Below are 110,192 nucleotides of genomic sequence, written 5' to 3'. Positions count from 1 at the left end.
GCCGCCGTTACCTGAAGTAATCCCGTCCCGGCCTCCGAGCCGGGACGTCGCGCCACAAGAGGCCCCGGGTCAAGCCCGGGGCGCGGGGTTGCATCGCAAGCGCGGTATCACCCCCGCTCGGCCAGCATCTCGGCATTGACCTCGGCCAGGGTGCCCGGTGCGGGCGGTTCTTCCAGCGTCAGCACCGGGAACAGGTCGCGGAGCTGGTCGTGGTAGCTCTTCACGCCGTATTCCAGGTCCGAAAGGATGATCCCGTCGAAGGCCGATGACAGCGCCGCCTCGCAGGACCAGATGGTCAGCATCTGGTCTTCCTCGGCGGTGATCCGGTCGATCCGCCCCGACAGGTAGCGCGCCAGCCGCAGCTCGCGGCTTTCGTTGCGGTACTTGTAGGACGCCCCGCGCAGGCGGCTCTTGCCGGTGCCGTCGGGGAATTCCTGGTAGAAGATCATCGAGTCCGGGTAGACGCCGATCACCGTGTTGGGGAACATCCCGTAATAGAGCCACGCGTTGCGGTGGCTTTCCGGCAGCCATTCGGCCTCGGGCAGGGTGGACTTGTAGGCCTTCACCGACCAGAGCGAGCCCGGCCCGTTGTTGAACGGCGCATAGGAGCGCGCGGCGCCGCCCTCGAACGGTTCGTCGACATAGCCCTTGCCGTAAAGGTCCTGCAGGGCAGGGTGGGCCATGGCCACGTGATAGCCCTCGTTGTCGACATCGCGGATGGCCTTCCAGTTGACGGCGGTTTCATCCGCCCAGACCAGCGTGTCTGCGGGCACCATGTCGGCCAGCTCGTAAGGTTCCAGCTCGGCATCGAACCGGCCCATGATCTCGGCCACGGAGGGCTGATCGCTGTCCTTGAAGCGGACGAAGATGAAGCCCTGCCAGATTTCCATGTCGACCGATTTCAGGCCGAATTCCACCGGGTCGAGCGGCGGGAAGCTTTTCGGCTGTGCCGCGCCGCGCAGCGTGCCGTCGAGATTGTAGGCCCAGCCGTGATAGGGGCAGATCAGGGCGGATTTGCACATGCCCTGCTCGTCGGCCACCACCCGGCTGCCGCGGTGGCGGCAGAGGTTGTGGAAGGCGCGCACCACGTTGTCGCGGCCACGCACGATGAGGGCGCGTTCCTCGCCCACATCGAATGTCATGTAGTTGCCGGGCTCGGGCACGTCCGAGACGTGACAGGCCAGCTGCCAGTGCTTGCGGAAAAGCTCTTCCTTTTCCAGTTCAAGCAGCTCGTCCGAGAAATAGGCCCAGCCGGGTAGACCCGAACGGTCCCAGTTCTTCGGGGGGGATTGATCTTGTACGGTGTTCTGCATGTACAAATTATAATGAGCGCTCAAACTAATTTGCAAGCCGATTCTTGCCGGCGGCCCCTCTGGCCCGCCCACTGTGTCATTCCGGCCGCGTCTTGCGGGCGCCGCGGAAGAGGTGCTGCGACAGCCGGTGCGCATCCTCTCCGGCGCCCTGCCGCAGCAGCACGTAATAGCCATTGGCGGTGTCCACGGTCTCTGCCACCGGCCGCACCAGGGCGCCGCTGTTCAGCGCCCCGTCGCACAGGTTGCCCCAACCCAGCGCCACGCCCATCCCCGCCTTCGCCGCATCCAGCAGCGCGGTATAGGAGTTCGTCCGCATCAGGATCCGCGCCGGCGCCGGATCGACCCCGGTCTCGGTCAGCCAGATACCCCAGTTCATCCAGTTCCAGTGGATGTAGTCGAGGTCGATCAGCTCGGCCGACAGCAAATCCTGCGGCGTGGTGATCGGGTGCTGTTGCAGGTAGCCGGGCGAGCACACCGGGAACACCACGTCACCGAACAGCCGCCGCGCCACGAAGCCGGGCCACTGCCCGTCGCCATGCATCACCGCCACGTCGGCGCCCAGCACTTCCGCCTCGCTGTCACTGACCGTCAGGTCGATGGCAACGGGCGAATCGGGTGCGAGAAATGCCCCGATCCGCGGCAGCAGCCAGTGCTGCCCGATCGACGTGTCGCAGGCGAGCTTGAGGAACCGCCGCGCCTCGCGCTGGCGCAGGCTGTGGGTGGCCGAGGCCAGGTGCTGCAGCGCCACCTTGACCCCGTTGAGAAGTTCCCGCCCCTCCGGCGTCAGCTCGATCGCCCGGTGCCGCCGCTCGAACAGGCTGATTTCCAACAGCTCTTCCAGCTTCCGCACCCGCTGGCTGACGGCCGACTGGGTGACCGACAACTCCTCGGCCGCGCGGGTGAAACTGCCTAGCCGCGCCGACGCCTCGAACGGCAGCAGAAGGTCGAGCGGGGGAAGGTTGCGGCGTAGCATTAGCAAAACTTGCCCAAAAGCGGTAGAAATCAGCGTTTGTCAGCATCCATGCTTATTCTGTCTAATGCAAGCAGACAAGGAAGCAGGAGCCACCGATGAACCTACCCCTTCTGAACCTGATGCCGGGCGATGCCCCCTTCCGCGCCGACCCGGCGGAATCCTACACGCTGCCCGCGCGCTTCTACCACGACCCCGAGATCTGGGCGCATGAGAAGCAGGCGATCTTCTACAAGACATGGAACTATGCCGGCCATGTCAGCCAGGTCGCCGAGCCGGGCCAGTTCCTGACCGTGCGCATTCACGAGCAGAACATCTTCGTCGCCCGCACCCGCACGGGCGAGCTGCGTGCCTTCTACAATGTCTGCCCGCACCGGGGGCATGAACTGCTGTCGGGAACGGGCAAGAAGAACATCATCACCTGCCCCTACCACGCCTGGGCGTTCGACTTCGACGGCACGCTCAAGTCGGCGCGCAATACCGAGGAGGTGAAGGGCTTCAAGCGCGAGGAGTTCTCGCTCCGCCCGGTGCAGGTCGAGGTGTTCTGCGGCCTCGTGCTGGTCAACCTCGACCCCGAGGCCACGCCGTTTGCCGAGCAGATGGGCGACCTCGAAAAGGAAATCCGCCATTTCGTGCCCTCGGTCGACGACCTGCAATTCGCCCAGCGCGACAGCTATGACGTCAAGGCCAACTGGAAGGTGATGATCGACAATTTCCTCGAATGCTATCACTGCCACCCGGCGCACAAGGATTTCGTCGATCTCGTCGACATGGACAGCTACCGCACCATCACCTGCGGCCTCTATTCCAGCCAATGCGCGGGCAAGCCCCGCTCGGTCAATTCCCGCGCCTTCAGCTTCACGCCGGGCGATGTCGATTTCGGCTATGCCGGCTGGTATGTCTGGCCCAACTTCACCATCTGGGCCTACCCGGGCGAGGCGAACCTGTCGGTCCTCCAGATGAACCCCACCGCCCCCGACCAGTGCGTCGAATACCAGGACTGGTTCGTGAAGGACGGCGAAGTGACCCAGCAGCTGCGCGATGCGATCAACTACCAGATCGACGTGCTGCAGCCCGAGGATATCGGCCTGTGCGAGAGCGTGCAGAAGGGGCTGAAATCTTCCGGCTACAACCAGGGCCGCTTCGTCGTGGATGCGGGCAAGACGGAACTCAGCGAACACGCCGTCCACCATTTCCAGAAGCTGGTGGCCGAGGCGCTGGGCGCCAACCTCGATCCGGATGCGGACCAATGATGAATTCGAGCGACGGCAAGACCCGCGACCTGGTCACGTCGCGCCCCGGTGCGGGGTGGGATTTCAACATGCGCCGGCACGTCTACCACGACATCGAGGCAAAGCACGGGCCGCATTACACGGTCTATAACCGCCGCTTCATGTGCGTCTACATGGACGATCTGTCGACCGAGGACGGCTATTGGCTGCTACGGACGAAGGCGGCCTGCCTGCATACCGGCGAATGGCCGATAGAGTTCGTCGGGCCGGATGCCGAGAAGCTGATGGACTACCTCTTCGTCAACAACGTCGCGAAGGTGAAGCCGGGCCGTTGTGGCTATGGCATCGCCTGTTACGACGATGGCGGCCTGATCGTCGACGGCGTCTTCGTGCGGCTGGAGCAGGACCGCTTCTGGTACGCGCAGGCGGATGGCGATTTCGTCAACTGGGCCCGGGCCCATGCCAGGGGGATGGACGTGAAGATCATCGACCCGGAGGTGAATGTCAGCCAGATCCAGGGGCCGGCGTCGATGGAGATCCTCGAAGAGGCCGCCAGGGATGGCATCCCCGAACCCTTCGGCTATTTCGGCAGCGCCCGGGTGGATTTCGGCGGTCAGAAGGTTCTGATCACGCGCACCGGCTATACCAACGAGCTGGGCTGGGAGTTCTACACCGAACCGCATCACGACGCGGCCGCGCTGTGGGCCCACCTGGAACGGGCCGGTGCGCCCCACGGGATGCGCATGTTCGGGCTGGACTCGATGAACATTCGCCGGATCGAGGCGGGCATCCTGAACGCCAATTCCGATTTCGACGAGACGACCACGCCCTATGACGTGGGGCTGGGCCGGTTCGTGGACATGGAGAAGGCGGATTTCATCGGCAAGGCGGCGCTGGAGGCCGCCGACAAGGGCCAGCGCCTGCACGGGATCATCTGCCCGGATGGCGAACCGCGCGTCAATGGCCGGGTGGAGTGGAACGGCGCGGTCGCCGGGCGTGTCACGGCGGGCGAGACCTCGCCCTACCTGGGCCAAGGGATCGGGTACGCCCTGATGGCCACGGCCGAGGCCGGGCCGGGCACCGAGGTGATGGTCGAGGGCAACGACGGCCGGATGTATGCCGCCACGCTGGCCGAGACGCCGCTTTACGACAAGGCCTGCGAGATCCCGCGCGGCAAGCTGGTGGATATCCCCGACCGGGCGGCGTAAAGCTTGGGGCGGGCGGCGGTGACCCGCCGGATCACGGGCTGACAGGAGGCCGGCAAGCATGAAGCGCGCAGCGACCGGATCGGACAGGATAGCAGTGCTCGCGGGGCTTTTCGCGGGCCTTTGCTGGGGTATCTACTGGCTGCCGCTGCGACTCGTCGAACAGGGCGGGTTTGATGCCGCCTGGGCCATCGCGCTGTTCACGGCGGTGCCCGCGATCCTGAGCCTGCCGGCCATCTGGTTCCTTCGGATCGACTACGTGCGGGGCGGGACGGCGCTTTTGGGCGGGGTCCTGGGCGGCGTGGCCTTTGCCCTTTACGCGGCCTCGCTGCTTTATACCGAGGTCGTCCGCGCGATCCTGCTCTTCTACCTCATGCCGATCTGGGGCTTCCTGCTGGGCTGGGTGGTGCTGGGCGACCGGATGACGGTGTCGCGCTGGCTGGCGATCGGGCTCGGCCTTGTCGGCATGACGGTGATCTTCGCGCAGGATACCGGCATTCCGTGGCCGCGCAACGCGGGCGACTGGTGCGGGCTGGTCTCGGGCATGTTCTGGGCGCTGGGCTGTACCGTGATCCTGACGGGCGAGGGCCGGGTGCGGGCCGCAACGCACACGGTCAACTTCCTCGTCGTCGCGGCCATCGTGTCGGCGGGTATCGCCATTCTTTCGGCCACGCAGGGCCGGTCCACCCCGCCCGCGCCGGGCGACGTGGGACAGGTGCTGATATGGTTCCTGCCGGTCGCGATTTTCCTGATCCTGCCAAGCGGGTTCGCCACGATCTTCGCGCCGACCCGGCTCAACCCCGGCGTGGTGGGGTTCCTGTTCATGACCGAGGTCGCCGTCGCGGCGATATCGGCGGCGATCTGGTCGGGCGAGCGGTTCGGGATGCGCGAGGTGATCGGGCTGCCGCTGATCGTTTCGGCGGGGCTGATCGAACCGGTGATGATGACATGGCGCGACCGCCGCGCCAGGGTGGAGAGAACGGCATGAGCGGCGATTACATGAGCAAACCCGCGCGGGCCTTCCTGGAACAGCCGGCGCCGGAAGACCTCGGGCCGCTCTCGCCCGAGACGATCGAGGCCTACCGCAAGATGGCGAAGGACGAATTCCTGCCCCGGGCCGAGCGGGCGGTGCAGGCGCATGGCGTGACCGTCGCGGAGGTCGAGATCGGCGGCGTGCCCTGCCTCGAGATCCTGCCCAGGGGAGAACCCATCGGCACGGTCCTCTACTGCTACGGCGGCGGCTACGTCACCGGCAGCGCGCGGGAAGACCTGATCGTCAGCGCGGGCCTCGCCCGCCACTCCGGCGCGCGGGTGGTGGCGGTGCAATACCGGCTCGCCCCCGAACACCCCTATCCGGCGGCCATCGACGACGGTGCGGCGGTCTACGACGTGCTTTCCCGCGAAGCCACCCCCTTCGCCATCGCCGGCGAATCCGCCGGCGGCAACATGGCCCTCGCCCTCATGCAGCGCGCCCAGGCGAACGGCCTGCCCATGCCCGTGGCCGCCGTCCTCCTCTCGCCCTGGTGCGATCTGACCCATGGCGGCGACAGCCTGCAGGCCAATGACGGCCGCGACCCCACGCTCGACCTCGCCTTCGTCGAGGCGGCGGCCCGGATGTACGCCGCCGACACGCCCCGCGACACGCCCGGCATCTCGCCCCTCTTCGGCCAGTTCACGCCCGACTTCCCGCCGACCCTCGTGACCACCGGCACGCGCGACCTGCTGATGAGCCCCTCCATCGAGCTCACCCGCCGGATGCGCGACGCCGGCATCGCCGTCGACCTGGATGTGCATGACGGCCTCTGGCACGTCTTCGAATTCTACGACGAACTGCCCGAGGCGGCGGCCTCTCTCACCCGCTGCGGCGCCCACCTGTCACGGCACATGGGGGGCTGAGGCCGATGCCCGCCATCTCACCAATGCGCCCCCGCATTGACCGAGATATCCTCCATCGTCAGCGCGGGCGCGGCATCGGAACACAGGAACGCCACCAGCGCCGCGATCTCTTCGGGCTGAACCAGCCGGTTCTGCGGGTTGGCCTTCGCCAGCGCGGCAATCTCGTCCTCGACGCTGTGCCCGGCCTGCTTCGCCATGATCTCGGCACTGCTGCGCAGCATCTCCGTCTCCACCCATGTCGGGCTGACCGAGACGCAGCTTACCCCGTGCGGCGCGCCTTCGAGGGCCACGGCCCGGGTCAGCCCCAGCAACCCGGCCTTCGAGGCGCAATAGGCCGGGTGATCGGCCACCGCCGATTTCGCGGCGGTCGAGGCGATGTTGACGATCCGGCCCCAGCCGCGTTCGATCATGCCGGGCAGGGTGGCGCGGGTGGTCAGGAACGGGCCGGTCAGGTTCGTGTCGATCACCTGCTCCCAGTCCTTCAGGCCGTGGCCGCTGACGGTGTGGTGAATGGTGATCCCGGCGGCATTCACGAGAATGTCGATGGGGCCGAGCGCGTCTTCCACCTCGGCGAAGAACCCCTCGACCGAGCCTTCGTCGCAGACGTCGAGCCTTGCGACGAAGGTTTCCGGCCCAACCTCTTTCGCCGCCATCTCCTGCAACGCCGGATCGTCGCCGCGCCGCGCGCCGATCGCCACCTTGAGCCCGTCCTCGGCCAGTTTCCGCGCGATCGACAGCCCGATCCCGGCCAGCCCGCCGGTGACCACGGCCACCCTCTGTTTCGCCTCACCCATCACTTGCCTCCTTGTCCATCTCGCCCGCGATCCATGCATCCGGGTCGCCCACGCGTCGCCCGCCGGCGAGGTAGTCGTCGATGATCTCGATCATCTTCTCCCGCCCGAACGACTGGAAATGCCCGGCATGCACCGCCGTCACCGGCAATTCCCTGAGCCGCGCATGCGACGCCTTCAGAACCTCGGCCTGCGAATGATACAGGTCATCGATCAGGGCCCCGTCATAGACCACGTCGCCGCTGAACAGGAGGCCCGTCGCCTCCTCGTAGAGCGCGATCGAGCCCGGCGAATGGCCGGGCAGGTGGAACACCCGGAACACCCGGTCGCCAAGGTCGACAACGTCGCCCTCGTCCAGCAGGCGGGTCAGGGGGGCGGGCTTCACCTCGAAATGTTCGTGGCTGAACCCCGCGTAGGGCTGGGCGGTGAACGTCTCGGCCCGCACGTAGCCGGTATCGGCCACGGTGTTGGCGGCATCCGGGTGCGCGATGATATCGGCCTCGACCGGGTGGCCGCAGCGGTCGTGGAACTGGTGCAGCCCGGCGGAATGGTCGAAATGGCTGTGGGTCATGATCGCGGTGATCGGGCGCTCGCCCAGCCGGGCGACCTCCTCGACCAGCGGGCGCAGGCCCATGCCGGTGTCGATGATCAGGTCGCGGTCGCGGCCCCGGACGTGCCAGATGTTGCAGCGCAGCCAGCTTGCCACGTGGATCTCGTGAATGCGCGAGACGCCGTCGCCCAGCGTTTCGACCGCGTACCAGTCTTTCGCAACCTCGAGCGCCATGACCATCATCCTTTCCGCCGGGCCTGTGTGCCGGGAAAGCCTAGCGCGGGGCGGGGGGCTCTGCCACCACTTAGGCGGCCGGGGGCGAATCATCCGGGGCCGGGGCCGGGCGGGCGCGGCCAAGGCTTCGCGGTTGGCGGGAAAATCGCTCGTGCGCAACACCTTAAGATGCAGAACGCCGGTGCCACCCCCGGATTTCCGCGGCGCCCGGCGCAAGTAATGCAGGGCGATTGCCCTCTTCGGCCCAATCCGCGGGCGCTTTCCCTCGCGGCATGCCCGCCCCCCTGAATTTCCACGATTTTTAGGATGAATACTTCCGGGATGTGTGGTTCCATAAGAGATGAGCACAGCCAAGAACAAAAACAAAACGCTTCAGACTGATAGGGAGATCAAGACATGAAGATGACATCACTGATCCTAGCCGCCGGCCTTGCGCTGGCCGGGGCCGGCAGCGCCTATGCCGACTCGAGCGATCCGATCAAGATTCCGATCAACGAGTGGACGGGCCAGCATATCTCGGCCCATATCCTCGGCTCGCTGTTCGAGAAGGCGGGCTATTCGGTCGAATACGTCACCGCCGGCGCGGTGCCGCAATACGCGGCCATCTCGCAGGGGGACCTGCACGTTCAGCCGGAAGTCTGGACGAACAACGTGGGCGACATCTATCCCAAGGCCGTCGAGTCGGGCGATATCGTCGTGGTGGGCCAGCTTGGCCTGACGCCGCAGGAAGGCTGGATCTACCCGCCCTACATGGAAGAGCAATGCCCGGGCCTGCCCAGCTACGAGGCGCTTTACGATTGTGCGCAGGCCTTTGCCTCGCCCGACACGTTCCCCAAGGGCCGGCTGATCACCTACCCGGCTGACTGGGGCACCCGTTCGAAGGACGTCGTCGGCCAGATCGAGATCCCGTTCGAGCCGGTCGCCGGCGGCAGCGAGGGCGCCATGATCGCCGAGATCAAGTCGGCCGTCGCGGCGGAGAAGCCGATGCTGATGATGTTCTGGCAGCCGCACTGGCTTTTCGCCGAGAACGAGTTCAACTGGGTCGAATGGGATGCCGCCGAGGGTGAATGCGTCGAGGAATCCGGGCAGAGCAAGGGCAATGCCTGCGGCTTCCAGCAAGCCAGCATCGACAAGGTCGCCAACAAGGATTTCGCCAGCACGTGGCCCGGCGCCGCGGCGCTGTTCGAGGCGTTCACGATCGACAACGACACGCAGAACAGCCTGATGAACGAGATCGACCAGAAGGGCCGCGACCTCGAAGAGGTGATCGCCGAATGGATCGACGCCAACGAAGACACGTGGTCGGCATGGGTCGAGGCGGCGGAAGCGGCCAAGAGCTGAACGATCTTTCTAGAACCGGCCCCGCCACCGGCGGGGCCTGACAACATGGCCCGGCCCTTGGGCCGGGCCATGTGCGTGACAAGCGGACCGGACAAGGCCGCGCGGGACAGAACTGCACGGGGAGATTACGGGCCATGGGCGAGACAAAAGACGATGTGAAACTGTCCTGCAGGAACCTGTGGAAGGTCTACAAGTCTTCCGCCGCGCCCTATTTCAAGTCCGAGGTGGGCAAGACCGGGGTGAAGGAGCTGTCCGAGCGGATGCGCGAAGACGGCGCCATCCCGGCGGCGGCCGACGTGAACTTCGATGTCCACGTGGGCGAGATCTTCGTGATCATGGGCCTTTCCGGCTCGGGCAAGTCCACCGTGGTGCGCTGCCTGTCCCGCCTGATCGAGGCCACCCATGGCGAGGTGGTGCTGGATGGCGAGGACCTGCTGAAGAAATCCGACAAGGACCTGATCGACATCCGCCGCCACAAGATGGGGATGGTGTTCCAGAATTTCGGCCTGATGCCGCACCTGAGCGTCTTCGACAACATCGCGTTTCCCCTGTCGCTTCAGGGCCTGCCCCGGAAGGAGCAGATCGAGAAGGCCCGCCGGGTGATCGAGCTGGTGGGGCTCGAAGGCCGCGAGACCGCCTATCCCCGGCAGCTTTCGGGCGGCCAGCAACAGCGCGTCGGCATCGCCCGGTCGCTTGCCATCGAGCCCGAGATCTGGTTCCTCGACGAGCCCTTCTCGGCCCTCGACCCGCTGATCCGCCGCCAGATGCAGGACGAGTTCCTGCGCATCCAGCGCTCGCTCCGGAAGTCCATCGTCTTCATCACCCACGACTTCCTCGAGGCCCTGCGCATCGCCGACCGGATGATGATCATGCGCGACGGCCAGGTGGTGCAGATGGGCACCCCGGCCGAGCTGATCGTGAACCCCGCTGACGATTACGTGGCCGAGTTCACCGAGGAGGTGCCGATGGTCCGCGTGCTCAAGGCCCGCAACGTCATCGACCCCGACGCACAGCCCGCCGATACCATGCCCGAGCAGGACAGCGAGCGCAGCGTCGAGCAGCTCCTGCCGCTGCTGGCCTCGCACAAGGACGGCATCCGCATCATGCGTGACGGCGCGGTCATGGGCGTGGTCACCGCCGGCAGCGTCATCTCGGCGCTGGCGCACCAGGACACCCATCGCGGCGCGGAGGTTCCGGCGTGAACCACCTCCGCCCCTTTACCCTTGCATGGTGCCTGCTCATCGCGCTCACCCTCGCCTTCCTCGCGCTGCAGCGCTGGGCGGGCTGGCTTGTGGTATACCCCGAAAGCTGGGTCATGCCGATCACGCCGCTGCTCAACAGCTTCATGGAATGGTGCGTCGACGTGTTCGGCCCGTTCTTCCGCGCCATATCCTCTGCGCTCAGCATACCCATGTCGGCGGTGCGCGAGTTCCTCAACTGGCTGCCCTGGTCGGTCACGCTCACCCTCGTCACCTTCGCGGCCTATGCCGTGTCGGGCTGGCAGCTTGCGATATTCTCATTCATTTCCGTGCTTTACATGGTCGTCATCGGCTACTGGCACGAGTCGATGAACTCGCTCGCGCTGGTCGCCATCTCGGTGCCGCTGGCGGTGCTGGTGGGCTTTGCGCTGGGCACGCTCGCCTTCTATTCCGACCGCGCCGAGCGCGCCATCAAGCCCACGATGGACCTCCTCCAGACGGTCCCCGCCTTCGCCTACCTCCTGCCGATCCTCCTGCTCTTCGGCTTCGGCCCCGTCGTCGGCCTGATCGCCAGCGTGCTCTACGCCTTCCCGCCCACCGTGCGGAACACCATGCTCGGCCTGCGCCGCGTGCCCCAAGAGGTGATCGAGGCCGGCCTCATGTCCGGCGCCACCGCGCCCCAGCTTTTCTGGCGCGTGCGCGTGCCAAGCGCCATGCGCCAGATCCTGCTGGGCGTGAACCAGACGACCATGGCCGCCTTTTCCATGGTCATCATCGCCTCGATCATCGGCGGCACCGCCGATATCGGCTGGGAGGTGCTGTCGACCATGCGCAAGGCGCAGTTCGGCGAAAGCCTTCTGGCGGGCATCGTCATCGCCCTGATGGCCATGGTGATGGACCGGATCACCGCCGCCGCCGCCACCGCCGAACCGAAGGAGCCGGTGCTCGACGAGAGCTTCGCCTCGCGCCACCGGATGTGGCTGATCGCGGCCGGGCTGGGCATCGGCGTCGCCCTGCTGGCGCAGGTGCTGCCTTTCCTCAACGAATACCCCCGGTCATGGGAGATCTTCCCGGCCCGCTACCTCAACGACGCGGTGACCTATATCGTGGTCGAGTTCGCCGACCTCATCTCGATGATCAAGACGGCGGCGTTCTTCTTCGTCATGCTGCCCGTCAAGATCGGCCTGCAGGAGACCATCTCGCCCTTCACATGGGGGTTCGAGTTCACCACCACGCTCAAGCTCGCCTATGCCGCGGCCGCCGTCGCGCTGATCGGGCTGACCGCATGGCGCCGCGGCATGATGGCGGCGCTCTTCGTGGCCTTCTGCGCAACGCTGCTGTACTTCGGCCTGACCCGCCTGCCATGGCCCACCCTGCTGGCGATGGCCACCCTGCTGAGCTGGCAGCTCTCGGGCCCGAAACTGGCGCTGGGCACCTTCCTGGGGCTCGGGTTCATCATCATCTCGGGTGTCTGGCCACAGGCGCTTCTGTCGATCTACCTGTGCGGTCTGGCGGTGCTTCTCTCCTTCGCCATCGGCGCCACGCTCGGCATCCTCGCCTCGGAATTCGACGGGCTTTCCGCCATCCTCCGCCCGGTGAACGACACGCTGCAGACCATGCCGCTTTTCGTGCTGCTCATCCCCTTCCTGATGATCTTCAAGATCGGCGAGTTCACGGCCCTGCTGGCGATCATGGCCTATGCCATCGTGCCCGCCATCCGCTATGCCGAGCACGGGCTGCGCAACATCCCCGCCCACGTGATCGAGGCGGCGACGGCGATCGGCTGCACCCGGCGGCAACTCTTGTGGCGGGTCAAGCTGCCGCTGGCGCTGCCGGTGATGATGCTGGGCCTCAACCAGACCATCATGTTCGGCATCGCCATGCTGGTCATCGCCGCGTTGGTGGGCACCAACGGGCTGGGCCAGCGGGTCTATATCGGGCTGGGCGACGGCGATTTCGGCGTCGGTATCGTGGCCGGGCTGGGCATGGCGATCATCGCGATGATCGCCGACCGGATGACACAGGCCTGGAGCCAGAAGCGCCAGCAGGAGCTGGGGCTGTCCTCGGATTGAGAAGGTGACAGATGCTGAGCATTGACGACTATCGCGGTCAGGATGCGACCGGCCTCGCCGCGCTGGTGCGCAAGGGCGAGGTCAGCGCGGGTGAACTGCTCGACGCGGCACTGGCCGAGATCGACCGGCTGAACCCGGCCCTGAACGCCGTGGTCGCCCGGAACGACGCCGCCGCGCGGCAGGCGGCCGAGAGCGTGGACACCGACGCGCCCTTCGCCGGGGTGCCTTTCCTTGCCAAGGACATCAATGTCGACGTGGCAGGGTTCCGGACCACGCATGCCTGCCGCTATTTCGCCGACGCGCCCGAGGCGGCGGAGGACAGCGCGCTGGTCCGCCGCTGGCGGGCGGCGGGGCTGGTCATTCCGGGCCGCACCAACACGCCGGAATTCGCCACCGATTACGGCTGCGAACCCGAGCTTTTCGGCCCCACCGCCAACCCGTGGGACCTGACCCGCACGCCCGGCGGTTCGAGCGGCGGGGCCGCCGCCGCCGTGGCCTCGGGCATGGTGCCCATGGCCCATGCCAGCGATTCCGGCGGCTCGATCCGGGTGCCGGCGGCCTGTTGCGGGCTCTTCGGGTTCAAGCCCTCGGGCGGGGTGATCGCCAGCGGTTCGGCCATGGGGCCGCTGGTGGGCGGGATCAACGTGGACCACGTGGTCACCCGCACGGTGCGCGATTCCGCCGGGATGCTGGCCGCCACCGCCGCCCCGGAAGCGGGCCAGCCGATGCCGTGGCGGCCCTTGCCCGAGGACCTGGTGACCGCTTTGTCGGAGGCGCCCAAGGGTCTGCGCGTGGGCGTGGTTCTGACCTCGCCCGCCGGGCACGAGGCCGATCAGCCGACGCGCGACGCCGTGGCACAGGCCCGCAAACTGCTCGAAAGCCTCGGCCACCGGACGGAAGAGTTCCACTGGCCCGAGGATGTCGACCCGTTCGATTGCTCGCTGCCCTTCTGGGCCAGCGAGCTGACCGCCGTGATCGACGCCCGCGCCGCCGCGCTCGGCCGCCCGCCGGAGGAAGGGGAGCTCGGGCCGCTCATTCACTGGTCGATCGACCAGGCACGGCGCCTGTCCTCGGTCGACATGGTGCAGGCCCGCATGCGCATGACCGCGATCCGCCGCAAGATCGCTGCGGCCATGGCCGGGCTCGACCTGCTGCTCCTGCCGGCGCTGACCGAGCCGCCGCTGGAAACCGGGCTGCTGACCGATCTGGTGAATGACGATATCGACGCCTGGGCCGAACGCTCCTTCCGCTTCGCGCCCTATACCGAGATTTTCAACGTCACCGGCCAGCCTGCCATGTCGGTGCCGCTTTACCAGCGCGACGGCCTGCCGCTGGCGGTGCAGATGGTGGGGCATGTGGGCGCCGACGCCCTGATGCTCCGCCTTGCCCGGCAACTGGAAGAGGCCGCGCCGTGGCACGACCGCCGCCCGCCCGAACCTGCCTGACCTTCAACCAAGGATACCCCGAATGCCCCTGTCGCCCATCGAAGACGATCTGCTCGCCCCGCAGGACTGGACCTTTCCGGTGCCCATCGCCTATGGCCCGGGCCGCCTGTCGGAGATGGGCACGCGTTGCGCGGCGATGGGGCTCAAGAACCCGCTGATCGTCACCGACCGGGGCAGCCGCGACCTGCCGTTCATCGGCGGTCTGCAAGAGGTGCTGGCGGGTGCGGGCCTCGCCTCCGACGTCTTCTCCGGCATATCCCCCAACCCCCGCGACGACGAGATCGGCGCGGGCCGGGCGATGTACCGCGAGGGTAGCCATGACGCGGTGATCGCCATCGGCGGGGGCAGCGCCATGGATGGCGGCAAGGCCGTCTGCCTGACCGCCGCCAACGCCATCGACCTGTGGGATTTCGACTTCGACAAGTCCCCGCCCGACATGACCGGCCAGCCCGCTTTCCCCACGCTCATCACCATCCCCACCACCGCCGGCACCGGGGCCGAGACGGAAAGCACCGGCATGGTCACCCATGTCGCCCGGGGCATGAAGCTCTGCGTCTGGCACCCCGCCCTCAAGCCCGCGCTTGCCCTGCTCGACCCCGAGCTTACCGTCGGCCTGCCACAGACCCTCACGGCTTGGACCGGCGCCGACGCCCTGACCCACGCGATCGAGGCCTATTCCGTCCCCGGCTTCAACCCGCTCTGCGACGGGCTCGCCCTTCAGGCCCTCACCCTCATCGGCAAACACCTCCCCACCGCCGTGGCCGAGCCCGACAACCTCGTCGCCCGCGGCGGGATGCTGGCGGGCTCCTGCCTTGCCGGGATCGCCTTCCTCAAGGGGCTGGGGCTGGTCCACGCCATCTCGCACATGGTCGGCGCCGAGTACGACACCCAGCACGGCCTCACCAACGCCGTCATCCTGCCGCTCGTCCTGCGCTTCAACCTGCCCGTTCTCGGCGACAAGCCCACCCGCATGGCCGAGGCGATGGGGCAGGGGGCGCTCTCGCCCGACGCCTTCGCCGCCCATGTCGAATCGATCCTCGACGGCCTGAACATCCCCCGAACTCTCACGGAAATCGGCGTGGCCGATGATTGCGCCACCCGCATCGCCGCCAAGTCCATCCAGGACGTCGCCGCCACCACCAACCCCCGCCAGGCCACCGAGGCGGAAATCGCCGGCCTCATCGACGCGGCCCTCGAAAACGCCCGCTAACCCAGGTCGAAATACCCCGCATCCGCCCCCGCCAGCGCCTGGGAAACCTCCGCCGACCGCTGACGCTCGCGCCACGCCGCATCCACCAAGATCGGCGCGTCCTCGACCACCAGAGGCGCCCGCCCCCGGATCAGATCCGCCGCCCGCTCGGCCAGCATCAGCGTCGGCGCATTGAGATCCCCCGCCGTCGCCTGCGGCATGATCGAGCTGTCCACCACGCGCAGCCCCTCGACCCCGCGCACCCGGCACTCCGGGTCGACCACCGCCAGCGCATCCGTGCCCATCCGGCAGGTGCCGCAGGGGTGATAGGCGCTCTCCACCTTCGCCTTGATGAACGCGTCGAGCGCCTCGTCCGACTGTGCCTCCGGCCCCGGTGCAAGCTCCTCGCCCCGGTACGGGTCGAACGCCGCCTGCGCGAACACCTCCCGCGTCAGCCTGATCCCGGCGCGCATCTCCTGCCAATCCTCGGGATGGCTCATGTAATTGAACCGCACCTTCGGCGGCCCATCCGGCCTCTCGGCATCCAGCCGCACCCAGCCCCGGCTCTTCGACCGTTTCGGCCCCACATGCACTTGGAACCCGTGCCCCTCGGCCAGGGTCGTGCCGTCATAGGAAATCGCGATCGGCAGGAAATGCATCTGCAGGTCGGGATAGCTGACCCCCGCCCGGCTCCGGATATGCGCGCCCGCCTCGAAATGGTTCGACGCGCCCAGTCCCTTGCGCGTCAGCAGCCATTCCAGCCCGATCCGCGCCTTCGCCAGCATGCCTTGCGCGGAATAAAGCGTGATCGGCCGGGTACAGGCCTGCTGCACGTAAACCTCGAGGTGATCCATCAGGTTCTCGCCCACGCCGGGCAGATCGTGCCGAACCTTCACCCCGGCCGCCTGCAACTCCTCCCCCGGCCCGATGCCCGAGCGCTTGAGCAGCACCGGCGACATGATCGAGCCAGACGAGACGATCACCTCGCGCCCTGCCATGGCGGTCCGGACCTCGCCGTTATGGCGGTATTCCACCCCGGTCGCCCGCCCGCCGTCGAGGATCACGCGGGTCGCCTGCGCATAGGTCTTCACCCGCACGTTCCCCCGCGCCATCGCCGGGCGGAGGGAAGCCCTTGCCGCCGAACAGCGCACGCCGCCGCCCACGTTCATCTCCATCGGGCCGAAGCCCTCGTGCTGGCGGTCGTTCATGTTGGCGCTGCGGGCGTATCCGGCCTGCACCCCGGCCTCGATGAAGGCCTCGTAAAGCGGGTTCGCCTCGGCCCCGCGCGTCACGTCGATCGGCCCGCCCCGCCCGCGCAGGTCGCCCGCGTCACCGGCATTCTCCAGCCGCTGGAAATAGGGCAGCACGCTGTTCCAGCCCCAGCCCGTCGCCCCCCGCGCCACCCAAAGCTCGTAATCCATCGGGTTGCCCCGGACCCAGCACATCCCGTTGATCGAGGACGAGCCGCCAAGCCCCTTGCCGCGCGGCAGGTTCATTCGCCGCCCGTCGAGATGCGGCTCGGGCTCTGTCCGGAAGCCCCAGTTGAACCGCTTCGTGTTCATCGGCATCGACAGCGCGGCGGGCATCCGCACGATCAGCGAGCGGTCGTCGCCCCCGGCCTCCAGCACGAGGATGCGCAGCGACGGGTCCTCGCCCAGCCGGTTGGCCAGCACGCAGCCGGCCGACCCGGCCCCGACGATGATGTAGTCGTAATCGCTCATCTGTCCTGCCGGCCGATCATGACGAAATACTTGATCACCATTTCGGGCTGGTGCCACGTGCCGGTGAAGCCCTTGGGCAGCAGGAACGCCTGCCCCGGCCCGAAGCTGTCGCGCGTGCCATCCGGGTAGATCAGCTCGATATGCCCCTCGATCAGGTACATGAACTCGTCGAACTCGTAATCGGTGATCTCGTCCGTGTAGGGCTCGCATTTCCAAGTGCCCGCCCGGACATGGGGCGAGGGGCGGTCGACCACGAGGTTCTCCCACTCGGTCGGCGCGGCCACGTCGGGGCCGCTCATCGTCATCTGCCGTGGTGCGGCGTCCAGCGCGTGGGTTTCGGCGTCGGTCAGGTCGATTGCGCGTATCATCAGGGGGTAACTTTCCGGTGGTTGGCAATAAATTAATTGACCAGTCATATTCTTCGCTTCGGTTGACTGATGATCTTTGTGCTGGTTTTCTGTCATGAATTATTATGGATGAGGCGTTATGGCGCTAAGTGACAATGAGCGAGATGCTCATATCAAGGCAATTTACCATATTCTTATTCCGTTCGTTGTACTTACTATTGTAAGTCTATTTGTAGCTATATTTACATGGAACGCGGTTCCCGGCCCAGAGCGCAACACTGACGCGATAACATGGTCCCTGACGATTATAGAGATAGTACTTGCGCTTTTTGCTATTATGTTAGGCGTAGTAGCTATTTTTGGATTTTGGGCCATACGAGGCGCCGCTGTGGCCTCGGCGAAGCGGGAAGCCCGCATTTATCTTGATGAGAAAGCAGGTGCGCTATTTCAGGAGGTAAAGGCTACTCGGCAGTCGTCTGACGAAATAGAGGAACCAGATATACCGGCTGGAGTGGACGAGGACGATGTCCTATCGAAAGCCGAAGAGGAGCAGACCGATGACGGTGATGGAAATCAGACCGGTTCGTGAGAAACTTAGTATTCTGAACAGCTACATTGCTGAGCAGGATCTCCCCATTGAGGTCACCCCGCTCGCAAATAGGCTTGGCGTTCGAGTCTACAGGGCGCCATGGCCCAACGAGATTTCTGGAAAGATTCAAAGAGATGCGAGGCGCGGCGGGGACAGCGGGTTCGCTATTTTTGTGAACGCTGACCATCCAGCCGTTCGTCGTCGGTTCACCATTGCCCATGAAATAGCTCATTACGTTCTACATGAGCGGAAGATCGGAGATGGAATTTTCGATGATGCATTGTATCGAAGCGGGTTGCCGCACCAAGAGGAGGTGCAAGCAAACGCCCTTGCCGCTGACATTCTAATGCCAAGAAACCGGGTCCGGGAAATGCAACGCCTATATGGCGACGATATTGGGCAACTTGCTAGAATTTTCTGGGTTTCGGAACAAGCTATGTCGATACGTCTCGGGGTTCCGACCTGACTCCCAATTTGAATGCAATTTGACGCAAGGGCCGCCCGAGATTCCCATCGCAATGAATAACACTTCATCGGATGGACATTCGCTTCTTGGAATGCGTGAATTGTTTGCGCGTGCCCGTCCGCGGCTTCCTAGAAGAATGATTTCTAATCAACGAAGACATGTATTCGTTGAGTTCCAGAAAGTGACCTAACTGTAATTGGATCGAAGAATTGGTTCTCTTTCACTCTGCCAGATTAGCTGCCCCAGCCTAGTGTAGAAAAACTTGAGCGCTCACTCAAATTCTGGCTACACTCGGGCGCAGATACCCCCTTCTCATCCCCGGAAAGGAACGCCCGATGAAACCGATCCAGCCCAGCGAACGGAAGACCGCGAATATCCGCGACGACGCGGCCTATACCCCCTACACCACCACCGGCGGGCCGGAGGAGGGGACCTCCTACATCAAGCTCAACCCGCATACCGAACGCGACACCGGATTCTATATCTACCGCATGGAACCGGGCGCGCGGTCGACCCCGCACCGCCACGGCGGGGCCGAGGAGTTCCTGATCGTCGAGGGCGAGCTGATCGACAATGACGGCACGGTCTACCGAACCGGCGACGTGGTCTGGCTCGAGGCGGGAACCGAGCACACCTCGCACACCGAAACCGGCTGCCTGATCGCGGTTTACGCCGAAGCGTCGGAGGAATCTCCGGGCATGTCGGGCTAGGCTCCGGCCCGGTTTCCCCGCGCCGGCGCCGTCTGCCAGCGCCTTGCGATTGCACAAAAAATCAGCGTTGCCGCCCGCCAAAGCCCGCTTGGCGGGCGGCTTTGTGACGGGCTGCGCCGGGCCGGTCGGGGAGAAATTCGAAAGAATCCTTTGCCGGAATCGATATTGGCCTGCTATGGTTGATCCGAAATCGAACCATTTTGGGTAATTGGTTCAGTTGTGGTCCAGAAATCGTCTGATTTCCTCTGCCCGGTTGGATTCGGCTTCGCAATAAGCCGCGAAAAGCAGCGGTGCCAACATGGGAGTGTCAAGATGTTTTCCAGAATCTTCTCGTCCGGCCTCACCCGCCGTACGTTCCTGAAATCCACGGCGGCCACGGCGGTCAGCGCGGGTTTGCCCGGCGCCGCACTGGCGCAGGGCGAGCCCATCAAGATCGGCTTCCTCGCCCCCCTGACGGGGGCCGTGGCGGCATGGGGCAAACCCGGTCTCGACGGCTGCGAGATCTGGGCCGAGCGGATCAACGAGGCAGGCGGCATCCAGCTTTCCGACGGCGCCCACCCGGTCGAGTTCGTGAGCTACGACAACGAGTATGACCCCGCCAAGGCCCGCACCGGCGCGACCAAGCTCATTCGCGAGGATGGCGTCAGCTTCATCATGATGCTGGGCGGCGACACGTGGCCGGGCGTGCAGCCCGTGGCCGACAAGACCGGCATGCTGTTCTCGACCCTGCTGCCGTCGGACCTCAGCCCTGATACCACCACGCTGATCGCACCCGCCGAGGTGCACCCGATCTACAACGTCACCGGCGTCGAATGGCTGGCCGAGAACAAGCCGGACCTGAAGACCGCGGTGATGTGCGCGCAGGACGACGCCCTTGGCCTGCCCTCCGTCGCCACCTACCTCGCCGCGTTCGAGGCCGCCGGCATCGAGATGCAGAGCGAACCGCTCCTCTTCGACCCGGCGACCACCGATTTCGCGCCCGTGGTGACCCGGCTGATCGCCGACAGCCCCGATATCGTCTGTCTCGACACCTGCTATGCCGATTACGTCCACCCGATCTGCGAACAGCTGTTCCAGCAGGGGTATGAAGGCCAGATCATCAGCTGCACGGCGGATTTCTACGATCAGATGATCTCGAAGACATCGAAGGAATTCATGGAAGGCTTCATCTTCCAGTTCCCCGATTTCGACGACCCGGCGCTCAACTCCGACCAGGTCAATTTCGAGGACCCCAACGGCTTCTACGCCGAATACGCCGAACGCTTCCCCGGCCAGTGGGGCGCGGTCAGCTGGGAATACGCCTCGATCATGGACCTCTGGAAAGCCGCCGCCGAGAAGGCCGGCTCGGCCGACCCCGAGGCGGTGATCGCCGCCATGAAGGAGGGCGGCACCGGCAAGCACGCCTTCGGCGACGCCAACTGGTGGGGCACCGAGCTTTTCGGCATCGACAACGCCCTCGTCGGCGACTGGCCCGTCGTGGTGATCGAGGACGGCAAGGCCACCATCAAGGGCTTCAAGAACATCCCCGAATGGTACGACAAGCACGGCGACCTGCTGGTCAAGCACATGAAGGCCTATGACCAGATGTGGGACCAGCGCGGCTGATCCTTCTCACGTGGCACACGGTAGCGGTCCGGCACATAGGCCGGGCCGCTCTCTACCTGCACGGAAAGACATACCCTGATGATTGAATTACTGGCGCAGACCTGCCTGAACGCCGTCTATGCCGCGAGCTACATCTCGCTGGTGGCGGTGGGGCTGGTCCTGATCTTCGGTGTCATGGGCGTGATCAACTTCGCCCATGGCGAGCTGTTCATGGCCGGCGCCTACGCGGTGGTCACCTTCTACGCCGACCTGCACCTCCCCTTCCTCGTGGCCGTCGCCCTCGGCCTCGTCTTCGTGGGTTGCCTTGGCCTTTTGATGGAACGCGCCCTTTTCCGGCCTTTGCGAGACAACCCCCTGGGCGGCCTCGTCGCCTCGATCGGCTTCCTGATGATCCTGCAGGCGCTGGCCGTCCTCGGCTACGGCGTCCGGATGGAACACATCCCCCCGGTGACGCAGGAGGTGATCGTCTTCTCCGACAAGGTCCGCCTCCCCCTCTCGCGCCTCTTCGTGATCATCGCCGCCGTGGTTCTTCTCGGCGCCCTCTGGTACTTCCTCAAGCGCACGAAATTCGGCTGGGCCCTGCGCGCCTCGGCACAAGACCCCGAAGCCGCCGAACTGCAGGGCATCTCGATCAACCAGACCGCCCGCATCGCCATGTTCATCGGCGCCGGCCTCGCCGGCATCGCCGGCGCCCTCACGGCGCCGCTCGTCTCGGTCAACCCGCATATGGGCCACTCGGTCATCGTCACCGCCTTCATCGTCATCATCGTCGGCGGCGTCGGCAGCCTCGAAGGCGCGGTGCTGGCCTCGGTCGTCTATGCCGTGGTGCACACCTTCGTCACCACCTTCTACGACGGGGTGATCGCCGACATCGTCGGGCTCTCGCTCATGCTGCTGGTGCTGATCGTCAAGCCGACCGGCCTGTTCGGGAGTGCGGACCGTGCTTAAATACCTCCTCTGGCCCATCGCCCTTGTCGCGCTCCTCCTGCTCCCCCACGGGCTCAGCTTCTCGCAGCAGGAGATCCTCGTCTTCCTGACCATCAACGTGCTTCTGGTCAGCACCTACCGCCTTCTCACCCTCACCGGTGAATGGTCGCTCGGCCACGTGGTCATCATGGGCGTCGGCGCCTATGCCAGCGCGCTCTACACCAAGGAGTTCGGGCTGTTCGTGCCCGTCTCGATGCTTCTGGGTGGCATCACGGCGGCCCTCATCGCCATCCTGCTCAGCTTCCCGCTTTTCCGGATGAAGGGGTTCTACTTCCTCATCGGCAGCTTCGCGGCGGGAGAGATAATCCGCCTTCTCTGGAAACGCTTCCGCGAACCCTTCGGCGGGCCCAAGGGCATCAAGGGGATCGACCCGATGCCCGACTTCTCGATCGGCATCTACGATTTCGATTTCTTCGAACCGATCAGCTATTACTACTTCGCCGGCACCATCGTGATCCTCTGTCTCTGGGTCCTCTGGCGGATCGAGAAAAGCCCGGTGGGCCTGACCTTCCACGCCGTCCACTGGCAGGACAAGCTGGCCGAGGCCTCGGGCGTGAACCTGCGCGCCTACCGCACGCTGGCCTTCGCCATCGCCTCCGGCTTTGCCGGGATCGGCGGCGCGCTGATGGCGCATTACGTGGGCACCATCAACCCCAACAGCTTCGATGTCGAGGTGATGGTCTTCGTCCTCACATGGGCCATCGTCGGCGGCACAGGCACTTTCTACGGGCCGATCCTCGGCTGCGTGCTGCTGACCGTGCTGAACGAGATCGTGCTGCGCGAGATGGGCTTCGAACAGCTTCGCCCGCTGATCTACGGCGCCATCCTCATCGCCTCGATCCTGTTCCTGCCCAACGGGCTGGAAAGCATCGTGCAAAGGCTCACCCGGAAGGAGGCGAAGTCATGACCAACCTGCTCGAAGTCAAGGACCTGACCATGCGCTTCGGCGGGCTGACCGCTGTCGACCACCTGAGTTTCACGGTCAAGCACGGGGAAATTCACGGGCTGATCGGGCCGAACGGGGCGGGCAAGACCACCACGTTCAACATGATCTCGGGCTTCTACAAGCCCAGTGGCGGGCAGGTGCTGCTGCGGGGCGAGGATATATCCGGTTTGAAGATGCACGAGGTCGCCCGCCGCGGCGTGGTGCGCACCTTCCAGCACTCGACGCTTTTTGCCGAGCTGACGGTGATGGAAAACGCCCTTGTCGGCACCCACATGCCCTTCCGCCCCAACATCTTCGCCGCCATCGTCGGCTGGGACAAGGAAGACCGGCGCGGGGCACAGGCGCGGGCGATGGAGGCGCTGGAGTTCTTCGGCATCGACCACCTGAAGCACGAACGCGCCGGCGACCTGTCGCATGGCCACCAGCGGGCGCTGGGGCTGGCCGTGGCCTATGCCAGCCACCCCGACGTGATGCTGCTGGATGAGCCCTTCACCGGCATGAACCCCGAAGAGACCCGGCGCATGATGGACCTGATGGAAAAGCTTAGCCACGAGGGGATCACCATCCTGATCGTCGAGCATGACATGCAGGCGATCATGGGGCTGTGCGATACCATCACCTGCATGAGCTTCGGCAAGTTCCTGGCCGAGGGCGGGCCGGACGAGATCCGCAACCACCCCGACGTGATCGAGGCCTATCTCGGAGGGTCGCGCAATGTTGCTTGAGCTGAAGGGCGTGTCGGCCGCCTATGGCAAGATCACCGCCATCCGCGACATCTCGATGACCGTGGATCAGGGCCAGATCGTCACCATCATCGGCGGCAACGGCGCGGGCAAGACCACCACCCTGCGTGCCATGTCTGGGATGCTGCCCGTGACGGCGGGCGAGATCACGTTCGAGGGCAAACGCATCGACGGGCTGCCCGCCAGCAAGGTCGTGGCCCACGGCATCGCGCATGTGCCGGAAGGCCGGCGCATCTTCCCCGACATGACGGTCGAGGAGAACCTGCGCACCGGCGCCTTCCTGCGCAAGGACATGGACGCGATCGCCACCGATCTTGCGACCGTCTACAGGAAATTCCCCCGCCTGCAGGAACGGCGCGGCCAGCGGGCGCAGACCCTGTCGGGCGGCGAACAGCAGATGCTGGCCATCGGCCGGGCGCTGATGTCGAAGCCGCGCTTGTTGTTGATGGACGAGCCGTCGATGGGGCTGGCCCCCGTCATCGTCGACGAGATCGCCGAGATCATCCGCGAGATCAACCAGCAGCAGGGGCTGGCCGTCGTGCTGGTCGAGCAGAACGCCGAACTGGCGCTCGAACTGGCCGATCACGCCTATGTTCTGGAAACCGGAAACTGCAACCTGAATGGACCGGCAAGTGAGCTACATGAGAACGACCATGTCCGCGCGGCATATCTGGGGATTTGAGCGCGGCGATACCGAGATGCGTCTGGCGCGAGAGGCCGGCTGGCGCCGGTCCGAGCTGGTCTGGGAGCGGGCGATGGAAGCCGGCAACCGGGCGTGGGAGGCGGGGCGCGTGGGTCGCGCGCGCTGGCTGTTCGTGCTGGCCGACCGGATCGCGGTGATGGGCTTTGGCAAGGGCGACCCGCGCCGCGCCACGGCGCCGGCAGCCTTGGCCCGGCTCTTCGCCCGGCAGGGCCGGTCGCGCAAGGCACAGGCACAGGCCCGCCGCGCGCTGGCCGAATGGGCCGGGGTCGGCGCCTTCATCGACGCCGTCGAAATCCGCCCCCGGGCGCGCAGCTCTCTCTTCCATCTCCGGATGGAGGTGCGCCACCGCGACACGTTCCACGACAACCTCCGCACCCGCTACCGCAACTTCGCCGAGGAGACGCGCGAGACCATGGCGGGCCTCGCCGGTGACGGGCCGCTACCCGCGCACCGCCATTTCGGCCGCTGGCGGGGCGAGAGGCCCTCGATCTTCGACGACACCCGCCGGGTTCTGTCGGCCTGCCTGCTGATCCCCGATCCGCCCAGGGGCTGACGCGGGGGTCGGTCCGTTGCACCGACGTAATACCGACAAGATACCGACGTTATACCGACGTTGGAAATCCGGCTTTCCGGCGCGCCGCCAAACCCCTAATCTGTCCTCATGCCCGACGTGCTTCTCGCCATATTCTACGGCCTTTTCGCCGGCCTGATGATCCCCGCCGGGGGCTATCTGGCCAGTATCGAACGCATCCAGCCCAACTGGCTGGAAGAAGAGGTCCGCCACAGCGTCATCGCCTTCGGCGGCGGCATCCTCGTCTCGGCTGTGGCCTTCGTTCTTGTCCCGCAAGCCCTTGAAATGCTTCCACTTTGGGCGGCGCTTCTGACCTTCTTCGCCGGCGGCGCGGTGTTCGCCCTGCTGGAACACCTCCAGAAACAGAACGCCTCGAAGAACGCCCAGTTCATCGCCATGCTGACCGATTTCGTCCCCGAAGCGGCCGCCCTCGGCGCCATGATGGCGGCCCGCACCGCCGAGGCGGCCCTGCTCGCCTTCCTCATCGGCGCCCAGAACCTCCCCGAGGCCTTCAATGCCTGGCGCGAGTTGCAGGCCGGCAACCACCCCGGCCGCCGCATCATGCGCATCTTCCTGACCCTGTCTTTGCTGGGCCCGGCAGCGGTTCTGCTGGGGTATTTTTTCCTTGCGGATCAACCGCTTCTGACCGGCGCGATCATGATGACGGCGGCGGGCGGCATCCTGTTCCTGACCTTCCAGGACATCGCCGTGAAGGCCCATCTGGAGTACCGGCAAGCCCCGTCCCTCGCCGCGCTTTTCGGCTTCGCGCTCGGCATGGTCGGGCACGCGCTCGTTACCCAGGTGGGCGGCTGAAAAGGGCCCGCTACCGGACCCAGATCAGTTGCAAGGGCGCTGGCCTCCTGGCCGCCAGCCGGACGCGCGCGATCTCCAATTTCTCTTTCGCCGCAGCAAGTTGCAGGATCGCCCGCTCGCGCCGATCATAGACGCGCCGGATGCGCGAGCCGGGCTGCCCGATGGCGGTCTCCCCCGGCCGGGCGGCGGCGGGGAACCACCCCTTCATCTCCTGCCGGGCCAGCGTCAGGGCGCGCTCGGCCTCGAGATACCGGCGATAGGTGACAAGCAGCACGCGGCGGCGGGTTTGCAGGTCCGAATGCATCTCATGCCTCCGTAAAGACCTTGTATGCAGGCCCATGATACCACAGCGCCGCAACCGCTCAAGTGCCGGCCTCGTCATGGAAGCGACGCAGGCCGATGCCCGCATCCTCGAGCGCCTGCCGGACCGACTTGGCAATCTCGACGGCTTCGGCGGTGTCGCCATGCAGGCAGATCGTGTCGATGCGGGTCTCGATCCGCTTGCCGCTTTCGGTAATGATGGCGCCCTCGCGGACCATCTCGACCATGCGCTGACCGGCGAGGGTCGCGTCGTGGATCACCGCGCCGGTCTGGCTGCGGTCGACGAGGGTGGCGTCGTCGTTATAGGCGCGGTCGGCGAAAATCTCGTGCGCGATGGGGCAACCGATTGAGCGCGCTGCCTTTTCCTGTGCCGTGCCGGCCAGGACCATGACGATCAGGTCCGGCGCGACGGACAGGGCGGCCTCGTAACAGGTGCGGGCCATCGCCTCGTCTTCCGAGGCCATGTTGGCCATCGCCCCGTGCAGCTTGAGGTGCCGGAGGGTACCGCCCACTGCGCGCGCCATCCCCTCTGCCGCACCGACCTGGTAGCGGACGAGGTTGGCGAGCGAGGTGGCGGGCATGTGCATCCGGCGGCGGCCGAAGCCTTGCAGGTCGGGGAAGCCCGGATGGGCGCCGAGGCCCACGCCGTTTGACACCGCCCGTTTCATGGTTTCCGCCATCGTGTCCCAGTCGCCCGCGTGCAGGCCACAGGCGATGTTGGCGGAGGTCACGACATCCAGCAGCGCCGCATCGTTGCCCATGATCCAGGGGCCAAAGCTTTCGCCCATATCGGCGTTCAGATCGACGGTTCGCGTCATTGTCATGCTCCTTCAGGGTCAAGCTCGCGGCCCGCCGTCATGCCGGAAATAAGCTGGTAGGACAGCAGGTTCGGGATGGTGGCCGGATCGCGGATCAGGGGTTGGCGGCGTTTCGGCAGGTCGGCGATGGTTTGGGCGGCCCTGCGTTCGGCTTCGACGGCTTCTTCGAGGGTGACGAAGCGGAACCGGAGCGGCGCGCCCGCCGGGGCCTGCGCGATGCAGGGCAGGTCGCAGGGCAGGACGGTGGCGATACGGGGGTAGCCGCCGGTCGTCTGGCATTCGCTGAGCAGCACGTAGGGGGTGCCGTCGCCGATGATCTGGATGTCGCCGGGCATGATGACTTCCGAGACGATCTTGCGGCCGATCTCGGGGAGGAAGCCGTCGCCATCCCATTTCAGTTGCACGCCCATGCGGTTGCCGCGGGTGTCGCGGGTGAAGGCGGTGTCCTCGAACCGGGTGCAGAGCTCTTGCGGGAAGGCGTCGGTATGGATCGAGGGCAGGATGCGGATGGTGCCGCCGGCGAAGCGGCTGTCCTTGGGGAGCGTCAGGCCGGTGGTGGTGCGGTCGTCGGGGCCGAGGTCGATCTTGTCGCCGGCCTCGAGCGGGCCGCCGATGCCCGCGGCCAAATGAGCCGAATGGGCGCCGAGCCGTTCGGGCGGATGAAAGCCACCGCCGACATGGAGGTAGCCGTAGACGCCTTCACTGGCGGAGCCGATGGTCAGCCGGGCCTTGGCGGGCAGGGTGTGGCTGGCGTTCCAAGCGATGCGGGTGCCGTCGATGGCGGCGGCCATGGGGGCGCCGGTCAGGGCGATGCGGGTGTCGCGGCTGGCCTCGAACTCGCCGCCCGTGCCGGTCATTTCGATTGCGGTCAGGTCGGTCGATTGGCCCAGAAGCGCCGCGCCTTCTGCCAGCGCCAGCCGGTCCGCCGCGCCGCCGCGTGACAGGCCGAGGGCGAGGTAGCCGGGCCGGCCCATGTCCTGCAGGGTCAGGCCCGGCCCGGCGCGGTGGATGGTCAGGGAGTCGGTCATGGCAGATCGGACCGGTCGGCGCCCCCATGGGGGTCAGATCGCATGTTCGACAGGGTTTCGGCGTCGGTTTCGGTGAACTCCACCTCGTCGCCGGGGCGCAGCAGGAAGGGCTCTTCCGCCTCGGGCTGGAAGAGGCGCATGGCGGTCTGGCCGATATGCTGCCAGCCGGTGGGCGTGGCGACGGAGAAGAGCACCAGTTGCCGGATGGCGACGGCGAGCGCGCCCTCGGGGATGCGGCTGGTGAGGGCGCTTTGACGGGGGATGTCCCAGGCTTGCGGCAGTTCGCCCAGGTAGGGCTGGCCGGGGGCGAAGCCGATGGTCTGGACGCGTGCGCGGGTCTGGGTGAAGTCCTTGATGGCCTGTTCGGGGGTGAGGCCCGCCGCCTCTGCCGCCTGGTCCAGTTGCGGGCCGAGGTCGGTGCCGAACACCGCCGGGATGCGCCAGAGGCGGCGGCCGGAGGGGAGGGGCGCCTCGTACCAGTCGCGGTCGGAGAGCAGGGTGTCGAGCTTCTGTTTCAGCTCGGCATGGCCAAGGTGCAGCGGGTCGAAGCGCAGGTAGGCCGAGACCAGCGAAGTCGTGCTTTCCTCGACCCCGTTCCAGCCCTGCCGCTCGATTTCGGCGCGGAAGGCCAGCGCGGCGCGGTTGGCCGGTTCGCTCAGGCTGTCGCCGAAGCTGACCAGCATCCCGTCGACCCCGGCGGTGCGGATGCGGGGGTGGGTTTGCGTCGTGGTATCTGCGTCGCCCTCGGTCACATCCGCCCCGGCAGGTATGTGACGATTTCCGGGAAGACGATGATCAGCACGATCGCCACGATCATCAGGCAGAAGAACGGCAGGGCTGCGACCGCGACGCTGAGGATGTCGCGCCCGGTGAGGGATTGCAGCACGAAGAGGTTGAAGCCCACGGGTGGGGTGATCTGCGACATCTCGACCACGATGACGAGGAAGATGCCGAACCAGAGCGGGTCGATCCCGGCGTCGAGCACCATCGGCATGATCACCGAAGCGGTGAGGACGACGACGGAGATGCCGTCGAGGAAGCAGCCGAGGATGACGAAGAAGATGGTGAGCGCGGCGAGGAGGGTGAAGGTCGACAGCTCCATCGCGCCGATCCATTCGGCCAGCGTGCGGGGGATGCCGGTGAAGCCCATCGCCACGGTCAGGAAGGAGGCCCCGGCGAGGATGAAGGCGATCATGCAGGAGGTGACCATCGCGCCCATCAGCCCGTCCTTGAAGGTCTGGAAGGTGAGGGAGCCGGAGCTCCACGAGAGGATGAGGGCGAGCACCACGCCGACCGCCGCCGCGTCGGTGGGCGAGGCAAGGCCGGCATAGATCGACCCGATGACGCCGAGGATCAAGAGCAGCACCGGGATCAGCCGGCGCGAGCGGCGCAGGCGCTCGCGGAAGGGCACGTTCTCGGATTCATCCGGAAGGCGATGGCGGTTGAGCATCGACCAGACGGCGAGGAAGCCCACGAAGAGGGCGACCAGCATGAGCCCGGGCAGGACACCGGCCACGAAGAGGCGGGCGATGGATTGCTCGGTCGCGACGCCATAGACGATGAGGATGATCGAGGGCGGGATCAGCAGGCCCAGCGTGGCCGAGCCCGCCAGCGTGCCGATCACCATCTTCTCGGGGTAGCCGCGTTCCTTGAGTTCGGGGATCGACAGCTTGCCGATGGTGGCCGCCGTGGCGGCCGAGGAGCCGGAGACCGCGGCGAAGATCCCGCAGGCGAAGACGTTGACGTGCAGAAGCTGGCCGGGGAGGCGGTTCATCCACGGGGCGAGGCCGGCGAACATGTCCTCGGACAGGCGGGAGCGGAAGAGGATCTCGCCCATCCAGATGAAGAGCGGCAGGGCGGCGAGGGCCCAGTTGTTGCTGTGTCCCCACATGGTGGTGGCCATCACGAGGCCGAGGGGCGCGTTGGAGAAGAGCGCCATCGCCGCGATGCCGACGCCGAGAAGGGACAGCGCGACCCAGAGGCCCGCGCCGAGGAAGGCGAAGAGCAGGATCAGCAGGATGACGGAGAGAAGCGTGACGGTCATGGCCGGGCGATCCTATTCGTTGAGAAGGTTTTCGCCCTTGCCCTCCCACGAGGGCGGGCGGCCGCGCAGCAGATCGACCAAGTCGTCGAGGAGCGCGATGGACAGGATGGCGAGGCCGAGGGCGACGGGGATCTGCGGAATCCAGAGGGGGACGGAGACCATGCCGGAGCTCTTGTCGCCGAACTCGTGCGATTCCAGCACGAGCTGGATCATGTACCAAGTGGCGAAGCTCGTCATCGCGAGGGCGATGGCTGTCACGGCGATCTCGGTGCCGCGGCGCGCGCCGTCGGGCAGGCGGCCGGTGATGAGCGTCACCCGGATATGGCCGCCTTCGCGCAGCGTGTAGGCAAGGCCGAGGAAGGTCGAGGCCGCGAGGAAGAAGCCGGTGAAATCTGAGTAGGAGGGGATGGTCAGTCCGACGCCGCGGCCGGTGATGGCGGCGGAAATCTTGTCGGCGAGGTTGAGGCCGACCTGGGCGAAGACCAGGAGGGCGATGGCCATGATGAACAGGGCCGCCAGCCCGCCCGCCACGCGGTACAGGGTATTCAGGATGCTCCGCATGGGCATTCTCCTGTCAGGGGGTGGCCGGGCGCGGGGAGGCGCCCGGCAGGCCGGTGGCCGTTACTGCTGGTAGGCGTCGAGAAGCGCTGCGCCGTCTTCGCCGGCTTCTTCCTTCCAGTTTGCCAGCATCTGCTCGCCGATCTCGCGCAGGCCGGTCATCAGCTCTTCGGAAGGTTCGACGATGGTGATGCCGTTTTCCTCGAGCACGGCGGTCTGTTCGTCGGTTTCCTTCTGGCTCATCTCCCAGCCGCGGGTTTCGGCCGCGGCGGCGGCGTCGAGCACGGCCTGCTGGGTTTCCTCGTCAAGCCGCTGGAAGCTGCGCTTGTTGACGACGACGATGTTCTTCGGGATCCACGCCTGGATGTCGGTGTAATGCGACAGGAAATCCCAGGCCTGGGAGTTGGCACCGGTGGAGGGCGAGGTGATCATCGCCTCGACCCGGCCGGTGCTGAAGGCCTGCGGGATGTCGGGCACTTCGACCTGCGTGGGCGCGGCGCCGGCCAGGTTGGCGAACTCTTCCAGCGTGGCGTTGTAGGTGCGGAATTTCAGCCCGGCGAGGTCTTCGACGGAGTTGATTTCCTTGGTGGTGTACAGCCCCTGCGGCGGCCACGGCACGGCGTAGAGCGGCATCAGCCCCTGCTCGTCGAGCAGCTTGGTGATCACGTCTTTCTGCGCGTCCCAGAGCTTTTGCGCATCCTCGTAGCTGGTGGCGAGGAAGGGCAGCGAGTCGGCGCCGAAGACGGCGTCGTCGTTGGCCAGAAGCGACAGGAAGAATTCGCCGATCGGCACCTGGCCGCTGCGGACGGCCTTGCTGATCTCGGGGTGCTTGAAGAGCGAGCCGGCGGAATGGACGGTGATTTCCAGTGCGCCATCGGTGGCCTCGGACACGTCGGAGGCGAATTCGGCGATGTTGACGGTGTGGAAGGTCGCATCCGGGTAGGGGGTTGGCATGTCCCACGTCTCGGCGGAGGCGGGAAGGGCCACGGCCGTCGCGAGGGCGGCGGCGCTGAGTAGATTGGTCAGTTTCATTCTGTTTCTCCCTGATTGATTATGGCGCAAAGCTGACGTAACGTTGGTAATTTGTCAACGTTTTGTTATTTAGTTGCGCGTCGGCGTCTCCGCCGGGTCGGTGGCGAGGACGGGCCTGCGGGAGGTGGCATGGGCTTTCAGGAAAGATCGTGGCCGGAGTTGAAAATGGCGGCACGATGTGAAAACATTAACAAAATGTAAGCGTTTTCAGTGGAAAGGGAGGGTCATGTCTGAAGAAGGCAACGTTGGGCGGCGGATCGTCTCGTCCCGGCACCTGGCCGAGGGCGAGGGATGGGAGATGTCGGAATTCGAGTTCGGGCTGATCATCGCCTTCAATGCATTTTCCCGCTGGATGACGCGCTGCATGTCGGCGGCGGGGCAGGGCGATCTGAACCCGCTCGACATCCTGATTCTCCATAACGTGAACCATCGCGGGCGCGACAAGCGGCTGAGCGATATCGCCTTCCTCCTGAATATCGAGGACAATCACACCGTCAACTATTCGCTGCGGAAGTTGACGAAACATGAACTGATCGATTCCGAGAAGCGGGGGAAGGAAGTGTTCTACCGCGCTTCGGCCAAGGGCGAAAAGCTGTGCGAGGCCTATCGTGACGTGCGGCGGCAATGCCTGCTGGATGCGGGCAGCTCGGAGCTGACCGGGGCTCAGATGCGCGACCTGGCGCGAACGCTCAGGTCGCTGTCGGGGCAGTATGATCAGGCGAGCCGGGCCGCGGCCTCACTGTGAGCCGTCGAGGCTCATGAGCGGGCGGTAGAGGTCGGGGCGCCGGTCGCGGTAGACGCACCAGTAGTCGCGATGCATCGCCACCTCGTCGAGGTCGAAGCTGTGGGTCAGGACGGTTTCCGTCTCGCGGTCGGCCTCGGCCACCTTCTCGCCGAACTGGTCGGCAATGAAGGAGGAGCCGTAGAAGTTGATCTCTGTGCCGTTCCGGCCAGCCTCGGGGCCGATGCGGTTGGAGGCGATGAGCGGCATGATGTTGGCGGCCGCGTGGCCCTGTTGCGCCCGTTGCCAATGCGCCGATGAATCCCACAGCTCGTTGCCGACCTCGGAGCCGATGGCCGTGGGGTAGAACAGCATCTCGGCCCCCTGCAATGCCATGGCGCGGGCGCATTCCGGGAACCACTGATCCCAGCAGATGCCCACGCCGATGCGGCCGAAGGCGGTGGTCCATACCTTGAACCCGGTATCGCCGGGGGAGAAATAGAACTTCTCCTGGTAGCCGCCACCATGGGGAATGTGGGATTTGCGGTAGAGGCCCAGGTGGCTGCCGTCGGCGTCGATGATGGCGACGGAGTTGAAGCGGGCATTGCCGGCGTGTTCGTAGAAGGAAATGGGCAGGACGACGCCGAGTTCCTTTGCCAGCGACTGGAAATGCGCCAGCGTCGGGTGCCCTTCGGCGGGCCTGGCGCGCTGGAAGTTGTCGGGCGTTTCGTCCTGGCAGAAATAGGGGCCTTCGAAGAGTTCCTGCAGAAGCACGATGTTCGCGCCGCGCCCGGCGGCCTCGCGGATCAGCTTTTCGCCGTTGGCGACGTTCTCGTCGGTGATGTCGGTACAGGCCATCTGGGTGGCGGCGACGGTGACATTGCGCATCGGGTCAGCCTCTTGTCTCGGGATGGGGCGGGTCGGGAGAGGTATATCACCGCGGGTCGTGGCCTGTCATGCCCGAAGGCAGGGCGTCAGGGGAGGCCGCCGAGGGCGGAGGAGAGGTCTTGCGCGGCCTGAAGTACGGCGCGGCTCAGCTCTTCGGTCTTGTCCTCGGACACGCGGCTTGTCGGGCCGGAAACGGAGAGGCCGGCAACGGCGGTGCGGCTGTGGTCGAAGACCGGGGCCGCGATGCAGCGCATACCTTCGTTGCGTTCCTCGGCGTCGATGGCGAAGCCCTGTTCGCGGATCGTGGCGAGGTCGCGGGCCAGGCTTGGCGGATCGGTGAGGGTGTTGGCGGTGAAGGCCTGCAGGGGGTGGCTGGCCAGCACCTGCGCCACTCTTTCGGGCGGCATCTGGGCCAGCAGCACCTTGCCGATGCCCGAGGAATGCATCTCGGCCAGCGTGCCGGGCGGGAAGAAGGCGCGGATGGTGGCGTTGGTCTCGACCTGGCTGAGGAACAGCACCTGTCCGTCCTGTTCGCGGCCGAGATTGGCGGTCTCTCCGGTGACTTCCATCAGGCGGCGCAGGATCGGGCGGGCGCGTTCGACGAGGCTGGTGCGGCGGAGGAAGCCGGCGCCGATCACGAAGGCCTGCGGGCCGATATGCCAGAGCTGTTCGGCAGGGTCGAATTCGACGAGGCCGCGGGTTTCGAGCGTGACGAGCACGCGGTAGACCGTGGCGGGCGACTGGGTCAGATCGTCGGCCAGTTCAGTGAGCATCCGGCCCTTGAAGCGGCTGAGATGCTCGAAAACCAACATCGCCCGGTCGAGCGACTTGATGGTGTTCTGTTCGGTCTTGTCGTCCCAGCCGCGGGGGCGGCCGCGGGCGCGGCGGTTGGGGCTGTCGGTTTCCTGCGCCATATGAAAAACGCCTTCGCTTGGTGAAAAATGTCAACCATTTGATAAGCCGGGAATTTCAGCGTTTCCACCGTTTCTGAAATCGGTTTTCAAAAAAATTTCCAATCGGCTCGTCCATTGCTAGCGTCCACGTCAGGCGATGGAGGAGCCCATGATGAACTTGCAGAACCCGGTTTTCATTCCCGGTCCGACGAACATTCCCGAGGCGCTGCGCAAGGCGTGCGACATGCCGACGATCGACCATCGCTCGGCCGTGTTCGGCGAGATGCTGCACCCGGTCAGGGGCAAGGTGCGGGAGATCTTGAAGAGCGAGAGCGCGGAGGTGTTCCTGTTCCCCTCGACCGGCACGGGCGGGTGGGAGACGGCGCTGACCAACACGCTGTCGCCCGGCGACCGGGTGCTGGCGGCAAGGAACGGGATGTTCTCGCATCGCTGGATCGACATGTGCCAGCGCCACGGGCTTGATGTGCACGTGGTCGAGGTGCCGTGGGGCGAGGGGATACCGGCCGAGCGACTGGGCGAGGTTCTGGCGGCGGATCAGGGGCAACGGATCAAGGCGGTGCTGGCCACGCATAACGAGACGGCGACCGGGGTGCGCTCGGATATCGGGGCGCTGCGGTCGGCGATGGACAAGGCGGGGCATCCGGCGATGCTGTTCGTCGATGGCGTGTCGTCGATCGCGTCGATGGAGTTCCGGTTCGATGACTGGGGTGTCGACGTGGCCGTGGCCGGCTCTCAGAAGGGGTTCATGCTGCCGGCCGGGCTGGCCATCACGGCATTCAGCCGCAAGGCGCTGGCGGCGGTGGAAGAGGCGCGGCTGCCGCGGACGTTCTTCGACGTTCGCGACATGGAGAAGGGATATGCGCAGGGCGGGTATCCGTACACGCCGCCGGTTGGGCTGATCAACGGGCTGAACCTGGCGTGCGACATGCTGCTGGCGGAGGGGATGGCGCAGGTCTTCGCCCGCCATGCGAGAATTGCCGACGGGGTCAGGGCGGCGGTGCAGGCGTGGGGGCTGGAGCTGTGTGCCGCGGGGCCGGAGCTTTGGTCGGACACGGTGAGCGCGATCCGGACGCCGAAGGGGGTGAATGCCAGCGATATCGTGGCGCGGGCGGCCGAGGTCTATGGCACCGCCTTTGGCACCGGGTTGGGCGAGGTTGCCGGCAAGGTGTTCCGGATCGGGCACCTGGGGAGCCTGACCGACGTGATGGCGCTGAGCGGGATTGCCACGGCGGAGATGTGCATGGCGGATATCGGGATGGATATCCGGCTGGGCTCGGGCGTGGCGGCGGCGCAGGAGGTGTATCGGGCCTCCGCAGGCGCCAGGCAAAGGGAGGCCGCGTGATGAAGGATGTTAACAAGACGTTAATCCCGACCTTCGACGACATGCTGGCCGCGCATGAGCGGATCGCGCCGCATATCCATCGGACGCCCGTGTTGACATCTTCTTACCTCAACGACCTGACCGGGGCGGAGCTGTTCTTCAAATGCGAGAATTTCCAGAAGGCCGGGGCGTTCAAGGTGCGGGGTGCGACGAATGCCGTGTTCGGGTTGCCGGAGGAGATGCTGGAGAAGGGTGTCTGCACCCATTCCTCGGGCAATCACGCGCTGTCACTGAGCTATGCCGCGGGGCGGCGGGGTATTCCGTGCAACGTGGTCATGCCGCGCACGGCGCCGCAGGCCAAGAAGGACGCCGTGCGCGGCTATGGCGGGACGATAACCGAGTGCGAGCCCTCGACCAGCAGCCGCGAGGCGGTGTTTGCCGAGGTACAGGCGCGGACGGGGGGCGATTTCGTGCATCCCTATAACGACCCGCGCGTCATTGCCGGGCAGGGGACCTGTGCGCGGGAGCTGATGGCGCAGACCGGTGGGCTGGACATGGTGGTGGCGCCGATCGGCGGGGGCGGGATGATCTCGGGCACCTGCCTGACGCTGTCGGAGCTGGCGCCGGATGTGCAGGTGATCGCCGCCGAGCCGGAGCAGGCGGATGACGCGTATCGCAGTTTCCGGGCCGGGCACATCATCGCCGATGACGCGCCGGAGACGGTGGCGGACGGGCTGAAAGTGCCGCTGAAGGACCTGACATGGCATTTCGTGTCGACCTATGTGCGCGACATCCTGACCGCGTCGGAGGAGGAGATCGTGGCGGCGATGAAGCTGACATGGACGCGCATGAAGATCGTGATGGAGCCCAGCAGCGCGGTGCCGCTGGCGACGATCCTGAAGAACAGGGAGCGGTTTGCCGGCAAGCGCGTGGGCGTGATCGTGACCGGCGGGAACGTGGATCTGGACAAGCTGCCGTGGATGGCGGGCTGAAGCCCGCCCTACGGGACATGTGATGACTGGCCGGGGCATTGGCCCGGGCTTCAGCCTGAAGGGAGAAATGCGATGAAAGACGTGAGCAATTTTGACGATTTCGACGTGGGGTTCGACATTCCGGCCAAGCCGGGAATGGACGAGGCGGAGATCCAGACGCCCTGCCTTATGCTGGACCTCGACGCGCTGGAGCGGAACATCCGCAAGATGGGCGACTATGCCAAGGCGCACGGGATGCGGCACCGGGTGCACGGGAAGATGCACAAGTCGGTGGACGTGGCGAAACTGCAGATCGCGCTGGGCGGGGCCTGTGGGGTGTGTTGCCAGAAGGTGAGCGAGGCGGAGGTTTTCGTGCGTGGGGGCATCAGCGATGTGCTGGTGTCGAACCAGGTGCGGGAGCCGGCCAAGATCGACCGGCTGGCGCGGTTGCCGAAGCTTGGCGTGCGGGTGTTGTGCTGTGTGGACGACCCGGCCAATGTGGGCGAGCTGTCGGCCGCGGCGGAGCGGCATGGGACGGAGGTCGAGTGCCTTGTCGAGATCGACTGTGGCGCCGGGCGCTGTGGGGTGACGACGACGCCGGAGGTGGTGGAGATCGCCAGGGCGATTGATGCCGCGCCGGGGCTGAAGTTTGCGGGGATACAGGCGTACCAGGGGGCGATGCAGCATCTGGATGCATATGCCGACCGGAAGGCCAAGATCGATGTTGCCGTGGCGATGGTGAAAGACGCGGTGGAGGCGCTGAAGGCCGAGGGGCTGGAGTGCGATATCGTCGGCGGGGGCGGCACGGGCTCGTATTATTTCGAGAGCGCGTCGGGGGTGTATAACGAACTGCAATGCGGGTCGTATGCGTTCATGGATGCGGATTACGGGCGGATCCTTGACGAGAAAGGCGAGCGGATCGACCGGGGGGAGTGGGAGAATGCGCTGTTCCTGCTGACCAGCGTGATGAGCCATGCCAAGCCCGACAAGGCGATTGTCGATGCCGGGCTGAAGGCGCAATCGGTGGATAGCGGCTTGCCGGTGGTCTTCGGGCGGGATGACGTTGAGTATGTCAAATGCTCGGACGAGCATGGGGTGGTGGCCGACCCCGGCGGGGTGCTTTCCGTCAATGACAAGCTGAAGCTGGTGCCGGGGCACTGTGACCCGACCTGCAACGTGCATGATTGGTACGTGGGCGTGCGGGGCGGAAAGGTCGAGGTGGTCTGGCCGGTTTCGGCCCGCGGTTTCGCGTATTGAGCGGGGGCCGGGGATGATCATCGTACCGGAGCGGGAGATTGCCGACCTGATGACGCGGGAGGCCGCGTTCGAGGCGGTCGAGCGGGTGTTCGCGGCAATGGCGGCGGGGGAGGCGTATAACTTTCCCGTCGTGCGTGAGGCGATCGGGCATGAGGATGCGCTCTATGGCTTCAAGGGCGGGTTCGACCGGTCGGGGCTGACGCTGGGGCTGAAGGCCGGGGGGTACTGGCCGCATAACCTTGAGACGCATGGGGTGATCAATCACCAGTCGACGGTGTTTTTGTTCGATGCCGATACGGGGCGGGCGCATGCGATGGTTGGCGGCAACCTGTTGACGGCGTTGAGGACGGCGGCGGCGTCGGCGGTGTCGATCCGGTACCTGGCAAGGGAGGATGCGCGGGTGCTGGGGATGATCGGCGCGGGGCACCAGGCGGCGTTTCAACTGCGGGCGGCGTTGGAGCAAAGGGCGTTCGAGAAGGTGATCGGGTGGAACCTGCATCCGGAGATGTTGCCGAACCTGCAGAAGGTGGCGGACGAGGCCGGGGTGCCGTTCGAGGCTGTCGAGTTGGGGGGCATGAGGGAGGCGGATGTGATCATCTCGATCACCTCTTCCTTCGAGGCGATCCTCGGGGCGGACCAGGTGGCGCCTGGCACGCATGTGGCCTGCATGGGGACGGATACGAAGGGCAAGCAGGAGGTGGCGCCGGGGTTGCTGGCCCGGGCTGTCGTATTTACCGACGAGGTGGCGCAGGCGGTGTCGATCGGCGAGGCGCAGCATGCGGTGGCGCAAGGCCTGATGGGCGAAGGGGATGTTCACCAGCTCGGGGCGGTCATCAACGGGGCGCATCCGGGGCGGCGGAATGCGGAGGAGATCACGCTGTTCGATGGCACGGGCGTGGGGTTGCAGGACCTGGCGGTGGCGTCTCGGGTGGTGGAACTGGCGCAGGCGCAGGGGCGGGCTGTGGTCGTGGATTTTTGAGGGCCGGCCTAGCCGAAGGTGTGGCGCTATCCGGGTGAAGCGGACGTTGACACCTGACCGGAAACTGCCATCCATGAGACATGGATATCCATGCTATCTTCGATGAGACATTTTGCGGTCCTCCGGTCGACGCGGCATGGATCGTCGAAAGCGCCGCCAACCGAGAGTGGTTTGCGGCGGCGAAGGGTCAACTTCATCCTGACAGCGCGATTTTTTCGCTGGACCAGTATCGTTCGGTCGAAAGTGCGCTGTGCCGCGTGGTTTGGGGGATCGAGGAGCATTTTCCACAGTGGCGGAGGATAATCGTTCTCGGTCTGGCGTCCACCTTTTCGGTGCCCATGGAAATAGAGCGGGAAGGGCGCTGGGAGAGGCAGACGGACGGGTTGGTTCTGTATCGAACTTGAGCCTCGGCTAAGGTTGCAGCGTGCTCAACGAAATTACCCCCGCAGTTTCCTGCGAGGGTAACGTCGGTGACATGCAAGGTCGTGAGACGGTTCACTCCATCGAGCAGTCCTTGGCGTAGCTGTCTTCCATGGCTTCCTCGATCACGCTTTCGGAGACGGCGATGTAGTTGCCGTCCTCGTCGGCCTCGACCGTGGCGAGGTACATCGCCTGGATCGGGTGCTGGTTGGTGTTGAATTTGAACTCGCCGCGGACGGAGGCAAAATCAGCCTCGCGGAGGGCGGCGCGGAAGGCGTCGGTATCGTCGACGTCGTCGACCTTGGCCGCGGCGCTGTCGATCAGGCGGACGGCGTCATAGGCCATGGCGGCGAAGTCCGACGGGGGCGAGTCGTACTTGGCGCGGAAGGCCTCGACGAATTCCTGGTTGGCGTCGTTGGGCAGGTCGATCGTCCATTGGGCGGCGCTTTTCAGGCCCAGCCCGGCTTCGCCGATGGCGTTGAGGGCGGCGCCGTTGAAATAGGTGAAGGCGCTGTAGAGCGGCGTGTCGTCCTTGAGGCCGGCCTGGGCGTATTGCTTGACCCACTGGATGCCGAGCCCGCCGGGGTAGAAGACGAAGACGGCGTCTGGGTCGGTCGATTTCACCTGGGTCAGTTCGGCGGAGAAGTCGGTCTGTTCCAGCGGCGTGTAGATCTCGCCCACGATCTCGCCGGTATAGGTGCGCTTGAAGCCTTCGAGAAGGTCGCGGCCCGCCTGGTAGTTGGGGGCGAGGATGAAGGCGGAGCCGACGCCCTCGGCCGAGAGGTGGGTGCCGATGGCCTCGGCCAGCTGGTCGTTCTGGAAGGGCACGGCGAAATAGTTGGGGTCGCACTTGTCGCCCGCCAGCGGCGCGGGGGCCGGGTTGGGGCTGAGGACGATCTTGCCGGCGCGGGTGATGGGGCGGTGGATGGCCATCATCACGTTCGAGAAGGACGAGCCGATGACCACGTCGACATCTTCCGAGCGGGTCAGCTTTTCGGCGGCTTCCTTGCCGACATCGGGCTTGCGCTGGTCGTCTTCGTAGATGAACTCGGCCGCCTTGCCGCCGAGCTTGCCTTCCAGCATTTCGAGGGCGAGGTCGGCGCCCTTCTGCATTTCCTGCCCCAGCACCGAACCGGGGCCGGAGAGCGACAGGATCAGCCCGACCTTGATCTTGCCTTCCTCGGCAAGGGCGGGGGCGCCAAGGCTGGTCGCGGCGAGTGCCGTGACAGCCAGCAGTTTCGTGAACTTGGTCTTCATGGTGTCATACTCCCTTGGTTGGTTATTTTTATTCAAACAGTATATTAATTATGCCGCGCGCGCAATGCTGCGATGCGGCGGGCGCGCGGCGGCCCGGTCAGGCCGCCGTTCCGAAGCCTCCGCCGCCCGGGGTTTCCATGAGGAAGACGTCGCCCGGGCCTACGTTGACCATATCGTTACCGCTTAGTTCCTCGACGGTGCCATTCGCGCGGCGGATCGCGTTGCGTCCGCAGGCGCCATGCCCGCCGCCCTCGGCGCCGCGCGGCGGCACCTTGCGGTGCGAGGTCAGCACGGTCGTCGTCATCGGTTCGAGGAACCGCACCTCGCGCCGGATGCCGTCGCCGCCGCGATGCTGCCCCTTGCCGCCGGAGCCGCGGCGGATCGAGAATTCCTCGATCCTGACCGGGAAGCGCCATTCGAGCACCTCGGGGTCTGTCATGCGAGTGTTAGTCATGTGTGAATGCACCGCGTCGGCGCCGTCGAAGCCGGGCCCCGCGCCGGTGCCGCCGCAGATGGTTTCGTAGTTCTGGTAGGCATCGTTGCCCCAGACGAAGTTGTTCATCGTGCCCTGCGAGCCCGCGATCACCCCGAGCGCGCCGTAGAGCGCATCGGCGATGGACTGGCTGACCTCGGTGTTCCCGGCGATGACGGCGGCGGGGTAGACCGGGTTGATGAAGGTGCCCTCGGGGATGATCAGGTTGAGGGGTTTGAGGCAGCCCTCGTTGAGGGGGATGTCGCTGCCCACGAGCGTGCGGAAGACGTAGAGCGCGACCGCGCGGCAGATCGAGAGGGGGGCGTTGTAGTTGCCCTTGTCCTGTTCGCTGGTGCCGGTGAAGTCGATGGTGGCGGTGCGGTTGTCGCGGTCGACGGTGATCTGCACCTCGATCTTCGCGCCGCTGTCCATTTCGTAGGTGTTGCGGCCGTCGCGGAGGCGGTCGATGACGCGGCGCACGCTTTCCTCGGCGTTGTCCTGCACGTGGCGCATGTAGGCCTGCACCACGCCGGTGCCGAATTGCGAGAGCATCCGGCGCACTTCGCGGGCGCCGGTTTCGTTGGCAGCCATCTGGGCGAGGAGGTCGGCGATGTTGTTGTCGACGTTGCGGCAGGGATAGGGGCCGGAGGCGAGCAGGTCGCGGGTTTCGGCCTCGAGGAAGCGGCCCTGGTCGACCATCTTGAAGTCGTCGATCAGCACGCCTTCCTCGTCGATATGGGTGCTGTCGGGGGGCGCACTGCCGGGGGTGCGGCCGCCGATATCGGCGTGGTGCCCGCGGGAGCCGACGTAGAAGAGGATCTCGGTGCCCGCCTCGTCGAAGACCGGAGTGATCACGGTGACGTCGGGCAGGTGGGTGCCGCCGTTGAAGGGGGCGTTGAGGACGAAGACGTCGCCCGCCTTCATCTTGCCGGCGTTCTCGCGGATCACGGTGCGGACGGATTCGCCCATGGAGCCCAGGTGCACGGGCACGTGGGGCGCGTTGGCGACGAGCCCGCCATCGGGGTCGAAGAGGGCGCAGGAGAAGTCGAGCCGTTCCTTGATGTTGACGGAATAGGCGGTCTTGGCGAGCGTGGCGCCCATCTGTTCGGCGATGGACATGAAGAGGTTGTTGAAGACCTCGAGCATGACCGGGTCGGCCTCTTTCCCGATGTCTTCCATGCCCTTGCGGGGGATGGCGCGGTCAAGGACGAGGTTTTCGAAGGCGTCGACATGGGCGCGCCAGCCGGGTTCGACGATGACGGTGCCGGTGGGTTCGCGGATGATGGCGGGGCCGTCGACGGACTGGCCGCGGTCGAGGGTTTCCCGGTCGTAGAGCGGGGTTTGGGCGGCCTGCCCGTTGGCCACCATGTCGACCGTGTCGATGGGGGTTGGCGTGCCCTGGTCGGGGCGGGGGGTGCAGTCGGGCAGGGCGGGCTGGGCGCCGATGGTTTCGACGGTGAGGGCCTCGAAATACACTTCGCGCTCGGCGTCGGCGAAGCCGTAGAGCTGGCGGTGGGCGGTCTCGAAGGTCTCGCGCATCCCCGCCTCGGGACCGAAGGTGACCTCGAGCGTCTGGTGGGAGCCCGCGTAGCGGAGGAGGGCGCGGGTGACGCGGGTGATGTCGTCTTTCGCGCTGCCCTGTTCGGTGAGCTCGGCCTCGGCCTCGGTTGCCATGCGGTCGGCGAGGGCTTGCGCCTCGGTGCAGGTGTCGGTTGAGAGCGGTTTGTCGAACTGGCTTTGGCGCATGGCGCGGATCTCGGCCAGGCCCATGCCGTAGGCCGAGAGTACGCCCGAGAAGGGGTGCAGGAAGACCTTGGACATGCCGAGCGCGTCCGCCACGAGGCAGGCGTGCTGCCCGCCCGCGCCGCCGAAGCAGTTGAGGGTGTAGGTGGTCACGTCATAGCCGCGCTCGACGCTGATTTTCTTGATGGCGCGGGCCATGTTTTCCACGGCGATGCGGAGGAAACCCTCGGCGATGTCTTCGAGCGGCATCTTCGGGTTGCCGGTCTCTTGGGCGATCTGGTCGGCCAGTGCGTCGAATTTCTGGCGGACGATTTCGGTGTCGAGCGGCTGGTCGGCGTCGGGGCCGAAGACGCGGGGGAAGTGGCCGGGCTGGAGCTTGCCCAGGAGGACGTTGCAGTCGGTCACGGTGAGGGGGCCGCCGCGGCGATAGCAGGCTGGGCCGGGGTTGGCGCCGGCGCTTTCGGGGCCGACCTGGAAGCGGCCGTCGCGGAAGGAGAGGATCGAGCCGCCGCCCGCCGCCACGGTGTGGATGTTCATCATCGGCGCGCGCATGCGGACGCCGGCGACTTCCGTCTCGAGGCTGCGTTCGAAGCTGCCGGCATAGTGGCAGACGTCCGTCGACGTGCCGCCCATGTCGAAGCCGATGAGCTTGTCATGGCCGGCATGTTCTGCGGTTTTGACCATGCCGACGACGCCGCCGGCGGGGCCGGAGAGGATGGCGTCTTTCCCCTGGAAAAGCGCCGCGTCGGTGAGGCCGCCGCTGGATTGCATGAAGAGCAGGCGCTTGCGGTCATTGCCTTCGGCGCCGGCGTCGAGCGCCTCGCGGACCTGTTCGACATAGCGGCGCAGGATCGGGCTGAGATAGGCGTCGACGACGGTGGTGTCGCCGCGGCTGACCAGCTTCATCAGCGGCGAGGTGCCGTTGCTGGTGGAGATCTGGGTGAAGCCCACGTCGGCGGCGATCTCGGCGGTGCGGTTCTCGTGCGCGGGTGTCTTGTAGCCGTGCATGAAGGCGATGGCGACGGCGCGGATGCCGTCGTCATGGGCTTGCTGGAGGGCGGTGCGCACGGCGGCCTCGTCGAGGGGTTCAAGGATCTCGCCCGACGCGTCGACCCGTTCGGGGATCTCGACGCTGCGCTCGAAGAGCATTTCGGGAAGCTGGATATCGAGGTCGAAGATGCGCGGGCGGTTCTGGTAGCCGATGCGGAGGAGGTCGCCGAAGCCCTTGGTGATCAGCAGCAGGGTGCGGTCGCCCTTGCGTTCGAGAAGGGCGTTGGTGGCGACGGTGGTGCCCATCTTGACCGAATCGATGACGCCCTGGGGAATCGGTTCGCCCGGCGCGAGGCCGAGGAAATCGCGGATGCCCTGAACGGCGGCGTCCTTGTAGTTCTCGGGGTTTTCCGACAGCAGCTTGCGTGTCTCAAGCGTGCCGTCGGGGCGTTTGGCAACGATATCGGTGAAGGTGCCGCCACGGTCGACCCAGAACTGCCACATCATCGAACTCTCCGGTCTTTATTCCTGAATGCCCACGGCGCGGGCGCCGGTGGGTGGATATAAATATACAGGTTGTATAAAAATAGTAAACCGTGAAAATGCAGGGTGGAGCGCCGTAGGATTTTTCCTTGACGGATGCCGGGGGCCGTGGCACGTTTAATAAAATACTAAACGTATAAAAAGGAGAGCGCGATGCGCGGCTTTCTTATCGAAGAGTACGGTGCGCCGACGTCTCACCGGATACACGACCTGCCCGACTTGAGTCCGGGTGTGAACGAAGTGTTAATCGAGAACCACGCCATCGGACTCAATTTCCCCGATGCTCTGATGGTGCAGGGAAAGTATCAGAAACGTCCTAACCCACCGTTCGGTCCGGGGCGCGATTGCGCCGGTGTTATCAAGGCGGTGGGCGAGGGCGTCACCGATTTCAAGCCGGGCGACCCGGTGGTGGCGCAGGTGTTTACCGGCGCATTCTCGGAGCAGGTGATTGCGCCGCTGTCGCGCGTGTTCCACCGGCCCGAGGCGGTGTCGGCCATCGATGCGGCGGGGGCGATCACGGTGTTCAACACCGCTTACGTGGCCGTGTCGATCCGCGCGGGTGTGAAAAAGGGCGACCGGGTGGTCGTGACCGGCGCTGCGGGGGGTGTCGGCCTTGCCGCCGTGCAGTTGGCGCATGCGCTGGGCGCCGAGGTTCTGGGCGTCGTTTCCTCCGAGGAGAAGGCGAAGCTGGTGCGCGAGGGCGGCGGCGACGCGCTGATCGTGACCGAGCGCGAGGAAGAGCCGCTCAAGCAGATTTTCAAGGATAAGGTGCGCACCCATTGGGGCGACGACACCGGCGCCGACGTGGTGATCGATACCGTGGGCGGGGCGATGTTCATCGCCGGTCTGCGGTGCCTTGGCTTTGCCGGGCGGCTGGTGGTGGTGGGCTTTGCCAGCGGGTCGATCGAGTCGGCCAAGGCGAATTACCTGCTGTACAACAACCTGTCGGTGATGGGCGCGCCGCTGGATATTCATTTCGACCACGCGCTTCAGGAGATGCGGGCGGGCACCGAGTGGTGGCTGGGCCTGCTGGCCGAGGGCAAGGTGAAGGCGAATGTCAGCGAGGTGCTGCCGTTCGGTCAGTTGATGCAAGGCTTGCAGGACATTCTTGACCGCAAGGTGGCGGGCAAGCTGGCCGTGGACGTGACCACGGGATGAGCATCGCCGCCGCCTCTGACGCTGGAGCGAAAGGCTTCGTGCCGTTCCGCGACGATGACAGCCTGTTGGCGTTCATCGGCGAGATCGGCGTGCGGCGTTCGAATGGCACGGTGTGTTTCCAGGTGCGGCTGAAAGAGGGCGCGCTGAATCCGCTGGGCATTCTGCATGGCGGCGCGCTGGCCTCGCTTTTCGACGTGGCGATGTACGAGGTCGCCAGGACTGGTGGCGAGGCGGTGACGGTGTCGCAGGAGACGAAGTTCCTGTCGGCCATCCGCGCCGATGCGCCGCTTTACATGGAAGCCGAGGCGCTGCGGGCGGGGCGGAGAACGGTGTTCTGCACCGCGCGCGCCACGCAGGGCGACAGGATTTGCGGCCATGCGACCGCACAATTCGCCCGGCTGGGCGACAAGGGGACCTGACCCCCGAAACCCCGCGTGCCCGAGGGCGCGCCAGACAAGGAGACGCCGGCAGATGGCCAGCCTTTTCGCGGAACAGCTTCTGAACGGCATACAGCTTGGGATCCTGCTGTTCCTGATCGCGGCGGGGCTGACGCTGATCTTCGGGGTGATGGATTTCATCAACCTCAGCCACGGGTCGCTGTTCATGCTGGGGGCGTATTTCTCGGTTCTGTTCCAGGCGTTGACGGGGAGTTTCTTCCTGTCGGTGGGGCTGGCGGCGATCGCGGTGTTCGGGCTGGGGATGCTGCTGGAAGTGCTGCTGGTGCGCAATTTGTACGCGCGAAGTCACCTCGACCATGTGCTTGTGACCTATGGTCTGATCCTGATCGCGAACGAGTCGGTCATCCTGATCTGGGGGAGCGTGCCGATCTTCTCGGGTGTGCCGGAGGCGCTGGCGGGGCAGATTCCGCTGCCTTTCGGGATCGACTACCCGGCCTACCGGATGCTGGTGATCGCGGTGGGGGGCCTTGTGGGGCTGGGGCTGTTCCTTCTGATCCAGAAAACGAGGGTGGGCATGCTGGTCAGGGCCGGGGCCACGAACCGGGTGATGGTGTCGATCCTCGGTGTGAATATCTCGCTGCTCTATGCTTTGGTCTTTGCGCTGGGCGCGCTGCTGGCGGGGCTGGCGGGGGCGATGGCCGGGCCGATCCTGTCGGTGCAGCCGGGAATGGGGGAGGCAGTGCTGATCCTCTCGTTCGTTGTGGTGGTGATCGGCGGGCTGGGCTCGATCAGGGGCGCGCTTCTGGCGGCAATGATCGTGGGGCTGATCGACACGATGGGCCGGGCGTTCCTGCGCGATATCCTGAGCGCTTTCTTCTCGCCACAGGTGGCGGGCGAGGCGGGGCCGGCGTTGGCCTCGATGCTGGTTTACATCCTGATGGCGCTGATCCTGTTCTTCCGTCCCGAGGGGCTGTTGCCCCTGCAAAGGAGGCATTGAGATGGCCGGTTCCTATCGCATGATCGAAGGGGTCGTGGTGCTGGCCGCGATGGTGGCGGCGGGGCCGGTCGTGGCGCTGCTGTCGGGCGATGTCTACCAGCTGGCGGTGTTCGAGCGGGCGCTGATCTACGCGGTGGCGGCGGCAAGCCTCAACATGATCCTCGGCTTCGGGGGGATGGTGAGCTTTGGCCATGCCGTCTACCTCGGGATCGGGTGCTATGCGACGGGGATATTGGCGAATGCCGATATCCTGCCGATCTGGATCCAGTTGCCGGTGGTGATGGCGGCCTCGGCGCTGGTGGCGCTGTTCATCGGGCTGATCGTGCTGCGGACCTCCGGTGTCTACTTCATCATGATCACGCTCGCGCTGGCGCAGATCTTCTATTACCTCGCGGTCAGCTCGTCCTATTTCGGGGGCGATGACGGCATGGTGATTTACGAGCGCACCACGCTTCTGTGGGGCTATGACCCGTTCGACAGCTGGCATTTCTACTTCTTCGTGGCGGGGATCACGGTGCTTTGCATCCTGCTCGTCAACCACCTCGTGCGGTCGGATTTCGGGCGGCGGCTGGTGGCGTGCCGGGAGAACCCGACGCGGGCGACGGCGCTGGGCTTCAACGTGTTTGCCGTGCGGCTGGTGGGGTTCGTGCTGGCCGGTGTGATCTGTGGCATTGCCGGGTTCCTGCTGGCAAACCAGGCGGAGTTCGCGACGCCGGGCTATGCCAGTTGGCAGCGGTCGGGCGAGTTGCTGGTGATCGTGATCCTTGGCGGCGTGGGCACGCGGTTCGGGCCGGTCTACGGGGCGTTCGCCTTCGTCCTGCTGGAGAGCGTTCTGGCCGGGTACACGACGCATTGGCCGATATTGTTCGGGCCGTTCCTGATCTGTGTCGTGATGTTCTTTCACAAGGGGTTGGCGGGGCTTGTCGACCGCCTGATCCCGGGCCGGGCGAGGGCGGGATGAGCCATATTCTGAAACTTGAGGATATCTCTGTCAGCTTCGGGGGGATCCATGCCTTGCAGGGGGTGAACCTGCAGTTGGATCACGGATCGATCCATGCGCTGATCGGGCCGAACGGGGCGGGGAAGACGACGCTGGTGAGTGTGCTGTCAGGGGAGTTGAAGCCCAATGGCGGCACGGTGCATTTCGACAGGCGGAACGTGAATGGGCTCACGACCCATGAACGGGCGCGGCTGGGGCTCACGCGGACCTACCAGATCACGGCGCTCTTCCAGCATATCGCAGTGTGGGAGAATATCCTGCTGAGCCTGAAGGCGCGGGATACGCCCAAGGTATCGGTGATGCAGCTTCTGCGGGCCCATGCGGAGCGGCATTATGCGGCCGAGCTGGCCGAGGTGCTGAAGGATTTCGGGCTGGAGGAGAAGGCGAATGCGCTGCCTTCGGCGCTGAGCCATGGCGATCGGCGGCGGCTGGAGCTGGCGATGGCAATCATTTCCAACCCGTCGATATTGCTGCTCGACGAGCCGCTGGCGGGCTTGTCGACCTCGGATGCGGCGGAGCTGGTGGCCCTTATTCGCAAGCGTCTGAAGGGGGATGTGCCGATATTGCTGATCGAACATGACATGGATGCGGTGTTCGACCTGGCCGACGAGATCACTGTGCTGGTCGATGGCCGGGTGCTGATGACCGGGACGCCGGAGGAGGTGCGCAACTCGGCCGAGGTGCAGGCGGCCTACCTGTCGGAAGAGGACGATTTCTGATGCTGCAATTCCGCGATGTCTGCGCCAGTTACGAGGACAGCCAGATCCTGTTCGACCTCAGTTTCGAGGTGGAGGAAGGGTCGGTGACGACGCTCCTGGGCAAGAACGGCATGGGCAAGACGACGACCATCCGCACGCTCTTTGGCCTGACCGACCGGATCGGTGGGGATATCTACCTTGAAGGCGACCGGATCAACGGGGTGCCGACGCATGAGATTGCCAAGCGGGGCGTGGCGCTGGTGCCCGAGGGGCGGCAGGTGTTCCCGACGCTGACGGTGATGGAGAACCTGCTGGCGACCGCCCGGAACGGGCGGGACGGGCTGGATGAAGTCTTTGATTTGTTTCCCAGATTGGCGGAGCGGAAGGGCTCGTTCGGAAGCCTTCTGTCGGGGGGCGAGCAGCAGATGCTGGCGATCGGCCGGGCGCTGCTGACGCAGCCGCGGTTCCTGATCCTCGACGAGGCGACGGAGGGGCTGGCGCCCGCCGTGCGGCGCGAGATCTGGGGGGCGCTGAAGCGGCTGAAGGACCGGAACCTGACGATCCTGGTGATCGACAAGAGCCTGAAGCCGCTGTGCAAGCTGGGCGACCGTCATCACGTGATCCGCAAGGGCGAGATCGCGTGGACCGGGCCGTCGGAGGTTCTGGCGGATGCGGACTCCGAGGCGCGGCGGCATCTCAGTTTGTAAGGGTTAACCGGTGGGGCGGTGATTGCGCGGCGAATCAGGGTTAAGGCGTTGATTTTGCCGGGAATGCCATGTCGGTATAACGTCGGTATTTTGTCGGTATAGAGTCGGTGTGATTGACGGCGTTTGGCCGGGTTGATGTGGCGTTCGGTGAGGGGTGGGGCGAGATGTTGTGCGGGGCGCAACGGGGGTTTGGGTGACGAATGAGCTTGTTCCTAGATCAGGCCGATATGTGCGTGGACATGGGCCGCCAGACGGGGCAGGCCACGTTGCCGGAGAAGCATGATGTATTCAACCGGGCTCGGTGCTGACCTAAGGCCTTGACGGTGCTCGGCAAGGACCGTGAGCGCGATCTGAGGATAGTGTTCGAGCGTGCCGGACAGGAACTTGTCGGCCGATCCGACCTCCAGCCTGAAGCGCGAGAGTTCCGCTTCCGGAAAGTGTTTCAGATTATCGGTGACGATGTAGTCGGACCGCCCGGCTATTGCCGCGGCTACGACGTGGCGGTCGTCGGCATCTGGCAGGGTGACCAAATCGATCAAATGGGCATATTCCGTCTCTTCAACCCAAGCGCTGTCGAAATGCGTGCGCATGAGGCTGTCGGTTCTGAGGAGGCGGTCTTCCTTGTCGGGAAATGTCCTGATTGCGTTTGTCAGCCATTCCTGCTGGATGCGTTCCGTCCATTGAGCCCGATACAGGTCCGCCTCGAAGAAGCGCAAAAGTACATCGCGTTTCATGTTGGGGAAAAGTACGCTTGCGTCGAGCGTTACCGTGTAACGGTTTGCTGCCGGGATCACTGTTTTCAGAGGTCCTCTGCGATATCCTGCATTTCTTGCAGCGCGGCTTTGCGACCCTCGGAGCGTTTCGCCTTGTAGACCAGAAGGTCCTTCAATGCGAGCCGGCGGTGGGTGCCCGTCATCTCGCAGGGGAGCAGTTTCTGGTCGATCAGCTTGATCAGGTGCGGGCGGGACACGTTCAGGAAATCGGCCGCTTCCTGCGTCGTCATGCGCCGGGACAATGGGGCGAACGTAACCGTCTCACCGCGGGCGACGATGCTTAGTACATCTGTGATCAGGCCAACGAGAGAGGCGGAGAGAGTCGCATCGCCGATATCGAGGCTACGGTCGCCATTCAGTATGTTTTCGATGGCTTTCAGCGCGTCGGCGGCGCTATCGATTTCCTCTGGTGTCGGGAGGGGCGTGCTGAGGTTCATCGAGGTCACGTTGGACGAGACTCTCATGCCGTGTGACTCCTGTTCTTTGGCGAGTGTGGTCAACATGTAGGGCATTGGACAGCGTAGTTCAAACGAAATAAACGAAATAAGTGAAATATATGAAAATTGTGGCTGAGTATTCGTGAAGGGGGGCCAGAGGTGGGTTGGCACCCACCCTACGGCACCCTACCTCCCACCCCGCAGGCATTTTCCCGCTGACGCCCGAGCACCGGCTTTCGTCCGCCGCCGGGATCGGGAACACTGGGTGCCAAACCAAGAGCGGGCCGGCCCTGAGTCGCGATTCGCCAGAGCAGGAGCAGTGGCAAACCGTGTCCACCAGAGACGACGAGACCCGGCATGGGGGCATGCCGGGAGAGATTATTCCTTTCCAGATTCGCGGGCGGTTCCTGATGGCGCTGTCGCTGCGGGTGGATGTCGAGGCGGATGACGCGGCGTTCTACGAACGGCTCGACGCGCAGCGCGAGACGTCGCCTCAGTTCTTCGACGAGGCGCCGATGGTGATCGACCTCGGCAACGTGCCGGGGATGGCAGAGCCCGAGCGGTTGCGGGCGATGGTGGCGAAGCTGCGCGAACGGAACCTGCGGGTGTTCGGGGTGCAGAACCCTGGCGCGCTGTCTGAAGAAGCCTTGCAGGAAATGGGGCTCATTCCGGTGCTGGCGGGCAAGGATGCGCCGTTGCCGGATGCGCGGAGCACCAAGCGGCGGCGCCGGGCGGCGCTGCGTGGGGTCGAGAACAAGCTGGTCAAAGCGCCTGTGCGCTCGGGGCAGATGGTGGTTTGCGAGAGCGGCGACCTGACGGTGATCGGGTCGGTCGCGTCGGGCTCCGAAGTGGTGGCCGGCGGCAATATTCACATTTACGGGCGTCTGCGCGGGCGGGCGATGGCGGGCGTGCATGGCGACGAGAGTGCGCGGATCTTCTGCCGGAGCCTCGATGCCGAGCTGCTGGCGATTGCCGGGCTCTACAAGACCAGCGAGACGCTGGAGGACGCGGTGCGCGACCGCGCGACGCATATCTACCTGGAAAACGAGAGACTGTGCATGGAGGTGATCGGATGACGGCCGATCTTAAGGAAAAACCGGCCTTGGGCCGGGTCATCGTGATCACGTCGGGCAAGGGCGGTGTGGGCAAGACCACGTCGGCCGCGGCGATCTCGGCGGGGCTGGCGAAGCAGGGGCACCGCACGGTGGTGATCGACTTCGACGTGGGGCTGCGGAACCTCGACATGACGATGGGCTGCGAGCGGCGCGTGGTGTTCGATTTCATCAACGTGATCCAGGGGGATGCGCGGTTGAAGCAGGCGCTGATCCGGGACAAGCGGCTGGAGAACCTGTCGATCCTGCCGACGTCGCAGACGCGGGACAAGGATGCGCTGACCAAGGAGGGCGTCGAAAAGGTTCTGGACGAGCTGAAGCAGGAGTTCGATTACATCATCTGCGACAGCCCCGCCGGGATCGAGCATGGCGCGCAGATGGCGATGTATTTCGCCGACGAGGCGGTTGTCGTGACCAATCCGGAGGTGTCGTCGGTGCGGGACAGCGACCGCGTTCTGGGGCTGTTGAGCAGCCAGACCAAGCGGGCCGAGAGCGAGGGTGCCGATGCGGTGAAGGCGCAGGTGCTGCTGACGCGGCATGACCCGGCGCGGGTCGAGAGCGGCGAGATGATGAATGTGGAGGACGTGCTGGAGATCCTGGCGGTGCCTTTGCTGGGGGTGATCCCGGAGAGCCAGGCGATCTTGCGCGCGTCGAATATCGGGACGCCGGTGGTGCTGGATCAGCCCTCGGCGGCGTCGAAGGCCTATGAGGATGCGGTGCGGCGGCTGACCGGCGAGGAGGTCGAGATGCGGATCGCGGGCGAGCGGCGGCCGGGGCTGTTTCACCGGCTGTTCGGGCGGGCGTCATGAACCTGTTCGGATTTGCCCGCAAGCAACGCCGCGCGCGGAGTGCGGAGACCGCGAAGGACCGGCTGCAGATCCTGCTGGCGCATGAGCGCAGCGGCGGGGGACGCGGCGGTGAGGCCGATTACCTGCCGATGCTGCAGCGCGATATCGTCGAGGCGATCAGGAAATACGTGTCGATCGGTGAGACGGATGTGGAGGTGCGCATGGAGCGCGGCGAGCAGATGTCGAGTTTGGAGATCAACGTGGAACTGCCGTCGGAGGTTGGGTCGAAGGCGGGGTGACGTCCTGGCGTTAAGCCGCGCCTCGACGGGCCGCGGGGCGGCGAACCAACGGGGGTGGCTTGGTGCTTTATGGTAGCCAAGTCCCTCCTCGCTCACGACGTTGCGCTTGCCTCACCAAATCGCCGGACCGTCGGGGCGGCCCGGCGATGCGCGGCGGCCTTCGGCCTGGATTCCGCGCATAGTGTCATGCTTAGGCGTTAAGATTACTCCGCCGCCACCTGCCCCTTGTCGCCCAGCACGGCCATCGCCGCGTCGACGATTTCCTTGTAGCCGGTGCAGCGGCAGATGTTGCCGGAGAGGGCGTCGCGCACCTCGGCCTCGGTGTAGCGTTTGCCGGTGGAGGCGAGTTCCGACAGGGTCATCAGCATCCCCGGCGTGCAGTAGCCGCATTGCAGGGCGAAGTTCTCGTGGAAGGCCTGTTGCAGGTCGTTGAACTCGTGGTCGGGGGTTTCCAGCCCCTCGATGGTGCGGATCTCGCGGCCCTCGGCCTGATGCGCGAGCGTCAGGCAGGAGCGGACGGCCTTGCCGTCCATCATCACCGTGCAGGCGCCGCAGACGCCGTGTTCGCAGCCCACATGGGTGCCGGTGGCGCCGATCTCGTGGCGAAGGAAATCGCTGAGCAGCATGCGCGGCTCGGCGAAGCCTTCGACCTCTTCGCCGTTCAGGGTGAATTCGACCGAGTGTTTCTGGCCGTGTTGCAGGACCTTCATGACAGGGTCTCCTCGATGAGTTTCTGGCCGATGCGGCGGACGAGTTCGCGGCGGTAGCGGGCGGAGGCGTGGATGTCGTCGGTGCCGCCCATCTTCCACGCGAGGCGGTTGAGGGCGTCGGGGATGTCGGCGGTGGACAGGTCCGACCATTCCTCGACCGTGGGCGCGTCGGAGACGCCGCCGACGCCGAGGCGCACGGTGCCCTTGTCGGCGATGCAGGCCATGGCGACGATGGCGAAGTCGCCGTCGCGCCGGGCGATTTCGCGGAAGCCCCACCTGGCGGAGGACGGGAGCGACGGGAAATGGGCGGAGATGCAGAGCTCGCCCTGTTGCTTGGCCGTTTCCAGAAGCCCGGTCTGGAACTCGCTGGCCGAGAGGGTGCGGGTGCCGGACGAGGATTGCAGCGTCACCGTGCCGCCCAGCGTGGCGAGCAGGAGCGGCATTTCGGCCGAGGGGTCGGCGTGGCAGAGCGAGCCGCAGACGGTGCCGCGGTTGCGGGTCTGGATGTGGCCCACATGGGTCAGCGCCTCACGGACAAGGGGCATGTGGGTGGCGAGGTCGGGGTGGTGGAAGACCTCGGCCTGCGTGGTCGCCGCGCCGACGGTGAGGCCGTCGGGGCCGATCTCGAGCTTTTTCAGGTCGGCAAGGCGGGAGACGTCGACGAGGATCGACGGCTCCGCCAGCCGCATGTTGAGCATCGCCATCAGCGACTGTCCCCCGGCGATGACACGGGCCTCCTCGCCATGTTCGGCAAGGCAGGCGACGGCTTCGTCGATCGTGTCGGGGATGTGGATGGAGAAGGGGGCCGGTTTCATGAATTGCCTCCGAATTTCGAGCGGATCTTGCCGAGGAGCCCCTTGCGCGGTGCGGCGTCGGGGGCCGCGCGGGCCACGAGGGCGCGGAAGAACTGGTTAATGAGAAGGCGGGCCGCGCCGGAAAGGAGGCGGCCGCCGACGGAGGCGATGGTGCCCGAGAGGTGGATTTCGTAGTGGTAGCGGACGTTGGTGCCGCCCTCGACCTCGTCGAGTTCCACCCAGCCGGTGCCGCGGGAGACGCCGAGTGAGCCGTCGAGCGTGCCGGAGATTTCGACGCTTTCGGGCTTGCGCATGTTTTTCAGCCGGATATCGGCCTCGAAGGTGCCGCGCACGGCGCCGACGCCCATCTTGAGCGTGCCGGTGAAGTGATCCTCGGCGTGCTTGTCGAGTTCCTTGCAGCCCGGGATGAGGGCGGCCATTTCCTTCGGATCCAGCAGCGTCTCCCAGACCTTTTCGCGGGGGGCGGGGACGAAGGTTTCGCCCTCGCCGCGCAGCGCGTCGCCGGAGAAGTCGACGGAGAGGCGTTCCTCGGTTTTCTCCTCGTCGGCCGGGGGCGCCATCTCCTCGCCGCTGTTGATCCAGCCGAACACCTTGGAGGGGGTGAGCGGCATGGTCACGTCTTCATAGTCCAGCGCGTCGGCCACGGCGTTGGCGAGGCAGACGGGGGTGGTGTACTGGTTGCCTTCCGCGATGCCCTTGGCGCCGAGGCGCGTGAAGGGCGAGGGGATGGCGACGGTGTCGACCAGCACCGGGTCGATGGCTTCGGCCGCGGTGGGGATCAGGTAGTCGGCCATGGTGCCGGAGAGGAAGGTGCCGTCTTCCTTGTAGACGAATTCCTCGTAGAGGGAGGCGCCGATGGCGTTGGCGAAGGAGCCGCGGATCTGACCCTTGGCCAGCCCCGGGTTGAGGATGGTGCCGCAATCGTGGGCGGTGACGTAGTGGTCGACCTTCACGTTGCCGGTGTCGGGGTCGATTTCCACGCCGCAGAAGTCGAAGGCGAAGCCGTAGGCGAGGGACGTGTTGATTTCGTCATTGGCGGTGGTCGGCGTGAGTTCTGGGGCGTTCCAGTAGGCGACCTCCCTGATGCCGGGGTCCATGCCTTCGGGCAGGGAGGAGGGCGACCAGTGGGCCAGCCCGCCGACGCGGCGGAATTCGAGGCCGTTGTCGGGGTTCGACTTGGAGCGGATCATGCTGTCGGCGAATTCGATGTCGTCCTCGGGCACGTTGAGGAAGCGGCCCGCGACCTTGGTCATCTTCACGCGCACCCGTTCGGCGGCGGTTTTCGCGGCCGAGGTGGAGGCGGGCGAGAAGCGGCAGGAATAGTTGCCGGCGGCGATGGACCAGTTGTCTTTCTGGGTGTCGGTTTCGAGGTTCACCGTGATGTCGGAGAACTTCAGCCCAAGTTCGTCGGCGACGATCTGGGCCAGCGCGGTCTGGTGGCCCTGGCCTTGGGGCGTGGAGTCGCCCACCACGTTGACCGAGCCGAGAGCATCGACCGAGATGGTGCAGGAGGCGACGGCGCCGTCCTTGGGGCCGGCTTTCTCGCGTTCTTCCTTGGTCTTGAGCGTCGAGATGTAGCCCATGTTCGACTGGCTGGGTTCCACGGCGGCGGCGAAGCCGATGCCGTAGAGCTTGCCCTCGGCGCGGGCCTGTTTCTGGCGCTCGCGCAGCCAGTCGAGCTTGCCCTGTTCGACGGAGTCCTTGACCACCTGCTGGTAGTCGCCGGAATCGATGAGGGCACCCGCGGGGGCGCGGTAGGGGAAGGAGCCGGCGGGGATGAGGTTCTTTTCCATCAGCGCGAGCGGGTCCATCCCGAGTTCTTTCGCGACCTTGTTCATCACGCGTTCGATGGCGAAGTAGAGTTGCGGCCCGCCGAAGCCGCGCACGGCGCCGGTGGGGCATTTGTTGGTGAGGACGATGTTGTTCGTCACCTTCACGTTGGGGATGGTGTAGCAGTTGGTCGAGAGCCCGTGCATCCGGTAGATCGGCGCCGGCATCGGCGCGCGGAGATGGGCGCCGTGGTCGTCGTAATGCTCCATCCGCAGCGCGTTGACGGTGCCGTCATCGTCGTAGGCGGCCTCGATCGTGGTCACCCGGCTGGGCGCGACGGAGGAGGAAGCGTGGTGTTCGAGGCGGTCCTCGATCCATTTCAGGGGGCGGCCGGCGAGGCGGGAGGCGACGCAGAGCACCACGATATAGGGGAAGAGGGTGAGCTTGGAGCCGAAGCTGCCGCCGGAGTTTGCGGGGCTTTTGTGGCGCAGCTTGGCTGAGGGGATCTTGAGCGCGATGGCCATCACGGTGTGGACCGAGAAGGGGCCCTGGAAGTTCGAGGTGACGTCGTAGCCGCCGGTGTCGGGTTTATATTCGGCGACGACGCCGTAGGTTTCCATCGGCGTGACCGAGTTGCGCGGGTAGCGGATGGTGATCTGCGTCTTGTTCTTCGCGGCGTCGAGCACCTTGTCGGCCTCGCCGTGATTGAAGACGCGGTGGGAGACGCGGTTGGAGCCGGCGGCCTCGTGCAGGACGGGCGCGCTTTCCTCGCAGGCGCGGACCGGGTCGACCACGGCGTCGAGCACTTCGTAATCGACCTTGATGAGCTTGAGCGCGTCTTCGGCGCGGTAGCGGTCGGTGGCGCAGACGATGGCGACGGGTTCGCCGACGTAGCGGACCTTGTCCATGGCGATGCCGCGATAGTCGAGCGGGTTGGCGAAGCCGACGATCAGCGGCTTGGTGTAAGGCTTGATATCCTCGCCGGTGATGACGGCGTGCACGCCCTTGAGCTTGAGCGCCTCGGTCGCGTCGATGCCCCTGATGCGGGCATGGGCATGGGGGGAGCGCAGGAACGCCGCGTGTAGCGTGCCTTTCGCGATGGGTATATCATCCATGAAGGTCGCCTTGCCGCGCAGCAAGGTCTGATCTTCGGTGCGCAGGATCTTCTGCCCTACCAGCGGTTCGCGCATTTCTGACACATCGTCCTCCATACCCGTCATGCGAGCTTGAAATTCATTAAATACTTATTGTATAATAAAGCTGGATCGTGTCAACTCGTTTGCGACGGCAATTCGTTGAAGGGCTGCAACCGGAAGGCTGGGAATGACCGAAGGATTTGATTTCAAGGTAGAAAAAGAGATGCTCGCGCTGAGTGACGGGGGCCGGGTGGCCATTCGCCGCTGGGGCGAGGGCAAGCCCGAGCGGATCGTCATGTCGCATGGCAACGGGTTGGCGATCGACGGGTTCTACGAATTCGCCAATGTCCTGATGGACGATTTCGAGGTCGTGGTCTTCGACATGCGCAGCCACGGGCAGAGCGGGCCGGGCGAGGTGATGCAGAACCCCTGGCCGCGCTTCGTGAAGGACATTCCGGAGATATACGATTCGATCCAGGCGACGTTCGGCGAGAAGCCGATGCACGGGGCGTTCCATTCGCTGAGCTCGATCGCCACGCTGATGGCGCAGTCGCAGGAGCCGCGGGGCTGGCGCTCGCTGACGCTTTACGAGCCGCCGGTGCCGCCGGTGGCGGACGAGGCGCTGCTGGAAGAGTTCGAGGAGGCGCACCGGGGCCTGTCGCGTCGAACCAGGGCGCGGCGGCGGCGGTTTTCGGGGGCGGAACGGCTGGTGACGTCGCTGCGGCGGTCGCCCACGTTCGGGGGCATCCCGGACGAGGTGATTGAGCGGCTGGCGGAGGGGATGCTCTACCGGGCGGGTAACGACCCGGAGGCGCCTTACGAGCTGGTCTGTGACCCGGACATGGAGGCCAACACCTTCGACATCCGCCTGCCGCGGGAATGGTGGGACGGGATCGCGAACGTGCGCGTGCCGGTGCAGGTGGTGATGGGAACCACGCTGGGCCACGACCTTCCGGTGCTGATCCGGTCGGCGGCGTTCCTGGCGCAGAGTTTCGGGTTCGAGACCGCCGCGGTCGAGGGCGGGGGACACCTGATGCAGATGCAGAGGCCGCAGCGCAGCGCGGAACATGCCGTGCGGTTCGCCACGGCCCAATCGGAAAACAACGCCGCCTGAACGGCGCCTTCATCCAACAGAGGGAATGAGACAATGGCACAAGAGAAGCTGACACAGGCCCGGGCGATGGGCACGATCCTTGACTGCATGCGCTACTGGGCGGCGGAGACGCCGGAGCAGTTGGCGGTGGAGACGACGGACCACGGCAAGCTGACATATGCAGAGCTGGCGCGGAATGCCAATGCGCTGGCGGCGGCGTTCGGGGCGCTGGGGCTGAAGACGGGCGACCGGGTGGCGATCCAGCTGCCGTCGTCGCCGGAGTTCGTGACGACCTACATGGCCTGCGCGATATCGGGCTGTGTCCTGACGACGCTGCACATGCCTTACCGGCAAGAGGAACTGCACCCGCTGATGGCGTTCGCGGGGGTGAAGGCGGTGGTGACCGCGGAGGTCGGGAAATACGACGGGCCGGAGGTGATGGAGGCGCTGAAGGGCGAGATCGGGAGCCTGGAGCACGTGATCAGCGTGACCGGGCCGAAGATCGACGGGCAGCATCATTTCGGCGCGCTGGTGGCCGACAATCTGGATGCGCCGGAGATCGAGGGCGCGGGGCCCGATGCGGAGGTGGCGCTGTGTTTTACCTCCGGCACCTCGGCGGCGCCGAAGGGGGTGATTCGGAAACAGACGCTGATGGCGCAGAATGCGCGGCGGTTCGGCGAGATGCTGAGCATGACGCAGGACGACCGGGTGATGATCGCGCCGCCGCTGACGCATGTGTTCGGGCTGCTGTGCGCGGGCAATGCGCTGATGTCGGGGGCGACGATCGTGCCGATCCCGATGTTCACGCCGCCGACCTATGGGCAGTACCTGACAGAGATGCGGCCGACCGTGGTCTATTCGGCGCCCGCGCATCTTGCGGCGACGCTGAAGAGCGGGGTGATGGATGCGAGCCCGCCCGAGACGGTGCGCGACGTGATCGTCGGCGGCTCGATCTGCCCGCCGGAGGTGGCGGCGCAGTTCGAGGCAAGGTTGCCCAATGGCCGCGTGGGCTGTCTTTTCGGGATGACCGAGGCGCTGCTGGCGACGCAGACGGTGGTGACGGACGCGCCTGAGATACGGCACGCGACCGTGGGGCAGCTGGCCGAGGGGCTGACCGCGCGGATCATGACGCTGGAGGGCGAGGACGTGACGAAAGGCGGCGAGGGGGAGTTGCAGCTGAGCGGCTATTCGATCCTGCCCGAGTATCTCGACAACCCCGATGCCAATGCCAGTTCCTTTACCGGGGATGGCTGGTTCCGCACCGGCGACCTGGCCTCGATCGACGAGAACGGGAACATCATGATCACCGGCCGCAGCAAGGACATCATCAACCGGGGCGGGATCAAGATAAACCCGGCGGATATCGAGAGTATCCTGGACGGGCACGCCGATATTGTGCAGTCGGCGCTGGTGCCGATGCCCGACGAGGTGCTGGGCGAGCGGATCTGTGTTTACGTGGCGCTCAGGCCCGACACTTCGCTGACGCTGGACGATCTGTGTGCCTATCTCGACGGGCAGGGGGTGGCCAAGATGCGGTGGCCCGAGCGGCTTGAGGTGATCCCGGAGATGCCGATGACGCCGACGAAGAAGATCATCAAGCCGGTTCTGGTTGCGGACATCCGGGAGAAAGTGGCAGGTTGACTTACCCTGCGCGTTGGGAGGACTGAGAGCACGTCATGGCACAAAAGCAAGAAGATGGCGCCATACTGGGCGGCGGACAGGTGGAGACCTTCGAGAAACGGGCCAAGCGTGGGCGGCCGCGCGGCAAGGGCACGCAGGTGGTCTATGACGCGCTGCGCAAGGAGATCCTGACGCTGGTGGCGAAGCCCGGCGACCACCTGGACGAGGCGCAGCTCGAGAAACGGTTCGGGGTGTCGCGCACGCCCATCCGCGAGGCGCTGATCCGGCTGCAGGCCGACCGGCTGGTGCGGTTCTCGGCAAACCGGGGGCATTTCGTCGAGGTCATCAACCTCAACGACGTGCCGCGGATCTTCGAGGCGATGGATCTCTACCAGGCCGCCGTGCTGCGGCTGGCGGCGGGGCGGCACACGCAGGACCAGATCAAGGTGCTGCGCGAGATCAACGAGGGGTACAAGGCCGCCGCGAAGGCCGGGGATTTCCAGGCGATGACCGAGCGGAACCACGAGTTTCACAAGCAGATCGCGCTGATGGCGGGGAACGAGTTCATCAAGGAAGGCTACGAAACGGTGCTGAATTTCAGCCTGCGCCTGACCTACCTGATGTTCGAGAACGAGGACCGCACCTCACAGGAACCGGATACCTACTACGAGCGGATTTATAACGAGCATGACGAGATGATCGACATGATCGCGGCGCGGGACGGGGATGCGCTGGACGAGGTGAGCCAGAAGCATACGCGGCTGTTCTGCAGCAGGGTGTCGGCCTTCATGGAGAACCGGGTGCCGCTTCGGACCAAGGCCCAGTCTTTCTAGGCTTTCAGGTCGGAATGGCGCGCACGCCCCGGCACGGGCCGGGGCGCGGCAGAGGGCGTGTTACTCGTCGAGCCGTTCGACGGTTTCGAGGGCGAAGCCGCCGATCATGGCCGCGTAGAAATCGCCGTCCGAGGGCGGGATGGCGATGTAGCCTTCCGGCACGATCGCCTCGCCGGTGACGGCGCTGACCTTGATCGGGAAGCTGCGCTCGATCTCGTTCGGGGTGGCGTCTTCCTGCGAACCGGAGGTCACGTCCTCTTCGAGGCCGCGGAACACGGCGACGGTGCCTTCCATCTCGTTGAACTCGCCCGTGTCGGGCAGGATCGGGCTGCCGGAAATCGCGATCTTGTTGATCTCGACCCGGATTGCGGGCGCGGGCGCGGTTTCGTCGACCGTGACGACCGAGGCGATGGCGCGGCCGAGATCGGCCTCGAGGGACGGCCAGAACTCGCTGGCGTTGCTGCCTTCGTAGGCCGACAGGTCGGTCTGGACCTCGATCCGGGACAGGGTGACGTCCTGTGCCTGGACGGCGACAGGGGCGGTGAACATCAGCACGGCGGCAGCGGCGCTGAGAACGTGGTGTTTCATAACAGTGTCCTTTGTAAAAGACTGGCTTTCAGGCTTCATTAACGCTTCGGCGGCCAAACGGTTCCCCGCGTACAAAGGTGAAACGACAGGGGCGGCGCCTTGGCGCAGCCTTCGGGGAACCGGTTTGGGCATGGTACGTTGTTTTCCGGTCAAGATGGCGTTGAGCGGAAAGGGCAGGGATGACAGCAGGCGTGAAGGGCCGGCCGATGGCCGCGGTCGATATCGTTCTCGAGACGGAACATGCGCTGGAGGGCGATCATTCGACGGTGCGCGAACTGGTCGACCGGCTGGGGCGGGCAAGCTACACGCCGCTGCTTATGGTGCCCGCGCTTATGGTGATCTCTCCGCTGAGCGGCGTGCCGGGGTTCTCGGCGGCCTGTGGCATCCTGATCGCGGCGGTGTCGGTGCAGCAGATGATGCGGCGCCCGTCGCTCTGGCTGCCCCGGTGGCTGAGCAATGCGAGCCTGCCGGCGCAGCGGGTGCATGACGCGGTGCGGTGGCTGCGCAAGCCCGCGCGGCTGCTGGACCGGGTCACGCGGCGCCGGGTGCAATGGCTGACTTATCCCCCGTTCTCGATCATGCCGCAGGCGCTGTGCCTGGTCTGCGGGCTGATGATGCCGTTGCTGGAACTGGTGCCCTTCACCTCGTCCGTGGTGGGGGTGGTCGTGGCGGTGGTGGCGACGGGCATGTTCATGGCCGACGGGCTGCTGGTATTGTTCGGAATGTTGGGGGCGGCGGCGGCCGTGGGGGTGATCGCGGCGGCGATCTGAACGAAGCGTCGTTCGGGAAAACGTCTTTGGAAATCGTTCGGGGAAACCTTGCGCGGCGCGAAACCGGGTACCTTCGCACCGCGCGGGCAGTGTCAGGTCTTGACCTTGGCGACGGCGGGCACCGGTTGTGCGTCGTCCATGTTTTCGCTGATCCGTTTCATGAAGTCCCAGGCTGCCACGGCAATGAGGGCGAACAGGGAAATCATCGAGAAGTGCTTCCGTCTCATGATATACCTCCGTGTTGTTGTTCTGAATCAGGAACGTCCGAAACCTTACGCTGGTTCCCGGCAGGTCATCATTAACGTCATCATTTCGCCGGAAGGGCGTCGTCTTCCTCGGCTTCCGGCCAGGACAGCGGGAAGGTGACGTGCAGCTCGTAGCGGTCGGCGGTGACATGGGTGTCGAGCGTGCCGTCGAGCTGCGAGACGAAGGACTGGATCAGCCGCGAGCCGAGGCCGGAGCCGTCGGTGTCGCGGGTGTCGGCCTCGGTCCCCTCGTCGGTGGAGCGGGAGTTGACGATGCTGAGGCAGAGCGTGTCGGTGCCGGTCTGTTTCAACGCGATGTTGATCCAGCAGGGCGCGCCGCGCTCGACGCCGCAATGCTTGACCGCGTTGATCGCCGCCTCGGTCGCCAGAAGCGACAGGGGCACCGACTGGTCGGGGTTGATCTCGACCGGGTCGAAGCTGGTGGAGATGTCGATGCGGTGGTCCATCTCGTCGAGCGCGCCGATGGTGACGAGCTGGCGGATGATGTCCTCGAGCAGCGAGTCGGCGCGCACCTTGGACAATTTGCGGGCCAGGTAGAGGTAGCGGTGGATGGCCGAAAGGGCCATCACCCGGTCCTGCACCCGGCGGAGGAGGTGGCGGGCCTCGGGGCTTTCGGTATTGCGGATCTGCATGTTCATGATCGAGGAGATCAGTTGCAGGTTGTTCTTTACCCGGTGGTGAATCTCGCGCAGCAGGACAGTCTTTTCCTTCAGGTCCTCGTCGCGGCGGCGTTCCTGGTCGGAGATCCGGCGGGTCATGGCGCGGAAGGCGTCGGCCAGCACCTCGAATTCCTCGGGCGCGTTGTCGAGCCGGGCGGTGTCGAGATCGGTGCGGCCGGCGGCGAAGAGCCGCATCCACGATCTGAGGCGCCAGACGTGGCGAATGGCAAGGCGGTGCACGCCGATATACGCCACGGCGATGGCGATGACCCACATCAGCAGCGGCACGTAGAGCGAGATCGCCTCTTCGTAGCCGGGCAGGAAGGAGCTCTGGCTGCGGGGGCGCCAGCTTCCGAGCGCGAAGACGCTGCCTTCGACGATCGGGACGACGGCGAAGTGGCGCGGGCTGCCCTGGCGGTTGAGGCCGCGAAAGGTCTGGCGGCCCTCGTCGACCAGGTCGGGCAGCGACTTGTCGGCGGGCAGGACCGAGCGGCGGTCGTCGGCGAAATCGCCGGTGGCGATGATGTCGCCGTCATGCTGGAAGACGACGAGATCGACATCCGAGGTGGCGGCGGCCAGCACGCCGTTGATCTTGCCCAGGGGGATGGCGATCCAGGCGGTGCCGCGATGTTCGTTGGCGTCGGTCACCGGCACGGTGACGATCACGGCCGAGCCCGGGCCGATGAACTCGAGCGGCTGGACGATCATGCCCGGCTCGTGGTTCTCGAGGTCGGAGCGGATGATGTCGAGATCGGCCAGGTCCTGGCGTTCGCCGTTCGAGGCGCAGACGAGCTGCATGTCGGAATCGATGAACCCGGCGAAGCTGTAGAGGTCGGAGCGGTCGACCACCTGCGACATGATCAGGTCACAGCTCTGGCCGGTGGAGGAGAATGCCTCAACCGCGACGGCCAGCGTGCGGGCCGAGCTGACCGCCGAGCGGATCACCTCGCGGGTTTCGGAGACGGCCTGCTGGGTCTGTTCGAGAAGGGCGGTTTCGGAAAGGGTGCGGCGTTCTTCCAGCACCTTGAGGGTCTGGAAGACGGAGATCAGGCCGAGCGGCAGCATGGCGAGGCTGAGAACGATGGCAAGCCGGAAGGCGAGGCCCGGCTTCAAGCCCCGGTGCCGCGCCGCCGGCTTCTCACTCATACGGATGGCTTTCCGTTGACCACCGCCAATGTTGCTGAATCCGTCATTTCGAGTTCACTGTCATCGTCGAGGTGCATCAATTCCGCCAGACGCTTGCGCGCCCGGTTCGCCCGGCTCTTGATGGTGCCGACCGCGCAGTTGCACATATCAGCAGCTTCCTCGTAGGAAAACCCCTCTGCGCCCACAAGAACCAAAACCTCGCGCTGTTCCGCGGTGAGCTGTGCGAAAGCCTCGCGGAAATCGGTCATGGCAAGGCGGCCGTCATGGTCGGGCTTCTGCGACATCGACGCGGCCATGATGCCCTCGGGGTCTTCGACCTCGCGGCGGCGCTTGCGGTGCTGGGAGTAGTAGGTGTTGCGCAGGATCGTGAAAAGCCACGCCCTGAGATTGGTGCCGGTCTGGAACTTGTCGAAGTTATCCCAGGCCTTGACGACCGCGTCCTGTACGAGGTCGTCGGCGGACGATGCATTGTGCGACAGGCTGAAAGCGAACGCACGCATGGCGGGAAGATGCTCGATCAGCTCTTCCCTCGGGTCTTTGTGAGTTGTCACGCGTCATCCTCGGTCTTGGTTCTGGTGTCCCGATTCCGCGTAGAACTGCTCTCTTGCTCTTTGGCACGAAGCTGGTCGAGCAGCTTCGTAAAGCGTTCGGGAACAGGTTCCTCGAACGCTTCCGTGTATACACGCCGCAAGTTATCGTCTATCTGCTGATCCACTTTGTCGATCCTGCTAGTCTTCGCCATAGTACCCGATTTTCCGCACAAGCCCTCAGGCGCTTTTTTGCACCTGATCTGGAACATAACCTAAAGATATGCGTTTGGTTCCATGCAACGACCACATTTTTTAGAGGACACCCGAGGGAAATATCGATGATGGACAGCAATCCTGATGTAACAACGCGCATTGCGCAGGAATTGCCGTATCTCCGGCGATACGCGAGGGCGCTGACAGGCAGTCAGAATACCGGAGACAACTACGCCGCCGCCACGCTTGAGGCGCTGCTTGAGAATCAGGAAGTCTTTACCGACGACCGGGCGCCGAAGACAGCGCTGTTCCGGGCATTTCACGACATCTGGGTCTCCTCCGGCGCCCCCGTGGACGAGGGCGGCAACCTCGATTCCGCCGAGAGCCGGGCGCAGTGGCGCCTTTCGGGCCTGACCCGCAACACGCGCGAGGCGCTGCTTCTGCAAAGCCTCGAAGGGTTCCGCACCGAGCAGATCGCAGACATCATCGACGTCAGCCCCGACGAGGCGGCCGAGCTTCTGTCGATCGCCCGCCGCGAGATGTCTGACGCGGTGCGCGGGCGGATCATGGTCATCGAGGACGAGGCGATCATCGCGATGGACATCTCCTCGATCGTCGAAAGCATGGGCCACGAGGTGACCGGCATCGCCCGGACACGCGACCAGGCCGTGAAGCTGGCCAAGCAGACGCCGCCGGACATGATCCTGGCCGATATCCAGCTTGCCGACAAATCCTCGGGGATCGACGCGGTCAACGATATCCTCGGGCAGATGGACGAGGTGCCCGTGGTGTTCATCACCGCCTTCCCCGAACGCCTGCTGACGGGCGAACGGCCGGAACCTGCTTTTCTGATCACCAAGCCATATTCGGAAGACCAGGTTCAGTCTGCCGTGAGCCAGGCGATGTTCTTCTCGAGTACGGAAACGCTTCAGGCCTGAGGGAAGGGCCGTCTGACGTGATTGGGGGCCTGCGCGCCGGATGCGGCGCGCAGGTCTTTTTCGTTCCGGTCCGTCAGCTGCGGACGGCGCGCATGATGAGGGCGCCGAGGAACAGCACGAGTAACACGAAGAACAGGATCTGCGCGATCCCTGCCGACGCGGATGCGATCCCGCCGAAGCCGAAGACGGCGGCGACGATTGCGACGACGAAAAATACAAGTGCCCAGTACAGCATCGGAAAAACTCCTTTGAATTGGTTACCTTGGTTCGTCTTGCAGTTGATGGCTGGTCAACCGTCGTGCCGGGCGATTGGTTCCCAAAAAAATTTCCGCCGGGGCAGTATGTTGTTCCAAATTGACGCACCCTTCGGAATGGCAGGAACCTGTGGCGCGCTCACGCGTTGACGCGGGGAATGGACCACGCAATTCACGGGAAAAGGAGGCCGACATGGCACGGGCTGACACGACTGACACTCCCAAGAGCGAACTCGACGATCTCTCTGCGCAGATCGCGACCCTGAAAAAGGATGTCTCAGCGCTGACCAAGACGCTGGGCGAGCTTGGCGTCAACTCCAAGAACGCCGCCATCAACGGGGCGCGGCGCAAGGCGCACGAGGCCTATGACGCGGGCGAGGCACAGTTCAACGCCGCGCGCGACCAGGCCGAGCGGGCCGGTCAGTACGCGGCCGACACGGTGCGGGCGCAGCCGGCGACGTCGATGGCCGTGGCCGTGGGTGTGGGCTTCATGCTGGGAATGCTGACGAGCCGGAGGTAAGGGATGTTTGGAATTCCCGCCACGATCGAAATTCAGGCGCGCGCTGCGGCGCGCGCTTTCGCGTTCAATCTCGTGGGCATGATTCTCGTTCTGGTCGGAAGCGGATTTCTTGGCGCGGCCCTATGGCTTGTGATCGAGGCCGAACACGGCGCGATCATTGCCAACGCTGCGATCGGGGGCCTGTTCGTGCTGCTGGCCGGCATCTGCTTCCTGCTGAGCCGCTCGCGGGTTCCCGTGCGCAGGGCGGCTGCCGCCACGGTCGCGCCGGCGGGCGCGACGGGCCATACCTCGACCATCGTGGGGATCATCGAGGGGTTCGCCATGGGAATGCAGGCCGGGCGCGCGGCACGGGCGCCGCGGAACCCGAACCCCGACCCGTAAGCGGTCTCAGTTAAGCGGTCTCAGTCGCCGGTTTTGCGCGGGCGGATGGCGTGGCGGATCATCTCGTCCGTGAAGGGCCGGATCAGCATGTTCCAGCCAAGGCTGCGCACGCGCTCCTCATCGTCCTCGCCGGCGGTGAGGACGATCTGCGTGCCGCAGGTTCTGAGCGTCTCCGCCAGCCCGGTCTCGACCACCTGGGCATAGTTCATTTCAAGGAACGCCGCCGAGATGTTCTCGTGCGCGGCAAGGCGGGTGGACATCTCTTCCGTCGATGCGATGCGGATGATTTCGCACGGGCCAGCTGCCCTGAGCGAGCCGGCAATATCCTCTGCAATCAGGGAATTGCGCTCAAGCACAAGGTAGACGGGGGCCGACTGATCCGGCGCTGAGCACCGGGAATCATCGGGCCGTTCATTCATGAGGTCGTCTCCAAACATAAGGATAAAATACCGTTTAAATTTTTGGGTGCATTAAACTATGACATAGGAAAAGGGGAAAATTCGCCGATGGTTACGGATTGCCGAAACTGCTGGTTGCGCAAGCGACCCATCTTCCTGCCTATGACCGAGGCCGAGCTTGATTTCATGCAGGAATTCAAGACCGGGGAACTGAACGTCGACCCGGGCACGACCCTTATGCTGGAAGGCTCGAACAGCCCGCAATTGTTCACCGTGCTCGACGGTATGGGCCTGCGTTACAAGACGCTCGAGGATGGCGAGCGGCAGGTGATCAGCTTTGTCATGCCCGGCGATTTCATCGGGCTTCAGGCGGGCGTGATGGACCAGATGCAGCACTCGGTCGAATCGACCACCTCGATGAAGCTCTGCGTCTTCGACCGCCGGTCGCTGTGGCGGCTGTTCCAGGATCATCCGGAGCGGGCCTATGACCTGACATGGATCGCCGCGCTGGAGGAGCATTTCCTGGGCGAGCAGCTGGCCGTGGTAGGGCGCATGCCGGCCGAGCAGCGGCTGGCGACGGGGCTGTTGCGGCTTTATGACCGGGCGGTGGCACTGGGCATGTCGAGCGGGCCGTGGATGAAGCTGCCCTACACGCAGAAGGACCTGGCCGACGCGCTGGGCCTGTCGGTGGTGCACACCAACAAGACGCTGAAGGGGCTGCGCGACCGGGGGATCCTGAACTGGAAGAACGGCGACATGGAGATCCGGGATTACGAGGCGCTGGCCGGCCTGGCGCATCGGGACCCGGATTCGGACGTGAAACGGCGGCCGCTGATCTGAGGGTGGCGGGCCGGGACAGCACGCCCGGCGAGGACCCCCCCCCCGGAAACAAGCGGCCCCCGCCTTAAATAAAGGCGGGGGCAGGCACCCGAGGGACAGGAAGGGTGCTGAATGTCTGCCTGGGATTTGGGGATGATGGGCAGACATCCTGTCGAAACGTTTTCTCCATTCCGACGTCGAAAATACAACGCGCCGAATATGAAAAAGGTTCCTGTGAAATGAACTTCTTTCGGAAAAAAATGTAAGGTATTGATTTCGTAAGGAAATTAATCAGAAATTTTCTGCATCAGAGCGCCCGCCCGGCCGATTGGGGCAGGACGTAGCGCATGCCCCGGGGCGGCGGCGTGCTGGTGCGCAGCGGACAGCCATAGGCGTCGGACAGCACCGCGTCGGTCATCACCGTTTCGGGCGGGCCGTGGGCGATGATGCGCCCGGCCTTCATCACCGCGATCAGGTCGGCGAACATGGCCGTCAGGTTCAGGTCGTGCATCACCGCGATCACGCCGCCGCCGCGAAGGGCATAGTCGCGCGCAAGCTGCATGATGCCGAGCTGGTGGCCGATATCGAGGCTGGCAACCGGCTCGTCGAGGAACAGCCAGCAGGGCGCGCCGTTCAGCACCGGCTGCCAGACCTGCGCCAGCACGCGGGCCAGTTGCACCCGCTGCTGCTCGCCGCCTGAAAGTTCCTGGTAGAAGCGGTCGGCGAAGCCGTCGAGCCCCACCGCCTCGAGCGCGCGGTCGGCCAGCGCGTCCTGCCGCCCGTGGGGGCCGGAGTGCAGGCCGATGCGCACCACCTCCGTCACCTTGAAGGGAAAGGCGATGCGCGAGGCTTGGGGCAGTACACCGCGCATCGTGGCAAGACGTGGGGCGTTGGCCGTGCTGACCGGCGTGCCGTTGAGGGTGACGGTGCCAGAGGCCCGCTCCTCGCCCGTGAGGATGCGCAGCAGGGTGGTCTTGCCCGAGCCGTTGGGCCCGACGATGGCGGTCACGGCGCCGGCCTGCGCGGTGAGGTCGATGCCGTCGAGGATGATCTTGCGGCCGATGGCGTGGCGGATATCGGTGGCGTGCAGCGTCACAGGTCGAGCACCCCGCGGCGGCGCAGGAGAATCCACAGGAAGACGGGCGCGCCAAGCACGGCGGTGACGATGCCGATGGGCAGTTCGGCGGGCGCGATGATGACGCGGGCCGCGACATCGGCCCAGATCAGCAGCGCGCCGCCCAGCAGGGCCGCGTTGATCAGCAGCGGCCCGTGATCCGGCCCGGTGGCCAGCCGCAGCAGGTGGGGCACGACGATGCCGACGAAGCCGATCCCGCCCGAAACGGCGACCGCCGCGCCGGTGGCGGCGGCAACGGCCAGCACGGCGAGGTTCTTGGCCTTCTGCACGTGGATGCCGAGATGCATCGCCGTGGCCTCGCCCATGGCCAGCCCGTTGAGCGCGCGGCCAAGGGTGCTGGCGCCGATCAGGGCCAGAAGGATTAGCGGGCCGGCGGTGACGATCTTAGACCACGTGGCGCCGGCGAGCGAGCCCATCTGCCAGAATGTCAGGTCGCGCAGCTGCTGGTCGTCGGCGGCATAGACGAGAATGCCCGCCAGCGCCCCGGTCAGCGCCGTCAGCGCGAGGCCCGCCAGCAGCATGGTCGCCACCGAGGTGCGGCCGCGATGGGTGGCGACGCCGTAAAGCAGCATGACCGAGAGCCAGCTTCCGGCGAAGGCGGCGATGGGCACGAGGTACATGCCCGCGACCCCCCGGATCGCGGCGGGTAGCGAGGCGCCGAGGACGATAGCACCGATCGCGCCGAGGCCCGCGCCGGCGCTGACGCCGACGATGCCCGGATCGGCCAGCGGGTTGCGGAAGAGCCCCTGAAGCACGGTGCCCGAGACGGCCAGTGCCGCGCCCACCAGCAGGCCCAGCAGGGTGCGGGGCAGGCGGATGTCGAACAGCACGACCCGCTCGAGCTGGGTCAGAGGCTCGCCCGAGGCCATGTGCCACAGCGCCGTCCAGAGCGAGGCGCCCGAGGCGCCGATGGCAAGGCTGGCGACGCAGGAGCCCAGCAGCAGCAGGGCCAGCCAGACATGCGCCTGCCGGGCCAGCGCGCGCCGATCACGGGCGCGGGCGGGTCCGGCGGCGGCTTGCGTCTCGCTCGCGGCCGACATGGGGGATCAGGACCCGTAGAGGTGCTGGCTGAGGTCGGTGACGGCCTTCGCGGTGCGCGGCCCGAAGCCCAGCAGGAACAGCCCGTCCATCCGCACGATCGCGCCGGTCTCGGCGGCCGGGGTGGGCTGGAAGGCGGGCATGCCGAACAGCACCTCGTTGGCGATGGCATGGTCGCCGCCGCGGTCCATCATCAGGATCACGTCGGGCTCGGCGCGGCTGACGGCCTCGTCGGTCATGGGCTTGTAGCCCTCGAACTCGGTCACGGCGTTGACGCCGCCCGCCAGCTCGATGATCGAGGCCGCCGCGGTGCCGGTGCCCGAGGCCATCACGCGCCCGCCCTGCATGGACAGCACGAAGAGCACCCGCTTGGGCGCATCGCCCGCCAGGTCCTCGGCCCGCGACCGGGCGGCGGCGATCTCGGCCTCGACATTGGCGGCCAGCGCGTCGGCCTTGTCGGCGACGTCCAGCGCATCGCCCACGCGGCGGATCTTGTCGGCGATGCCGGGGCCGGTCTCGACGCTGGGAATGGTGACGATCTCGACCCCGGAGGCGTTCAGCACCTCCATCGTTTCGGGCGGGCCGGCGCCGTCTTCCGAAAGGATCAGCCCGGGCGAGACCGACAGCACCCCCTCGGGCGACAGCGCGCGCATGTAGCCCACGTCGGGCAGGGCCCTGGCCTCGACCGGGAAGGTGGAGGTGGTGTCGCGGGCGACGAGGCGGTCGCCCTCGCCCAGCGCATAGACGATCTCGGTCACCGAGCCGCCGATGGACAGGACGCCGGGCTGGCCGGTGTCGTCGCCCTGGGCCGGGGTCATGGCGCCCATGACGGCCAGCAGGGCGGCGGAAAGCGCGGCGAGCAGGGCGCCGCTGGCGCGGGATCTCGGGGCGAACATCAGGCCTGCTCCTCGGCCCGGGCAGAGGGCAGGCCGGCGACCAGCTCGCGCCAGGCCGGGCGGCTGTCGCGGCCTTCCTTGCCGACGCCGAAGATCTGCAGGATCAGCCCGCTTTCGGCGTCGAACGCCTCGAGCGAAACGGCCGCGCCGCGCTGGGTCGGCTTGTCGACCGCCCAGACCTCGGCGATGTGGTCGAGGCGCAGGTGCAGGTTGAAGCCGGGGTCGAGCACGTTCTGCCACGGCCCCATCGCCTTGAGCGTCTTCACCGGGCCGGTATGGATCTGGATGCAGCCGCGGTTGCCCGTGAAGATCATTACCTCGGTGCCGTCCGTCGCCAGCTTCTGAAGCGCCATGTCGACGGCGCCGGGTTCGACCAGCCGGGCCAGCGGCTCGCCCGCGATACGGTATGCGCCGAGGCGGTTCATCTTCAGCTTCGAGCAGAGCCGCAGGAACTGGTGCGTGTCGGTCAGCCGGGCCCATTCCTTGCGCAGGATCTCGGCCTTGGCCGGGTCGGATTTCGGGGTTTCGGCGGGCTGGCGGGGTTCGACCGGCTGCTCGGGCGACTGGTTCTCCAGCGCCAGCTCGGCCTTCAGCCCCTCCCAGGCGTCGTGGTTCGAGGCGTCGCGCAGGAAGATCTTGTGCACCGCGTCGCCCGCGGCATCGAACACCTGCAGGCTGCGGCGGGGGCCGCTCTCGCCCGGCTTCTCGACCATGAAGGCGTGCTGCCAGTGCTTGGGGAACATCCGCAGGTCGATATCCTCGGCCAGGGTCATCGCGGCGTGCGGGCCGGGGTGGTAATCGTCGTAGACCCCCACCTTTTCATGCACGCAGGACTCGTTCCGGGTCAGGGCCATGACCTCGCCCAGTTTCAGCGCGGCGCCGATGATGCTGTCGGGATGGGCGTCGATGCGGGTCACGCCCGCGCCGCAATCGGCGGCGACAAGCCGTGCCTCGGTGATACCGAGCTTGGCGGCGAGGTCGCGTTCGCGGGTTTTTGGGTTGTCCTTGCGGGCGGCGCGGATGTCCTCTGCCGTCAGGTCTGCGGGTTCTGGCATGGTGACCTCGATGCTGCGATTTCGGGTGTCATGGCTTCGCCGCAACAGGTGGCGCGGCGTGGCTGCGGCGGGGCCGGATGGCGTCGCCTGAAAACTTGACTCTTTTAGTCTGAATAACTAGAGGCAGACAAGACCAAAGTTACCGGTCGGACATCAATCAAAATACCACGGGCGCCAGCCTTTCGTGAGCGACTTCGGCAAGACAATCCGGATAGCGGACGAAAGGAAACGGACAATGACGCGGGACATTTCGCGGGCCCTTCGGGGCACGACGGCGCTGTGCGTGGCATGGCTTCTGGCCCTGCCGGCCTTGGCACAGGAAGAGGCGCAGAACGGGGATGACAGCCAGGCGGGGCCGGGCGGCTTCCTCGGCACGCTCACCCTTCAGGAAAGCAAGCGGGAGGTGCGCACCGACACCGCCACCCCGGTGACCGAGATCGACCAGGACGAGATCAAGGACCGGCAGGCCGGCACGGTGGCCGAGCTGATCGATTCGGTGCCCGGCGTGAACCTCGTGAACGGCACGCGGGCGCAGGGCTCGGGCATCAACATCCGCGGCTTCGGCGCGACCGGCACCTATGGCACCGACCAGAAGGTGCTGATCCAGGTCGACGGGGTGACGCGCGGCAGCGAGGAGCTGTACCGCATCGGCAACCAGCTTTTCACCGACCCCGCGCTCTACAAGCAGGTCGAGGTGATCCGCGGCACGGTGGGCTCGTTCGAATACGGCTCGGGCGTGGTCGGCGGCGCGGTGCTGCTGGAGACGAAGGACGCGTCGGATTTCACCGGCGGCGAGCCCGGTTTCGCCTTCCGCCAGATGCTGGAGTTTTCGACCAATGGCGAGGGGATCGCGAATTCCTCGATCCTGGCGTGGCAGCCGACCGAGAAGCTGGAATTCCTGCTCAACTACACCAACCGCCAGCTCGGCATCCAGGAGGATGGCGACGGCAACCCGATCAACCCCGATGGCGGCGACATCAACGACCCGTCCTACATGTTCAAGGGCAAGCTGACCTTCGGTGCCGATGACGCGCATTCGCTGACGGCCTCCTATACCAACACCGACTCGACCCAGTACAACGTGCCCTACGACGCCTTCGGGCTGGGCGCCGGCTTCGGCTTCTTCGACCGGGAGACCAGCAGCGAGACGGCGATGCTGCGCTATGGCTACAACCCCGCGGGCAACGAGCTGATCGACCTGACGCTGCAGTTTTCCTATGCCAACGAGGAGATCATGCAGACCCCGGTTCCGGGCACGCCGCCCTTCCTGACCGGGCTGCTGGATGCCGACCACAAGTACGAGACCACCACCGTGACGCTGAAGAACCGCGCGCGTTTCGATACCGGGCCGGTGGCGCATGAGCTCGTGTCGGGGATGGAGTACATCCATCGCAAGCGGCTCAACGCCTCCTCGGCGCCGGGCGGGAAGGACAACCGCTGGGCGCTCTTCCTGATTGACGAGATGGCGTTCGGCGGCGGCTGGACGGTGACGCCCGCCCTGCGCTACGAGACCTCGAAGATCGACGGAGACACCCCGCCGAACAACGGCCGGTTCAGCCACGATGCGCTGATGGGGGGCGTGTCGGCGCGCTATGCGTTCGGCAACGGCATTTCGGTCTTCGGCAGTGCCGCCTATACCGAGGTGCTGCCGCCGATCGACGATCTCGACAACCTCGTGCGCGTGTCGATGACCGAGAAGTCGCGCACCTTCGAGGTTGGCGGCGCCTATGACGGGCGCGACGTGTTCCGCGCGGGCGACAGGCTGGCGTTGAAGGTGAATGCCTATGACACCGAGCTGTGGGACGTGACCTCCTACGTGTCGACCACGCCGATGGGCTCGCAACTGCTGGACGGGGTGCATGTTCAGGGCATCGAGATCGAGGGCTCCTACGCGATGCGGAACGGGCTCTATGCCGACCTGAACGCCACCTTCGCCGAGGCCGAGCAGACCGACGCGGTTCTCGTCACCTCCGACTGGGGGCTCAACGCCGGCAACAACCTGCGGCTGACGGTCGGCAAGTCGTTCGGCGATGCGCTCGACCTGAGCTGGGAGACCGAGATGAACGAGTCGGTCACCAACGGCTTCGGCTATACGCCGAGCTACGCCGTGCACAACCTGCGCGCTACCCTGGCGCCGGGGCGCGGGGTCTGGGAGGGCACGGAGCTGCGCGTGGGGATCGAGAACCTCTTCGACCAGAACTACCGGACACCGCTGATGAGCCCCGGCCGCCGGGCGACGGGGCGGAATTTCAAGTTCACCGTGGCCAAGGCGTTCTGACGGGTTAGCAGCGTATCGGAACGCCCGGGCGGGGCGGGGCCATCGGGCCTCGCCCCTTGCCGTTTGCAGACGGCGGGAACCCGGCCCGAGCTGCGCGGGTTGTCGGCAGGAGTGACCCGAGGACCGCAGCATGCGACTGTACGACGTCTTCCTCAGTATCCACGCCAAAGATTTCGCCGCCCAGACCGACTGGTGGGCCCGGTTCCTCGGCCGCCAGTGGGATCGTGCGCCGATGCCATCCTGCCATGAATGGTCGCTGACCGGGGATATCCTGTTCCAGGTGCTCGACAGCTCCAACGGGTATGGCGGCGCGACGGTGACGCTGCACGTGGCCGACCTCGATGCCGAGATCGCGCGGCTCGGCGCGGCCGGGATCGCCGTGCCCGCGCCGGTGAAGGTCGACGGCTTTGACACGCTGCGCTTTTCCGAATTCACTGATCCCGAGGGCAATACCGTGAGCCTTCTCGACGGCCGGTAGGGCGCCGATCCACGGGCGAAAGGGCAGAGATGACAAAGATCGAGGAAAGCCGGGATTGCGGCAATTCGCCGAAGAACAGCTTCGTGCAAACCGTGGCGATCGCGCTCGAGACGGGCGAGGCGCTGCCGGAGGCCTTCAGCGACGCGGTGGTCTGGCACGGCGCCGGGACAGAGCCGCTGAAGCCGCTGGAGGGGATCGAGGCCGTGCAGGCGCATCTCGACAGCCTGATGGCCCCGGTGGCGATGGTGATCGAGCACGCGATCTCCCACGGCCGGACGGGCGCCGCCAGCGGCGAGGTGACGCTGGCCGACGGGCGGACGCGGCGCTTTGCCCATGTGTTGGAGTTCACCAGCGCCAAGGCAAACCGCGTCGCCGTGATCAAGAGCTATGGCTGAGCCGAGCGGCCGTTAACCCGCCCTTAACCATCGCGCGGCCACGCTCGGGGGCATGCGCTGGTTCTTCCTCCTCCTGTTGCTTACCGCCTGCAACACGCCCAGCCCCGGTTTCTACGGGGGCGAGCCGGTGCGGATGCACCTGGGCGGCAGCACCTTCGACATCCGCGTGAAGGGCCGGCGGGCCGAGGCGATCCGCCTCAACATGGAATGGGCGCCGCGCCTGTCCTCGGTGGGGGAAAAGGCGGTGCTGGCCATCGAGAAGGTCAGCGGTTGCGAGGTGACGCGCCTCAAGGGCGATGCGGCGCTGGTCGAGGCGCGGCTCGATTGCGGGTCGGGCCCGCCGCCGCCGCGCCCGCCCAGCGGCGAACTCTTCTGCGAGATGGACCTGCATGAAAACGGCGACACCGGCAGCCTCTACTGCGTGCCCGTCGATCAGAGCTTCCCGCAGCCGGGGTAATCCGCCGGCATCCAGGGCAGGCGCTCGTCGGCGTGGTCGATCTCGGTGGGCTGCACCGACGCCGGATCGTCAAGCAGCGTGGCGTGGAAATGCGTCTCGCCGGGGGTGTTGTCGGTGGCATAGGTGACCGACGCACCGCAGGTGGGGCAGAAGGTGCGCCGGGTGCCGGGCGAGGAGGCGTAGACCGAAGGCTCTTTCCCCGTCCAGCGCCACTGCCCGTCGGGATGGCCCACGAAGGTGACAAGCGGCGCCCCGGTGGCCCGCCGGCAACTGTCGCAATGGCAATGCCCGACCCAGTTGGGCGGGCCGTCGAGTTCGAACCGCACCGCGCCGCACAGGCAATGTCCCTTCACCGTCATCGCTCCCGTCTCCCTTCCTCAGGGCACGGCCTTGCCGCGCCGTGCCGCCTCGATCCGCGCCCGCGCCGAGTTCGAGCGCGGCACCCAGAGCCCCCGGTCGATGGCTTCCTGCAACCGCTCGGCCATCTCGCGCAGGGCGGGGGCGTTGTGCTCGGCGATGAAGTCGCGCGTCTCATCATCCTCCAGGAAAGCCGCCTCGACCATGTCGAAATGATGATCCCGGACCGCGCCCGTGGTGGCCGAGAAGGCGAAGAGGTAATCGACCGTCGCCGCGATCTCGAACGCGCCCTTGTAGCCGTGGCGCTTGACGCCGTCGATCCACTTGGGGTTCACCACGCGGGACCGCACCACGCGCCCGATCTCGTCCTCCAGCGTGCGGATGACGGGGCGTTCGGGGCGGGAATGGTCGTTGTGGTAGATCGGCCGGTCCTTGCCTTGCAGGGTCGCCACCGCCGCCGCGGCACCGCCCTCGAACTGGTAGTAATCGTCCGAGTCGAGGATGTCGTGCTCGCGGTTGTCCTGGTTCTGTACGATCGCCTCGGTCTGCTTCAGCCGCGCCTCGAACCCGGCCCGGTCGGGCGTGCCCTCGTCCTTGGCGCCATAGGCATAGCTCCCCCAGGTGAGATAGGCCTCGGCGAGGTCCGCCTTGCCCGACCACAGCCTCTCGTCGATCAGCGCCTGCAACCCGGCGCCATAGGCCCCCGGCTTCGCCCCGTAGATGCGCGCGCCCGCGCCCTCGGCCTTGGCCCGCGCAGCCGCCGGGTTCAGATCCTCCGGCTCGTCCATCGCTTGCACCGCCCGTGCGGCGCTGTCGAACAGCGCGATGAGCTGCGGGAAGGCATCGCGGAAGAAACCCGAGATCCTGAGCGTGACGTCGACCCGTGGCCGCCCCAGAACCCCCTGCGGCAGCACCTCGAACCCGGTGACGCGCCGGTTCGCCGCGTCCCATTTCGGTTTCACCCCCATCAGCGCCATCGCCTGGGCGATATCGTCGCCGCCGGTGCGCATGTTGGCGGTGCCCCAGGCCGTCAAAAGCATGGTGCGCGGCCAGTCGCCATGGGTTTGCAAATGCTTCTCGATCAGCAGGTTGGCCGATTTCCACCCCAGCGCCCAGGCGGTCGGCGTCGGCACCGCCCGGCTGTCGACCGAGAAGAAATTCCGCCCCGTGGGCAGCACGTCGAGCCGCCCGCGCGTCGGCGCGCCCGACGGGGCAGGGGGCACGAACCTTCCCGCCAGCGCGTCGAGCAACCCGCGTCCCTCCTCCGGCCCGCACCGGGCCAGCGTCGGGCGGATCGTGCCGCCGATCTCCGCCATCACCGCCTGCGACGCGGGGCCGGGCGGGGTGGCGCCCTCGACCATCGCGACGGCCAGCAGTTCCAGCCGCTCCACCGTGTCGCCGGTGCTGCGCCACGGATCGTCCGACACCTGCGCCAGCGCTTCCGGCCTCGGGCCCTCCCACGCCGCCGCCATCTCGCAATCGAGCGGGTCGAAGCCGAGCTTCAGGTCATCGGCCAGCGCCCGGATGATCGAGGCATCGCCGCCCTTGCCCTGGCCGCGCGGCACACGGGTCAGCGCGATTGTCAGGTCGAGCGCCTGCCGCCCCTCTGGCGACTGCCCGAAGATGTGCAGCCCGTCGCGGATCTGCGCCTCCTTCAACTCGCAGAGATAGGCGTCGAGCTTGGCCAGATCGGTTTCCTCGTCGGCGCCGCCCATGCCCACATCGCGGTCGAGCCCCGTGGCCGAGGCCAGCGTCAGGATCTCGCGCCGCAGATGGTCGATCCGCCGGGGGTCGACGCCCGCCGCCTCGTAATACTCGTCGACCAGCGCCTCGAGATCCTTCAGCGGCCCGTAGGTCTCGGCCCGCGTGAGCGGCGGCGTCAGGTGGTCGATGATCACCGCCTGCGCCCGCCGCTTGGCCTGCGTGCCCTCGCCGGGGTCGTTGACGATGAACGGGTAGACATGCGGCGTGGGGCCGAAGACCGCCTCGGGCCAGCACTCCTGGCTCAGCGCCAGGGCCTTGCCCGGCAGCCATTCAAGGTTGCCATGCTTGCCCATATGCACGATCGCCTGCGCCCGGAACTGGTGCCTGAGCCAGAAATAGAAGGCCAGGTAATTATGCGGCGGCACGAGGTCAGGGGAATGGTAGGTATCGGTCGGATCGATATTGTAGCCGCGTGCCGGCTGCACGCCGACGACCACGTTGCCGAATTGCAGGACCGACAGGCTGAACCGGCCGCAATCCACCTCGCCGGGCGTGAAGAACGGGTCCTGCTCGGGCGGGCCCCAGCGGCGCTCCATCGCCTCGCGCAGCTCCCACGGCAACTGCCCGTAATCGATCATGTAGTCGGCGAGGCTCATCTCGACCCCGCCGCCACGCTCGGCCCGGTCGGTGAGCCAGTTGGTCGGCCCCGCCATCACCGCCTGCATCAGCGCATCGCTGTCCCCGGGCGCACCGGTCACCTTGTACCCGGCCGGCTCCAGCAGCTTCAGCACATGTACCGTGCCGGCCGGCGTATCGAGCCCCACGCCATTGGCCAGCCGCCCGTCCTTGTTGGGGTAGTTCGCCAGCACCAGCGCCACCTTGCGCTCGGCCTCCGGCGTTTGTCTGAGCCGCGCCCAGTTTGCCGCCAGTTGAGCCACGAAATCGATCCGGTCACCCTGCGCCCGGTAGGTGGCGATCGGGCATTCCGTCGCCTCGTCGAAGAACGCCTCGCCCTTGAAGCTGACGGCGCGGGAAAGCACGCGGCCATCCACCTCCGGCAAGGCCACGTTCATCGCGATATCGCGGGCGGAGAGGCCCGTGAGCCCGTCCTTCCACGCCTCCTCGGACGAGCCGGCCAGAACCACCTGCATCACCGGCGCCTGCTTTGCTGCTGCCATGGTCAGCGGATTGTCGGGGCTCTGGTCGCCGGCATGGGGCGAGCCCACGGCGAAGGAGGTGGCGTTGAGGATCACCGAAGGCGGCGCGGCGGTGAAGAGATGTTCCAGCGTTGCCACCGACACCGGGTCCTTCAGCGAGGCCACGAAGACCGGCAGTGGGTTCAGCCCGGCCCGCAGAAGCGCCTTCACCAGCCGGTTGACCGGGTTCAGCCCGGCCCCCTGCACCAGCGCCCGGTAGAAGATCAGCGGCACCACCGGCTGGCCCTCGGTCCACGCACCCTGCGCTGCGGCCAGGTCGGCCACGCCCGCGCCCGGCCAGTAGACGCCCGCCCGCAACAGCGGCGCCGCGGTGGCGGGTTTCTCCCCGCCTTCCAGCATCGCCTTCGCATAGTCGAGGAAATTCACCGCGTTCTCCGGCCCGCCCTCGACGAGATAGGCCCAGAGCGCGTCGTACTCCTCATCCGGCACCGTCGACAACTCCCGCAATTCCGCATCCGGCTTGTCATCGCCGGGCAACAGCGCCAGCGGCACACCCGCCTCGTGACAGCGCGCGGCAAACTGCTCGGCCCCGTATTTCCAGTAGCCCACGCCGCCCAGCACCCGGGCCACCACCAGCCGCGATTTCGTGGCGCAGTTATCAAGGTGCAGGTCCACCGACATCGGATGCTGCAGATGCGTCAGGTTCGCCAGCCGCAACCCCGGCGGCGTCTCCATATCGGCGCGCGCCGCGCTGAGGCTCGCCAGCTCGGTATCGGCGGCGGAGATGAAGACGATGTCCGACGGGCTCTGGCCAAGGTCGACCGGTTCCTTGCCATCGTCGATCGTGCCGGGGGTGGCGGCGAGCAGGTGCATCAGGTCAGGCCTTTCCGCCGGTGGCGGGCGTGGGGATTTTGAGTATTTTTGCCAAGAAGAAGCATGAGGATCACGCCTCTGCCAGCGGCTTTTGCATGTAGACCGAGCTGTCGTTCGGGCGGTAATCGCCGAAGATGCCACAGCGGGTGAAGCCGGCGCGTTCGTAAAGCCGCACGGCGCTGGCCAGCGGGTCGCCCGTTTCCAGCCGCAGGAGGGGCAGGCCGAGGGCGCGCGCCTCGTCCTCCAGCGCGCGCAGGATGGCGGCGGCGACGCCCCGGCCGCGCGCCTCGGGGGCGGTGAACATGCTCTTCACCTCGCCATAGCCGTCCTTCAGCGCCAGCGCCCCCGTGCCCAGCGTCTCGCCGCCCTCGCGCGCCGCGAAGAACCGCACGTCGTCGCCGCGCAGCGCCTCGAAGTCGAGGAAATAGTTCTCCTCGGGCTCGAACATCTCGCGCATCAACGCATGGCTCGCCTCCAGCAGCGCTTTCGGCCCCGGCGCCAGCGGATCGGCCCGCTCGACGATGAGCATCAGGCCTGCAGCGCGGCTTCGATCGCCGCCCGGTCGAGCCCGGCCTGCCCGATCACCACCAGCCGCGTCTCGCGGGCGTCGGCGCCGAAGGGCCGGTCGAAATAGGTGTCGATCCGCGGCCCCACCGCCTGCAGCGTCAGGCGCATCGGCTTGCCGGTGACGGCGGCGAAGCCCTTCAGCCGCAGGATGTCGTGCTGGCGGATGATGCCCGCCACCTGCTCGGCAAAGGCCGCGGGGTCGGCGATCTCGTCACGGGCCACCACGAAGCTTTCGAACTCGTCATGGTCGTGATCGTGGTGATGGTCGTGATCGTCCTCGTCATCGTCGTGGTGATGGTGGTGGTGCACCTCGTGCCGCGCCTCCATATCCGCCTCGGCGCCGATCCCCTGGCCCAGCAGCACGTCGACCGGCAGCGCGCCCATCGTGGCCTTGACCACCTGCACGCCCTCGCGGCTGTCCGAGCGCAGGCGGCCCACCAGCGCGCCGGCCTCCTCCTCGCCCAGCAGGTCGGCCTTGTTCACCACGATCATGTCGGCACAGGCGATCTGGTCCTCGAACAGCTCCGACAGGGGCGTCTCGTGGTCGAGGTTCTCGTCCAGCGCCCGCTGCGCATCCACCGCCGCCACGTCATGGGCGAACCGCCCCTCGGCCACGGCCTTGCCGTCGACCACGGTCACCACGCCATCCACCGTCACGCGGGTGGAAATCTCGGGCCAATTGAAGGCTCGCACCAAGGGCTGGGGCAACGCCAGCCCGGAGGTCTCGATCACGATATGATCGGGCGCATCCGCCCGGTCGAGCAGCTTCTGCATCGTCGGCACGAAATCCTCGGCCACAGTGCAGCAGATGCAGCCGTTCGACAGCTCCATCACGTCATCCTCGGCGCAGTTCTCGATGCCGCAGCCTTTCAGGATGCCGCCATCGACGCCCAGGTCCCCGAACTCGTTGATGATCAGCGCGATGCGTTTGCCGTTGGCGTTTTCCAGCATGTGCCGGATCAGCGTGGTCTTCCCGGCGCCGAGGAAACCGGTCACCACGGTTGCGGGGATCTTGGCGGGCATTCGTGAAGCTCCTTCCGAAAAGCTTGTCAGCGGTGCGGCGATCGCCTAGGCGAACCCCATGCACCGGATCGTGGTCTGTTCAACATGCGAGGGGAGTGACGGCAAGGGCTTTGCCGACACCTTGCGCGCGGCGCTCGCCTCGCGCGGAATGGATTTCGAGGTGCAGGCGCATGACTGCCTGTCGAACTGCGCCCGCCCCCTGTCGGTGGCCTTCACCGCGCCGGGCAAGGCCACCTATCTCTTCGGCGATATCGCGCCCGAGACCGACCTTGCCGACACGCTGGCCTTCGCCGCCCTCTACGCCGAGACGCCCGACGGCTGGATCGAAGACGCCCGCCCGGCGGGCCGCCTGCGCTTCTGCCTGATCGGCCGCGTCCCGGCCTGAAACAGGGCGCACCACCGGCGCTTCTTCTGGCCGGAAATATCCCGGGGGAGGCGTTGAAACCCAAGGGGTTTCAACGTCGGGGGCAGCGCCCCCAAAACCCACGCCAGCCACAAGCGCCATCATTCGATCACCAGCGTCTCGGTCACCTCGATCGGCTCCCCCTCGACGGCCAGTTGCGTGTGGTCGTTGGCGTTGAGCGTGACCCGCACTTCGTGCTCGCCCACCGGCAGCGCCGAGAGGTGGAACCACGGCGCGTAGGCGCGGGCGATCTTGACGCCGTTCACGTAGACATGGGCGTGGCCGTGGCCCGGCACGTGCGCGCCGTTCACCGCCTGCGGGTCGAAGGTGAAGTTCTGCACGATGATCTCGAGGTTGCGGCTCTGCGCCCCGTCGGGGTGAAAGGCGATCGACAGCTCCGGCGCCGGGCCCTCCGCCTCGGTCAGTTGCGAATGGTCGTGCCCCTCCGTTCCCTCGCCATGATCGTGCGCGGAATGGTCATGCACATCGGCCCCGTGCGCGTGCCCTTCGACCTGCGCGCCGGTGCTGGCCGCCAGAAGGAACCCCGCGCCGGTTCCGAAGAACAGGCCGATGATCAGGAATATGAAGGTCTTCGGCATGCGGTATCCCCCTGTCGTACAGCCGGGCGGCGCGTTGGCCGCCCGGACAGGATAGCAGTTTCCGCGCTCAGGCGGTGGCGGTCTCGCCCGCCGCCTCGCGCTGCCAGAAATACCCGGCAAGGCAGCCCATCACCGCCCAGACGGCAAAGCCCGTGCCGAGCGCCCGGCTGGCGAACAGCGCGGCTAGTTCCGGCGGCACCGGCCCGGCGAAACTGGCGGGATGCGGCGCGCCGATCACGTGCGGGGCGAGGATCAGCACGATGCCCGCCCCCGTCGCGGCCAGCCCGCGCCCCAGCCCGATCATGGCAAGGCCGATCCCGGTGGCGGCCACCGTGCCCCACCACCAGACCTGCCGCGCGGCCAGATCGGCCGCGGCTACGCCGGGCACTTCCGGCGGCAGCGAGAAGGCCGGCGCGAAGTGGAACGCGATGAACCCCGCGATGCCCCAGATCAGCCCGGTGCGGGCGTCGATCCGCACGCCGCGCTCGGCCGCCATCGCCATTCCGGCGACGAGGATGAAGGCATAGCCCACGTAGATCAACGCCGAGAAAAGCACGCTCATCCCGTCGCGCACCGGGTCGAAACCCGGCAACTCGGGATGGGCCGACACCGCCTCGGCGCCGAAATGGACAAGCTCACCGCCCTCGTACAGCTCCGCATGCAGAAGCACCGGCTGGACGAACGCGAACTGCAGCGCGGCGGCGATCAGCCCCGCGCAGAACCCAGCGAACAGCGCGCTGGTCAGGATACGCTGAAACATGGCTCAGTGGCAGGGAAAGCCGGTGGCGTGGCGCACGTCGTGGGCGGCGTCATGCAGCGCCGCGGCCTGCACGTGGCCGGCCAGCGTCAGGATGCCGAAGCCCAGCAGCAGGGCGGCAACAGCCGGCAGAACGGTCGATTTGGAAGCGGATTGAACCAGTGCGGTCATAGTCTTTACTCCTTCCTTGCCTCTCACCCGAGGCGTGGATTGCATCACGCAAAGGCTGGTCTCCTGGCTCGCGGGTCATAGCCTGTCCTGCCGCCTTCCCAAGGCCGTTTCCGGCCCGGTGGCATGTGGCAGGGGGCTCACCGCTTACAGTCGCGGGGGCGGCTGACGCCTGGGCTCCCGAATTGGGTCCGCCGTCACGTCATTCCCGATTTATCCCCGAGTGCTTTGCACCCATATGGGGACCCTTGCACCCTCCGGTATGAGGCCCGACCGCCGTTGCGTCAAGGCCGATTGCGACATCCCGGCGCAGGCCGACGGCAAGACAGCGGCAAGGCGCCGGGGCAGGGAGGCGGCGCGCGCCATGCGCCAAACCCCGCCAATTTCACCCGGCAATGCGCAATATCTTGTGGATAACGGCACAGATTAACCCATATCCGGGGCAAACCCCGTTGACAGGTGGCCCTCGCCTCTCTCTCATTGGTCCCCAAGACCGGAATCACCGGCGCGTCACCGGCCACAAGGGGCAAGCACAGTGCAGTTCTCAAAACTCAGGCTGACCGGCTTCAAGAGCTTCGTCGACCCGACCGACCTCTATATCCAGAACGGCCTCACCGGCGTGGTGGGCCCCAACGGCTGTGGCAAGTCGAACCTGCTGGAGGCGCTGCGCTGGGTCATGGGCGAGAACCGCCCCACCTCGATGCGCGGCTCGGGGATGGAGGACGTGATCTTCGCCGGTGCCGCCTCGCGCCCGGCCCGCAACTTCGCCGAAGTGTCGATCCATATCGACAATTCCGACCGTCTGGCGCCCGCCGGCTTCAACGAATCCGACCACCTGGAAATCATCCGCCGCATCACCCGCGACGTGGGCTCCGCCTACAAGGTCAACGGCAAGGATGTCCGCGCCCGCGACGTGCAGATGCTCTTCGCCGACGCCTCGACCGGCGCCCATTCGCCGGCGCTGGTGCGCCAGGGCCAGATTTCCGAGCTGATCAATGCCAAGCCCAAGGCCCGCCGCCGCATCCTCGAGGAGGCCGCCGGCATCTCCGGCCTCTACCAGCGCCGGCACGAGGCCGAGTTGAAGCTGAACGGCGCCGAACAGAACCTCACACGGGTCGACGACGTCATCGAACAGCTCGCCGCGCAGCTCGCCCAGCTGGAACGTCAGGCCCGGCAGGCCGCTCGCTACCGCAAGATCGGCGAGGAACTGCGCCATGCCGAGGGTCTCCTCCTCTATCGCCGCTGGAAGGAGGCCGACGAGGCCCGCGCCGCCGCCGAGGCGCAGCTGCGCGAGCGCACCGCCGACACCTCCCGCGCCGAGGCCGCCGCGCGCGAGGCCGACCGCCTCCGTGCCGCCGCCGAGGCCGCCCTGCCGCCCCTGCGCGAGGAAGAGGCCATCGCCGCCGCCATCATGCAGCGCGTGCAGGTCGCCATCGATTCGCTCGACGAGCAGGAGGCCACCGCCCGCGCCCGCATCGAGACGCTGGAATCCCGCATCACCCAGCTTGCCCGCGATATCGAGCGCGAGGACAGCCTCAACCGCGACGCCGGCGAAACCATCGCCCGGCTCGAGGAGGAGGCGCAGGAACTGGAAGACGCCTCCGAAGGCCACGAGGACCGGCTCGCCGAGGCCGCGCAGGAATCCCACGACGCCGCCACCATCCTGCAAGAGCGCGAAACCGACCTCAGCCAGCTGACCGAGGACGTGGCCCGCCTCTCCGCCCGCCACCAATCGGCCCAGCGGACGGTCGAGGACTACAGGAAAACCCTCGAGAAAAGCGAAGCCGAAGCCGCCCGCGCCCGCACCGCCGCCGAAACCTCGCGCGAGGCGCTGGACAAGGCGAAAACCGACTACGACACCGCGCAGCAGGAAGAGGCGAAGGCCGTCAAGACCGCCGAGTCGGCCGAGGAAACCCTGACACTCGCCGACGAAGCCCGCGCCGAGGCGCAATCGCGCGAGGCCGACGCCCGCGCCGAACGCTCCGAGGCCGAGGGCGAGGTCAACGCGCTCTCCGCCGAGGTCTCGGCACTCGCCCGTCTCGTCGACCGCGACACCGCCGAGGGCGGCCAGATCCTCGACGCGCTCACCGTCACGCCGGGTTACGAGAAAGCCCTCGGCGCCGCGCTCGCCGACGACCTGCGCGCGCCGGAAGTCGAGGCTGACGGCCCCTCCGGCTGGACCCGCCTGCCGGGCTACCCCGAGGCACAGCCGCTGCCCGATGGCGTCGCGCCGCTGTGCGACCATGTCAACGTGCCGGATGTCCTGCAACGCCGGCTCAGCCAGATCGGCCTTGTCGAGCCCGAATACGGCCCCCGCCTTCAGGCCGAGCTTCTGCCCGGCCAGCGTCTCGTCAGCACCGAGGGCGACCTCTGGCGCTGGGACGGCTACCGCGCCTGGGCCGAGGATGCGCCCTCGGCCGCCGCGCTCCGCCTGCAACAGCTCAACCGGCTGGAAGAACTCAAGCAGCAGCTCGCCCACGCCACCGCCCGCGCCGAGGGCGCCAGCGGCGCGCACGAGGCCCTGCGCAAGCGCCTCGCCGACCTGACCGAGGCCGACAAGCAGGCCCGCGAGGCCCGTCGCGCCGCCGATGCCGCCGTCAACGACGCCAGCCGCGCCCTCTCCCGCGCCGAGGCCGACCGCAACCTCGCCCAGTCGCGGCTGGAATCCCTGGGCCTCGCCGTCACCCGGCACGAGGAGGAGGCGCTGTCGGCCCGCAAGGCGCTCAACGAGGCCGAGGCGGCGCAGAACGCGCTGGAAGACCTCGACGAGGCCCGCGCCGGGGTCGACGACGTCAAGATGACGGTCGAAGCCGCGCGCATGACCATGATGGCCAGGCGCTCGGCCCATGACGAGCTCCGCCGCGAAGGCGAGGCCCGCGCCAAGCGGGCGCAGGAGGTGGCCAAGGAAGTCACCGGCTGGCGCAACCGTCTGGAAACCGCCGAGAAACGCAGCGCCGAGCTGGCCGAGCGCAAGACCGCCTCCGAGGAGGAACTCTCCGAGGCGCAGGCCAAGCCCGCCGAACTCTCGGCCCAGCGTGACGACCTCTCCGGCCAGATCGCCAGCGCCGAGAAGCGCAAGGCCGAGGCCGCCGACGCCCTCTCCACCGCCGAGGGCAATCTGCGCGAGGCCGTTGCCGCCGAGCGGGATGCCGAACGCGCCGCCTCCGACGCGCGCGAGGCCCGCGCCCGCGCCGAGGCCCGCGCCGAGGCCGCCGTCGAGGCCCGCGATCACGCCGCCGAGCGCATCGAGGAAGAGCAGGAGACGACCCCCGCCAAGCTGCTCGACCGGCTCGAGGCCGACCCCGACAACATGCCCGGCGCCGACGCCATCGAGGCCGACGTCAACCGCCTCAAGCGCCAGCGCGACGCACTGGGCGCCGTGAACCTGCGCGCCGAGGAAGACGCCAAGGAGGTGCAGGAGGAGCACGACTCCCTTACCGCCGAGAAGGCCGATCTGGAGGAGGCGATTCGCACCCTGCGCAGCGGCATCGCGTCCCTGAACCGCGAGGGGCGCGAGCGCCTGCTGACCGCCTTCGAACAGGTGAATTCCAACTTCACCATGCTGTTCCAGCACCTCTTCGGCGGCGGCGAGGCCAACCTCGTGATGGTCGAAAGCGACGACCCGCTCGACGCCGGGCTCGAGATCATGTGCCAGCCGCCGGGCAAGAAACTGGCCACCCTGTCGCTCCTCTCGGGGGGCGAGCAGACGCTGACGGCGCTGGCGCTGATCTTCGCCGTCTTCCTCGCCAACCCGGCGCCGATCTGCGTGCTCGACGAGGTCGACGCGCCGCTCGACGACGCCAACGTGGGCCGCTTCTGCGACCTGCTCGACGAGATGTGCCGCCGCACCGAAACCCGCTTCCTGATCATCACCCACCACGCCGTGACGATGAGCCGGATGGACCGCCTCTTCGGCGTCACCATGGGCGAGAAGGGCGTAAGCCAGCTTGTCTCCGTCGACCTCAAAAAGGCCGAGCAGATGGTGGCCTGAGTGGGTCGTGCTGCTTGACCCGTGACAAGGAAAGACCCTGCGGAGTAGCAGCTCCGCAGGGTCACTCATTAGGTGATGAACCTGAATGATAGGTTTCGATACCTTCTTATGATGCGGCTTCTCTAACAAAAAGTAAACTCGGCGATGTCCAAGGCGGTTAACCGCACCGGGTTCAGCGCCGCGCAGGCTCCACATCTCGAATTGCGAACAGTTTTAGGCGTTCCTTCATCTTCGGCGGCAACTCTATTTCTCGCTGCACCCCTTTGCAGTGAGAGGAGGTGAAGCCACTGACCGAGGAATACTTTCGGAAATGGATGGTCATCCTGGCGGCGGGAACGCTGCTGGCGACGATCATCAGGCTTTGACTGGGAGTCTGACCTTTGGCCAAGGAAAGACCCCGCAGAGCGGCAACTCTGCGGGGTCGGTTTCGAGGGGCGAAGCCACCGAAGAAACAACTTTCGTTCTTCCGTTATGATGCGATTTTTCTAACAGGAAGTAAACAACGCGCCCCCGCCCACGGTTAATCCGCGCTTTGAGCGAATGGGCTCACCTCGGCTTCCGGTTTTGCACGCAATTTTAGGCTTTCCTTCATGCCTCGCCCCCACACTCCGCTTCGCTGCAACCCTTTGCAGTGTCTGGAGGTGATGAACCTGAGCGAAAATGATTTCCGAAAGTGGATGGTGATCCTCGCGGCGGCAACGCTGATCGTGACCATCATCCGCCTTTGGATCGGGGTCTGACCCGAAACAAGGAAAGACCCTGCGGAGAAGCACCTCCGCAGGGTCGACTCTTAGGTGATGAACCTGAAAAGCGATTTCCGATACCCTTTGATAATGTGATTATGCTTACGAAAAGTAAATACGCCCGCGCCAAACGTGGTTAACCCCGCCCCGGCGCAACGCCCGGGCCCTTAACCGCGCCGCCGCCGGCGAAAACACCGACGTAATACCGACAAGATACCGACGTGATACCGACATCGCGTTTCGAGCAAAATCAGCCACTTAACCCTGATTCGCCCTAGGGCAGCGGCCCCGTCTGGTACAGCTTCACCTTCAGCCCCCCATGCGCCACCGGCGGCCCGCCCGGCTTGAACGGCAGCCCCGTTGCCTTGGCCAGCCCGCCTTCCGAGGTCACGATCCCGACGCGCCAGCCCGAAAACCGCTCCTTCAGCGTCTTCCCCAGCGCGCCGTAAAGCGCATACAAAAGCTTCTTGTTGCCGATCCGCCCGCCATAGGGCGGATTGACCATCACCAGCCCCGGCGGCCCCTCCGGCCGCATCCGTTCGCTCACCGCCATCTGCTCGAACCGGGTGAGTGTCGCCACCCCCGCCCGTTCGGCGTTCGCGATGGCCGATCTCACCGCGCCGGCATCCCGGTCGCTGCCATGGAAAACCATGTCCGTTCCGCCGCTTGCCGCCCCCTTCATCTCGGTCCAGGCGTCCGCATCGAACCCCGCCAAATCCTCGAACGCGAACCGCCGCGACCGCCCCGGATACAAGCCCGCCGCGATCTCCGCCGCCTCGATCACGAAGGTGCCCGAGCCGCACATCGGGTCCACCACCGGCTCCGCACCGTCATACCCGCCCTGCCGCAGGAACAGCGCCGCCAGTGTCTCGCGCATCGGCGCCTTGCCGACCGCCTCCTTGTGGCCGCGCCGGTGCAGCGGCTCGCCGGAGGTGTCCACCGAGAAGGTGCAGAAATCATCCTCGATCCGCACCATCACCCGCAGCCCGGCCTTGGCATCGATCTGCACGCCCAGCTCTTCCGCCAACGCCCGTTCCACGCGCTGCCCCGCCGCCTTGTCGTGGTAGATCCGCGAGCCGTGGCAGGTGGCCTCGACCTTCACCGGCACGTCCGGCCGAAGCACGTCGCCCCACGGAAACTTCCGCGCCCGCTTGTCCAGCTGCGCCAGGTGCATCGCCCGAAACCCGCCGATCCGCGCCAGCACCCTTCCCGCGCCCCGCAGCACCAGGTTGGCGCGCCACACCTCGGGCCAGCCGCCCTGCACCGTCACGCCGCCCGGCACCTCGCCGGTCACGTCGAACCCGGCCGCGCGCGCCTCCTCGGCCAGCACGGGCTCCAGCCCCGGCGGCGCGGCCAGGAATATCTCGAACGCGTCTCCGCTCATCGGCCCCTGCTTCTTCTTGGGTCAAGTATCCCGGGGGGTTAGCACGCTGCCCGGAAACGCTCCAGTGGAGCGTTTCGCGTGCTGACGGGCAGAGCCCCCAGCTTCACAACCGGTTCAACAGCGCCTGCGTCGGCCAGGCATCCGCCGGCATCCCCAGTTCCTGCTGCACGTCCTGCACCGCCGACCGGGTGCCCGCGCCGAGGATGCCGTCGATCTCGCCCACGTCATAGCCGCGCGCCGCCAGCTTCTGTTGCAGCGCCTTCATCTGGCCGCCCGACAGCCCCGGCTCGGGGTTGCCCGCGTCGAAGACCGGCCCGCCTTCCAGCCGGTTGGCGAAATAGGCCGCCGTCAGCACGTAGGTGAAGGACTGGTTCCATTCGAAATAGACGCGGAAATTCGGGTAGGCGAGGAAGGCGGGCCCCTTGTGCCCCTCTGGCAGGATCAGGCTGGCCTGCAGGTTCCGCTGGATCTGTCCGTGCCGCGGCGTGACGCCGAGGCTGGCCCAGTCCGCCCCCGATTTCTGCGTCCGCAGGCCCGATTGCGCCCAGTCCATGTCCTGCGGAACCTCGACCTCCTGCAGCCACGGCTCGTTGGCGCGCCAGCCCAGCGATTGCAGCATCTTGCCCCCCGACATCAACGCATCCGGCGCCGAGGTCTTGAGGGTCACGTGCCCGTCGCCGTCACCATCGACACCGTTCTCGATGATGTCCTTGGGCAGCATCTGCACCATGCCGATCTCGCCCGCCCAGGCGCCGGTGGTGGTGGCCGGGTCGAAGTCGCCCTTCTCGTAAAGCTCGAGCGCGGCATAGACCTGCGGCCGGAACAGTTCGGGCCGGCGGCAGTCATGGCTGAGCGTCACCAGCGCGTTGAGCGTGTTGAAATTGCCCTGGAACCCGCCGAAATCCGTCTCGAACGCCCAGAAGGCGAGGAGCACGCCGCGGCTCACGCCGAACTCGCGTTCCACACGGTCGAAGACATTCGAATATTGCTGCGCCTTCGACCGCCCGGTGTTCAGGCGGTTCTGGCTGATAAGCTGCCGGGCAAACTCGGTAAACGGTTTCTGGAAGAACCCCTGTGCCCGGTCGGCCTTGATCACCGACTGGTCCTGCCGGGCCGAGGCGAAAAAGCTGTTGACGGTGGACGGGTCATGCCCGCGTGAAATGGCTTCCTGTTTCATGGCGTCTACGAAACCGGCAAAGGAGCCGCCGCATGGCTGTGACGCAGCCCCGCCCGCCGTCAGGGTCAGGGCCGCGATCAGGAAAAAGGTTTTCATGAGTACCTCGGTCAATGGTCATTGCCGGACAAACCTAGGCCATTGGCCCATCGTTGCAAACCTGTTTGCGCGCTATCCGGCCAACAACAGCGCGGCTGCAACGGTCAGCGCGAGCCCCGCCGCCCAGACCCGCCAGAGCAGGCGGACGGTGGCATCGATCTCGTCCGCGCCGATCATCTTGCGGCCTGCCTCGTGCACGAAGGGAAACTCGCGCAGCCGCCCGTCATAGGCGCGCGGCCCCGACAGGGCCACGCCAAGCGCACGGGCCGCCGCCGCCTCGGGCCAGCCGGCATTGGGCGAGCGGTGCTGGCCTGCCTCCCGGGCGATGGCCGGCCAGTCACCAAGTATCCCGTGCAGCGCCGCGATCATCCCCGCCGTCAGCCGCGCGGGCACGAGGTTCAGCAGGTCGTCGAACCGCGCCGCCGCCCAGCCGAACGCCTCGTAGCGGTCGTTGCGATAGCCGATCATGCTGTCGGCGGTGTTGGTGATCTTGTATAACAGCAGCCCCGGCAGGCCGAAGACCAGGAACCACAGCGCGGGCGCGATCACCCCGTCGCTGAAATTCTCCGACGCCGACTCGATGGCGGCGCGGGCAATCGCCGGCTCGTCCATCGCGGCGGTGTCGCGGCCCACGATCTGCGCCACCGCCATGCGGCCGTTGCCCACCGAGACGCGCAGCGCATCGGCCACCGCGCCCACATGCTGGGCCAGCGATTTCTGTGCAAGGAAGATGGCGGCGATAACGACCTCGACCAGCCAGCCCAGCTCGGCCAGCGCGGCACCGAGCAGGATGGCGCCAAGCGCCAGCCCCGCCATCACCAGCACGCCCTTGGCCCGCCGCCCCGTGCCCGCGTTGAACCGCCGGTCGCACCAGCCCACCGCCCGGCCCATCAGCACCGCCGGATGCGGCAGCCTGTCCCAGAGCCAGCGTGGTTCGCCCAGCAGCGCGTCGAGCGCCATGGCCAATGCCAGAACGGCGGCGGTGCTCATATCGCCTGCTCCACCCGGGGCCAGTTCCCCGGCGCGGGCAGGCCGAGGCGCAGCCAGCCCGGATTGTCGGGATAGCTCCGGCTCCACACCCGCGCCTGCGCCAGCCGGTCCTGCCACGCGGCGGCATCCTCCACCCGGTACAGCCGGAAGAGCGAGGTGCCGCCCACCACGCCGGCCCCCGCCCGCACCATCAGCGCATCGAGATGCGCGGCATCCTCGTTCAGCCTCGTGCGCGTGTCGGCGGCCCAAGCGCGGTCACTCAATGCCCGCGTGCCGATGGCCAGCGCCGGGCCCGAGACGGACAGCGGCCCCAGCCGTGCGGAAAGCCGGTCGATCTCGTCCTGCGGCCCGATGGCAAAGCCCAGCCGCAGCCCGGCCAGCCCCCAGAACCGCCCGAGACTCTTCAGGATCAGCGTGCCCTCCCTGTCCGCGAAGCTGACCAGCGACTGGTAGGGCGAAACATCGGCGTAACTCTCGTCGATCACCGTGAAGGGCGCGCCAAGGTCGTCGGAGGAGTACCAGCCGCCCGTGGGATCGTCGGGATGCACCAGCACGCGGGCGTCGGGGCTGTCCTCGCCCTCGGTCCAGCCATGGGCGGCGAAGGCCTTGGCGTGGCGGGTCCGGACAGGGGCGGGGATATGCACCCGGCCCGCTCTCAAAAGGCCGGGGACATGCGCGACCAGGCTCGCCGTGCCCGGCGCGGCGAGGATGGCGGCGTCGTCCGGCATGCCCCAGAATTCCCGCGCCGCCTGGGTCAGCGTGTCATGCGCCGCACGGCCGGGCAGGGCGGTGCAGGCCTTCGGGTCGAGCAGGGGCACGGGGTAGGGCACCGGGTTGATGCCGGTCGACAGGTCGACCCAGTCCTCGCGCCGCCCGCCATATCGCGCCATCGCCGTGTCGAGCCCGCCGTGGCCGCGCGCCCCGGTCATGGCCTAGCCCTCGCCCCTGTCGCTGTCGGTATCGGCGTCGGGCAGGGGCGGGTGACGGGTGATAAAATGTCCCTTAACCTCTTGCGGCCATTCCCGGAACGGCACGCGGCCCGTCTCGCTTTCGGCATGCATCTCGGCATAGGCCACAACGGCCTCGGCCGCCGCCTCGGTCGGCTCGAACCGGCCCAGCGTATAGGCCAGCTTGCCCGGCGCCTGGATGGCGATGTTGCAGCCATGGGCACAGCCCATCAGGCAGGACACCCGGCGCGTGCGCACCGCGCGGCCCGCGGCGTGGTGCTCGACCAGCTCGGCCATGTCCTCGCCATGGGGGCGGTCATGGGTCTCGGCGTTCCAGTCGTCGCGCTTGCAGGTGTCGCAGATGGTGATCCACGTGGTCATGCGCCTCATCCCTTCCCGTTACGGGGCGTGTTGAACCGGATTTGATCCGCCCGCACAAGACCCGCACACCCCGGAATGCCACGAAACTTTAACGTTTTGTAAACACTCCCGCGCACCGCACGGTGCGGGATGATCCGAAAGCGGCCTATTCCAGCCGCGTCACCACCTCGGAACTGCGCTCCAACGTCCGGTGCACGGGGCACTTGTCGGCAATCTCCAGAAGCTTCTGGCGCTGCTCCTCGCTCAACTCCCCTTCCAGCCGGATCACCCGGCGAAACCGGTCGGGCTTGGCGCCGGGCTGGCCGGCATCCTGCGCGTGCACCTTGTCATGGCAGATGTCCACGCTCACCCCCTCCAGCGGCCAGCCCTTGCGGCGGGCATACATCCGGATCGTCATCGACGTGCAGGCGCCCAGCCCCGCCGACAGGAACCCGTAGGGCGTGAGCCCCTTGTCGGTGCCGCCATAGGCCTCCGGCTCGTCGGCCAGAAGGTGATGCTTCGGCCCGGCATTGACGTCCTGCAGGAAGCCGTCGGGGTCGGCCTCGGTCACCCGAACCACGCCCTCGGGCGCGCCGGGCGGGGGGCAGGGCGCCTTGAGGTCGAGATACCTGGCTGCCCATGCCGCGATCACCTCGGCGGCGTATTCGGCATCCTCGGGGTTGGTGATCAGGTGGTCGGCCTCGCCCAGCGTGACGAAGCTTTTCGGGTGTTTCGCGGCCAGGAAGATGTCGGAGGCGTTGCCGATCCCCACCACCGCGTCGCGCGGGGCGTGCAGCACCAGAAGCGCCCGCTTGAGATGGGCAATCTCGCCCTCCAGCTTCTCGGCCTTCACATCCTCGACGAACTTCTTGCCGATGCTAACCGGCCGCCCGCCCAGATGCACCTCTGCCGCGCCCTCTGCCTCGATCTTCTCCAGGTCACCGCCGAAATTCCGCGTCACGTGGCCGGGGTCGAACGGCGCGCCGATCGTCACCACCGCCTTGGAACTTTCGATCTGCCGCGCCGCCTTCAGCATCGCCGCCCCGCCAAGGCTGTGCCCGATCAGCAGCGACGGCGCCATGTCGCGTCCCGCCAGCGCCTTGGCGGCCAGCACGAGGTCTTCGACATTCGACGTGAACGAGGTGTTCTCGAACTCGCCCTCCGAATGGCCCAGCCCGGTGAAATCGAACCGCAGCACGGCGAACCCCGCGCCCGCCAGCCGGGCCGAAATGCGCCGTGCGGCGGGAATGTCCTTGGAACAGGTGAAACAATGCGCGAAAAGCGCGGTGGCCAGAACCGGGCCCTCGGGCAGATCGAGCCGCGCCGCCAGCTCGTCGCCCGAATGACCGGTGAAGGTGAATCGTTCGGTCGGCATCGCCATTCCTTTCCTTGGACAGGCTCAAAGGGTAGGAAGCCCGCGTGGCCGGCACCAGACATGTAACGGCGCTGTCACGTCAAGGTGAGATGGTGAAAACACTCGTGAGGATCATGGCAGCGCTGGCGCTGGTGGCGCTTGGCCTGAGCTTTGCCGGCGCGCTGCACCCGGTGGGCGACAGCCTTGCGGTGTTCCGCCTCGCGATTGCCGTGCCGGCGCTCCTGCTCGTGCTGGCCACGGGCCTGCCACGCGGCTGGCGGCTGGCGGGCGCGGCGCTCTGCCTTGCCGGGGCAGGCAGCGTTCTGGGCCACAAGCTGCCCCAGGCCGAGCCGGGGGCGCTGGGCGTCTACCAGAAGAACATGTTCCACCGGAATTCCGACATCGGCGGGCTGGCCGAGGATATCCTGGCGGCCGCGCCGGATATCGTGACGTTGCAGGAAGTATCGGTCGAGAACGAGGCGTTGCTCGACCTGTTGTGGGAGGCCTACCCGACCCAGCATCTCTGCCGCTACACGTCGCGCAGCGGCATCGCCGTGCTGACCCGCCTGCCCACCTCCGGCACGCCCTTCTGCAGCGAGGAGATCGGCCTTGCCGTGGTGCAGGTCGAGACAGCCAGCGGCCCGGTCCGCGCGATGTCGCTGCATTTCGCATGGCCCTTTCCGGGCGGGCAGCCGAAACAGTCCGCTTGGCTTGCGCGCTACCTGGGGCAGGGCGGGGGCCCGGCGATCATGGGCGGTGATTTCAACATGGTGCCGTGGTCGGAAACCCTGGATGACATCGCCGATGCCGCCGGGTTCGAGCGCGCCGGCCCGTCGCGCCCGACCTTCCAGCTCGGGCCCTTTCCCCTGCCGATCGACCATGTCTTCGCCCCCGCCGGCGGACGCGTCGAGGTGCGCGGCCTGTCGGGTAGTGACCATCGCGGCCTCCTTGCCCGGGTGCGCCTCACGGACTAGGGCGGCTGGCCGGCCGCCGGTCACGGGGCGCACAACGAGACGCGTCACATCGCGAAAGTCTTCGGAAAATGCGGGGCAGTTTTCCCGCCATCCCGCGGCCGGTTTTTTACTTGTCTTAACTGGCCCGTGACACTGTTGCCGAGACCGGCGAAGTGGAGTGCGCTGTGCAACTGCGTTTGAAACATATGCGTGACGTGCGGCTGTTCGCCGCCGCGATCACGGTGGTGGCCCTGGCGGGGAATTTCGCCTTGCAGGCGCTGCTTTACCCGGCCGATCTCGTCGACAGGCTCAGGTTCGCCAGTTGTGTCATCACCGTGGCGCTGGCCTTGCCGATCTCGTTCTTCGTCGGGCTGCGGCTGCGCGACATCTACCAACTCACCGTCAGCCTGGAAGCCGCGCGCGATCACGACCCGCTGACCGGCGCGCTGACCCGCGCAGCCTTCCACCGCCACGCGGCGGGGCTGGCCGGCACGCCGGCGACGCTGATCATCTGCGACATCGACCATTTCAAGGCGTTCAACGACTGCTACGGTCACCTTGCCGGGGACGCCGCCCTGCGCCACGTGGTCGAGGTGATGGGCGCCAATTGCCGCAAGGGCGACCTGATCGCCCGTTTCGGCGGAGAGGAATTCCTGATGCTTCTGCCCGGCACCACGCTGGAGGAGGGCGGGCGCGTGGCCGAACGCCTCTGTCAAAGCCTGCGCGTGACGCCCGTGCCCGTCGATGGCACGGACAGGCCGGTGACCGCCAGCTTCGGCGTGGCCGCGGTCCGGACCGCGCGCGACCTTGTCACGGCGATCTCGCGGGCCGATGCGGCGCTCTATGCCGCCAAGGACGAGGGGCGCAACCGCGTCTGCCAGGCTTGACTGCCGGGTTTACGCCTCGCCCATCAGCGCCCGGTCGAACGGATACCGTGTCAGGTTCTCGTAGCCGTCCTCGGTGATCAGGACCTGGTCTTCCAGCTTGATCGAGAAATCGCCGCCGACCTCGCCCACCAGCGCCTCGACGCACAGCGTCATGCCAGGCTCCAGCGGATAGTCGAACGCCCCCTCGACGGCCTTGTCCGGGTAACAGACCAGCGGCCACTCGTCGCACAGCCCAACGCCATGCATCAGGCAGCCGTATTTCTGCGCCTGGAACTTCTCGTCGAGCACGTGGGTGTTCGCGGTCAGCTCCGGAATGGTGACCCCGGGTTTGAGCATCTCCATGTTGGTCATGATATGCTCGTGCGCGTGCTGCATGGCATAGACCATGTCAGCGCGCGGCTTCTCGGTGCCGATCCACCAGCTGCGCGAGATGTCGATGCAGATGCCGTAGCTGCCCACGAGGTCGGTGTCGAACGAGATGATCTCGTTGTTCTGCGCCAGCCGGGGCCCGCATTCCTGGAACCACGGGTTCGACCGCGGACCCGAGGCCAGCAGCCGGGTCTCGATCCACTCGCCGCCGCGCCGGATGTTCTCGGCATGCAGCACCGCCCAGATATCGTCCTCCGAGGTCTGCCCGGCGGGCACGTTGGTGCGGGCATAGGCCTCCATCGAGGCGACGGCGACCTCGCAGGCATGGCTGGCACAGCGCATCGCCAGGATCTCGTCGGGCCCCTTCACCGAGCGGGCCTTCTCGGTCAGCTCCTCGCCCTCCATGATCTCGAAGCCCTGCGCCTCGAGTGCGCGCAGCCCGTGCAGCATGATCTTGTCGACGCCCAGCCGCCGGTTGCCCGGCGCGTGCTCTTCCAGCAGCACGCGCACCTCGTTCGAGAACATGTCGGCGGCCACGTCCACCTTGTCGCCCCGGTCGAAATAGAACAGGTCCGCCCCGCTGCGCTGTTCCCGCACCAGCGGGTTGAAGGTGCTGAGGAAGGGCGAGTTCTTGTAATCCCAGATCACCATGTAGCCGTCGGCACACAGCAGCAGGGCCCGGAAGGGGTTATGCGTGTTCCAGAGCTGCATGTTGGTCGAGTCGGTGGCGTAGCGGATGTTGAGCGGATCGAAGACCAGCAGCCCGGCATAGCCACGTTCCACGATATGCCGCGTCAGCCGTTCCCACCGGTAGCGGCGCATCGCCTGCAGGTCGGGCAGCTGCAGCCCCGCCTTCTCCCATTCGCGGAAGGCAAGCTGCGTCGGCCCGATCTCGATGCGGTCGGCATCGTTGGGGGTGTTGTCGCCCAGAACGGGGCCGCGGCTGGGGTCGATCTTGCGGGCGTCGCGGTAATGGGTGTTCATCTGGCTGGCCTCCTTGCTGAGACCAGCCTTTCCCGGAAATCGTCACATGCGCGCGACTGAATGCGACGCGAAACATGTCGGATTGAGTCTGCCCGCCGGCGGCGCGGGTCAGTCGTCGCGGCGGGTTTCCCTCACCGTGTCGATCATAAGCTGCACGTTGTCGGGGTCGGCATCCGGCGTGATCCCGTGCCCGAGGTTGAAGATATGCGGCCCGCCCCGGAACGCCTTCACGATCTGCCGCGTCTCGCGCACGAGATCCTCGCCGCCGGTCACCATGTGCGAGGATTTCAGGTTCCCCTGCACGCAGCCCGAAACCTGCACGTTCTCGGCCGCCCATTCCGGCGTCACGGAATCGTCGACCGCCACGCAATCGGCCCCGGTGGCCTTGTGGAAGCCGATGTATTTCTCGCCCGCCTGCCGGGGGAAGGCGATGACCGGAACATCGCCATGCCGCGCCTTCAGCTCGGTGACGATGCGCTTGGCCGGCGCGGTGGCGTACCTGTCGAAATCCTCGCCCGACAGCGAGCCCGCCCAGCTGTCGAACAGCTTCACGCATTCCGCTCCGGCCTCGACCTGGGCCGAAAGGTACTCGATCGTGGCCTCGGTCAGCCGGTCGAGAATGGCCTCGAAAAGCGGCCGGTTCTCGGCCTTGAGCGCATGCGCCGGCCCCTGGTCAGGCGTGCCGCGCCCGGCGATCATGTAGGTCGCCACCGTCCAGGGCGCCCCGGCAAAGCCGATCAGCGTGGTATCAGACGGCAGGGCTCCGGAAAGGTTGCGCACCGTCTGGTAGATCGGCGCCAGCGTCTCGTGGATGTCCGAGGCCGGTTTCAGCGCGTCGAACTCCGCCTGCTGGGTGATCGTGGAAAGCCGCGGCCCTTCGCCCGTGACGAACCACAGATCGGCCCCCAGCGCCTGTGGCACCAGCAGGATATCGGCGAACAGGATCGCCCCGTCGAAGCCGTAGCGGCGAATGGGCTGCAGCGTCACCTCGGTCGCCAGGTCGCTGTTGTAGCACAGCGACAGGAAATCCCCCGCCTCGGCCCGCGTGGCGCGGTACTCGGGCAGGTAGCGCCCGGCCTGCCGCATCATCCAGATCGGCGGCACCTCCTGCGCCTCGCCCGCCAGCGCCTTCAGGATCGTCTTCGTCGCAGCCATGGGGGGCCCTCCCTTTCGGGCACGTGGTTCTCTCCCCTCGGCGGCAATGTCAAGCGCCGGGGCGCTTGCCAGTGGGGCAACGCGGGTCTAGACCCGGCGGCATGACATTCGATCCGCCCTCTCCGACCCGCCCGCTCAAACTCGGCACCCGCGGCTCGCCGCTGGCGCTGGCCCAGGCGTATGAAACGCGCGACAGGCTGGCCGCGGCGCATGACCTTGCGCCAGAGGCGTTCGAGATCGTGGTCATCAAGACCACCGGCGACAACCGCGCACTGATCGCCACCGACACGCCGCTGAAGGAACTGGGCGGCAAGGGCCTCTTCACCCGCGAGATCGAAGAGGCGCTGCTGTCGGGCGAGATCGACATCGCCGTGCATTCGATGAAGGACATGCCCGTCGAACAGCCCGGCGGTCTGGTGCTCGACACTTACTTGCCGCGCGAGGACGTGCGCGACGCCTTCGTCTCGCCCGGCGCGGCGGGGCTGAAGGAGCTGCCCGAAGGGGCCAAGGTGGGCACCTCGTCGCTGCGCCGCCGGGCACAGGTTCTGGTGCGCTATCCGCATCTCGAGGTGGTCCAGTTCCGCGGCAACGTGCAGACAAGGCTGAAGAAGCTCGAGGATGGCGTGGCGGCCTGCACCTTCCTGGCCATGGCCGGGCTCAACCGGCTGGGCCGGGCCGATGTCGCCCGCGCCGCCATGGCGCCCGAGGAGATGCTGCCGGCGGTCGCCCAGGGCGCCATCGGCATCGAGCGGCGCAGCGACGATACCCGCGTGGCCCACATGCTGGCGGCGATCCATGACGGGGTGACGGGCCAGCGGCTGGCGGCGGAACGCGCCTTCCTCTCCACGCTCGACGGGTCCTGCGAGACGCCGATCGCGGGGCTGGCCGAGCTGGATGGCGGCACGCTGCGCCTGCGCGGCGAGATCCTGCGCCCCGATGGCAGCGAATGCCTGTCCGACGACGCCACCGCCCCGATCGAGGACGGCCCCGCGCTGGGTGCCGAGATGGCGCGCAAGCTGCTGGAACAGGCGGGGCCGGGCTTCTTCGACTGGCGGGAGTGAGCGCTCGTCACGCCTTTGCAGGCGCGCCTTGCGAGGCCGCCTGAAAAGGCGGATGAGCGGCCCCGTCAGGGCAGCACTTTGCCCGGGTTCATGATCCCGTTGGGGTCGAGCGCCCGCTTGATCGTGCGCATCACCTCCATCGCCACCGGGTCCTTGTAACGCCCCATTGCCGGCAGTTTCGACAGCCCGATCCCGTGCTCGGCCGAGAACGAGCCGCCAAGCGCGATGGTCTCCTCCTCCACCGCCTCGCCGATGGCGCGGTGAATGCCGGTATCCATCGTCTCGGGCCATGCCGCGAAATGCAGGTTGCCGTCGCCCATATGCGCCACGTGCAGGAAGCCGATCCCGGGGTCGAGCGCCTTGGCCCGCGCCTTGGTGCGCTCCAGAAGCTCCTGCATCCGGTCCAGCGGCACGGCGATGTCGTTGTCGACGATCGGGTCGCGCAGGCGCGACACCTCCGCCGCCGCCTCGCGCCGCGCCCACATTTCGGCCCGATGCGCATCCGACTTGGCGACCACGGCGTCGAGCACCGCGCCGCTTTCGTAGAGCCGCCCCAGCACCTCCTCCAGGTGCGCGGCGATCGGCACCTCCCCATCCGGCCCCGGTTCGGCATCGCGGGCGGCCAGCGCGCCGACTTCAACGAGGATATTGACTTCGTGCCGTTCCTCGAAGGGCGGGCGGGCGTCGGGGAAGCGCTTCAGATGCGCCTCGATATAGGCGCCGGGCATGTATTCGAACGCCTCCACCGCGCCCCCCGTTTCCGCCTGCAGGATATGCAGCAGCTCCAGCCCGCGCGTAACATCCGGCGCCGCGACCATCGCCGTGGCATAGGCGCGGGGTTTCGGAAAGAGCTTCACCACGGCGGCGGTGATCACCCCCAGCGTCCCCTCCGCCCCGATCAGCAGGTCGCGCAGGTCGTAGCCCGAGTTGTCCTTGTGCAGCGCGCTCATCAGGTTCATCACCTCGCCCGTGGGCGTCACCGCCTCGACGCCCAGGCAAAGCCCCCGCGTGCTGCCGTATCGCACCACGTTCGAGCCGCCCGCATTGGTCGACAGCGCCCCCCCGATCATCGCCGAGCCGCGTGCGCCGAAGGTCAGCGGGAAGATCAGGTCATGCTCCGCCACCGCCTCGTGCAGCGACGACAGGATCACGCCCGCCTCGACCGTCGCGGTGCGGCCCGCGGGGTTGATCTCGCGGATGGCCGACATCCGGTCGAGCGACAGCATGATCGCGTCCTCGGCCGTGGTCCCCTTGACCAGCCCGGTATTGCCCGAGACCGGCACCACCGGCACCCCCGCCTCGTTTGCCAGCCTTATGATGGCGGCGACCTGTGCGGTGTCGGCAGGCTTGACCACGGCCAGCGGGGTCCAGCGGATCATGCCAGCCCAATCCTGCGACCAGGGGGCGGCATCCTTGCCGGTCAGAACGTGATTGGGGCCGGTGATGGCGGCGAGGTCTTGGAGAATGCGCTCTGTCATGGCGGCAATCTGCGTCACAGCCCGGCCGAGGGCAAGCCGGGAGTGGACAGGCGCCGCAACCGGCTTATCTTGCCCGTCAGACCCGCTTCGGAGATCGCCATGCCTGCCGCCCTTGCCCCGCGTTCCCTCCTCGCCCTGCTGTTCACGCTGATGCTGACCGCCTCGGCCGCGTTTTCGGCACAGCGCGACTGGCAGTTCGCCTCGATCGACGGCGGTACGCTGTCGCTCGACGATTGGGCAGGAAAGCCGGTGCTGGTGGTCAATACCGCCTCGCGCTGTGGCTTCACGCCGCAATATGACGGGCTGCAGGCGCTCTACGACACCTACCGCGACCGCGGTTTCGCCGTGCTGGCCGTGCCGTCGCAGGACTTCAAGCAGGAGTTGGCCAGCGACGAACAGGTCAAGGATTTCTGCGCCCTGAACTTCGATCTAGACCTGCCGATGACCACGATCACCCCGGTGCTGGGCGATGGCGCCCACCCGTTCTATCGCTGGCTGGCCGATAGCGAAGGCTGGCAGCCGTCGTGGAATTTCAACAAGGTGCTGATCGCGCCCGACGGCACGGTCGCGGGCACATGGGGCTCGGCCACGGTGCCGGAATCGCCCGAGATCACCAGCCGGATCGAGGCACTTCTGCCGCGCGGATGAACCCGGCGAAAACCCGGCCAATTCGGGCTTGACGGGGCCGCCGGGCTGCCTTACCTAGCGCCACGGTCCGGCGGAGTAGCTCAGTTGGTTAGAGCAGTGGAATCATAATCCATGTGTCGGGGGTTCAAGTCCCTCCTCCGCTACCAACCCCCACGACAGTCTAAACGATCACCCCCACGCCTCACCGCGTGGTGAAGTCGCGTGTCTTCGGCCGGCGTGTCAGCCACCAGTATTTCACCGTCCCCGCCGACCAGTTGTTGATGATCTTGCCCGTCGCGGTCTTGTACCAGCTCGTGCACCGCCCGGCCCATGCCGTGCGGGCCAGTTCGCGCGCCTGCGCGCGGCGGTGCCGTTGCAGGGCGTCCGGCGTGACCTCGATCCGGTCTTCACCGCGCCCGCGCAGCCGGGCGATGGCCCGCAGCACGTAGTGGACCTGGCATTCCAGCATGAAGATGATCGAGTTGTGGCCGAGATTGGTGTTCGGCCCGTAGAGCAGGAAGAAATTCGGAAAACAGGGCACCGCGATGCCGAGATAGGCCTCGGGGCCATCGGCCCGTTCCCACGTGTCGGAGAGCGCGCGGCCATCACGGCCCTCGACCGTCATCCCCGGCAGGAAATCCCGCGCGTGAAAGCCGGTGGCCAGCACGATGCAATCTGCCTCGATCCGCTGCCCGCCCTTCGTCAGCAGCCCCTCCGGCGTCAGCCGGTCGACCTGGTCGGTTACCAGGCTCACGTTGTCGCGGCGGAGCGCCGGGTAGTAATCGTCGGCCAGCAGGATGCGGCGACAACCCAGCGGGTAATCGGGGGTCAGCTCGGGCGCGAGCTCCCCCGCCTCCGCCGCGATGTGGCGCCGGTTCGCCTCGGTCTGCCGCCGCGACTGGCGCGAGCCATCGATGAACTCGGGCCAGCTCCGCTCCCATTGCCAGTAGATCGACCATCGGTAGAGCCGCTGCAGAAATGGAAAGGCCCGGAACCGGCGCTTCTCGCGGTCTTCGAACGGCCGGTCGCCCTTGGCCACCAGCCAGTTGGGCGAGCGTTGCAGTACCGTCAGGTGGCGGGCCACCCGGGCGATCTGCGGGATGGCCTGCACGGCGCTGGCGGCGTTGCCGATCACCACGACGCGCTTGCCCGTAAGATCATAGCCCGCGTCCCATTCGGCCGTGTGCATCAGCTTGCCGCCGAAGGTCTCGCGCCCCTCGAATTCGGGGATCATCGGCTGGTTGAGCTGGCCCACCGCCGAAACGAGGAACCGCGCGGAAAACGTCGCGCCATCCTCCGTCGTGACATGCCAGCGCGCCTGGTCCTCGTCCCAGCGCGCATGGCGCACCCCGGCGCCACAGCGCAGGTTCTCGGTCACGCCGGTCTCTTCGGCCGTGCGGCGCAGGTAGGCCAGGATTTCCGGCTGGGTGGCATAAACGCGCGACCAGTCGGGGTTCATGGCGAAGGAATAGCTGTAATGGTGCGATTGCGTGTCACAGGCGCAGCCGGGGTAGATGTTGTCGCGCCACGTGCCGCCGACATCGCCGGCCCGTTCCAGCACCAACACCCGGAGCCCGGCACGCAACGCTTGCGCCGCCATGCCGATCCCGCCGAACCCCGCCCCGATCACGATCAGGTCCGGGGTTGGCTCGGCCTGTTCATGTGTTCCAGTTCCCTGCATCCTGCCTGTCTCCGAATTCTTTCGGCCAAGCTACAGGCTTTCGCGGGAGGCTCAATGCAAGTTGCCGATCAAATCGTCATACGGGCGGCAGCCTTGGTCCGCCGGGTTTTTCGTGTGACACTGACCCCGCTTGATACAGGTCAAGGCGTCGCGCCGTCTTTGGGGCGATGGCTGGCCCCCGTGTCCGGCCCGTCGCACGGTTGTCAAACCCGTGCGGTTCAATGGGCCGAACCCGCCCCTGACCGGAGACCGCCCGATGGATCGCAGCCCTCTCAGCCCGATGTTCAACCCGGCCTCCGTCGCCGTGTTCGGGGCCTCGGAAAGCACCACGTCCGTCGGCGGGCGCGTCTTCTCCAACATCCTGCGGGCGGGCTACGAGGGCGAGCTTTACCCGGTGAACCCGAAATACGAGAGCGTACACGGCATGGATTGCGTGCCCGACCTGTCGCGGCTCGACAAGCCGGTCGACCTTGCGGTGATCGCCACGCCGGCGGCGGTGGTGCCCGAGATCATCCGGCAATGCGGCATTGCCGGCACCACCAACGCGGTCGTCCTGTCGGCGGGGTTCGGCGAGGGCGGCACGCCCGGACAGAACAACGCCCGGAAGCTGGAGGCTGCGGCGCGCAAGGCCGGGGTGCGCTATCTCGGGCCGAACTGCGTGGGGCTGGTGCGGCCGTGGCTGAAGCTCGACGCCACCTTCCTGCGATCCGAGACGCCGCCGGGAAGGCTGGCGCTGGTCTCGCAATCCGGTGCACTGATCTCGGCCATTTCCGACTGGGCCGCGCCGCATCACCTTGGCTTCTCGGCGCTGGTATCTCTGGGCAATTCGCTCGACGTGGATTTCGGCGACGTGCTGCATTTCCTGGCGACCGACCCGCACACCTCGGCGATCCTGCTTTACGTCGAAGGCATTCACGACGCGCCATCCTTCATCTCGGCCCTGCGCAACGCGGCCCGGACAAAGCCGGTGATCGTGCTGAAGGCGGGGCGGCATACGCAAAGCTCGAACGCGGCGCATACCCATACCGGTGCGCTGATCGGCGATGACGCCGTGTTCGACGCGGCGCTGGCCCGGGCGGGCGCGGTGCGCACCCGCACCTTCGGAGAGCTTTTCGCGGCGGCGGAAATCCTGTCGCCGGGCAAACGGGCCCATGGCAACCGGCTGGGGATCATAACCAACGGGGGCGGCGCCGGCGTTCTGGCGGCCGACCGGGCGGGGGACCTGGGCGTCGAACTGCCCGCGCCGTCGGAGGAGACCCTGAAACAGCTCGATGGCGTGTTGCCGCCCTACTGGTCACGCGCCAACCCGGTCGACATCCTGGGCGACGCCACGCCCGGGCAGTTCACCGCCGCCATCCGCGCCGCCCTGGCGGACCCGAATTTCGACGGCGTGCTGGCCATGCTGACGCCGCAGGCCATGACCGAGGCGACGGCGGCGGCGCAGGCGGTGCTCGACGCGATACCGGCCGGCAGCCGCAAGCCGGTGCTGGCCTGCTGGATGGGCGAGACCTCGGTCGCCGAGGGGCGCGTGCTGCTGTCCTCCTCCGGTATCCCGGATTTCACAACGCCGGAAAAGGCGGTCGAGGCGTTCTCCTACCTCGCGCAGCATCACCATCACCGGCGCCTCGCGAACGAGGTACCGGGGCCGCTGCACGACGACAAGCCGCCCGATCTCGAAGGCGCACGGATGATCGTCAACGGCGCGCTGACCGATGGCCGGACCATGCTGTCGGATATCGAATCGAAAGCCTTGCTGCGGGCGTTCCACATCCCCATCAACATCACCATCGAGGCGGCCACCCCGGCCGACGCCCTGATTGCCGCTGAAACGGTGGGCTACCCGGTCGCGGTCAAGATCAACTCGCCGCAGATCACCCACAAGTCCGACGTGGGCGGCGTGCGGCTTGGCGTGGGCTCGGCTGTCGAGGTGAAGCAGGCGGTCCGCGACATCACCCTGACGGCCCAGAGATTGCGGCCCGATGCAAAGATCAAGGGCGTCACCATCGAGGCGATGGCCCATGTCGAGGACGCCCGCGAATTGGTCGTCGGCGTCAGCCGCGACCCGGTCTTCGGTCCGGCCATCCTGTTCGGGGCGGGCGGCACGATGGTCGAGATCCTGCGCGACAGCGCCGTCTCGCTGCCGCCGCTGAACGAGGTTCTGGCCAACCGGCTGATCAACCGCACCCGCGTGGCCCGTCTGCTCGACGCCTTCCGCGACCGGCCGCCGGTCGACCGGTCTGCCGTGATCGACGTGTTGCTGCGGGTGTCCGACATGGTCTGCGAACTGCCCCAGATCGTCGAGCTGGACATCAACCCGCTGGTCGCCGGCCCCGACGGCGTGCTGGCGGTCGATGCCCGCATCCGGCTGGCCCGCCCGCCGGCCAAGGATGGGCCCTACGACCACGTCGCCATTCACCCCTATCCCCGGCATCTCGTGCAGACCGACTTCCTGCCCGATGGCCGGCCGCTGACAATACGCCCGATCCGGCCCGAGGACGCGGAATCGGAAGCCGCCTTCGTGCGCGACCTGTCGCCCGAGGCCAAGCGCTTCCGGTTCATGGGCACGGTGAACGAGCTATCGGAGGAGATGCTCGCGCGGTTCACCCAGATCGATTACCGGCGCGAAATGGCGCTGGTGGCGGTGGTGGGCGAGGATGGCAGCGGCGAACAGCACGGCGTCGCCCGCTATGTCATCAACCCCGACAACACGAGCTGCGAATTTGCCATCGCGGTCTCGGACAGGCTTCAGGGCCAGGGGCTTGGCACAAGGCTGATGAAGGGGCTGTTCGATGCGGCGCGTGACCATGACCTCGACAAGATCGAGGGGGCGGTGCTACGCGAAAACGTCTCGATGCTGCACCTGATGGAAGAGCTCGGCTTTACCGTCTCGCCGGACCCGGATGACCGCGATGTGGTCATCGTCGAACGCTGGCTTTGAGGAAAGCGCGATGCTCGGCTTCATCTCCCACCCGGCCTGCCGCGATCATGACGCGGGACCGATGCACCCGGATACACCGGAGCGGCTGGATGCCATCAACAACCAGCTCATCATGTCGGGGCTCGATTACGTGCTGCGGCATTACGAGGCGCCCGAGGTCACGCGTGATCAGCTCGGGCGTGCCCATGACCCGGCCTACGTCACGCGCATCATCGATACGGCGCCGGGGCCGGGGGAAACGGTCGAGATCGACGGCGATACGGTGATGTCACCCGGCACCCTGCCCGCGGCGTTGCGCGCCGCCGGGGCGGGTGTACTGGGCGTCGACCTGATCATGCGGGGCGAGGCCAACCCGGTCTTCTGCGCCATCCGCCCGCCGGGGCACCACGCGACCCGCGACACCGCGATGGGCTTCTGCCTGTTCAACAACATTGCCGTCGCGGCGGCGCATGCGCTGGCGACCTATGACCTCAAGCGCGTCGCCATCCTCGATTTCGACGTCCACCACGGCAACGGCACCGAGGAGATCTTCCATTCCGACCCGCGCGTCCTGTTCTGCTCGGCCTTCCAGCACCCGTTCTACCCCTTCACCGGGCACGAGAGCGAAGCGACCAACCTTGTCGACGTGCCCCTGCCCGCGGGCACCGGTGGTGACGCCTTCCGCGAGGCGATCCGCGAACACTGGCTGCCGGCGCTTGAACGGTTCGCGCCCGAGTTCCTGTTCATCTCCGCCGGGTTCGACGCGCACCTGCTCGACGACATGTCGGGGCTGGCGCTGACCGAGAACGATTACCGCTGGCTGACCACCGAACTGGTCGGCGTCGCGGGCCGGCATGCACAGGGCCGTATCCTGTCAATGCTGGAAGGCGGGTACGAGCCCTTGCCGCTGGCGCGAAGTGTGGTGGCACACGTGAACGCGCTGATCGGCTGAGGCCGGTCAGCCGGTGAAGGCATAGGGGCAGGCCGCGACTTCTTCGGTCAGCCAGTCGGTAAAGGCCCGGGTGGCCGGTGTCTGCTCGTGATGCGCGGGAGGCAACAGGAAATAGCCTTCGGGCAGCGGGCCGGTGTCGCCGAACGGTTCGATCAGCCGGCCCGCCGCGACAAGGTCATGGGTCAGCGTGTCATGCCCCATGGCCATGCCCGCACCGTGAAGCGCCGCCTCGATCGCCACCACGTAGGTCGTGGCGAGGTTCACCGCGCGCGTGTTTTCGAACGGTCGTCCGTTATGCCGCGACCACGTTTCCCAGTTTCCCATGATGCCCGCGCAATCGAACAGCCGCGCGCGGGCAAGGTCGGGCACGCCGCCCATGTACTCCGGGTGGCAGACCGGGCGGCAGACATCCGATGTCAGGCGCGTCGCGTCGCCGGACATGTCGCCCGGCCGGCCGAAGCGGATCTTCATCGCCGCATCGCGCCCGTGCGCGTCCGGGTCCCACAGGGCGGTGACGACGTTCAGCACCAGCCACGGATGCGCGGCGTATAGCCGGTGCAGGCGCGGGGCCAGCCAGAACACCGAAAACGCCATGTTGCACTGCAGGATCAGCGTGTTCTCCGAGTCGCCGCCGATGAAGGACCGCGTTCCGCGCGCCAGCACGTCGAAGGCTTCGCGGACCGTGGGCAGGTAGTTCGCACCCGACTCGGTCAGTTGCAGGGCGCGGGTCCGCCGGACGAACAGGTCACGCCCGAGGTGATCCTCGAGATTGCGCACATGCTGGCTGACTGCCGACTGGGTCAGGTTCAGTTCCTGTGCCGCAAGGGTGAACGACAGGTGCCGCGCCGCGGCGTCGAAGGCGCGCAGCCAGGTGAGCGGGGGAAGCGTTCGACTGCTCATGAATTACGCACGACGTATCCATTAATTTTCTTAATGGCATGCCGCCGAATCCATCGTTTGTAAAGCCCGCCCCGGGCTGGCACCCTGTCGGCGACCGGAACAGGAGACCCGTATGACAAGCGCCGCACAGACCGCTCACACCCCCAACATCTCGTACTGGCAGGAGCGTGTCGAACTGACCGCCGCCTTCCGCTGGACCGAACGGCTCAACATGCACGAGGCCGTGGCCAACCACTTTTCCCTCGCCGTGAACGAGGATGGCACGCAGTTCCTGATGAACCCCAACCAGGTTCATTTCAGCCGCATCAAGGCCTCCGACCTTCTGCTGATAGATGCCAACGACCCCGAAACGCTGAACCTGCCCGGCGCGCCCGATCCCACGGCATGGGGCCTGCACGGTGCGATTCACCGGCAATGCCCGCATCACCGCTGTGTCATGCACGTGCATTCCATCCACGCCACCGTTCTGGCCAGCCTTGCCGACAGCACCCTGCCGCCGATCGACCAGAACTGCGCCACCTTCTTCAACCGCTACGTGGTCGACGATGGCTATGGCGGGCTGGCCTTCGAGGAGGAAGGCGACCGCTGCGCCGCGCAACTCCAGGACCCGAAGAAGACCGTCATGATCATGGGCAACCATGGCATTCTGGTGATGGGTGCCACCGTGGCCGAGACGTTCAACCGGATGTATTATTTCGAACGCGCCGCCGAGACCTATATCCGCGCACTCCAGACGGGCCAGCCGCTGCGGGTCCTGTCCGACGAGATCGCCGAGAAGACGGCGCGCGAAATCGAGGATTATCCCAGCCAGGCCAACCGTCACCTCGCCGAACTGATGGCGATCCTTGACGAGGAAGGCTCGAACTACGCCAATTGAGCCATGGTGCGGGGCGTCAGGCGCGCCCCGCTTCCGCCGACAGGGTCAGGGCGCTGATGCCGAGTTTCTTCAGCGCCGCCTCCCATTTCATCGCATCGGGGGTTTCGAACACCAGCTTGGTATCCGCCTCGCAGGTCAGCCATGCGTTCTGGGCAATCTCGCCCTCGAGCTGCCCGGGCCCCCAGCCGGCATAGCCCAGCGTGATGATCGCGTGGCCCGGCCCGCGGCCCTGTGCGAGGTCCTCGAGAATGTCGAGCGTCGCCGTCATGGCGAAATCTTCCGAGACGTCCAGCGTCGAGATCGACGAGTGATAGCCGTAATCGTGCAGCACGAAGCCGCGCCCGTGCTCGACCGGCCCGCCGAAATGCACAGCGATATCGCGCGCGTCGTCGCTCTGCGTGATTTCAAGCTGCTCGAGCAGATTGGTCAGGCGCAGATCGTCCGTCGGCTTGTTGATCACAAGCCCCATCGCGCCTTCCTCGGAATAGGCGCACAGGAATATGACCGAATAGGCAAAGCGCGGATCGCCCATTTCCGGCATGGCAATCAGCAGCTTTCCGTTCAGGTCGATCTCGCTCAAACCGTATCTCCGCAAGTGTTTCTACATCCCAATGATGGGGGTTGGCCTGCCGCAGTGCAAGCACGCGATCCCCGCCGCGGCGGGTTTGCCGCGGGCGTCTCGCCGTAAAGTGACTTGGCATTTCAACGCTTATCGCCCATTTCGGGTTCATGATGCGTAAATCTCTTCGCCTTTTCGCCGCCGCCTTTTGCGCGGCGCTTTCATTGGGCCCCGCGCAGGCGCAGCAGGGGTCGGACCTTGTCGAGATGCGCGTGCTGCCGGGCTGGCGCACCGCGAGTGGCGTCCACATGGCCGGGCTCGAGGTCCGGATGCGGCCGGGATGGAAGACCTACTGGCGCGCGCCGGGCGACTCGGGCATTCCGCCGCAGTTCGACTGGCGCCGCTCGGGCAACCTTTCGGGTGTCGAGATCGTCTGGCCCACTCCCAGCGTGACCGTCGAGGACGGGTTGCGGACCATCGGGTACAAGGACTCGGTGATCCTGCCGATCCGCGTGGCGCCGGGGCAGGCGGGGCGTGACGTGGCACTGAACGGCCGGGTCGAGATGGGCGTCTGCAAGGATGTCTGCGTGCCGGTCGAGCTGCAGGTCTCGGGCCTGCTGCCCGGCAACAGCCGCCAGCCCGACCCGCGCATCGCCGCGGCGCTGGCCA

109 protein-coding genes, 1 tRNA gene and 1 riboswitch (1 of these 111 running past the window's edge) are annotated in these 110,192 nt (G+C 66.5%); of the genes, 57 read left to right on the top strand and 53 right to left on the bottom strand.

Annotated elements, in window-relative coordinates:
- Positions 1-107 precede the first annotated feature (107 nt).
- Together QUV18_RS01095 and QUV18_RS01090 are read right to left on the bottom strand one after the other, a co-directional pair.
- Positions 108-1,313 (bottom strand): aromatic ring-hydroxylating dioxygenase subunit alpha, encoded by a 1,206-nt coding sequence (locus tag QUV18_RS01095; RefSeq protein ID WP_300891391.1) that lies wholly within the window; start codon positions 1,311-1,313, stop codon positions 108-110.
- 76 nt (positions 1,314-1,389) lie between these two features.
- On the bottom strand, positions 1,390-2,286 hold the full coding sequence (locus QUV18_RS01090) for a LysR substrate-binding domain-containing protein (RefSeq protein ID WP_300891390.1): 897 nt from the start codon (positions 2,284-2,286) through the stop codon (positions 1,390-1,392).
- 95 nt (positions 2,287-2,381) lie between these two features.
- On the opposite strand from QUV18_RS01090, the gene QUV18_RS01085 reads away from it, so the two are divergent.
- From QUV18_RS01085 to QUV18_RS01070, 4 genes are read left to right on the top strand one after another with little or no spacing between them, the layout of a single operon-like run.
- The gene (locus QUV18_RS01085; RefSeq protein WP_300891389.1) at positions 2,382-3,536 is read left to right on the top strand and encodes an aromatic ring-hydroxylating dioxygenase subunit alpha; all 1,155 of its coding nucleotides are present in this window, start codon (positions 2,382-2,384) and stop codon (positions 3,534-3,536) included.
- The gene (locus tag QUV18_RS01080) at positions 3,533-4,723 is read left to right on the top strand and encodes an aminomethyltransferase family protein (protein ID WP_300891388.1); all 1,191 of its coding nucleotides are present in this window, start codon (positions 3,533-3,535) and stop codon (positions 4,721-4,723) included. The genes QUV18_RS01085 and QUV18_RS01080 overlap by 4 nt, the downstream gene beginning before the upstream one ends.
- A gap of 58 nt (positions 4,724-4,781) precedes the next feature.
- Positions 4,782-5,708 (top strand): DMT family transporter, encoded by a 927-nt coding sequence (locus QUV18_RS01075; RefSeq protein ID WP_300891387.1) that lies wholly within the window; start codon positions 4,782-4,784, stop codon positions 5,706-5,708.
- On the top strand, positions 5,705-6,616 hold the full coding sequence (locus QUV18_RS01070; RefSeq protein ID WP_300891386.1) for an alpha/beta hydrolase: 912 nt from the start codon (positions 5,705-5,707) through the stop codon (positions 6,614-6,616). The genes QUV18_RS01075 and QUV18_RS01070 overlap by 4 nt, the downstream gene beginning before the upstream one ends.
- Before the next feature lie 17 nt (positions 6,617-6,633).
- Here QUV18_RS01070 and QUV18_RS01065 read toward each other — a convergent pair whose 3' ends face one another.
- Both QUV18_RS01065 and QUV18_RS01060 read right to left on the bottom strand, forming a co-directional pair.
- A complete protein-coding gene (locus QUV18_RS01065) occupies positions 6,634-7,410 on the bottom strand; it encodes an SDR family oxidoreductase (RefSeq protein WP_300891385.1) in 777 nt (258 codons plus the stop codon).
- Positions 7,403-8,191 (bottom strand): MBL fold metallo-hydrolase, encoded by a 789-nt coding sequence (locus QUV18_RS01060; protein WP_300891384.1) that lies wholly within the window; start codon positions 8,189-8,191, stop codon positions 7,403-7,405. Before QUV18_RS01060 ends, QUV18_RS01065 begins: the two co-directional genes overlap by 8 nt.
- Before the next feature lie 396 nt (positions 8,192-8,587).
- Between QUV18_RS01060 and QUV18_RS01055 the strand changes: the two genes are divergently transcribed.
- The 5 genes from QUV18_RS01055 to QUV18_RS01035 all read left to right on the top strand — a co-directional run bounded on the left by QUV18_RS01055 (position 8,588) and on the right by QUV18_RS01035 (position 15,458).
- Positions 8,588-9,532, top strand: a complete 945-nt coding sequence (locus QUV18_RS01055; RefSeq protein WP_300891383.1) for an ABC transporter substrate-binding protein — start codon at positions 8,588-8,590, stop codon at positions 9,530-9,532.
- A gap of 134 nt (positions 9,533-9,666) precedes the next feature.
- Positions 9,667-10,734: a betaine/proline/choline family ABC transporter ATP-binding protein gene (locus QUV18_RS01050; RefSeq protein ID WP_300891382.1), complete on the top strand. Its 1,068-nt coding sequence runs from the start codon at positions 9,667-9,669 to the stop codon at positions 10,732-10,734.
- Complete coding sequence (locus tag QUV18_RS01045; protein ID WP_300891381.1) at positions 10,731-12,803, top strand: ABC transporter permease subunit; 2,073 nt, start codon at positions 10,731-10,733, stop codon at positions 12,801-12,803. Before QUV18_RS01050 ends, QUV18_RS01045 begins: the two co-directional genes overlap by 4 nt.
- Positions 12,804-12,814: 11 nt before the next feature.
- Positions 12,815-14,248 (top strand): amidase, encoded by a 1,434-nt coding sequence (locus tag QUV18_RS01040; protein ID WP_300891380.1) that lies wholly within the window; start codon positions 12,815-12,817, stop codon positions 14,246-14,248.
- 22 nt (positions 14,249-14,270) lie between these two features.
- Positions 14,271-15,458, top strand: coding sequence for an iron-containing alcohol dehydrogenase (locus QUV18_RS01035; protein ID WP_300891379.1), 1,188 nt, complete (start codon positions 14,271-14,273; stop codon positions 15,456-15,458).
- Here QUV18_RS01035 and betA read toward each other — a convergent pair.
- Positions 15,455-17,158, bottom strand: a complete 1,704-nt coding sequence (gene betA, locus QUV18_RS01030; RefSeq protein ID WP_300891378.1) for a choline dehydrogenase — start codon at positions 17,156-17,158, stop codon at positions 15,455-15,457. The genes QUV18_RS01035 and betA overlap by 4 nt on opposite strands.
- Positions 17,155-17,526, bottom strand: coding sequence for a cupin domain-containing protein (locus QUV18_RS01025; protein ID WP_300891377.1), 372 nt, complete (start codon positions 17,524-17,526; stop codon positions 17,155-17,157). The genes betA and QUV18_RS01025 overlap by 4 nt, the downstream gene beginning before the upstream one ends.
- A gap of 118 nt (positions 17,527-17,644) precedes the next feature.
- Here QUV18_RS01025 and QUV18_RS01020 point away from each other — a divergent pair, with 118 nt between their 5' ends.
- From QUV18_RS01020 to QUV18_RS00975, 10 genes are all read left to right on the top strand, one after another.
- Positions 17,645-18,094 (top strand): hypothetical protein, encoded by a 450-nt coding sequence (locus tag QUV18_RS01020; protein ID WP_300891376.1) that lies wholly within the window; start codon positions 17,645-17,647, stop codon positions 18,092-18,094.
- Complete coding sequence (locus QUV18_RS01015; RefSeq protein WP_300891375.1) at positions 18,063-18,560, top strand: ImmA/IrrE family metallo-endopeptidase; 498 nt, start codon at positions 18,063-18,065, stop codon at positions 18,558-18,560. The genes QUV18_RS01020 and QUV18_RS01015 overlap by 32 nt, the downstream gene beginning before the upstream one ends.
- A 335-nt stretch (positions 18,561-18,895) precedes the next feature.
- The gene (locus QUV18_RS01010) at positions 18,896-19,270 is read left to right on the top strand and encodes a cupin domain-containing protein (RefSeq protein ID WP_300891374.1); all 375 of its coding nucleotides are present in this window, start codon (positions 18,896-18,898) and stop codon (positions 19,268-19,270) included.
- A 312-nt stretch (positions 19,271-19,582) separates the two neighbouring features.
- Complete coding sequence (locus tag QUV18_RS01005) at positions 19,583-20,875, top strand: ABC transporter substrate-binding protein (RefSeq protein ID WP_300891373.1); 1,293 nt, start codon at positions 19,583-19,585, stop codon at positions 20,873-20,875.
- A gap of 78 nt (positions 20,876-20,953) precedes the next feature.
- Positions 20,954-21,823 (top strand): branched-chain amino acid ABC transporter permease, encoded by an 870-nt coding sequence (locus QUV18_RS01000; RefSeq protein ID WP_300891372.1) that lies wholly within the window; start codon positions 20,954-20,956, stop codon positions 21,821-21,823.
- Positions 21,816-22,769 carry a branched-chain amino acid ABC transporter permease gene (locus QUV18_RS00995; protein ID WP_300891371.1) on the top strand — a complete coding sequence of 318 codons (954 nt, stop codon included), beginning with the start codon at positions 21,816-21,818 and terminating at the stop codon, positions 22,767-22,769. The genes QUV18_RS01000 and QUV18_RS00995 overlap by 8 nt, the downstream gene beginning before the upstream one ends.
- Positions 22,766-23,533, top strand: a complete 768-nt coding sequence (locus QUV18_RS00990) for an ABC transporter ATP-binding protein (protein ID WP_300891370.1) — start codon at positions 22,766-22,768, stop codon at positions 23,531-23,533. The genes QUV18_RS00995 and QUV18_RS00990 overlap by 4 nt, the downstream gene beginning before the upstream one ends.
- Positions 23,523-24,233: an ABC transporter ATP-binding protein gene (locus tag QUV18_RS00985; protein ID WP_300891369.1), complete on the top strand. Its 711-nt coding sequence runs from the start codon at positions 23,523-23,525 to the stop codon at positions 24,231-24,233. Before QUV18_RS00990 ends, QUV18_RS00985 begins: the two co-directional genes overlap by 11 nt.
- Positions 24,193-24,807, top strand: a complete 615-nt coding sequence (locus QUV18_RS00980) for a tetratricopeptide repeat-containing protein (protein ID WP_300891368.1) — start codon at positions 24,193-24,195, stop codon at positions 24,805-24,807. The genes QUV18_RS00985 and QUV18_RS00980 overlap by 41 nt, the downstream gene beginning before the upstream one ends.
- A 108-nt stretch (positions 24,808-24,915) precedes the next feature.
- Positions 24,916-25,638: a divalent cation transporter gene (locus QUV18_RS00975; RefSeq protein ID WP_300891367.1), complete on the top strand. Its 723-nt coding sequence runs from the start codon at positions 24,916-24,918 to the stop codon at positions 25,636-25,638.
- Positions 25,639-25,648: 10 nt separating this feature from the next.
- Here QUV18_RS00975 and QUV18_RS00970 read toward each other — a convergent pair whose 3' ends face one another.
- Genes QUV18_RS00970 through QUV18_RS00940 form a run of 7 tightly spaced genes read right to left on the bottom strand, consistent with a single transcriptional unit; the run spans position 25,649 to position 31,439 of the window.
- Complete coding sequence (locus QUV18_RS00970) at positions 25,649-25,942, bottom strand: hypothetical protein (protein ID WP_300891366.1); 294 nt, start codon at positions 25,940-25,942, stop codon at positions 25,649-25,651.
- A 58-nt stretch (positions 25,943-26,000) separates the two neighbouring features.
- The gene (locus QUV18_RS00965; RefSeq protein ID WP_300891365.1) at positions 26,001-26,777 is read right to left on the bottom strand and encodes a 5-oxoprolinase subunit PxpA; all 777 of its coding nucleotides are present in this window, start codon (positions 26,775-26,777) and stop codon (positions 26,001-26,003) included.
- Positions 26,778-26,779: 2 nt separating this feature from the next.
- Positions 26,780-27,805: an urea amidolyase gene (locus QUV18_RS00960; protein ID WP_300891364.1), complete on the bottom strand. Its 1,026-nt coding sequence runs from the start codon at positions 27,803-27,805 to the stop codon at positions 26,780-26,782.
- Positions 27,802-28,557: an allophanate hydrolase subunit 1 gene (locus QUV18_RS00955; RefSeq protein WP_300891363.1), complete on the bottom strand. Its 756-nt coding sequence runs from the start codon at positions 28,555-28,557 to the stop codon at positions 27,802-27,804. The genes QUV18_RS00960 and QUV18_RS00955 overlap by 4 nt, the downstream gene beginning before the upstream one ends.
- Positions 28,554-29,849, bottom strand: a complete 1,296-nt coding sequence (locus QUV18_RS00950; protein WP_300891362.1) for a TRAP transporter large permease subunit — start codon at positions 29,847-29,849, stop codon at positions 28,554-28,556. Before QUV18_RS00950 ends, QUV18_RS00955 begins: the two co-directional genes overlap by 4 nt.
- 12 nt (positions 29,850-29,861) lie before the next feature.
- Positions 29,862-30,410, bottom strand: coding sequence for a TRAP transporter small permease (locus tag QUV18_RS00945; RefSeq protein WP_300891361.1), 549 nt, complete (start codon positions 30,408-30,410; stop codon positions 29,862-29,864).
- Between the two features lie 60 nt (positions 30,411-30,470).
- Entirely contained in the window at positions 30,471-31,439 is a 969-nt protein-coding gene (locus QUV18_RS00940; RefSeq protein ID WP_300891360.1) for a TRAP transporter substrate-binding protein, read from the bottom strand.
- Positions 31,440-31,665: 226 nt separating this feature from the next.
- On the opposite strand from QUV18_RS00940, the gene QUV18_RS00935 reads away from it, so the two are divergent.
- Positions 31,666-32,184 (top strand): winged helix DNA-binding protein, encoded by a 519-nt coding sequence (locus QUV18_RS00935; protein ID WP_300891359.1) that lies wholly within the window; start codon positions 31,666-31,668, stop codon positions 32,182-32,184.
- Here the strand turns inward: QUV18_RS00935 and aguB are convergent.
- Positions 32,176-33,048, bottom strand: coding sequence for an N-carbamoylputrescine amidase (gene aguB / locus QUV18_RS00930; RefSeq protein ID WP_300891358.1), 873 nt, complete (start codon positions 33,046-33,048; stop codon positions 32,176-32,178). The genes QUV18_RS00935 and aguB overlap by 9 nt on opposite strands.
- A gap of 86 nt (positions 33,049-33,134) precedes the next feature.
- Positions 33,135-33,962: an HTH-type transcriptional regulator BhcR gene (bhcR, locus tag QUV18_RS00925; RefSeq protein WP_300891357.1), complete on the bottom strand. Its 828-nt coding sequence runs from the start codon at positions 33,960-33,962 to the stop codon at positions 33,135-33,137.
- A 151-nt stretch (positions 33,963-34,113) separates the two neighbouring features.
- Here bhcR and bhcA point away from each other — a divergent pair, with 151 nt between their 5' ends.
- The 5 genes from bhcA (at position 34,114) to QUV18_RS00900 (ending at position 38,894) form a co-directional block, all read left to right on the top strand.
- Positions 34,114-35,304 (top strand): L-aspartate--glyoxylate aminotransferase BhcA, encoded by a 1,191-nt coding sequence (gene bhcA, locus QUV18_RS00920; protein WP_300892032.1) that lies wholly within the window; start codon positions 34,114-34,116, stop codon positions 35,302-35,304.
- A complete protein-coding gene (bhcB, locus tag QUV18_RS00915) occupies positions 35,304-36,275 on the top strand; it encodes a beta-hydroxyaspartate dehydratase BhcB (protein ID WP_300891356.1) in 972 nt (323 codons plus the stop codon). Before bhcA ends, bhcB begins: the two co-directional genes overlap by 1 nt.
- A gap of 72 nt (positions 36,276-36,347) precedes the next feature.
- A complete protein-coding gene (bhcC, locus tag QUV18_RS00910; RefSeq protein ID WP_300891355.1) occupies positions 36,348-37,511 on the top strand; it encodes a 3-hydroxy-D-aspartate aldolase BhcC in 1,164 nt (387 codons plus the stop codon).
- Positions 37,512-37,524: 13 nt separating this feature from the next.
- Entirely contained in the window at positions 37,525-38,490 is a 966-nt protein-coding gene (bhcD, locus tag QUV18_RS00905) for an iminosuccinate reductase BhcD (RefSeq protein WP_300891354.1), read from the top strand.
- An 80-nt stretch (positions 38,491-38,570) separates the two neighbouring features.
- The gene (locus QUV18_RS00900; protein WP_300891353.1) at positions 38,571-38,894 is read left to right on the top strand and encodes a hypothetical protein; all 324 of its coding nucleotides are present in this window, start codon (positions 38,571-38,573) and stop codon (positions 38,892-38,894) included.
- 91 nt (positions 38,895-38,985) lie between these two features.
- Here QUV18_RS00900 and QUV18_RS00895 read toward each other — a convergent pair whose 3' ends face one another.
- Positions 38,986-40,167 carry an ABC transporter substrate-binding protein gene (locus QUV18_RS00895; protein WP_300891352.1) on the bottom strand — a complete coding sequence of 394 codons (1,182 nt, stop codon included), beginning with the start codon at positions 40,165-40,167 and terminating at the stop codon, positions 38,986-38,988.
- 97 nt (positions 40,168-40,264) lie between these two features.
- Positions 40,265-43,876 (bottom strand): hydantoinase B/oxoprolinase family protein, encoded by a 3,612-nt coding sequence (locus QUV18_RS00890; RefSeq protein WP_300892031.1) that lies wholly within the window; start codon positions 43,874-43,876, stop codon positions 40,265-40,267.
- 192 nt (positions 43,877-44,068) lie between these two features.
- Between QUV18_RS00890 and QUV18_RS00885 the strand changes: the two genes are divergently transcribed.
- Genes QUV18_RS00885 through QUV18_RS00860 form a run of 6 tightly spaced genes read left to right on the top strand, consistent with a single transcriptional unit; the run spans position 44,069 to position 48,873 of the window.
- Positions 44,069-45,073 carry an NADPH:quinone oxidoreductase family protein gene (locus QUV18_RS00885; protein WP_300891351.1) on the top strand — a complete coding sequence of 335 codons (1,005 nt, stop codon included), beginning with the start codon at positions 44,069-44,071 and terminating at the stop codon, positions 45,071-45,073.
- Positions 45,070-45,492 carry a PaaI family thioesterase gene (locus QUV18_RS00880; protein ID WP_300891350.1) on the top strand — a complete coding sequence of 141 codons (423 nt, stop codon included), beginning with the start codon at positions 45,070-45,072 and terminating at the stop codon, positions 45,490-45,492. The genes QUV18_RS00885 and QUV18_RS00880 overlap by 4 nt, the downstream gene beginning before the upstream one ends.
- 52 nt (positions 45,493-45,544) lie before the next feature.
- Positions 45,545-46,468: a branched-chain amino acid ABC transporter permease gene (locus tag QUV18_RS00875; protein ID WP_300891349.1), complete on the top strand. Its 924-nt coding sequence runs from the start codon at positions 45,545-45,547 to the stop codon at positions 46,466-46,468.
- A 1-nt stretch (position 46,469) separates the two neighbouring features.
- A complete protein-coding gene (locus QUV18_RS00870; RefSeq protein ID WP_300891348.1) occupies positions 46,470-47,429 on the top strand; it encodes a branched-chain amino acid ABC transporter permease in 960 nt (319 codons plus the stop codon).
- Positions 47,426-48,187 (top strand): ABC transporter ATP-binding protein, encoded by a 762-nt coding sequence (locus tag QUV18_RS00865; RefSeq protein WP_300891347.1) that lies wholly within the window; start codon positions 47,426-47,428, stop codon positions 48,185-48,187. Before QUV18_RS00870 ends, QUV18_RS00865 begins: the two co-directional genes overlap by 4 nt.
- A complete protein-coding gene (locus QUV18_RS00860) occupies positions 48,187-48,873 on the top strand; it encodes an ABC transporter ATP-binding protein (protein WP_300891346.1) in 687 nt (228 codons plus the stop codon). Before QUV18_RS00865 ends, QUV18_RS00860 begins: the two co-directional genes overlap by 1 nt.
- Positions 48,874-49,085: 212 nt before the next feature.
- On the opposite strand, the gene QUV18_RS00855 is transcribed toward QUV18_RS00860, so the two are convergent.
- Together QUV18_RS00855 and QUV18_RS00850 are read right to left on the bottom strand one after the other, a co-directional pair.
- Positions 49,086-49,607: a PIN domain-containing protein gene (locus QUV18_RS00855; protein ID WP_366914607.1), complete on the bottom strand. Its 522-nt coding sequence runs from the start codon at positions 49,605-49,607 to the stop codon at positions 49,086-49,088.
- A 65-nt stretch (positions 49,608-49,672) separates the two neighbouring features.
- On the bottom strand, positions 49,673-50,110 hold the full coding sequence (locus tag QUV18_RS00850; RefSeq protein ID WP_300891344.1) for an excisionase family DNA-binding protein: 438 nt from the start codon (positions 50,108-50,110) through the stop codon (positions 49,673-49,675).
- A 302-nt stretch (positions 50,111-50,412) separates the two neighbouring features.
- Between QUV18_RS00850 and minC the strand changes: the two genes are divergently transcribed.
- From minC to minE, 3 genes are read left to right on the top strand one after another with little or no spacing between them, the layout of a single operon-like run.
- Entirely contained in the window at positions 50,413-51,159 is a 747-nt protein-coding gene (gene minC / locus QUV18_RS00845) for a septum site-determining protein MinC (protein WP_235607998.1), read from the top strand.
- Between the two features lie 26 nt (positions 51,160-51,185).
- The gene (minD, locus tag QUV18_RS00840; RefSeq protein WP_201259289.1) at positions 51,186-52,004 is read left to right on the top strand and encodes a septum site-determining protein MinD; all 819 of its coding nucleotides are present in this window, start codon (positions 51,186-51,188) and stop codon (positions 52,002-52,004) included.
- Entirely contained in the window at positions 52,001-52,282 is a 282-nt protein-coding gene (gene minE / locus QUV18_RS00835) for a cell division topological specificity factor MinE (protein WP_057818387.1), read from the top strand. Before minD ends, minE begins: the two co-directional genes overlap by 4 nt.
- A 203-nt stretch (positions 52,283-52,485) precedes the next feature.
- On the opposite strand, the gene QUV18_RS00830 is transcribed toward minE, so the two are convergent.
- The 3 genes from QUV18_RS00830 to QUV18_RS00820 are packed head-to-tail and all read right to left on the bottom strand — an operon-like array spanning position 52,486 to position 56,797.
- Positions 52,486-52,992 (bottom strand): (2Fe-2S)-binding protein, encoded by a 507-nt coding sequence (locus tag QUV18_RS00830; protein ID WP_057818389.1) that lies wholly within the window; start codon positions 52,990-52,992, stop codon positions 52,486-52,488.
- A complete protein-coding gene (locus QUV18_RS00825) occupies positions 52,989-53,807 on the bottom strand; it encodes an FAD binding domain-containing protein (protein WP_300891343.1) in 819 nt (272 codons plus the stop codon). Before QUV18_RS00825 ends, QUV18_RS00830 begins: the two co-directional genes overlap by 4 nt.
- Positions 53,804-56,797: a molybdopterin cofactor-binding domain-containing protein gene (locus QUV18_RS00820; protein ID WP_300891342.1), complete on the bottom strand. Its 2,994-nt coding sequence runs from the start codon at positions 56,795-56,797 to the stop codon at positions 53,804-53,806. Before QUV18_RS00820 ends, QUV18_RS00825 begins: the two co-directional genes overlap by 4 nt.
- Positions 56,798-56,900: 103 nt before the next feature.
- Here QUV18_RS00820 and QUV18_RS00815 point away from each other — a divergent pair, with 103 nt between their 5' ends.
- From QUV18_RS00815 to QUV18_RS00805, 3 genes are read left to right on the top strand one after another with little or no spacing between them, the layout of a single operon-like run.
- Positions 56,901-57,827 carry an alpha/beta hydrolase gene (locus QUV18_RS00815; protein WP_300891341.1) on the top strand — a complete coding sequence of 309 codons (927 nt, stop codon included), beginning with the start codon at positions 56,901-56,903 and terminating at the stop codon, positions 57,825-57,827.
- Between the two features lie 33 nt (positions 57,828-57,860).
- Positions 57,861-59,447: a class I adenylate-forming enzyme family protein gene (locus tag QUV18_RS00810; RefSeq protein WP_300891340.1), complete on the top strand. Its 1,587-nt coding sequence runs from the start codon at positions 57,861-57,863 to the stop codon at positions 59,445-59,447.
- 35 nt (positions 59,448-59,482) lie between these two features.
- The gene (locus QUV18_RS00805) at positions 59,483-60,259 is read left to right on the top strand and encodes a GntR family transcriptional regulator (RefSeq protein WP_300891339.1); all 777 of its coding nucleotides are present in this window, start codon (positions 59,483-59,485) and stop codon (positions 60,257-60,259) included.
- A 60-nt stretch (positions 60,260-60,319) separates the two neighbouring features.
- On the opposite strand, the gene QUV18_RS00800 is transcribed toward QUV18_RS00805, so the two are convergent.
- A complete protein-coding gene (locus tag QUV18_RS00800; protein WP_300891338.1) occupies positions 60,320-60,847 on the bottom strand; it encodes a hypothetical protein in 528 nt (175 codons plus the stop codon).
- A 179-nt stretch (positions 60,848-61,026) separates the two neighbouring features.
- Here QUV18_RS00800 and QUV18_RS00795 point away from each other — a divergent pair, with 179 nt between their 5' ends.
- A complete protein-coding gene (locus QUV18_RS00795) occupies positions 61,027-61,617 on the top strand; it encodes an exopolysaccharide biosynthesis protein (RefSeq protein WP_300891337.1) in 591 nt (196 codons plus the stop codon).
- A gap of 92 nt (positions 61,618-61,709) precedes the next feature.
- On the opposite strand, the gene QUV18_RS00790 is transcribed toward QUV18_RS00795, so the two are convergent.
- From QUV18_RS00790 to QUV18_RS00775, 4 genes are all read right to left on the bottom strand, one after another.
- Positions 61,710-61,844 (bottom strand): hypothetical protein, encoded by a 135-nt coding sequence (locus QUV18_RS00790; protein WP_300891336.1) that lies wholly within the window; start codon positions 61,842-61,844, stop codon positions 61,710-61,712.
- A gap of 80 nt (positions 61,845-61,924) precedes the next feature.
- Complete coding sequence (locus QUV18_RS00785) at positions 61,925-63,688, bottom strand: sensor histidine kinase (RefSeq protein ID WP_300891335.1); 1,764 nt, start codon at positions 63,686-63,688, stop codon at positions 61,925-61,927.
- Positions 63,685-64,239 (bottom strand): RNA polymerase sigma factor, encoded by a 555-nt coding sequence (locus QUV18_RS00780; RefSeq protein ID WP_300891334.1) that lies wholly within the window; start codon positions 64,237-64,239, stop codon positions 63,685-63,687. The genes QUV18_RS00785 and QUV18_RS00780 overlap by 4 nt, the downstream gene beginning before the upstream one ends.
- The gene (locus tag QUV18_RS00775; protein ID WP_300891333.1) at positions 64,236-64,430 is read right to left on the bottom strand and encodes a NepR family anti-sigma factor; all 195 of its coding nucleotides are present in this window, start codon (positions 64,428-64,430) and stop codon (positions 64,236-64,238) included. Before QUV18_RS00775 ends, QUV18_RS00780 begins: the two co-directional genes overlap by 4 nt.
- Positions 64,431-64,556: 126 nt before the next feature.
- Here QUV18_RS00775 and QUV18_RS00770 point away from each other — a divergent pair, with 126 nt between their 5' ends.
- Complete coding sequence (locus tag QUV18_RS00770; protein WP_300891332.1) at positions 64,557-65,369, top strand: response regulator; 813 nt, start codon at positions 64,557-64,559, stop codon at positions 65,367-65,369.
- Between the two features lie 73 nt (positions 65,370-65,442).
- Here the strand turns inward: QUV18_RS00770 and QUV18_RS00765 are convergent, their stop codons facing one another.
- Complete coding sequence (locus QUV18_RS00765) at positions 65,443-65,604, bottom strand: DUF1328 domain-containing protein (RefSeq protein ID WP_300891331.1); 162 nt, start codon at positions 65,602-65,604, stop codon at positions 65,443-65,445.
- A gap of 212 nt (positions 65,605-65,816) precedes the next feature.
- Here QUV18_RS00765 and QUV18_RS00760 point away from each other — a divergent pair, with 212 nt between their 5' ends.
- Both QUV18_RS00760 and QUV18_RS00755 read left to right on the top strand, forming a co-directional pair.
- Positions 65,817-66,143: a hypothetical protein gene (locus QUV18_RS00760; RefSeq protein WP_300891330.1), complete on the top strand. Its 327-nt coding sequence runs from the start codon at positions 65,817-65,819 to the stop codon at positions 66,141-66,143.
- 3 nt (positions 66,144-66,146) lie between these two features.
- Complete coding sequence (locus QUV18_RS00755; protein WP_300891329.1) at positions 66,147-66,524, top strand: hypothetical protein; 378 nt, start codon at positions 66,147-66,149, stop codon at positions 66,522-66,524.
- 20 nt (positions 66,525-66,544) lie between these two features.
- Here the strand turns inward: QUV18_RS00755 and QUV18_RS00750 are convergent, their stop codons facing one another.
- Positions 66,545-66,943 carry a hypothetical protein gene (locus QUV18_RS00750; RefSeq protein ID WP_300891328.1) on the bottom strand — a complete coding sequence of 133 codons (399 nt, stop codon included), beginning with the start codon at positions 66,941-66,943 and terminating at the stop codon, positions 66,545-66,547.
- 87 nt (positions 66,944-67,030) lie between these two features.
- On the opposite strand from QUV18_RS00750, the gene QUV18_RS00745 reads away from it, so the two are divergent.
- Positions 67,031-67,762 (top strand): Crp/Fnr family transcriptional regulator, encoded by a 732-nt coding sequence (locus tag QUV18_RS00745; protein ID WP_300891327.1) that lies wholly within the window; start codon positions 67,031-67,033, stop codon positions 67,760-67,762.
- A 286-nt stretch (positions 67,763-68,048) separates the two neighbouring features.
- On the opposite strand, the gene QUV18_RS00740 is transcribed toward QUV18_RS00745, so the two are convergent.
- The 4 genes from QUV18_RS00740 to QUV18_RS00725 all read right to left on the bottom strand — a co-directional run bounded on the left by QUV18_RS00740 (position 68,049) and on the right by QUV18_RS00725 (position 71,865).
- Positions 68,049-68,837, bottom strand: a complete 789-nt coding sequence (locus tag QUV18_RS00740) for a heme ABC transporter ATP-binding protein (protein ID WP_300891326.1) — start codon at positions 68,835-68,837, stop codon at positions 68,049-68,051.
- Positions 68,834-69,916 (bottom strand): iron ABC transporter permease, encoded by a 1,083-nt coding sequence (locus tag QUV18_RS00735; protein WP_300891325.1) that lies wholly within the window; start codon positions 69,914-69,916, stop codon positions 68,834-68,836. The genes QUV18_RS00740 and QUV18_RS00735 overlap by 4 nt, the downstream gene beginning before the upstream one ends.
- A 6-nt stretch (positions 69,917-69,922) precedes the next feature.
- Positions 69,923-70,741: an ABC transporter substrate-binding protein gene (locus tag QUV18_RS00730; protein ID WP_300892030.1), complete on the bottom strand. Its 819-nt coding sequence runs from the start codon at positions 70,739-70,741 to the stop codon at positions 69,923-69,925.
- A gap of 68 nt (positions 70,742-70,809) precedes the next feature.
- A complete protein-coding gene (locus QUV18_RS00725) occupies positions 70,810-71,865 on the bottom strand; it encodes a ChuX/HutX family heme-like substrate-binding protein (protein WP_300891324.1) in 1,056 nt (351 codons plus the stop codon).
- Between the two features lie 235 nt (positions 71,866-72,100).
- Here QUV18_RS00725 and QUV18_RS00720 point away from each other — a divergent pair, with 235 nt between their 5' ends.
- The 4 genes from QUV18_RS00720 to QUV18_RS00705 all read left to right on the top strand — a co-directional run bounded on the left by QUV18_RS00720 (position 72,101) and on the right by QUV18_RS00705 (position 75,473).
- Positions 72,101-74,143, top strand: a complete 2,043-nt coding sequence (locus tag QUV18_RS00720) for a TonB-dependent receptor (RefSeq protein ID WP_300891323.1) — start codon at positions 72,101-72,103, stop codon at positions 74,141-74,143.
- 130 nt (positions 74,144-74,273) lie between these two features.
- On the top strand, positions 74,274-74,621 hold the full coding sequence (locus tag QUV18_RS00715) for a VOC family protein (protein WP_300891322.1): 348 nt from the start codon (positions 74,274-74,276) through the stop codon (positions 74,619-74,621).
- Positions 74,622-74,650: 29 nt separating this feature from the next.
- Complete coding sequence (locus QUV18_RS00710; protein ID WP_300891321.1) at positions 74,651-75,016, top strand: nuclear transport factor 2 family protein; 366 nt, start codon at positions 74,651-74,653, stop codon at positions 75,014-75,016.
- Positions 75,017-75,068: 52 nt separating this feature from the next.
- Positions 75,069-75,473 carry a hypothetical protein gene (locus QUV18_RS00705; protein ID WP_300891320.1) on the top strand — a complete coding sequence of 135 codons (405 nt, stop codon included), beginning with the start codon at positions 75,069-75,071 and terminating at the stop codon, positions 75,471-75,473.
- Here the strand turns inward: QUV18_RS00705 and QUV18_RS00700 are convergent.
- The 4 genes from QUV18_RS00700 to cobW form a co-directional block, all read right to left on the bottom strand.
- The gene (locus tag QUV18_RS00700) at positions 75,449-75,832 is read right to left on the bottom strand and encodes a GFA family protein (protein WP_300891319.1); all 384 of its coding nucleotides are present in this window, start codon (positions 75,830-75,832) and stop codon (positions 75,449-75,451) included. The genes QUV18_RS00705 and QUV18_RS00700 overlap by 25 nt on opposite strands.
- A gap of 18 nt (positions 75,833-75,850) precedes the next feature.
- The gene (gene cobN, locus QUV18_RS00695) at positions 75,851-79,564 is read right to left on the bottom strand and encodes a cobaltochelatase subunit CobN (RefSeq protein WP_300891318.1); all 3,714 of its coding nucleotides are present in this window, start codon (positions 79,562-79,564) and stop codon (positions 75,851-75,853) included.
- A 70-nt stretch (positions 79,565-79,634) separates the two neighbouring features.
- Positions 79,635-80,093 carry a GNAT family N-acetyltransferase gene (locus QUV18_RS00690; RefSeq protein ID WP_300891317.1) on the bottom strand — a complete coding sequence of 153 codons (459 nt, stop codon included), beginning with the start codon at positions 80,091-80,093 and terminating at the stop codon, positions 79,635-79,637.
- Positions 80,093-81,154 (bottom strand): cobalamin biosynthesis protein CobW, encoded by a 1,062-nt coding sequence (gene cobW / locus QUV18_RS00685; protein WP_300891316.1) that lies wholly within the window; start codon positions 81,152-81,154, stop codon positions 80,093-80,095. The genes QUV18_RS00690 and cobW overlap by 1 nt, the downstream gene beginning before the upstream one ends.
- Before the next feature lie 58 nt (positions 81,155-81,212).
- Between cobW and QUV18_RS00680 the strand changes: the two genes are divergently transcribed.
- A complete protein-coding gene (locus QUV18_RS00680; RefSeq protein ID WP_300891315.1) occupies positions 81,213-81,539 on the top strand; it encodes a DUF1636 domain-containing protein in 327 nt (108 codons plus the stop codon).
- 119 nt (positions 81,540-81,658) lie between these two features.
- Here QUV18_RS00680 and QUV18_RS00675 read toward each other — a convergent pair whose 3' ends face one another.
- From QUV18_RS00675 to QUV18_RS00665, 3 genes are all read right to left on the bottom strand, one after another.
- On the bottom strand, positions 81,659-82,156 hold the full coding sequence (locus QUV18_RS00675) for a hypothetical protein (protein WP_300891314.1): 498 nt from the start codon (positions 82,154-82,156) through the stop codon (positions 81,659-81,661).
- 67 nt (positions 82,157-82,223) lie between these two features.
- Positions 82,224-82,916 (bottom strand): CbtA family protein, encoded by a 693-nt coding sequence (locus QUV18_RS00670; RefSeq protein ID WP_300891313.1) that lies wholly within the window; start codon positions 82,914-82,916, stop codon positions 82,224-82,226.
- 3 nt (positions 82,917-82,919) lie between these two features.
- Positions 82,920-83,084: a CbtB domain-containing protein gene (locus tag QUV18_RS00665; protein WP_300891312.1), complete on the bottom strand. Its 165-nt coding sequence runs from the start codon at positions 83,082-83,084 to the stop codon at positions 82,920-82,922.
- Positions 83,085-83,119: 35 nt separating this feature from the next.
- Positions 83,120-83,346, bottom strand: a riboswitch (cobalamin riboswitch).
- 270 nt (positions 83,347-83,616) lie between these two features.
- Here QUV18_RS00665 and QUV18_RS00660 point away from each other — a divergent pair.
- Positions 83,617-87,072 (top strand): AAA family ATPase, encoded by a 3,456-nt coding sequence (locus QUV18_RS00660; protein ID WP_300891311.1) that lies wholly within the window; start codon positions 83,617-83,619, stop codon positions 87,070-87,072.
- Positions 87,073-87,244: 172 nt separating this feature from the next.
- Here the strand turns inward: QUV18_RS00660 and QUV18_RS00655 are convergent, their stop codons facing one another.
- From QUV18_RS00655 to QUV18_RS00625, 7 genes are all read right to left on the bottom strand, one after another.
- A complete protein-coding gene (locus QUV18_RS00655; RefSeq protein WP_300891310.1) occupies positions 87,245-87,427 on the bottom strand; it encodes a hypothetical protein in 183 nt (60 codons plus the stop codon).
- Positions 87,428-88,089: 662 nt separating this feature from the next.
- A complete protein-coding gene (locus QUV18_RS00650; protein ID WP_300891309.1) occupies positions 88,090-89,199 on the bottom strand; it encodes a class I SAM-dependent RNA methyltransferase in 1,110 nt (369 codons plus the stop codon).
- 103 nt (positions 89,200-89,302) lie between these two features.
- The gene (locus tag QUV18_RS00645) at positions 89,303-90,472 is read right to left on the bottom strand and encodes a lytic murein transglycosylase (protein ID WP_300891308.1); all 1,170 of its coding nucleotides are present in this window, start codon (positions 90,470-90,472) and stop codon (positions 89,303-89,305) included.
- 72 nt (positions 90,473-90,544) lie between these two features.
- A complete protein-coding gene (cbiB, locus tag QUV18_RS00640) occupies positions 90,545-91,462 on the bottom strand; it encodes an adenosylcobinamide-phosphate synthase CbiB (protein WP_300891307.1) in 918 nt (305 codons plus the stop codon).
- Positions 91,459-92,391, bottom strand: a complete 933-nt coding sequence (locus tag QUV18_RS00635) for an aminotransferase class I/II-fold pyridoxal phosphate-dependent enzyme (protein WP_300891306.1) — start codon at positions 92,389-92,391, stop codon at positions 91,459-91,461. The genes cbiB and QUV18_RS00635 overlap by 4 nt, the downstream gene beginning before the upstream one ends.
- A gap of 3 nt (positions 92,392-92,394) precedes the next feature.
- Positions 92,395-92,790, bottom strand: coding sequence for a DUF1636 domain-containing protein (locus QUV18_RS00630; RefSeq protein ID WP_300891305.1), 396 nt, complete (start codon positions 92,788-92,790; stop codon positions 92,395-92,397).
- A gap of 145 nt (positions 92,791-92,935) precedes the next feature.
- A complete protein-coding gene (locus QUV18_RS00625; protein ID WP_300891304.1) occupies positions 92,936-94,144 on the bottom strand; it encodes a bifunctional alpha/beta hydrolase/OsmC family protein in 1,209 nt (402 codons plus the stop codon).
- Positions 94,145-94,236: 92 nt separating this feature from the next.
- Here QUV18_RS00625 and QUV18_RS00620 point away from each other — a divergent pair, with 92 nt between their 5' ends.
- Entirely contained in the window at positions 94,237-95,097 is an 861-nt protein-coding gene (locus tag QUV18_RS00620; protein ID WP_300891303.1) for an endonuclease/exonuclease/phosphatase family protein, read from the top strand.
- Positions 95,098-95,282: 185 nt separating this feature from the next.
- Entirely contained in the window at positions 95,283-95,963 is a 681-nt protein-coding gene (locus tag QUV18_RS00615) for a GGDEF domain-containing protein (protein WP_300891302.1), read from the top strand.
- A gap of 9 nt (positions 95,964-95,972) precedes the next feature.
- Here the strand turns inward: QUV18_RS00615 and dddP are convergent, their stop codons facing one another.
- The gene (gene dddP, locus QUV18_RS00610) at positions 95,973-97,316 is read right to left on the bottom strand and encodes a dimethylsulfonioproprionate lyase DddP (RefSeq protein ID WP_300891301.1); all 1,344 of its coding nucleotides are present in this window, start codon (positions 97,314-97,316) and stop codon (positions 95,973-95,975) included.
- 108 nt (positions 97,317-97,424) lie between these two features.
- Entirely contained in the window at positions 97,425-98,471 is a 1,047-nt protein-coding gene (gene hemE / locus QUV18_RS00605) for a uroporphyrinogen decarboxylase (protein ID WP_300891300.1), read from the bottom strand.
- 101 nt (positions 98,472-98,572) lie between these two features.
- On the opposite strand from hemE, the gene hemC reads away from it, so the two are divergent.
- Positions 98,573-99,532 carry a hydroxymethylbilane synthase gene (gene hemC / locus QUV18_RS00600; RefSeq protein WP_300891299.1) on the top strand — a complete coding sequence of 320 codons (960 nt, stop codon included), beginning with the start codon at positions 98,573-98,575 and terminating at the stop codon, positions 99,530-99,532.
- A gap of 65 nt (positions 99,533-99,597) precedes the next feature.
- Here hemC and QUV18_RS00595 read toward each other — a convergent pair whose 3' ends face one another.
- Complete coding sequence (locus tag QUV18_RS00595; RefSeq protein WP_300891298.1) at positions 99,598-101,010, bottom strand: FAD-binding oxidoreductase; 1,413 nt, start codon at positions 101,008-101,010, stop codon at positions 99,598-99,600.
- 150 nt (positions 101,011-101,160) lie between these two features.
- Here QUV18_RS00595 and QUV18_RS00590 point away from each other — a divergent pair, with 150 nt between their 5' ends.
- A complete protein-coding gene (locus tag QUV18_RS00590; RefSeq protein WP_300892029.1) occupies positions 101,161-101,658 on the top strand; it encodes a glutathione peroxidase in 498 nt (165 codons plus the stop codon).
- 69 nt (positions 101,659-101,727) lie between these two features.
- Positions 101,728-101,804 (top strand) — tRNA-Met (locus QUV18_RS00585).
- A 35-nt stretch (positions 101,805-101,839) separates the two neighbouring features.
- Here the strand turns inward: QUV18_RS00585 and QUV18_RS00580 are convergent.
- Positions 101,840-103,318, bottom strand: a complete 1,479-nt coding sequence (locus tag QUV18_RS00580) for an NAD(P)/FAD-dependent oxidoreductase (protein WP_300891297.1) — start codon at positions 103,316-103,318, stop codon at positions 101,840-101,842.
- A 256-nt stretch (positions 103,319-103,574) separates the two neighbouring features.
- On the opposite strand from QUV18_RS00580, the gene QUV18_RS00575 reads away from it, so the two are divergent.
- Entirely contained in the window at positions 103,575-106,256 is a 2,682-nt protein-coding gene (locus QUV18_RS00575; RefSeq protein ID WP_300891296.1) for a bifunctional acetate--CoA ligase family protein/GNAT family N-acetyltransferase, read from the top strand.
- Between the two features lie 10 nt (positions 106,257-106,266).
- Entirely contained in the window at positions 106,267-107,187 is a 921-nt protein-coding gene (locus QUV18_RS00570) for a histone deacetylase family protein (protein ID WP_300891295.1), read from the top strand.
- 6 nt (positions 107,188-107,193) lie between these two features.
- On the opposite strand, the gene QUV18_RS00565 is transcribed toward QUV18_RS00570, so the two are convergent.
- Entirely contained in the window at positions 107,194-108,087 is an 894-nt protein-coding gene (locus QUV18_RS00565) for a LysR family transcriptional regulator (protein ID WP_300891294.1), read from the bottom strand.
- A gap of 112 nt (positions 108,088-108,199) precedes the next feature.
- Here QUV18_RS00565 and QUV18_RS00560 point away from each other — a divergent pair, with 112 nt between their 5' ends.
- The gene (locus QUV18_RS00560) at positions 108,200-108,964 is read left to right on the top strand and encodes a class II aldolase and adducin N-terminal domain-containing protein (protein WP_300891293.1); all 765 of its coding nucleotides are present in this window, start codon (positions 108,200-108,202) and stop codon (positions 108,962-108,964) included.
- Between the two features lie 16 nt (positions 108,965-108,980).
- Here QUV18_RS00560 and QUV18_RS00555 read toward each other — a convergent pair whose 3' ends face one another.
- Positions 108,981-109,535 (bottom strand): YqgE/AlgH family protein, encoded by a 555-nt coding sequence (locus QUV18_RS00555; RefSeq protein ID WP_300892028.1) that lies wholly within the window; start codon positions 109,533-109,535, stop codon positions 108,981-108,983.
- 161 nt (positions 109,536-109,696) lie between these two features.
- Here QUV18_RS00555 and QUV18_RS00550 point away from each other — a divergent pair, with 161 nt between their 5' ends.
- Positions 109,697-110,192, top strand: the 5' portion of a protein-coding gene (locus tag QUV18_RS00550; RefSeq protein WP_300891292.1) for a protein-disulfide reductase DsbD domain-containing protein. It continues 317 nt past the right edge of the window; only the first 496 of its 813 coding nucleotides appear in the window; it begins with the start codon at positions 109,697-109,699; the stop codon falls past the right edge of the window.

It is taken from the genome of Roseovarius sp. (assembly GCF_030373445.1).
Classification (GTDB): Bacteria; Pseudomonadota; Alphaproteobacteria; order Rhodobacterales; family Rhodobacteraceae; genus Roseovarius.
Note: the sequence above shows the minus strand (reverse complement) of the source record. Positions and strands in the feature narration are given on the sequence as shown.

Excerpts from the sequence above, each read along its gene's own strand:
- QUV18_RS00730 (WP_300892030.1), bottom strand. The coding sequence starts at position 70,741 with ATGGGCGCCATGACCCCGGCCCAGGGCGACGACACCGGCCAGCCCGGC.
- QUV18_RS00680 (WP_300891315.1), top strand. The coding sequence starts at position 81,213 with ATGCACCGGATCGTGGTCTGTTCAACATGCGAGGGGAGTGACGGCAAG.
- QUV18_RS00880 (WP_300891350.1), top strand. The coding sequence starts at position 45,070 with ATGAGCATCGCCGCCGCCTCTGACGCTGGAGCGAAAGGCTTCGTGCCG.
- bhcD (WP_300891354.1), top strand. The coding sequence starts at position 37,525 with ATGATCATCGTACCGGAGCGGGAGATTGCCGACCTGATGACGCGGGAG.
- cobW (WP_300891316.1), bottom strand. The coding sequence starts at position 81,154 with ATGCCCGCCAAGATCCCCGCAACCGTGGTGACCGGTTTCCTCGGCGCC.
- QUV18_RS00810 (WP_300891340.1), top strand. The coding sequence starts at position 57,861 with ATGGCACAAGAGAAGCTGACACAGGCCCGGGCGATGGGCACGATCCTT.
- QUV18_RS01055 (WP_300891383.1), top strand. The coding sequence starts at position 8,588 with ATGAAGATGACATCACTGATCCTAGCCGCCGGCCTTGCGCTGGCCGGG.
- QUV18_RS00705 (WP_300891320.1), top strand. The coding sequence starts at position 75,069 with ATGCGCTGGTTCTTCCTCCTCCTGTTGCTTACCGCCTGCAACACGCCC.
- QUV18_RS00690 (WP_300891317.1), bottom strand. The coding sequence starts at position 80,093 with ATGCTCATCGTCGAGCGGGCCGATCCGCTGGCGCCGGGGCCGAAAGCG.
- QUV18_RS00885 (WP_300891351.1), top strand. The coding sequence starts at position 44,069 with ATGCGCGGCTTTCTTATCGAAGAGTACGGTGCGCCGACGTCTCACCGG.
- QUV18_RS00650 (WP_300891309.1), bottom strand. The coding sequence starts at position 89,199 with ATGAGCGGAGACGCGTTCGAGATATTCCTGGCCGCGCCGCCGGGGCTG.
- QUV18_RS01060 (WP_300891384.1), bottom strand. The coding sequence starts at position 8,191 with ATGGCGCTCGAGGTTGCGAAAGACTGGTACGCGGTCGAAACGCTGGGC.
- QUV18_RS01010 (WP_300891374.1), top strand. The coding sequence starts at position 18,896 with ATGAAACCGATCCAGCCCAGCGAACGGAAGACCGCGAATATCCGCGAC.
- QUV18_RS00875 (WP_300891349.1), top strand. The coding sequence starts at position 45,545 with ATGGCCAGCCTTTTCGCGGAACAGCTTCTGAACGGCATACAGCTTGGG.
- QUV18_RS01005 (WP_300891373.1), top strand. The coding sequence starts at position 19,583 with ATGTTTTCCAGAATCTTCTCGTCCGGCCTCACCCGCCGTACGTTCCTG.
- QUV18_RS01025 (WP_300891377.1), bottom strand. The coding sequence starts at position 17,526 with ATGATACGCGCAATCGACCTGACCGACGCCGAAACCCACGCGCTGGAC.
- QUV18_RS00720 (WP_300891323.1), top strand. The coding sequence starts at position 72,101 with ATGACGCGGGACATTTCGCGGGCCCTTCGGGGCACGACGGCGCTGTGC.
- QUV18_RS00565 (WP_300891294.1), bottom strand. The coding sequence starts at position 108,087 with ATGAGCAGTCGAACGCTTCCCCCGCTCACCTGGCTGCGCGCCTTCGAC.
- QUV18_RS00895 (WP_300891352.1), bottom strand. The coding sequence starts at position 40,167 with ATGAAGACCAAGTTCACGAAACTGCTGGCTGTCACGGCACTCGCCGCG.
- QUV18_RS01085 (WP_300891389.1), top strand. The coding sequence starts at position 2,382 with ATGAACCTACCCCTTCTGAACCTGATGCCGGGCGATGCCCCCTTCCGC.
- minE (WP_057818387.1), top strand. The coding sequence starts at position 52,001 with ATGAACCTGTTCGGATTTGCCCGCAAGCAACGCCGCGCGCGGAGTGCG.
- QUV18_RS00635 (WP_300891306.1), bottom strand. The coding sequence starts at position 92,391 with ATGACCGGGGCGCGCGGCCACGGCGGGCTCGACACGGCGATGGCGCGA.
- QUV18_RS00765 (WP_300891331.1), bottom strand. The coding sequence starts at position 65,604 with ATGCTGTACTGGGCACTTGTATTTTTCGTCGTCGCAATCGTCGCCGCC.
- QUV18_RS00745 (WP_300891327.1), top strand. The coding sequence starts at position 67,031 with ATGGTTACGGATTGCCGAAACTGCTGGTTGCGCAAGCGACCCATCTTC.
- QUV18_RS01065 (WP_300891385.1), bottom strand. The coding sequence starts at position 7,410 with ATGGGTGAGGCGAAACAGAGGGTGGCCGTGGTCACCGGCGGGCTGGCC.
- QUV18_RS00825 (WP_300891343.1), bottom strand. The coding sequence starts at position 53,807 with ATGAAACCGGCCCCCTTCTCCATCCACATCCCCGACACGATCGACGAA.
- QUV18_RS00590 (WP_300892029.1), top strand. The coding sequence starts at position 101,161 with ATGCTGACCGCCTCGGCCGCGTTTTCGGCACAGCGCGACTGGCAGTTC.
- QUV18_RS00985 (WP_300891369.1), top strand. The coding sequence starts at position 23,523 with ATGTTGCTTGAGCTGAAGGGCGTGTCGGCCGCCTATGGCAAGATCACC.
- QUV18_RS00790 (WP_300891336.1), bottom strand. The coding sequence starts at position 61,844 with ATGAGACGGAAGCACTTCTCGATGATTTCCCTGTTCGCCCTCATTGCC.
- QUV18_RS00580 (WP_300891297.1), bottom strand. The coding sequence starts at position 103,318 with ATGCAGGGAACTGGAACACATGAACAGGCCGAGCCAACCCCGGACCTG.
- QUV18_RS01020 (WP_300891376.1), top strand. The coding sequence starts at position 17,645 with ATGGCGCTAAGTGACAATGAGCGAGATGCTCATATCAAGGCAATTTAC.
- QUV18_RS00615 (WP_300891302.1), top strand. The coding sequence starts at position 95,283 with ATGCGTGACGTGCGGCTGTTCGCCGCCGCGATCACGGTGGTGGCCCTG.
- betA (WP_300891378.1), bottom strand. The coding sequence starts at position 17,158 with ATGAGCGATTACGACTACATCATCGTCGGGGCCGGGTCGGCCGGCTGC.
- bhcB (WP_300891356.1), top strand. The coding sequence starts at position 35,304 with ATGAAGGATGTTAACAAGACGTTAATCCCGACCTTCGACGACATGCTG.
- QUV18_RS00715 (WP_300891322.1), top strand. The coding sequence starts at position 74,274 with ATGCGACTGTACGACGTCTTCCTCAGTATCCACGCCAAAGATTTCGCC.
- QUV18_RS00940 (WP_300891360.1), bottom strand. The coding sequence starts at position 31,439 with ATGAAACTGACCAATCTACTCAGCGCCGCCGCCCTCGCGACGGCCGTG.
- QUV18_RS00965 (WP_300891365.1), bottom strand. The coding sequence starts at position 26,777 with ATGACGCGAACCGTCGATCTGAACGCCGATATGGGCGAAAGCTTTGGC.
- QUV18_RS00865 (WP_300891347.1), top strand. The coding sequence starts at position 47,426 with ATGAGCCATATTCTGAAACTTGAGGATATCTCTGTCAGCTTCGGGGGG.
- QUV18_RS00805 (WP_300891339.1), top strand. The coding sequence starts at position 59,483 with ATGGCACAAAAGCAAGAAGATGGCGCCATACTGGGCGGCGGACAGGTG.
- QUV18_RS00750 (WP_300891328.1), bottom strand. The coding sequence starts at position 66,943 with ATGAATGAACGGCCCGATGATTCCCGGTGCTCAGCGCCGGATCAGTCG.
- QUV18_RS00675 (WP_300891314.1), bottom strand. The coding sequence starts at position 82,156 with ATGCCGAAGACCTTCATATTCCTGATCATCGGCCTGTTCTTCGGAACC.
- QUV18_RS00625 (WP_300891304.1), bottom strand. The coding sequence starts at position 94,144 with ATGCCGACCGAACGATTCACCTTCACCGGTCATTCGGGCGACGAGCTG.
- dddP (WP_300891301.1), bottom strand. The coding sequence starts at position 97,316 with ATGAACACCCATTACCGCGACGCCCGCAAGATCGACCCCAGCCGCGGC.
- QUV18_RS00935 (WP_300891359.1), top strand. The coding sequence starts at position 31,666 with ATGTCTGAAGAAGGCAACGTTGGGCGGCGGATCGTCTCGTCCCGGCAC.
- cbiB (WP_300891307.1), bottom strand. The coding sequence starts at position 91,462 with ATGAGCACCGCCGCCGTTCTGGCATTGGCCATGGCGCTCGACGCGCTG.
- bhcC (WP_300891355.1), top strand. The coding sequence starts at position 36,348 with ATGAAAGACGTGAGCAATTTTGACGATTTCGACGTGGGGTTCGACATT.
- QUV18_RS00595 (WP_300891298.1), bottom strand. The coding sequence starts at position 101,010 with ATGACAGAGCGCATTCTCCAAGACCTCGCCGCCATCACCGGCCCCAAT.
- QUV18_RS00980 (WP_300891368.1), top strand. The coding sequence starts at position 24,193 with ATGAGAACGACCATGTCCGCGCGGCATATCTGGGGATTTGAGCGCGGC.
- aguB (WP_300891358.1), bottom strand. The coding sequence starts at position 33,048 with ATGCGCAATGTCACCGTCGCCGCCACCCAGATGGCCTGTACCGACATC.
- QUV18_RS00785 (WP_300891335.1), bottom strand. The coding sequence starts at position 63,688 with ATGAGTGAGAAGCCGGCGGCGCGGCACCGGGGCTTGAAGCCGGGCCTC.
- QUV18_RS00850 (WP_300891344.1), bottom strand. The coding sequence starts at position 50,110 with ATGAGAGTCTCGTCCAACGTGACCTCGATGAACCTCAGCACGCCCCTC.
- QUV18_RS00950 (WP_300891362.1), bottom strand. The coding sequence starts at position 29,849 with ATGACCGTCACGCTTCTCTCCGTCATCCTGCTGATCCTGCTCTTCGCC.
- hemE (WP_300891300.1), bottom strand. The coding sequence starts at position 98,471 with ATGGCTGCGACGAAGACGATCCTGAAGGCGCTGGCGGGCGAGGCGCAG.
- QUV18_RS00710 (WP_300891321.1), top strand. The coding sequence starts at position 74,651 with ATGACAAAGATCGAGGAAAGCCGGGATTGCGGCAATTCGCCGAAGAAC.
- QUV18_RS00890 (WP_300892031.1), bottom strand. The coding sequence starts at position 43,876 with ATGTGGCAGTTCTGGGTCGACCGTGGCGGCACCTTCACCGATATCGTT.
- QUV18_RS00655 (WP_300891310.1), bottom strand. The coding sequence starts at position 87,427 with ATGATCGTCGCCAGCAGCGTTCCCGCCGCCAGGATGACCATCCATTTC.
- QUV18_RS00755 (WP_300891329.1), top strand. The coding sequence starts at position 66,147 with ATGTTTGGAATTCCCGCCACGATCGAAATTCAGGCGCGCGCTGCGGCG.
- QUV18_RS00770 (WP_300891332.1), top strand. The coding sequence starts at position 64,557 with ATGATGGACAGCAATCCTGATGTAACAACGCGCATTGCGCAGGAATTG.
- QUV18_RS00575 (WP_300891296.1), top strand. The coding sequence starts at position 103,575 with ATGGATCGCAGCCCTCTCAGCCCGATGTTCAACCCGGCCTCCGTCGCC.
- QUV18_RS01070 (WP_300891386.1), top strand. The coding sequence starts at position 5,705 with ATGAGCGGCGATTACATGAGCAAACCCGCGCGGGCCTTCCTGGAACAG.
- QUV18_RS00670 (WP_300891313.1), bottom strand. The coding sequence starts at position 82,916 with ATGTTTCAGCGTATCCTGACCAGCGCGCTGTTCGCTGGGTTCTGCGCG.
- QUV18_RS01050 (WP_300891382.1), top strand. The coding sequence starts at position 9,667 with ATGGGCGAGACAAAAGACGATGTGAAACTGTCCTGCAGGAACCTGTGG.
- QUV18_RS01090 (WP_300891390.1), bottom strand. The coding sequence starts at position 2,286 with ATGCTACGCCGCAACCTTCCCCCGCTCGACCTTCTGCTGCCGTTCGAG.
- QUV18_RS00735 (WP_300891325.1), bottom strand. The coding sequence starts at position 69,916 with ATGTCGGCCGCGAGCGAGACGCAAGCCGCCGCCGGACCCGCCCGCGCC.
- QUV18_RS00855 (WP_366914607.1), bottom strand. The coding sequence starts at position 49,607 with ATGAAACGCGATGTACTTTTGCGCTTCTTCGAGGCGGACCTGTATCGG.
- hemC (WP_300891299.1), top strand. The coding sequence starts at position 98,573 with ATGACATTCGATCCGCCCTCTCCGACCCGCCCGCTCAAACTCGGCACC.
- QUV18_RS00870 (WP_300891348.1), top strand. The coding sequence starts at position 46,470 with ATGGCCGGTTCCTATCGCATGATCGAAGGGGTCGTGGTGCTGGCCGCG.
- QUV18_RS00775 (WP_300891333.1), bottom strand. The coding sequence starts at position 64,430 with ATGGCGAAGACTAGCAGGATCGACAAAGTGGATCAGCAGATAGACGAT.
- QUV18_RS00990 (WP_300891370.1), top strand. The coding sequence starts at position 22,766 with ATGACCAACCTGCTCGAAGTCAAGGACCTGACCATGCGCTTCGGCGGG.
- QUV18_RS00970 (WP_300891366.1), bottom strand. The coding sequence starts at position 25,942 with ATGCATTCGGACCTGCAAACCCGCCGCCGCGTGCTGCTTGTCACCTAT.
- QUV18_RS00960 (WP_300891364.1), bottom strand. The coding sequence starts at position 27,805 with ATGACCGACTCCCTGACCATCCACCGCGCCGGGCCGGGCCTGACCCTG.
- QUV18_RS00570 (WP_300891295.1), top strand. The coding sequence starts at position 106,267 with ATGCTCGGCTTCATCTCCCACCCGGCCTGCCGCGATCATGACGCGGGA.
- QUV18_RS00800 (WP_300891338.1), bottom strand. The coding sequence starts at position 60,847 with ATGAAACACCACGTTCTCAGCGCCGCTGCCGCCGTGCTGATGTTCACC.
- QUV18_RS01095 (WP_300891391.1), bottom strand. The coding sequence starts at position 1,313 with ATGCAGAACACCGTACAAGATCAATCCCCCCCGAAGAACTGGGACCGT.
- cobN (WP_300891318.1), bottom strand. The coding sequence starts at position 79,564 with ATGCACCTGCTCGCCGCCACCCCCGGCACGATCGACGATGGCAAGGAA.
- QUV18_RS00975 (WP_300891367.1), top strand. The coding sequence starts at position 24,916 with ATGCCCGACGTGCTTCTCGCCATATTCTACGGCCTTTTCGCCGGCCTG.
- bhcA (WP_300892032.1), top strand. The coding sequence starts at position 34,114 with ATGAACTTGCAGAACCCGGTTTTCATTCCCGGTCCGACGAACATTCCC.
- QUV18_RS00700 (WP_300891319.1), bottom strand. The coding sequence starts at position 75,832 with ATGACGGTGAAGGGACATTGCCTGTGCGGCGCGGTGCGGTTCGAACTC.
- QUV18_RS00795 (WP_300891337.1), top strand. The coding sequence starts at position 61,027 with ATGACAGCAGGCGTGAAGGGCCGGCCGATGGCCGCGGTCGATATCGTT.
- QUV18_RS01015 (WP_300891375.1), top strand. The coding sequence starts at position 18,063 with ATGACGGTGATGGAAATCAGACCGGTTCGTGAGAAACTTAGTATTCTG.
- QUV18_RS01040 (WP_300891380.1), top strand. The coding sequence starts at position 12,815 with ATGCTGAGCATTGACGACTATCGCGGTCAGGATGCGACCGGCCTCGCC.
- QUV18_RS00900 (WP_300891353.1), top strand. The coding sequence starts at position 38,571 with ATGGATATCCATGCTATCTTCGATGAGACATTTTGCGGTCCTCCGGTC.
- QUV18_RS01035 (WP_300891379.1), top strand. The coding sequence starts at position 14,271 with ATGCCCCTGTCGCCCATCGAAGACGATCTGCTCGCCCCGCAGGACTGG.
- QUV18_RS00860 (WP_300891346.1), top strand. The coding sequence starts at position 48,187 with ATGCTGCAATTCCGCGATGTCTGCGCCAGTTACGAGGACAGCCAGATC.
- QUV18_RS00760 (WP_300891330.1), top strand. The coding sequence starts at position 65,817 with ATGGCACGGGCTGACACGACTGACACTCCCAAGAGCGAACTCGACGAT.
- QUV18_RS00815 (WP_300891341.1), top strand. The coding sequence starts at position 56,901 with ATGACCGAAGGATTTGATTTCAAGGTAGAAAAAGAGATGCTCGCGCTG.
- QUV18_RS00630 (WP_300891305.1), bottom strand. The coding sequence starts at position 92,790 with ATGACCACGTGGATCACCATCTGCGACACCTGCAAGCGCGACGACTGG.
- QUV18_RS00665 (WP_300891312.1), bottom strand. The coding sequence starts at position 83,084 with ATGACCGCACTGGTTCAATCCGCTTCCAAATCGACCGTTCTGCCGGCT.
- QUV18_RS00560 (WP_300891293.1), top strand. The coding sequence starts at position 108,200 with ATGACAAGCGCCGCACAGACCGCTCACACCCCCAACATCTCGTACTGG.
- QUV18_RS01000 (WP_300891372.1), top strand. The coding sequence starts at position 20,954 with ATGATTGAATTACTGGCGCAGACCTGCCTGAACGCCGTCTATGCCGCG.
- QUV18_RS00830 (WP_057818389.1), bottom strand. The coding sequence starts at position 52,992 with ATGAAGGTCCTGCAACACGGCCAGAAACACTCGGTCGAATTCACCCTG.
- QUV18_RS01080 (WP_300891388.1), top strand. The coding sequence starts at position 3,533 with ATGATGAATTCGAGCGACGGCAAGACCCGCGACCTGGTCACGTCGCGC.
- QUV18_RS00945 (WP_300891361.1), bottom strand. The coding sequence starts at position 30,410 with ATGCGGAGCATCCTGAATACCCTGTACCGCGTGGCGGGCGGGCTGGCG.
- QUV18_RS01075 (WP_300891387.1), top strand. The coding sequence starts at position 4,782 with ATGAAGCGCGCAGCGACCGGATCGGACAGGATAGCAGTGCTCGCGGGG.
- QUV18_RS00725 (WP_300891324.1), bottom strand. The coding sequence starts at position 71,865 with ATGCCAGAACCCGCAGACCTGACGGCAGAGGACATCCGCGCCGCCCGC.
- bhcR (WP_300891357.1), bottom strand. The coding sequence starts at position 33,962 with ATGGCGCAGGAAACCGACAGCCCCAACCGCCGCGCCCGCGGCCGCCCC.
- QUV18_RS00645 (WP_300891308.1), bottom strand. The coding sequence starts at position 90,472 with ATGAAAACCTTTTTCCTGATCGCGGCCCTGACCCTGACGGCGGGCGGG.
- QUV18_RS00820 (WP_300891342.1), bottom strand. The coding sequence starts at position 56,797 with ATGACGGGTATGGAGGACGATGTGTCAGAAATGCGCGAACCGCTGGTA.